This is a genomic window from Thioalkalicoccus limnaeus (assembly GCF_041197575.1).
GTDB classification, from domain to species: Bacteria; Pseudomonadota; Gammaproteobacteria; order Chromatiales; family Chromatiaceae; genus Thioalkalicoccus; species Thioalkalicoccus limnaeus.
This window is the reverse complement of sequence record NZ_JBDKXB010000008.1, coordinates 1-114711: the sequence shown is the minus strand read 5'-3', so window position 1 is coordinate 114711 and position 114711 is coordinate 1. Positions and strand designations below refer to the sequence as shown.

Genomic DNA, 114711 nt, shown 5'->3' with positions numbered 1-114711 from the left:
CTGAGACTCCTGCCAACGGACGCGCCGTCCGTCGCGAGTATCCTCGATCCCGGGTCCCGTACCCTGCGAGACCGCGAGCCAATCCGCCGGCAGCTCGACCTCGAGATCGAAGGTAACCAAGCCACCACCAGTCACGACCGGATACCAGCCGCTTTGGCCGCTTAGGAAGACCCCGTCGGCATCGATCGTGCCGCGGCTCCATTGACGGGTTCGGCCGACCCCTTCGTGCATCGTCGCCAGATCCTGGCGGATCGTCCCCTGGTAGGCCAGGGTGATCGGCTCGGGTCCGGTCAGCGCGAGGTGCCACCAGGTCATCGGACCGCGCCGCGCCACGCGGGTCAGCTGGGCGGATCCGGCGCGGATCTCGGGGGTCAGATCGGCATGGAGGCCGAATGACCAATCTGTCTGCTCGCGCGGCAATGTCAGCCGGTTCGTCGCCACCAAGCGGCCCTTCTCCGGGTCCAGCGAGGCCCGGATTTCGTGGTGAATGACCGGATCGGCCGCGACGACAAGGGACGTCAAGGCCAGCAGCAGGGTGAGGAAGGTTCGCAGCAGGTGGGTCATGATCTCGCGTTCGGTGCCGATTTCTGTCCAGGCTGGTCCATAATGACGCTATCGCTCGCCGCTCTGACCGGAGGATGCCGTGCCAAATTTCCGATTCCGTTCGATGATGGTCGTTTCGATGGCCGTGCCGATGGTGTTCGCTTGTCAGATCGGCGCCGCCCCCGATCCGGTCTTGTCGAGTGTCGGAGTGGGTCCGGACCCCATGACGCGGGTCGTCGAGGTCGCCGCCATGCCGACCCTCTCGACCTTGGTCGACCGCCTCGTCGATCGGCAGGTCATCTTCGTCGGCGAGGCCCATGATCGCTACGAAGACCATCTGAATCAACTCGCGATCCTCCGCGGTCTTCACGCTCGCGGAAAAGATTTGGCGATCGGCGCCGAATTCTTCCAACAACCCTTTCAGCCGGCCCTAGACGCCTTCATCGCCGGGGATATCTCCGAAGAGGAGATGCTACGGCGAACCGAATACTTCGTCCGCTGGCGTTTCGATTATCGGCTTTACCGGCCCATCCTGCGTTTCGCTCGGGACCAGGGTATCCCGATCATCGCGTTGAATCTCGATCAGGAACTGACGCAGAAGGTCGGCCAAAAGGGGATTGCCGGTCTGACGGACGAGGAGCGTGCCCAACTTCCGGGGGACATCGACCGTGGCGATGACGCCTACCGGGATCGCCTGCGGGCGGCGTTCGAAGCTCATTCGATGCTGCAAGACCGCGATTTCGAGCACTTTCTCGAGGTCCAGTTGCTGTGGGACGAGGGCATGGCCTCGCGCGCAGCCGGCTTCCTGCGCGAGCATCCGGAGAAGACCCTGGTGGTTCTGGCCGGTGCCGGGCACGTCGAATATGGGCACGGTATACCGGATCGACTCTTACGGCGGCTGCCGGTGCGCGCCGCGACGCTGATCAACGGGCAACGACGCGAACTGACCGAGGGACTCGCGGATTACCTGCTCTTTCCCCAGCGTATCGAGTTACCGCGGGCCGGGCTGCTCGGTGTGCTGCTCGATGATGTGCCGGACAAGGCCGGCGTCCGGGTATCGGGGTTCGCCGATGACAGCGGGGCGAAGGATGCCGGGATCGCGGAACGGGATCGCATCGTCAAGGTCGGCGACACCCTTATCGAGGATTACGCCGACATTCGTATCGCGCTGATCGATCGTGGTCCGGGGCACCTGGTGCCGGTCGAGGTCATCCGGGACCGCCGACGCGGCGACCCCGAGCGGCTCCAGTTCGACGTGACCCTGCGTTAGGCCGGGACACGAGACTTTGGTCAGCTTATCCAATCGATCAGATGCCACTCGAGGTTGTCGACCTCGGTCTCGCTGATGGCGCGGCCAGCGAGGCTGTGTCCGGCGGCCGCGACACTGGCCGGATCGCCGCTGATCAGCGGATGCCAATCGGGAAGGCGCCTTTTCTCGGTCAGCCGGCGGTAAGCGCAGGTCTCGGGCAGCCAATAGGGGTCGCGCAGCAACTCGGTGGTCAAGGCCAGGCAACTGGGTACCAGGCGGTGCCGATGGGCGTAATCGCCACAGCGTGCCGTTTCCAGATCGAGCAGCTTGCAGGCGACATTGGTGTAGACGATACGTCGCGTATCCTCGTCTTCGAACTTCTCCAGGCAACACTTGGCGCAACCATCGCACAGCGACTCCCATTGCTGCGGTGTCATCGCATCCAATGGTGTGGTCTCCCAGAAACGCTCTTGGTCGGAGGTTATGCACATCATGGACGTCACTCGTAAGGCCTCGCGTGAGGCCCCTATCATCGCACGACTGACCCGACATCGATCGCGCGACCGCGTCAGGACGGCACGGCTCGGGACACCCTTCGGACCGATCGCGATCGAGTGGGACGAGCAGTTCGTGCGGCGTGTTGTTCTGGCCCCATCGGATGGCGACGACGGCGATCCCTTGCCGGACGCGTTCCGATGCCAATTCGAAGCCTATCTCGCCGATCCAGGTCACCCTTTCAGGGTGCCGTTACGGCCGATCGGCACGGCCTTTCAACAACGGGTCTGGGCCGCGTTGCGGGCGATCCCGCCCGGCGCGACCCGCACCTACGGCGACCTGGCCGCGACCCTCGAAACAGCACCGCGCGCGATCGGGCAGGCCTGCCGCACGAACCCGCTGCCGATCCTGATCCCCTGCCATCGGGTCGTCGCACGGAGCGGTCTCGGGGGCTTCTCGGGTGAGAACGGCGGTCGGCAGCTCGCGATCAAGCGCTGGCTCTTGCAACACGAGGGCTACCTGGCCAGGCCATGAGCGACGAACAGGCACTGATCGAGGGCTTCGCCGATCTTCTGTGGATGGAACGCGGGCTCAGCGCCAACACCCTGAGTGCGTACCAATCCGATCTGCGGGCCTTCGCGGTCTGGTTGTCGCACACACACGGCCGGAGACTCGCGGCCGCGCGCCGCGACGACCTGCTGGACTACCTGAAGGACCTGTCGATCGCCGGTCGCAAACCGCGCTCCGTTGCCCGCCGGCTGTCCTGCCTGCGTCAGTTCTACCAGCACCTTCTGCGCCAGCAGGTCATTTGCGAGGATCCGAGCGCTCAGGTCGAGGCCCCGCGGCTCGGGCGCCCGTTGCCACGGACCTTGACCGAGGCCGAGGTCGAGGCCCTGCTGGCCGCCCCGAACCCCGATGAACCCGCGGGGCACCGTGACCGGACGATGCTCGAGATCCTTTATGCCAGCGGCCTGCGGGTCTCGGAATTGGTCGGCCTGACCCCGGAGCAGGTCAGCCTGACCCAGGGTCTGGTGCGGATTCAGGGCAAGGGCGGGCGGGAACGTTTGGTCCCGCTTGGCGAGGAGGCGTTGACCTGGTTGCGTGACTACTGGCACGGCCCGCGGCAGGAGATCCTAGCCGGGCGCACCAGCCTTTTCCTGTTCCCGACCGGGCGCAGCGAACGGATGACGCGCCAGGCCTTCTGGCTTTCGATCAAACGCTACGCGCTGCTCGCTGGGATCGCCAAGCCCTTATCGCCGCACACATTGCGGCATGCCTTCGCGACCCACCTGCTGAACCACGGCGCTGATCTGCGCGTCGTCCAGATGTTGTTGGGGCACAGCGATCTGTCGACGACCCAGATCTATACCCATGTCGCCCGCGAACGGCTCAAAGAACTCCACGCCGACCATCATCCCCGAGGGTAAGCGGGGTTCCCGGAGCCGCGGGGGTTGTTCCATCCCGGGCCGGCTTGTTCTATCGTGGCGCCTTCGAGCGGTCGAACGGGTCGGCCGCGGGAATCGCCGTCACGACGAGGAACGGATCCATGCCTTCATTCGATGTGGTCGCGGAGGTGGACCTGCAGGAGGTCCGAAACGCCGTCGATCAGTCCAATCGGGAGATTGCCACCCGCTTCGATTTCAAGGGCGTCAAGGCCCTGTTCGAATTGGCCGATGGCCAGATCCTGCTGCGTGCCGAACAGGAGTTTCAACTCCAGCAGATGATGGATATCCTGCGCCAGAAGCTAGCCAAACGAAAGGTCGACATCGCCTGCCTGGAGATCGCGGATCCCGTCACGACGCTGAACGCGGCGCGCCAGGAGGTCGGTGTCAAGCAGGGGATCGACACGGACACGGCCAAACGCATGATCAAAGACCTGAAGGGCACGAAACTCAAGATCCAGGCGCAGATCCAAGGCGATCAGGTGCGGGTGACGGGCAAGAACCGCGATGATCTGCAGGAGGCGATCGCTCATCTGCGCGCGACGGACTGGAACCTTCCACTCAAGTTCACCAACTATCGGGACTGAACCCTATGAAATCGATGATCCGGCTATTCCTGACCGGTGCCCTGACGCTCGGCTTGAGCCTGCCGCTTCTGGCCGACGAATCGGCGGCCATCCGCGATGCCCTGAAAAAGGTCGTCCCCGACGTCCAGATCGACAGCATCCAGCCCTCGCCGATTGCGGGGCTTTACGAGGTCATGGTCGGCACCCAGATGATGTATGTCACCGGCGATGGCCGTTATTTCATCGACGGGCGGATCGTCGATCTGCGCAACCGGGAAGACCTCACCGAGCCCAAGCTCGCCGAGGCGCGCCTGCGGGTCGTCGACCAACTCGGCGAGGACAGCATGATCATCTTCGATCCACCAGGCGCGGTTCGACATACGATCACCGTCTTCACCGATATCGAGTGTGGCTATTGCCGCCAGTTCCACCGTCAGATGGATGGCTATGGCCAGGAAGGGATCCGCGTGCGCTATCTGTTCTACCCGCGGGCCGGCGAGGGCAGCGCCGCCTATGACGAAGCCGTGTCGGTGTGGTGTGCCGACGACCGGCAAGCCGCGATGACGGCGGCCAAGGCCGGCCAGTCGGTTCCGTCGAAGCGGTGTGCGAATCCGGTCGATCGCCATATGGCCCTCGGGCGCGAGCTCGCGATCCGTGGCACGCCGGCCTTGGTCCTCGATACCGGTGACGTGATACCGGGTTATGTCGAGCCGAAACGGCTCGCGACGATCTTGAACCAAAATCGATCCCGCTGAGTGCGTCTCGTCGGGCCTCGGCAAGGGGCCTGCCGAGATGACGGTGGGAGATGGGATGACCTCGAGTTGAAAATGGACGGTATGCCAGTCACAGCCACGCACTCGGCATCGCAGCCCAGTTGCCAAGGGCATAGCACCTAGCGACGCCATGCAGAGATTCGACGTCGACTATGTATGGCGCACCGATCGAGGCCGGGTGCGCACTCGAAACGAGGACGCGGTGGCAGTCGAGCCGCAGCTCGGTTTGATCGTCGTTGCCGATGGAATCGGTGGGGCGCAAGCGGGTCACGTGGCGAGCCAATTGGCGACCGAAGCGATCGTCGACTATTTCCGTCGGCGAAGATCCACGTCATCGATCGGAAAGCGCCTCCTGGTTCAGGTCGATGAAGCAGTCCGGGAGGCCAACCGTCGGATCTGGGAACTCGGGCAGGCCAAGCGCGAATGTCGCGGAATGGGCACGACGGTCGTCATGGGTCTCGTCAGCGAGGATGGTCTGATCTATGCCTACGTCGGCGATTCCCGGCTTTATCGTTGGCGAGACAATCAGATCCGTTTGATCACGCGCGACCACTCCCTGATTCAGGACGCCGTCGAGCAGGGATTTTTCCGATCCCTGGACGAGGCGCGCCGGCACGGGGTCGGCGCGAACCTGCTGACGCGGGCACTCGGCACCTACCCGGATACCCTCGTTGCGAGCGGGTGCGAAGATCTCCAGGATGGCGATATCTACCTGTTCTGCACCGACGGTCTATCGAACATGGTGCCTGACGATTGGCTTCGTCAGTTGTTCGATGTGGTTGGCGAGAGACTGGAGCCAGCCGCCGATGCGCTGGTTCAGCTCGCCTGCGACCGCGGCGGACGGGACAACATCACGCTTGCGCTGCTGCGGATCCGGGCCTCGGATGGACGGATCCCGCCGTCCTCGACGTCGTGACTGGCCAAGTCACGGTCAGCCCGAGTCGGCCAATCCCTTGAGCTGATAAAGCGCGTCCAGCGCGGCGCGAGGGCTCAGGCCGTCGGGGTCCAACGACCGCAGCGCCTCGACGGCCGGATGCGGCGGCTCGCCGAGCGACAGCGACAATTGGGTGGCCCCCCGGTCGGTGTGCTGGCGCGCGGCCTCTTCGAGGCCGCGCAGCCGTTCGCGGGCGCGGTCGATGACCGTGCGCGGCACGCCGGCTAAGGCCGCGACCTGAAGCCCGTAGCTCTGGTTCGCCGGTCCCTCGCGCACGCGATGCAGAAAGACGATCGAGTCCTGATGTTCGATCGCTTCTAGGTGGCGGTTCGCGATCCCCGGGTACTCGTCGGGCAGGGTCGTCAGCTCGAAGTAGTGGGTCGCGAAGAGCGTGAAGGCCTGGATGCGTGTCGCCAGCTCGACGCCGCAGGCCCAGGCGAGCGACAGACCATCGAAGGTGCTGGTCCCGCGTCCCACCTCGTCCATCAGCACCAGGCTCTGGGCCGTCGCATTGTGCAGGATGTTGGCGGTCTCCTCCATCTCGACCATGAAGGTCGAACGACCCCCAGCCAGGTCGTCGGCGGCGCCGATCCGCGAGAAGATCCGGTCGATCGGCCCGAGCCGCGCGGACCGGGCCGGGACGAAACTGCCGGCATAGGCCATCAGCACGATCAGCGCCGTCTGGCGCATGAAGGTCGATTTGCCGCCCATGTTCGGCCCGGTGATCACGAGCACCCGTTCGCGGTCATCGAGGTACAGGTCGTTGGCGACGAAGGGTGCATCGAGCACCTGCTCGACGACCGGATGGCGCCCGGCCACGATCCCAAACCCCGGCTCCACCACCAAGTCCGGCCGTGTCCAATCGAGCTGAATGGCCCGTTCGGCTAGATTCGCGAGCACATCGAGCGTCGCCAGCGCCTCGGCACAGGCCTGAAGGTCGGGGAGCTGTTCGGCGAGTTCGGCGAGCAAGCCGCCATAAAGGTCCTTTTCGCGCGCGAGCGCCCGTTCGCGGCTGCTCAAGACCTCGTCCTCGAAACGCTTGAGCTCCGGCGTGATGTAGCGCTCGACGCCCTTTAGGGTCTGGCGGCGCACATAGTCGGGTGGGACCCGTTCGGCCTGACTGCGGTTGAGCTCGATGTAATAGCCGTGGATGCGGTTGTAGCCGAGCTTCAGGTTCGCAAGCCCGGTCCGCTCGCGCTCGCGGGCCTCCAGGTCCAGGAGAAACTGGTCGGCATTGGCCGATAGGTCACGGAGGGCGTCGAGTTCGGCGTCATAGCCGGGGGCGATGACGCCGCCGTCCCGAACGAGCGGGGGCGGTTGCTCGACGATCGCCCGGGTGAGTCGTTCCAGGCTCGGGGATTGATCGCCGAGACCGATCTGGAGCGCCCGGAGTAGCGGATCATCGAACGGCTCGACGAGGGCCGACAGCCTCGGCAAGCGGGCTAGCGAATCGCGCAACACGGCCAGATCGCGCGGTCGCGCCGTGCCGAGTGCGATGCGGGCGAGGATCCGTTCCAGGTCACCGATTCCGGCGAGGATCTCGTGCCAGGCCGCCTGGACACCGGCGTCGATCAGGGTCGCAATCGCCTGATGGCGGGCCCGGACCGTCTCGATGTCGCGCAGCGGGCGACCCAGCCAGCGGCGCAGCAGCCGGCCGCCCATCGCCGTCGCCGTCCGGTCCATGACGCTGGCGAGGGTCGGTCCGCCGACACCCGACAGGCTGGTCGTAATCTCCAGGTTGCGGCGCGTCGCCGCATCTAGGATCACCGCTTGGTCACGGTCCTCGGTCCGCAGACCACGCAGATGAGGGAGGGCGGCGCGCTGCGTGTGTTGAACGTACTGGAGCAGGGCCCCAGCGGCACCAATCGCGAGCGGCCGGTCGGCGCAGCCGAAGCCGACCAGATCGCGGGTGCCGAATTGCTCGCAGAGCAGCCGATGGGCGCTGTCGGTGTCGAAATGCCATACCGGACGGTGAGTGAGGCCCCGGGTGCGCTGTAGGTCGTTGGCCAACGGGCTGTCCTCGGCGATCAGGATCTCGGCCGGTTCCAGCCGCTCGATCTCGCTCAGAAGGCCTTCGCGGTCGGAGACCTCGAGCACCGAGAAACGCCCGCTCGACAGTTCCAGGCTCGCGAGCCCGAAACGCCCGCCATCCTGCTGGATCGCGACCAGCAGGTTGTCGCGACGATCCTCGAGCAAGGCCTCGTCGGTCAGGGTCCCCGGTGTGACGACGCGTACGACCGCGCGTTCGACCGGCCCCTTCGACTTGCCGGGATCGCCGATCTGCTCGCAGATGGCCACGCCGATCCCGTGCCGCACGAGCCGAGCCAAATAGGTCTCGGCGGCATGAAAGGGTACGCCGGCCATCGGGATCGGCCGCCCGGCCGATTGGCCGCGTTTCGTCAAGGCGATGTCGAGCACCCGCGCCGCCCGCTCGGCATCCTCGTAGAAGAGCTCATAGAAATCCCCCATGCGGTAGAACAACAGCAGGTCCGGGTACTCGGCCTTCAGGCGCAGGTACTGCTGCATCATCGGGGTGTGTGTAGAGATGTCCGAGTCGCTCATCGATAGGGAAGGCTTATGAAGAAGAGCGCGGAGACTGATGACTTCCGCGCGGCGGGACTCTGTGGAGTTTACCCGGGAGTCGGGGCTTGCCGCAGCTTTCAAGTGGCACGAGCGCAGGGGCCGCGTAGCGCGGCGTCGATCACCGGCGTGACCCGCTGGAACTCACCACCGCTCTGCGGCGGTTTCGTTCAGGAGTCGTTCAGCTAGCGGCGCATAGACTGTGCCTCAAGACGGGATGAACGTAGCCCGCCTTGGGGAGGCCCCAATCCGATCCGTGGGGCAATGACACCGCCGCTCGCCCGAACCGTCGAGCCGCGGTCGCTCCCCCAACCCGACGATCTTCACTGACTCAAGAGGCCGATACTATGAAGACGACCGCCAAGTTCCTGCCGCTCACCCTGGCCGCCGCCCTTGCCACGCTCGCCGGCCCCCTCGCCGCCGGGACCAACGTGAATACCACGATCCAGGAAGGGCGCATCAACACCAATGACACCTATCAGCGCGGCGCGCTCAATGACAATGCGACCTACCAGGAAGGCCGCGACAATGCCAACCGCACCCGTCAGCGCGGCGAGGAGAATTGGAATCAGACCGGCCAGTTCGGCCAGATGAACTACAACCTGACCGATCAGCGCAGCTTGTCCGACCGCGGCGGCCAGCGGGGCCGCGACCGCGATTGAGCCGAGGGCCGGTACCCGCAGGCCGGGTGCCGGCTAAACCGCCAACAGCCATCAGGATCCACGCCATGAAAGCACTAGGTTTCTCCCTCGTCGCGACGCTGCTCGCCGCGGCCCCCCTGGTCCAGGGCGAGCCCGCGCGCGACCCGGCCCACAGTCCTTGCTTCAATGTCAGTATTCAGAACGAGCGGGTGAACCGCTCGGTGGTCGAGCAAGACTGTCAGCGCAACTTCAATCGCACGGTCCAGGCCGGTCAGTCCAACTGGGCGCAGACGGCTCAGAGCGGCGAGGTCAACAACAACAAGGTCCGGCAATACCAATACGAGGCGCTGCGCTACCCCGACCGCCATCGCGGCCAATAGCCGCTCCGTCGGCCGTAAACGAGGGTCGGGACGACCTGGCCCTCGACTTTGACCCTCTGATTCGGGAGCCCTGCCCATGACGATGCGAAATCACTGCTCGCGCCATCGGCACTGGTGGATGATCGGTTCAGCCCTGGGGCTCAGCCTGATCACCGCCGCCGCGCTGGCGCAGACCCATCACTCGGGCGGTTCGACGACCGTGATCGAGCAGCATGGGGCCGGCCCCAGCCAGTCGCAGGTGAGTGTCTACCGGGACGGGCAGAAGGTCATCACCCGCGATGGTCAGAACACCGACATCAGTATCCAACGCGGGTCCACTGGCGTACCCTCGGGGAGCGCCGATAGCGGCCGCTTCGAGTTCGACGAACGGCTTGTCCCATCGCGGCCATCGGAGCGCTTGACCCCGCACCGTCGAGCGGCGGGGGAGATACTGGAGCCGTGGTCCGATGTGGAGCCTTCGCGTGAGGCCTTCCGTCAGCGCATGCTGGAGCGGTTGCGCAGCTCCGAGCGGTTCTGATGGCTGCACTTGGATCCGGGAAGTTGCCGCGAAGACGGGTGCCGACCACGCGTGGCGCTCGAAGTGGCTTGCGCGAGCGTATCGGCTCCGCCACGAACGACCGCTGAACCGCCGATCTCTGGCGGGGCCAGGATCTATGGCTCAACGCGCCACGATCCCGAGCCGCCGCTCGGATAGTTCGAGCACTGCGGGTGTCCAGCGACGCCGCTCGGGGATCCGGGCGCTGATGGCGATATGCCGGACCAGCGTCAGCGTGGCGTAGGCCCGAATCGCGGTGCGGGACGCCACGCCCGCGAGGCGCAAGAATTCGTCTTCCAGGGTTTGTTCGAGATCCGCCAGCGCCTCGGGGTCCTGGCGGGTCCGCAGGCTGAGCTCGGTCACATGGCCGATGAAGTTGCCCATGTCCAGCCCCGGATCGGCCTCGCAGCACAGGTCGAGGTCGACCAGATGCAGCCATTCACGATCCACCAGCAGGTTATCAGGGTAGAAATCCCGGTGGCTGGGGACAAACGGGCCGGGCCCGATGGCGGCGCCCAGGCGCTCGCACGCTGCCAGCACGCGCTGAATACGGACGGCCCATGCCGGATGCGCCTTGGCCACCAGCCCAAGCTGCTGGCGCAGGATGGACAGCTCATCGGTCAGGGTGTGACGGCGATTCACCGGAGCGCTGGAGCGTTGCAACTTGTGGAGCGCACCGGCGATCCGCACCGCTAGCGCGGCACCATCCGGACCGGTCAACGACTCCGTCACCGGTTGGCCGGGAACCTTGCGTTGCAGCCACATCGCCAGATCCGGCAGAAGGCCGAGCGGTTCGGGCACGCCGATCCGGTCCTCGCTCGGCGGGCCGAACCCAGTCCGCCACAACGCCTCCTGAACCGCGTAGCTGCGGTGATCCAGCCCTTTGGCCCGGACCTTGCCGAGCAGGGTCAATCGCGTCTCGCCGCCGCGGGGTCCGGCATCGATCAACTCGTATTCGATCAGGCAGCGTCGTCCCGGCTTATGTCGGCGCACATGGATCGCTCGTAGTCGGATGGGCTCGTCACCGGTGGCGAGTTGGCGGACAAGGGGCAGGCACTCCCGAAGGCGTCGCACCATGTACTCAGGTTGCAGCGCCAGCCGCAACATGGGCATGGCCAGATCGCCGAGGGCGCCGTTCGGATCGCTCACGATGGCCGTCATGCGCCGAACCTCTCTCCTGCTCCGATGGGTATGGCGATCTGCTCGTTCCGGGAATACACGCGGAAAAACCGTTCTGCTCGTTGCAATAGGTGCTCGATATGGACCGGCCAATCCACCAGGCGGTTGCGGAACCCATGCGGTGCCAGCCGCAGCAATCCGGCGGCGACGTATAGATCCGTCTTCGAGGGCTGGGCGCATCGAGCCTGACGGCAATAGCCGTCGTTCAGGGCTTCGGCGACCTCTCCGGCCCGTCCAACCGGTAGCGTCCCGCAGACCTCGTTGCGCTCCAACTGGGCGATGAAGGTTCCGAAATCGGCGGCCGGATCCCCTACTCGCGTTCGGTCGTAGTCGATGATGCCGATGCCGTGGGCAGCCACCAAGATCTGATCGGCGGAGAAGTCGCCGTGGATGGGACGCTGTTCGGCGGGTGCCGCCAACAACTCCGCGGCGATCCGCGGGGCCAACCGGCGCAATCTCGGGGCCAGATCCGGGCATAGCCAGGCGGCGGCGTTGGCGGCGGCCAGCACCGCCATGGCCTCGTGTTCACGGGCGACCCGCTCGAGATGGTCGGGCACTTGCCGATGGAATTCGGCGAGCGCCGCGCCGATCTCGCACAGACGATCCGCCGAGCAATCGGCACCGAGCAGGAGCTCGCTCAAGGGTTCGCCGGCCAGCCACTGACTGACGATGAACCGTCGACGCTTGGATCGTCCGAGCGGTCGGGCGACGATCAAAGGCTCCCGAACCGTCCAGGTCTGGATGGTCTTGGCGGCCCGCCATGCATTCTCGAAGTCTCGCTGGTCGTAAACCTTGGCCAGCGCTTCATCGCGGACGCCCGTCGTCAGCTTGCCGACGTAGCGGCGTTCGGGTTTGTAGCGCAGCGTCTCGAGGCGAGCCCGCCATAAAGCAGTCTTATCGGGCAATTGCTCGCGCAGCCATCGCGCGCGCGGCTCGGCGGATGCGAGGTCGGACAACCCGACCAGCTTTCGGTCGGTGGGGAAATGCCATGCCGCGATGCACTGGTCATCGAGCAGGGCGGGTGCGGAAGCGCTTCCGTCGGATGAGGCCCGCGCGGCGGCGTCGCGGACATTGGTGTACTCGTCGGCGGTGTAGGCCTTGGCGTGCCATAGCATCGGACCATCCCGAGTATGACCGAGGTAGCCGGCCAGGCATCGAACGCCCGGTTTGTAACGCAGGTAGGTGGTGGCGAGCCTCTGTAGCCGATGCTGTGGCCATGCGGTGCGAAACAGGCTCAACGCGTGATGTTCGTCGAGCAGCAGAGCCAATCCTGGCAGGTTGCGATCCTGGGCGACGATGCGACGGTCAGGATTCGACAGCATTGGAGGTCTCCGGAACGGGGCTCGGGCGGGGCTGTTCGGCGCGCGCCCGGAACAGGGCGGCATAGCGACCACCCCGGCCGAGCAATTCGGCGTGGGCACCCTGTTCAGAGAGCCCGCCGGCCTCCAAATAGAGGATTCGGTCGGCACGTGCCGCGAGTTCGAGATCATGGGTGATCATCAATACGGTGCGACCCCGGGAAAGGTTCTCCAGGGCTTCGATCACCGCCCGTTCGTTGTCGCGGTCGAGGCCGCTGGTGGGCTCGTCGAGGATCAGGATCGGACCGCGACGCAGGGCCGCCCGGGCAATCGCAATCCGTTGCCGCTGGCCGCTCGACAGCGTCACGCCGCGCTCGCCCAAGAGGGTATCGTAGCCGTTCGGCAGGGCGGTGATAAACGCATGGGCGTTGGCCAGACGCGCGGCGCGTTCGATCTGCTCGGTGCTGGCGTCGGGCGCCCCATAGCCGATGTTGTCCCGTACGCTGGCCGCGAACAGCAGGCTATCGGACAGCACGATGCTGATCTGGGCGCGCAACGAGTCGAGACGGTACTCGCGGATATCGACGCCGTCGACGAGCACGCGACCTTCGCGCGGATCATGAAGGCGCAGCAGCAGGCTGACCAGCGTGGATTTCCCCATCCCGGAGGGGCCGACCACCGCGACCCGCTCCCCTGGCGCGACACACAGGTCGATCTGGTTCAAGACCGGCTGGCCCGGTTCGTATGCGAAACTGACCTGATCGAACTGGACGGCCCCGACGAACGGCGGCGCGGGCCGGGCGTTCGGCAGGTCCTGAATCTCGGCGGTTTGTTCCAGTAGATCGACGACCCGCTCCCCGGCAGCGGTGGCTTTGGCTAACCGACCGGTGTACTTGGCAAACTCGCGAATCGGGCGGAAGATGTTCTTTAGGTACGCAAGAAACACAATCAGATCACCCGGGGTCAGAGCACCGGCCAGCACCAATCGGGCGCCAAACCAGAGTACAAGGGCCGAAGACAGGCCGATCAGCACATCGACCGTGCGCTCGAGTCCGGCCGCGAGTCGCTTGGCCTTGACGCCCTCCTTCAGGCTTTTCCTGCTCTCGCTGGTGAAGGCCTTCTCGAAGGTCTTCTCCAACGACAAAGCCTGGATGTCCCGAATCGCCGTCATGGATTCCGCGGCGGTTGATGCCATCGCACCCTCGCGCTGGCGTTGCTTGCGGCTGACCTCTTGAATCCGGCGGCCGACCTTGACGCTGGTCAACCAGAGCAACGGCATGGGCAACAGGGCGATCAGCGCCAACTGCCAGTTCAGCCACAACATGATGCCCACCATGCCGCCGAGCACCAGCACGTTTGCTAGCAACGGCAGAATCGCCGTCACCGTGGTCTCTTTCAACATCCCGATATCGCCGATGATCCGAATGGTCAGATCGCCGGTCTTCGCCTTGTGGTGAAACCCTAGTGAAAGCCGCTGCAGATGGCGATAGAGATCCTCGCGAACCTCAGTCAACACCTTATTGCCGACCAACGCGAAACTGATGGTGCTGAGGTAGGATCCCACACCGCGCGCGGCGACGATCAGCAACATGGCGAGCGCCGCATAGGTCAGCAGCGTCATGGGGTCCAAGCCATCGACCCAGGCCCATCCCGAAGCGCCACCGGCGGGCGCATCGACCACCACGCGGTCGATCACGAACTTCAGCGGCCAGGGTTCCAGCAATCGGGCGCCGATGCTGGCGAACAGGGCGAGCATGGCCCCGGCGATCAACAGGAGGTGCTTGCGGAGGTAGGGCCAAAAACGGCGCAGGATGCGGCCGAGGCCCGGCAGCGCTTCGGGCAGCGTGGTTGGCCGTTTTCGGCGCGTCATGCCAGCTTTGCAGCCCGGTGTTCGCTGGTGCGGGACGATCCGCGGCCCGCCAGATCCAGGATGCGCGTGACGACGGTATCCCAGCTGTATTCGGACAGTGCCCGGGCGCGTGCCGCATTGCCCAAACGTCGGCGCAACGGGGCGTCGGCGCGCAGACGCTCGAGCATCGCTGTCAGCGCGGCTGGATCGCCCGGGGGGCAAAGCAGCCCGGTGATCTCGGGTTGGACGATTTGGTCCAGATCGCCGACGCGGCTGGCCACCACCGGCAAGGCGGCCGCCATGTACTCATAGACCTTCAACGGTGAGAAATAGAAATCCGGCAGCTCCGGATAGGGCGCGAGGCCGACGTCCATCGCCGCCAGGTATTCCGGTACCTGGTCCGGGGCCACGGCCCCGGTCAGGCGTGCCGCGAAGCCGATCCTCCTGTCCTCGAGGGTTGCCTCGATCTTCCGACGTTCGGGACCCTCGCCGACGATCAGGAGCCGGCAGTCCGGATGGCGGGCGTGCAGCCGGGCGAAGGCGTCCATCAAGATCTCGAGGCCGTGCCAGGGCTTCAACGTACCCACGAAGCCGACCGTGAAGGTGCCGTCCTCGCGCGCTGGCGGTCGTCGCGCGAAGCGCGCGGCGGGGAAACGTAACGGGTCGACGCCGTTGGGGATCATATGGATGCGCCTTTCAAGACCGGGATAGGTCGCTAGATAGGCGGCCACGCCGGTGGATACCGCAACCAGGGCATCGGCGGCGGTGAAGGCGCGCGCGGCGACCCGCTCGGCGGCGTCGCGATGGACGAGGGCACGATGCCGGGCCTGCTCCTCGATCAGTGGGGCGTTGACCTCGAGAAGGCCCGGCGTACCCGCTTCGCGCGCGTGGTCCATGCCGGCGTGACTCCAGAGCGCGTAGCGCTCGTAGATCAGGTCGAAGGGTCCACGCGCGGTCAGAGCCGCGCGCAGTGCCTGGTTGGCGGCCAGTGCCGCTTGCTCGCGAACGGCCGGCTCGCCGGAGGGCAACCCCGGGAGCAGCTGGACGGCGATCCCGCGCAGGTCGGCAGGGGGGGCGCCGCCCACCCGCGTGGCGAACAGCGTGACCTCGGCCCCGGCGCGCCGCAGCGCCCGGACGACCTCTTGCACATGAATCGAGGCCCCTTTGGTGCCGAATACCGGCACGCCTGGATCGGCACAGACATAAGCGACCCGCCACATGTCAGGCATCCTCGCGTTGGCCGGCCGTTGTTTCGTGCGCCGCCGCAAACCATTCCCGCAACTGCGCGGCGTTGCGGCGGATGTCGAAATCCTGCTCGATCACACATCGGGCGCGGGCCGCGAGATCGATACCCAGGTCGGTATCATCCAGCAGACGTTCGAGGGCATCGGCCAAGGCGCGCGGATCGCGCTGCGGCACGCACAGACCGGTATCGCCGTCGCGCACCAGTTCGGGGATCCCTGTGACGTCGGTGGCGACGCAGGGGATCCCGAGGGCCATGGCCTCCAGCAGCACCGTCGGCAGGCCATCGCGGTCGCCGTCGGCGCCGATGACGCATGGTGCGGCGACGACCGCCGCCTCGCGGAAGGTTTCGATCAGTTCGGCATGGGGCTGCGGCCCCACCAGGCGGACCTTGGCACCGAGATTCAGTTGCCCGATTCGGGCACTGAGAGTGGCGCGCTCGACCCCCTCGCCGACGATCCGGCACGAAAAGGCGATGCCCCGGTCCCTGAGAATCCCGCAGGCGTCGATCAAGACATCGAAGCCTTTCTTCTCGACGAGACGGCCGACAGCGAGGATTTCGCGACCGGTTCGAGTCGGTGGCCTAAAGTTAAAGCGCTCCAGATTCAGGCCGTTATAGAGGCGGATGATCTTGGGTGCCGCGTGCTCGTAGGCCGCAGCCAGATAACGTTGGTTGTAATCCGTGACGGTCATCACACAAGCGGCGTCGCGCAGTTTCTCGCGCATGCGCGCCGGATCGACGCTGACGTGGTAGATATCCTTCGCGTGCAGCGTGAGCGTGTAGGGAATCCGGGCGAAACGCGCGGCCAGGCGGGTCACGGTTGCGGCCACGGTGCCGAAATGGGCGTGGAAATGGGTCACGCCGCGCTCCCGCGCGCGCAGGGCCAGGTCGATCGCCTGCAGGAGATCCTCGGCATCGATGTCCCCCAGTTCGTCGAGGGCCGTCCAGAAATCCGGTAATCCGCGTCGCGCCGCGTTGATCGCCTCCCAGAGGCTCGTGGCCTTGGAAACCTTGTCCGGGATGTAGCTCACGGGCGCGCGGACCGCGGCCAGCACGTCCTGAAAGTGGCTTTCCAGGACCGGCCGCAAGGCGAAGATGTCGATCGGGAGCCCGGCCTCCTCGTGTTGTAGGATCTCGTTGACGATGAAGGTTTCCGAATAACGCGGGTAGCGCTTGACGACATACCCGACGCGCAGGTTCTTAGGCAGCAACATAACGCCGTCCTCCTGCCCACCCGGTGGATGGCGCGGGGATGGTCCGATTCCGATACATGGGCTGGCCGCCGATCAGGGTGGCGGCCAGCGTGGGCAGGCGTTTGAGACCATCGCGGTCGAGCGTCTGGCGCGGTGCAGGCAGCGGAGCAGTCGCCACATGATGGAGCCAGGCCGACAGCGTCCGTGGTCTGCACTCTTGTACAGCGACGAAGTCGAGCATGCCCCGTTCGCGCAGGCGCTGGGCACGGATGGTCTGCTCGTGCCGTGGCCGGTCGCGCGGCACAAGCAGCGCAGGTTTGCCGAGGCAGAGGATCTCCTGGACGGTGTTGTATCCCCCCATGGCGATGACCCGCCGGGCCTGTCGCATCAGGTGCATCGGTTCGGGCAGGAACTCCAGTACCCGAATGCGTGGATTGCCGGCGACCAGCTCCAGCAGGCGTTGCTTTTGGAGGGCTGGCAGGAAGGGACCGGTGACGATCACCCCGTATTCATCGGCTGGCAGGTCTGCCTGAGCGAACGCCTGAGCGACGGCCAGTCCGTCCTGGCCGCCGCCGATCATGCACAGCGTAAAACCCTTTTGTCGCAGGTCCCTTGGGAGGCAAGCGAACAGGTCGGTGTCGCTGTCGCTGGGAATCAGGCGAGCCGTGGGGTCGAGGTAACCGGTGAAGGTGGTTTTCGCGGCCAGATCGGACGGGAAGGCGTATTCCTCGATCGCGTCGTAGATGTTGGGGTCGCCATAAACCCAGACGGCCTCGTAGTGATCCCGGATGGCCGCCTCATTGTCCAGGCGTTGCCACTGGTCCAGGACCCGCTCCGGCGCGTCGAGAATGTCCCGCAGACCGAGCACGCAGCGGGTCCTTCCCAGGTCCCGCATGTGCTCGAGAACCGGCGTCAGTTCACCGAGCGCGCCGCGTGGGACGTTATCGACGATGAACAAATCGGGGGCGAAGTTCTTCAGAGCGGTTCCAATCACCTGCGAGCGCAGGGCTATCAGGTCGGTGGTCGGCATCGAGAGCGAACGCGGCGCATAGTCCCCATGGCGGTCTTTCCGGTAGGCGGGCAGCGTCAGGCAATCTCCACCCCGCGGCATCGTGAAGGCGCCCGCCTCATGGATACCCGCGATGATCAGGGTGCTCGCCCGCAGCGACGAGCGTGCCAGCGCCTCGGCGATGAGGAGATTGCGCCGGATATGGCCGAGCCCCATGGTGTCATGGGAGTACAGGGCGATCCGCACCGAAGTCCCGAAGTCATGGACGGCTTTGGACAACATGGTTCGTCTCCTCGCGACCCGATGATGAGCAACGGATCTCTCTGTCGTGAAACGGTAAGCGCCTTGTAACACCGGTGACGTGAACGATACCTGAATGAGGCCGTGCGCGACTGAAAGCGAGGTTTCTTCCGCACCTTGTTGCGATGGGGCGACCGCATACGGCGAGCCGAGACCGGGATCGCGGCGCCGTCTTGCTGCGAGCCCGGCGGTGGCCCGGCGGGAAGTGCGGCGATCGCACCAGGCGGGCTGATGCGGTCGTTAGGGGAGGGCGGGTCGATCCTGGGCAAAGGCCCGGGGGCCTTGCGAGACTGTTCGCCGGTCCCAGCTCCGTGCTGACGCCGGAGGCTATCGGCGCCGGTTGACGAAGTCGCGCAGGCGCCGGCGCTTCTTGATCTGGCTGGGCGTCAGTTTGTTGCGGCGGCCGGCAAAGGGGTTGGCGCCGGTGCGGAATTCGATGCGGAGCGGGGTACCTTGCAGGTCGAGCGCGCGCCGGAAGCGGTTGGTCAGGTAACGGCGGTAGCTGTCGGGGACCGCGTCGGTCTGGCTGCCGTGGATCACGATCAGCGGTGGGTTGCGCCCCCCTTGGTGGGCGTAGCGCAGCTTGATGCGGCGGCCATGGACGAGCGGCGGCTGGTGTTCGGCGACCGCGGCCTCGAGCAACCGGGTAAGCTCGGGTGTCGGAAGATCGCGGGTCGCATTGGCATGGACACGATCGACCTCGTCGAGCAGCAGGCCGACACCGCTGCCGTGCAAGGCGGACACATAGTGGTAGGCGGCGAAATCGAGGAAGGCGAGCTTGCGCGCAAGGTCGCTCTTGACCGATCCGCGCATCTCCGGGGTCAAGCCATCCCATTTGTTGACGGCAACGACGAGTGCCCGGCCGCTATCGAGAATATGCCCGGCGAGGGTCGCGTCGTGATCGCCGATACCGGCTCGGGCATCGAGCACGAGGATCACCACATGGCATTCGGCGATCGCTTGCAGCGTCTTGATGATGCTGAATTTTTCGATCGGGTCATGGACCCGTGCACGGCGCCGCACGCCGGCGGTGTCGATCAAGGTGTAGCCCCGTCCGAAATGGTCGAACGGGATATGGATGCTGTCGCGGGTGGTGCCGGGGCTATCGTAGGTCACGACCCGCTCCTCGCCGAGCAGCCGGTTGATCAGCGTCGACTTCCCGGCGTTCGGCCGGCCGACGATCGCGACCTGGATGCGCCCGTCGTCGGCATCGGGTGCCGCGGCCTCATCGGTGGTTGGATGCGCGGCAAGCACCTGCTCGATCAAGGCGGTGACGCCGCGGCCCTGGACCGCGGCAATCGGCAGGGGCTCGCCCAGTCCCAGCTGATGGAAATCGGCGATGGCCATCAGCGGGTCACGCTGATCGGTCTTGTTCACGACCAGGGTCAAGGGCTTGCCCTCGCGACGCAGGCGTGACGCGATCTCGATATCGTCCGGCAGGAGCCCGTCGTGGGCATCGACGAGAAACAAGATGTGATCGGCCTCGTCGATCGCCTTCTGAACCTGGCCGGCCATCAGGGCAACCAGCTGGTCTCCACCGCCGTCGAGCCCGCCGGTGTCGATCACCAGGTAAGGGCCAGGCCCGATTCGCCCGATGCCGTACTGACGGTCGCGGGTCAGGCCGGGGATATCGGCCACCAGCGCGTCGCGGCTGCGCGTAAGGCGGTTGAACAGCGTCGATTTGCCGACGTTCGGGCGGCCGACGAGCGCTAGGACGGGAAGCATAGTGGTTCTACCTGGCCGTGTTGCCGTCGTCGCTCGTCGAACGGGTCGTCGAGTCCTGCGTGGCAGTGCCCGCGGGTCGTTCGGGTCGTCCTGCGGTGCCGAGCGTCAGGGCGGCGAGCGTGCCATCATCGCCGAACACGTAGAGACGGCCATCGACGGCCAGCGGCCGGGCCCTGATAGGCCCGCGGCCGACGCGCAGGCGAGCGACGAGCCGGCCATCCTCGCGTGCCAGGGCATGCAGATAGCCCTCGAAGTCGCCGACGATGATCCAATCACCGAGCAACGCGGGGGGGCTCAATTGGCGATGGGCGAGCTGATCCTGGCGCCATTGGCCCGCTCCGGAATCGGGCTCGGCCGCCCACACATGGTCTTGCGCATCGGTCACGTAGATCGCATCGCGGTCGGCGATCAGGCCCGAATAGATCGAGAGGGTGCGGCGCCAGAGGACGGCCCCGGATGCGACGTCGACCGCGGCCAGGTCGCCGTTGAAGGTGCCGACATAGAGGGTCTCGCCGACGACGATCGGATCGGCGTCGATATCGGTGATCCGCTCCAGTTCGGAGCGCCCCGTCGGCATGGTCACCCGCACGGTCCACAGCGGGGCGCCTTCTTCGAGATCCAGTTTGATCAGCCGCCCCCCGGACAAACCGACGATGGCGCCCGATGGGACGATCACCGGGCTGCTGCTGCCGCGCAGGATCAGAACCGGTGCCTGGCTGGTAAAACGCCAGCGTTCGTCGCCCGATGCGGCGTCGAAGCCCAGAACATGGTCGTCGAGGGTGTGCACGACGACCATGTCGTCGGTCAGGCGCGGGATCGAGAGGATCTCGCTGGTAACTTGCGCGCGCCAGAGTTCCGAGCCGTCGTCAGTCGTCAGCGCCAGCAGTTCACCCTTCGTCGAACCGATCACGAGCCGGTCGCCGTGGGCGTCCGGCCCGCCGCTGAAGGGTCGTTTCAGATCGCGGCGCCACAGGAGGCGACCGTCCGCGGCTTGGATGGCCGTGACCTGACCACGCGCATCGGCAGTATAGAGGCGACCATCGGACAGCGCCGGGACCAGGCGCAGCCGGCGTCCGTCGCTGCCGCGGCCGACGTCCTGGCGCCATTGGATGGCGAACTCGGCCTCGGGCGTGAACGAAGGCAGCGGCGAGGGCGGGTTCGGATCCTTCTCGCGGCCGAGCCATGGCAAGCTGCCGCATCCACCGAGTGCGACCAGCAGCAGGCCGACAAGGCCCCAGCGGGTGCCGACGGAGATCGGCGGGTGCCAGCGATAGGGTAAATCGATCAACGGGGTAAACCTCTGTGGACGGCGGCCGACCAACGCGAGCTGGTGCATGATTCGACAGCCAGCACCTTCGTATCGGTTCAAGAATAATCGGCGCAATCGTAGGTCGGGAAAGCGCAGCGCATCCCGACATCGGAGCCCGATGTGGTACCGCTTATTCTGGAATCATTACCTTAGCCCGGCTCCGGCAGATCCGCGAGCTTGATCTCGATCAGTTGGGTTTGACTGACGCCGACGGCGAGGGCAAGCCGATAGGCCGCGCGGGCCTGTTCGATGTCGCCCCGCGCAACGGCGATATCGCCACGCAGCGCGGCGAACTCACCGCTGAAAGAGCCCTGGTCATCATGCTGCTCGATGACGGCGAGGGCCCTGTCGTGATCCTGTACGGATACGAGCAGGCGCGCCAGTCGCAACGCGGCGACGCGGGCCAACGCGGGGTCGCGGGCGGCGTCGATGGCCCCTTCCAGGGCCCCCTGGGCCTCGTCGATCTCGCCTTGTTCCAGTGCCACGCGCGCCTTGACGAGCAAGCCGAACGCGGCATAGGGGGTTGGCCGATAATCGGCGGCGAGTCGCTCGGTCAGCGCCAAGGCCGCCGCGGGATCGATGCCGGCGTCGACGGTCATCAGCAGTTGCTCGAAGACGGCCGATGCGGACTGGGCGCGGTTTTCCTGATAGCCATCCCAGACGCGCCAGCCGACGATCGCGCCGACACCGACGACGACGCCGAGGATCACCGCGGTGCTGTTTTCCTTCCACCAGCGCTTCAGGGCTTCGACCTTTTCTTCGTCGGTTTCGTACCGGGCCACGGATCTCTCCAACTGTTGGTATTGGTTTCGATGAGCGGATTCAGGTTGCCGGACCCGCGCGACGGGTGCAGCGGCGCATCAGTCTAGACGCTTCAGACGCTTGGGCAGATCCCGGATCGCGATGGTTTCCTGCTCGCCGGTGCCGCGCAGCGGCTTGACGCCGATCAGCCCCTGGGCCAACTCGGCCTCGCCGAGCACCAGCGCGAGTTGGGCGCCGCTGCGGTCGGCCTTCTTGAACTGGCTCTTGAAGCTGCCGCCACCGCAATGGCACATCAGCCGCATCCCAGGAAGGGCATCCCGCAGGTCTTCGGCGATCTGGATCGCGCGCGCCTGCGCCGCATCGCCGACCGCAACCAGGTAGGCATCAAGCGATGGTGCGGCCGGATCATCGCGTTGCTCGAGCAAAGCGACCGCCCGTTCGACACCCAGCGCGAAGCCGACGGCCGGTGTTGCACGGCCACCAAGCTGTTCGACCAGGCCGTCGTAGCGCCCACCAGCGCAGACCGTCCCTTGTGCGCCGAGGTCGTCGGTGGTCCATTCGAACACGGTTCGGTTGTAGTAGTCGAGTCCGCGCACCAGCCGAGGATTCTGTTCGTAGTCGAGTCCGGCCTCGTCTAGGCCGGCGCACAGCGCGGCGAAGTGATCGCGTGATGTGCCGCCGAGGTGGTCGATCAGTCGCGGCGCATCGGCGACGACAGCCTGTGTTCGTGGATCCTTCGAATCCAAGATCCGCAGCGGATTGGTGTGCAGCCGCTTGCGGCTGTCCTCATCGAGCTGGTCGAGGTGACGACCGAGGTAGGCCGTCAGCGCATCACGATAAGCCGCGCGCTCGGGTGCGTCGCCGAGGGTGTTGATCTCCAGTCGCAGTCCGTCGATGCCGAGCGCGCGCCATAGGCGACGGGTCAACAGGATCACCTCCAGATCGATATCGGGGCCGTCCAACCCGAAGACCTCGACGCCGATTTGATGGAACTGACGATAGCGGCCGCGCTGCGGGCGCTCATGGCGGAACATGGGGCCGCGATACCAGAGGCGTTGCGGCTGCGCCAGCAGGCCGTGCTCGATGGCCGCGCGCACACAACTGGCCGTGCCTTCGGGGCGCAGGCTCAGGCTGTCGCCATTGCGGTCGGTGAAGCTGTACATCTCCTTCTCGACGATGTCGGTGACCTCGCCGATCGACCGCTTGAACAGTTCCGTGACCTCGACCAAGGGGGTGCGGATCTCCTGGTAGCCGTATCCTTCGAGCACTTCACGTGCACCGTCTTCGAGTCGCTGCCAAAGGGGACTGTGCGTCGGGAGCAAGTCATGCATGCCCCGAATCGCCTGAATGTTCTTGCTCATCGTGTCGTTGGTCGCTCGTCGATCGGTCACTGGTTGGTCGTTGGGTCGAGGGTGAAGCGGGCGACGTTGCCGCGCGCGCGGCTGGCCAGGTCGAACGGCTCGCCATCGATCCGGATGGTCACGGCCGCGGCGTTGCCGATGATCATCGACCAAGGCGGGGTCCCCTCCAGGACGCGGTGATCACCCTTGGCCATCTCACCGAAGAGCTTGAACTCGCGTGTCGCATCGCGAATATCGACCCAGCAGGGACCATCGAAGGCGAGCTCGACGCGGCTTGTCGTGGCTTCGGAGGGCTCGATCGGCGCCGCGCGGTTCATCCGGTCCTGGTCCAGCGCCGTCTCGTCTGGCGCCGGTGCCCTGGGTTCCTCGTCGACCGTGGCTGCCGCGAGCGAGTCCGACTCCAGACGAGACTCGACCAATTCGTCGGGGATCGGCGAGGCCGGTGCCGGGCTGGTCAGGAGACCATCGTCGATCGCCGGTGCCGGACCGATCAGGACGTCGTCGTCCATCGCGCGGTCCGATATCGTTAGGGTGGCCTCGTCCTGGATCTCGGCCGTCTCATGGAATCCGATCGGTATATGACTGTTCTGCCACCACAAGAGCAGCAGGGTCACGATCCCGATCGCGAGCGTGGCACTGATCAAGCGGATGATCAGGTGTCCGCTTCCGATTTGGCGGCGTGAAGCGCCGGTGACCCGTCGCCGAACGGGTGATTCGGTCGGGCGATGCACGGCACGATAGGCTTGGATCAGCGGCTCCGAGTCGAGACCGAGGAGACGGGCGTAGTTGCGCAGGTAACCGGTGACGAAGACCTGGCCGGGAAGATCCTCGAAACGGTCCTGTTCGAGGGCCGCGACGAGCGACAGCTTCAGGTGCAGATCCGCGGCGACCTGTTCGCGAGTCAGCCCATGAGCCTCGCGGGCTTGTCGCAGTCGACGCCCTGGTCCGGCCTGGTCGGGCAGCGCAGCAGCATCGGTGTCCGGAAAAAAGGCTTGGTGATCCTTCATAGCGATCGCAGTTCGTTGTTCTCGGGAGCCTCGGGAAAAGCCTGGCGCAGGTATTGAGCATAGGTTTGCGCACCTTGCCGGTTACCGAGCGCCCGTTCGACACGCACGCCGAGCAGCAGGGCCTGGGGTGTCACCGGACCCGTCTGCATGAGCCGCTCGAGATAGCCGCGGGCGGTGCGGTGGTCGCCGCGCTGGTATTCGATCTCGGCCATCCGCAGGAGGGCTGGGGCGAAATTTGGTTCGCGGGCCAAGGCCTGGCGCAGATAGCCTTCGCCCTTGGTCGGGTCTCCGCTGTTGATCGCACAGACCGCAGCATTGGTCAGGGTCACGGCGGGTGCGGCGAACAACGGATTGGCGAGGGCCTCCGTGAACTGGGCATCGGCCTCCGCGTAGCGACCTTGCCGGCACAGGAAGGCGCCCCAGGCATTCCGGAAGTCGCCGTTTTGCGGCTCGAGGCTGATCGCCTGTTCGAAGTGTCTCGCCGCAGAGGTATCCTCGCCGATGCTCTGCAGGATCAGTGCCATCAAATAGTGTGCGCGTCCGTTGCGATTGTCGATCTGTAGCGCCCGCTGCGCGCGCTCCAATGCGGCCTCCATCTGGCCCATCCGATAATACTCGGCGGCCAGGGCCACATAGAGGTCCCCGGGGCTTTCCCGCTGTTGCGTGGTGAACCGTGTCACCCCGTCATCCACGGTGTCGCCGGTGCTGGCGCAGGCCCCGAGCAGGACCGACAGAGCGGCCATCGCGATCAGGCGCACCGCGTTCCTCATCGGTGGACCCCGACCGTCGGCGCGGGGCGACTCGCCGAGCGGCGCGTGCGATCGAGAACCCGTCCCACCAATTGGCCGCAGGCGGCGGCGATCTCATCGCCGCGGGTCTTGCGCGTCGTCGTGACGATCCCGGACCGGATCAAGCGGAAGCGGAAGGCCTCGACCCGCTCGGGCGGGGAGGTTTGGAAATCGCTTCCCGGAAATGGGTTGAAAGGAATCAGGTTGACCTTCGACGGCGTTCCCTCGAGCAATCGAATCAGTTGTTTGGCGTGTTCGAGTCGGTCATTGACGCCGTCGAGCATCACATATTCCCAAGTGATCCGGCGGCGCTTGTCGGCGGCGACATAGGCGCGGCAGGCCGGGATCAACTCGGCGAGCGGGTACTTGCGATTGATCGGGACCAGTTCGTCGCGCAGCCGATCGTTCGGCGCGTGCAACGACACGGCCAGGGCGACATCGGCGACCTCCCGCAATCGGTGGATCTGGGGCACCAGACCCGAGGTGCTGAGGGTGACCCGGTGCCGGGAGACCATGTAACCCAAATCATCCTGCATCATGGCCGTCGCCGTGACGACCGCATCGAAGTTCGCGAGCGGCTCGCCCATGCCCATCAATACGATGTTCGATGGCGGCGCACCCAGGTGGCGCGTAGCCAGCCACACCTGGCCGATGATCTCGGAGACCCGCAGGTTCCGGTTGAAGCCCTGGCGGCCCGTCGCGCAGAAGGCGCACTCGAGGGCGCAACCCACTTGCGACGATATGCACAGGGTGCGGCGATCGTTCTCGGGTATCAGCACGGTCTCGATGTGCTGCCCTCCCTCCACCTCGATCAACCACTTGATGGTTCCATCGGAGGAGGGGAGTTGGCGCGTGACCCGCGGTGGCGCGACTCGACCGCTCGCGGCGAGCCGCTCACGCAACGCAATGGGCAGGTCCGTCATGGCCGTGAAATCGGTCACGCCGTGCTTGTGGATCCACTTGAACAGATTTCGTCCGTGGAAGGCCTTGAAGCCCCATCCCAGCACGAGGCGTTCGAGCCCGGGCCGGTCCAGATCGAGTAGCTCGATCCGCTCGGCCGGGACAGAACCAAAACCCGTGTCAACGGGTGCGTTCACAAACCCCCTCCGGGAAGAAGAACGCGATCTCGGCAGCAGCGGTCTCGGCCGAGTCGGAGCCATGTACGGCGTTTTCGGTCAGCGAGTCGGCAAAATCGGCGCGAATGGTCCCGGGCGCGGCCTTGGCCGGGTCGGTCGCCCCCATCACCTCACGATGGAGGGCGATGGCCCCTTCGCCCTCGAGAACCTGGACCGTGACCGGGCCCGAGGTCATGAACTCGACGAGTTCCGCGAAAAAGGGGCGTTCCCGGTGGACGGCATAGAAGGCCGTGGCCTGCTCACGGCTCAGGTGCAGCATGCGGGCCGCGACGATTCGCAGGCCGGCCTGTTCGAAACGGGACAGGATGGCGCCGATCGCGTTCTTGGCTACGGCATTGGGTTTGATGATCGACAAGGTGCGCTCGACGGCCATGATGACTCCAGTGGTCGGTGATCTTCTGGTCAGGTGATGGATGCCAGGACTTCCGGTAACCAGTCGGTCCGGGATGTGCTCAGAAACCATGAGGGGATGGGTCGCGGAGCGACCGGGCCACCGGTTTCGTATCGCGGTGGATCTCTAAGTCTACCGAGAGCCCGGGATCCCGGCAATCGATTGCACGTCTTTCGGTTCGTCTGTCGGTTGACCGTTCGGGTATCATGGCGACCCGGCGCGCGGGCGGCACGCTGGTCGGGTCGGTCGCTGCTCGAGGATCGCGCGACCGACCCTCGCCGACCGGCTTTGGTCGCCATCATCGCCGATGTGATCTCAATCTATCTATTAAGAGGAATACCCTCGGTGCTCGAATTGATGCAAGCGGGTGGCTGGCTGATGGTGCCCATCATCGCCTGCTCGATCGTCGCCACCGCCATCGTGCTGGAACGGGCCTGGGCCTTGCGGCGAACGCGCATCATGCCCGACGGTCTGGTGACACGCATCTGGCAGTGGCACAGTGCGGGTCAGCTCACGCGCGCGCGCATCCTAGAGATCCGTGAAGGGTCGCCGTTGGGTCGGATCTTGAGCGCCGGCCTGATCAATCGGTATCACTCGCGCGAGGTCATGAAGGAGGCCATTCACGATACCGGCCGCCAGGTCGTCGCGGGTCTGGAGCGGTACCTGACGACCTTGGGGACGATCGCGGCCGTGACGCCGCTGCTAGGTCTGCTCGGCACCGTGTTCGGCATGATCGAGGTGTTCGGGGTCATCGTCAGCGCCGGGGTCGGCCACCCCGGGATGCTGGCCGGCGGTATCTCGCAGGCGTTGATCACCACAGCGGCGGGCCTGTCGGTCGCGATCCCGAGTCTGATCTTTCATCGCATCTTCAACAGCCGGGTCGATGCGTTGGCGATCGGCATGGAAGAGCAGGCGTTGCGGTTGGTCGAGGTCATCAAAGGTGAGCGCGAGCATGACGACGAGGTGGGCGCATGAATCTCCGGCCGCGGCGTCCGGCGGCGCCTGACATCAATCTGGCCCCGCTGATCGATGTGGTGTTCCTGCTGTTGATCTTCTTCATGGTGTCGACGACCTTCCAAGAGGACACGGGTCTGCAGATCGACCTGCCGCGGGCCGAGGGCGAGCCGGCCTTGGTCGAGGAGCCGGATATCTTGACGATCGAGATCGACCGGGTCGGGGCCTTCCATGTCACCGATCGACGCCTGGATGGGGATTCGCCGGCCCATCTCGAGCGTGCCGTCCGCGCAGTGCTCGGCGACGCGCTCGAGCGACCGGTGCTGATCAAGGCCGATGCCCAGACCCCGCATCAGGCGGTCATGACCGCACTGGATGTCCTGGGTCGAATCGGGTTGGTGCGGATTCAGTTCGCGGCCGTGCGTCCGACAGAACCCGCGTCCGCCGATCCCGCCCCATGACCATCGCTCCGGGTTCCGCTGTCGCGCGCCAGATCTATCGGCGCCTGTTGGGCTATGCGATGCCCTATCGCGGGGTCTTCGCGATCGCCGTCGTCGGCATGTTGATCTTCGCGGCGACCGAGCCGGCCTTCGCGGCCCTGATGAAGCCGCTCCTCGACGGCAGCTTCGTCGACCGCGACATCGATGTCGTGCGGATGATGCCTTTTCTGTTGATCGGGCTCTTCGTGATTCGCGGCCTCGCTGGCTTCGTCGATACCTACTGCCTGAAGTGGGTCGGTCGCCGGGTCGTCGCCGACCTGCGCCGCGAGATGTTCGAGCAGTTGCTGCGTTCGCCGACGCGTTATTACGACAACAACAGCTCGGGCCAGATCCTCGCGAAACTGACCTATAACGTCGAGAACGTGGCCACGGCCGCTACCTATGCGTTGACGACGCTGATCCGCGACGGCTTTACCGTGATCGGCCTGCTGGCCTTCATGGTCTATGTCGACGTGGCCCTGGCGGCGATCTTCTTGCTGATCGGCCCGCCGATGGCGCTGTCGATCAAATTCGCAACCGGGCGTTTTCGCCGTTACAGCCAACGCATCCAGGAGCGGATCGGCGATCTGACTCAGACCGCCCAGCAGGTGATCGAAGGGCATCGTGTCGTCAAGGCCTTCGGCGGGGAGGGACAAGAGTCGCAACGTTTCGGCTGGGTCAACGAAAAGACCCGGTCGCTGCAAATGCGGATGGTCGCGACCGAAGCCGTCAGTGTGCCCGTGGTCCAATTGATCGCGGCGCTCGCGATTGCCATCGTGGTCTATCTATCGACCTTGCAAGGGTTGCGCGAGGACATGACCGTGGGCACCTTCATGTCCTTCATCGTCGCAATGGCGCTACTCTTGGGGCCGTTGAAGCGCCTGACGGCCGTCAACTCCCAACTGCAGCGGGGCATCGTTGCCGCAGCCAGTCTGTTCGAATTGATCGATGGTGAGCGGGAACGGGACACCGGGCAGCGAACCCTCGACCGTGCGCAGGGGCGCATCGAATACATCGGGGTTGCTCACCGGTACTCGGACGACAAGGGTCCGGTACTCCGAGACATCGATCTGACCATCGCTGCCGGTGAGACGGTGGCCCTCGTCGGCCGTTCCGGCAGCGGCAAGACGACCCTGGCCAATCTATTGCCGCGCTTCTACGATGCGACGGCCGGGCGGATCCTGCTCGATGGGATCGAGATCGGCGACTTGAGGCTGGCCAGCCTCCGCGCGCAGATCTCGCTGGTCAGCCAGGATGTCGTCTTGTTCAACGATACGGTTGCGAACAACATCGCGTATGGGCGGATCGGCGAGGTGACGACGGCCGACTTGGAACGGGTGGCCGCCGCGGCACACGCGCTGGAGTTCATCCAGGCCTTGCCGGCCGGCTTCGAGACGCGGATCGGCGATCACGGCGTACTGCTGTCCGGTGGTCAGCGGCAGCGACTCGCGATTGCGCGCGCGATGCTGAAGGATGCGCCGATCCTGATCCTCGACGAAGCGACCTCGGCGCTCGACTCCGAGTCGGAACGCCACATCCAGAGCGCGCTGGATGCGCTGATGCGCAACCGTACGACATTGATCATTGCCCACCGACTCTCGACGATCGAACAGGCCGATCGCATCATCGTGCTGCACGAAGGCCGCATCGTCGAGCAGGGGACCCATCGAGCACTGCTCGGCTGCGACGGTCATTATGTCCGTCTGCGTCAGATGCAGTTCGCCGGCGCCATCGAATGATCGCCGAGGACATCTGGTATCGGGGGCACCCGCTCGGGTATCCGTTGCGCCCGCTATCCTGGCTCTTCGAAGGGTTGGTCCGGGTTCGGCAGCGCCTACATCGGGGCCGTCGCGACCCCAGGCGGCGCTTGCCGGCGCTGGTCATCGTCGTCGGTAATCTCACGGTCGGTGGCACGGGCAAGACCCCACTGGTCATCTGGCTCGCCGATTGGCTGCTCAGAGGGGGGTATCGCCCAGGGATCCTCACCCGCGGCTATCGCGGTCAGGCACGCCGATGGCCGCAATGGGTGACGCCAGACAGTGATCCGGATCTGGTCGGCGACGAGGCCGTGGTGCTGGCGCGACGCACCGGGGTGAACGTCGTCGCGGGTCCCGATCGCCGCGCCGCAGGAGCCTGGCTCATCGCGCGTGGGGGGTGCGATATCATCCTCAGCGACGACGGCCTTCAGCATTACCGGCTGCCCCGCGACCTCGAGATCCTGGTCATCGATGGCCAGCGCGGCCTCGGTAACGGCCTCTGTCTGCCGGCTGGGCCGTTGCGCGAGCCGGCGGCACGGGTCGATACTGTGGACATGGTCGTTGGCCACGGCGCTGATTGGCCGGGCGGCTATCGGATGGACCTGATCGGAGACCGGGTCGTCAACCTGCGCGACCCCGAACGGATCGCCGACCTGGCCGCATGGCGTGGTCGGGCCGTGACGGCCGTGGCCGGCATCGGTAACCCACTTCGTTTCTTCGAGGGGTTGCGTGCCGCGGGTTTGATCGTCCGGGAGTGGCGATACCCTGATCACCACCGGTACGGTTCGGATGATGTCCGGCGGTGGCCAAGCGGCCCGGTGATCATGACCGAGAAAGACGCCGTCAAATGTGCCCGAATGGCCGCGGTGGACCACTGGTATCTTCCGGTTGCGGCCCGCTTGGACGCGAGCTTCGCGGCCGCTTTTTCACAACGACTCGAGGATTTGCTCCGAAATGGATAAGCGATTGCTGGACATCTTGGTCTGCCCCATCTGCAAGGGGCCGCTCTACTACGATCAGGCGGCCGCGGAATTGATCTGTCGTGCCGACCGGTTGGCCTTCCCGATCCGCGACGGCATCCCGATCATGCTCGAAGAAGAGGCGCGCTTGCTGGCCCCCGATGAAGAGGTGCCGAAGCCGTGAGGCCGGTGCCCCTTGCCGCGACGAGCGGAGGCGCTCGATGACCTTCAAGGTTGTGATCCCGGCGCGCTATGGTTCGACGCGCTTGCCCGGCAAACCGTTGGTCGACCTCGCAGGAAGGCCCTTGGTGCAACACGTCTACGAGCGCGCCTGTGCGTCCGGCGCAGAGGAGGTCTTGATCGCGACCGACGACGAACGGATCAGGGCCGTTTGTCATCGCTTCGGGGCCGATGTCCAGATGACGCGTTCGGACCATCCCAGCGGCACCGACCGAATCGCCGAGGTGATCGAGCTGCGAGGCTGGGCGGATGATACCCTGGTCGTCAACCTACAGGGCGACGAGCCAGGGATGCCCGCCGCATTGATCGATCAGGTCGCGGCGAACCTGGCCGCTCGCGATGGACTGGGTGCTGCGACCTTGGCCGAACCGATCACCGATCGCCGAGTGCTGTTCGATCCGCACGTGGTCAAGGTGGTCACCGACACCGAGGGCATGGCCCTGTACTTCTCCCGGGCACCGATACCCTGGCATCGCGATGAGTTTCTGAAAGGCGAGTCGAGCCTGCCGGGCGACAGGCTGTTTCTTCGTCACATTGGGCTTTATGCCTATCGAGCCGAGTTCGTGACCCGTTTCGTCGCCTGGCCGCCGGTGCCGCTCGAGCTCGCCGAATCCCTCGAGCAATTGCGCGCCCTCTGGCATGGGGTACCTATCCATGTCGATCTCGCGGCGGTATCGCCGGGACCGCCTGGAGTCGATACGCATGCGGATCTGGGCAGGGTAGTGGCATGGCTGGCGACGCAGCGTCGACCATCCTGATCGGCGGAAAAAAATGCCCCCGCTGTGAGGCGGGGGTAAATCACCACTGAGGAGGTCAGAGAACGCAGACGATGGGGCAGAGTGCCTTTTCGAGTTTGATTAAGCATGATCTGTGCCTACCTCGCTCCATCGCCGCTGTGTTTCAAGGTTAGTGTTTGTTCTATCGCATCTTGGCATCGCTTCACGGGCCATTTTTTCGGTCGGTCTGGGTGCTCTGGTCGCACGCTGTGATCCCGCGATGCCTCAAGCTGGTGCAGTGCATCATGGCGATCCCAGTCTCGGCACTCGGATCGTGCCTGTCCGAAGCACGGGTGGATGACGCCTTGCGTTATCATCGCGGCTGACCAGTTGGTGCCTGCTTCGCGGTGGCATTCGGTGCGGCATTGACCCGCCGGCTATGGGGGACATCCTATGAACAAGGCTTTGCCTGTCAGAGTGCTTTTCGTTTGCATGGGGAATATCTGCCGGTCCCCGACTGCGGAAGGCGTGTTTGGACGGCTGATCGAAGATGCCGGGGTCGCGCATCGGATCGTGACGGATTCGGCTGGTACCCATGCTTACCATGTCGGAGATCCGCCGGATCCGCGTGCGCAGAAGACCGCTCGGGCCCGCGGCATCGATCTGAGTCGAATCCGTGCCCGCCAAGTGGTGGTCGAGGATTTCGCCAGTTTCCACTATGTGTTAGCGATGGACGACGACAACCGGCGGTTGCTGGCGCAGATCTGTCCTCGCAGTGAGGCTCATAAGCTCAAGTTATTCATGGACTTCGCGCCGGAGTGGCCGAACCGCGAGGTGCCGGACCCCTATTACGGCGGGCCGAATGGTTTCGAGCGGGTCTTCGACATGGTCGAGGCGGCCGCGCAGGGTCTGCTCGCCGACATCCGTCGCCGGCATCTCGTCGACGATTGACCGCGTGAGCAAACCAGGTCTGCGCCTCGGTGGACGAGAAGCGATCGGGAGGCGCGAACGGTTCGCGGCTCACGCGAGCGACGCGGGGCCACCATGGCCATGGTGACCCCGCGCCGCCAGGGCGCGTTTCTGGTCAGGATGACCGCGAATCCGCATCTCCCGAGCCGTCTGCGACAGGTCCTGGATGCGACGAGCCGCCCTCCTGTCGGCGCGGAGCGGGTCCGGCTGCATCCGGCGCCGGGTCGCCGGTCGCGGGACCTGGGTCGGCGATGGTGGCGGCCGAACCAGCCGGCCTCGCGGGTGCCGGTTTCGGGGCGTCCAGATGGTCGGTCGGCGCGTCTGTTCGCCCCGACTCCCTATGGCTGACATCCGCGTCCGGTCGCGGCGTAAACGGGTGATCGCGGTCTCGCTCCGACGGTTCGGGGGCGAGCCGGCTGGTGGCCTCCGATGACGGGACCGTGGTCCTTGCCGGGGGTAGATCCGGCTCCACCGACTGCGGCGCGTGCGACCCGGAGTCGGCATCCGAGTCGGCACCCCGAGACGCCGCATGACCGGCCGTCGGTCCCGTCGCCACCGCTGGATCGGTCAAGCCCGGTCCGGGCGCCGCGCCCTGCGGCGATCTGTCGCTCATAGACGGTTGTGGCGCACCGCCGATGGCGGTCGAGTCGGTGGAAGGCTGTGGACCAGTGGAGGACGAGGGCGCCGAGTCGCTCGCAACGAGCGACTGGCCGCTCGGCGTCCGCGGCGCGGCTTCGTCAGGCCGGGACTCGGTTCGCGCCGGTGCTGTCCCTTCCGCGGTTGGAGCCCCCTGCGTTGGGATCGAATCCTCGCCGGGGGCCGGTCTCGCGTCGTCGCGCTGGCTGGCAGGGCGCCGGCGACCACGCCCGCCGCGCCGTCGGCGACTCGAGCGGGATTTGGTCGGTGCTTGATCGGTCGGATTCGCGGACACCACCTCGGATCCCTGCTGGTCGGTCGGTGCCTCGTCGTCGGGAACGGCAGTGGGCAGCCGAGGTGGCTGGATTGTCGATGGCGCAACGACAGCGTCGGTCGGGAGCATCAGCGCCCGGCCTTGACTCGCCGCCGTCGTGTCGGCGGTCGTCGCCGGTCGCTTCCCGTTGGCTTCAACGCCTCGCGAAGGCGACGGTCGATTCGATCCCGTGGCGCTATTGTCCGGTTTGGACTGATCGTGCGCGGAATCGCCTCGCTCCTCTTGGCCAGACGATCCGCGCCCGCGTGGGTCACCGCGGCGCGATCCATCGACGCCGGGACGCCGGCCGCGCCCGCGGGAGCGACGTTCATTGGCTCGGCCGTGGTCCGCTTCACCGTTGGCGGTCGGGCCGTCACGGCGGTGCGACAGCGTCCCTTCCGCCAGGGCGGGTCCGGCGATCGAGGCTGGTATAGGTCGCTTTTGGCTCGAGCCCTGGTCGACGCGGTGCCTCGGTTGGTCCTTGTCCCCGTCATCCTGGTCGCGGCCCTTATACGACGCCTCGGCGCCTGGGTCGGATTCGTGGTCGCGGCGATAAGCCGGACCGGGGGGGTGGGCCGATGTCTCGTCGTCGGAATGGGGACGCGGCGTGAAGATGCTGGTCCAGATCCTTTTCAACAAGGGCTCCGGATGCCGCTCGGCACCGGTCCCCGGCGTGGGTTCGGACGACAGCGACTGAACACGGCCCGGCGGGCGCGGGTAGGCCGCTGGTCGGGTGCGGAGCGCCTCGGGCTCGGACGGCCGTGGCGCCGGCGAGAGCGGCGTCATGTGCTTGACGGCTGGTTCCTGCAGCTTGAGGGCCTCGGGTGCGCGCCCCGCGGCGAGCGCCGGGCTCTCGGTCGTCGCTGTGTAGGCATAGCTGGCCTGTTCTCTTGGATACTTGGCCAGATCTTGCGAGCGGATCCGCTCGATCGTGTAGTCGGGGGTCTCCAGATGCTTGGTCGGCAACAGGATGACCTCGATATCCTGGCGCTGCTCGATGTCGAGGATGCTGCGTCGCTTCTCGTTGAGCAAGAAGGTCGCGACATCGACGGGCAAGCGCGCGAGGATGCGCTGCGTATTGTCCTTCATCGCCTCCTCTTCGATGATGCGGAGGATCGACAGCGACAGGGACTCGACGCTGCGGATGGTGCCCTGACCGCGGCAGCGCGGGCACACCTGTTGGCTGGCTTCGCCGAGCGATGGCCGCAGACGTTGGCGGGACATCTCGAGCAGGCCGAAACGGGAGATCCGCGCAACCTGAACACGGGCTCGGTCTTGTTTGAGTGCTTCGCGCAGCCGATTCTCGACCTCGCGTTGATGTTTTGCCGGCGTCATGTCGATGAAATCGATGACGAACAGGCCGCCGAGATCGCGTAACCGCAGTTGCCGGGCGATCTCATCGGCCGCCTCCAGGTTCGTGTTCAGCGCGGTTTCTTCGATGTCGGCCCCCTTGGTCGCGCGGGCCGAGTTGATGTCAATCGACGTCAAGGCTTCGGTATGATCGATGACGATCGAACCGCCAGATGGGAGCTGCACCATCCGCTGGAAGACGGATTCGATCTGACTCTCGATCTGGTACCGCGTGAAGAGCGGTACCTCATCCTCATAGAGGCGCAGTTTTTTCAGGTTCCCGGGCATGACCTGGCGCATGAACTGCTCGGCCTTCTCGTAAACCTTGCGGTCGTCGATCACGATCTCGCCGATGTCGGCGCGCAAATAGTCGCGAATCGATCGAATGATGACGTCGCTTTCCTGATAGATCAGAAACGGGGCCGCGCGCTCGGCCGCCGACTTCTCGATCGCGCGCCACAGTTGGAGCAGGTAGTCCAGGTCCCATTGCAGCTCTTCGACGTTCTTGCCGACCCCTGCCGTTCGGACAATGAGTCCCATGTCCTCGGGAATCTGCAATTGACTCATGGCTGCGCGCAGCTCGGTGCGATCCTCCCCCTCGATGCGCCGCGAGACGCCGCCGGCGCGGGGATTGTTCGGCATCAAGACCAGGTAACGACCGGCCAGCGAGATGAAGGTGGTCAGTGCCGCCCCTTTGCTGCCTCGTTCTTCCTTGTCGATCTGAACGACGACTTCGCGTCCTTCTTTGATCGCGTCGCGAATATTGATGCGCGTGCCGGGCTTGACGCCGTCCGGGTCGAAATTGGAGCGTGCGATCTCCTTGAGGGGTAGGAAGCCGTGGCGTTCGGCGCCATAATCGACGAACGCGGCCTCGAGGCTCGGTTCGATTCGTGTAATCCGACCCTTGTAGATATTGGCTTTTTTCTGTTCCCGCCCGGGGGATTCGATATCCAGGTTGTAAAGCTGTTGACCGTCAACGGTCGCGACGCGCAATTCTTCTGGTTGCGTCGCGTTGATCAGCATTCGTTTCATGTGGTTCCTGTTTCGTCCATCGGCACGTGCCCCAGCCCGAAGTCACAGCGCGAATCCCGTTCGTCGCGAAGCGACCCGCGTTCCGTGTTCTGCCGCCTTGACCCAGAGCCCCGTTCCGAGCTGGAAGGCAGCGGGATGATGGGTTCTCGTCAACGTCCGGCCAAGGTTGCATGGAGTGGACCGTGCCGCAGGTATTCAAATAGGGTACCGCCGCAAAGACGGCGGTGGTTCAGTGGGATCTGCGGCGAGGTTCGTTCGCAGTCCCGGAGGAGGCTAGTAGGGCGCCGGGGCTTACGCTTGCGCAGCCAAGCCCGGCTGAAGACGCACCAGCGGATATCTCGGTGTACAATCCGCCCACCCTCGCCGAACCTGGTTGGGACCTTTGCCTCCGGTCGTCTCGGATGCCCTGCGTGGTCGGAGGGTCGGCGACGGCGTGTACGCATCGGTCCGGGCCTGGGGCCGGTCAAGGGGGCTAGCCGCCCGAAAATTCGCTTAAGGATTGGGCAGCGCAAGTGACCGATATTAGCAACCTTCATACTTCCCATCAATTGATGCCTGTGGCCGCGTCATCGTGTTCGTCGAGTCTTGCCGATCCTGGTCCGCGATGGTTGCGTATCGATTGCGATGGCGCCGGGCAGCGGATCGACAACTTTCTGATCGGTCATCTCAAGGGTGTGCCGAGGAGTCGGATTTATCGCCTGCTTCGCCGAGGGGAGGTGCGGGTCAACAAAGGTCGCGTCAAGCCCGACTACCGTCTGTGTTCCGGCGATGAGATACGGATCCCTCCCTTGCGGATGGCGGCGGCGTCCGACGCACCGGATCCGCCGAGGCACGGACTGACGTGGATCGACGACGCGGTCCTGTACGAGGATGATGCCCTCTTGATCCTGGATAAACCATCTGGTCTGGCTGTCCATGGCGGCAGCGGGCTCAGTCATGGTTTGATCGAGCAGGTTCGCGTGGCCCGCCCGGAGCAGGGTCTCGAGCTGGTGCATCGTCTGGATCGCGAGACCTCGGGCTGCTTGTTGATCAGCAAGCGGCGCAGTCTGCTGCGCGAATTGCATCGTCTTCTGCGTGAACAGGATATCGACAAGCGCTATTTGGCGCTGCTGGTCGGCGAACTACCGCGGACCGAAGTGGTGGTGGAAGCCCCACTGCGCAAGTATCGCCTGCGCGGCGGCGAGCGGATGGTCTGTGTCGACGCACGCGACGGCAAGCCGGCGAGGACGCGGTTCCGGCGTCTGCGCGTGCTGCCCGGGGCGACCCTGGTCGAGGTGCAACCCTTGACCGGGCGCACGCATCAGATTCGGGTTCATGCCGCTTATCTCGGACAACCCGTGGCCGGGGACGAGAAATATGGCGCCGCCGAGTCGAACCGCCGGTTTCGCCAACGCGGGCTGAAGCGGCTTTTCCTGCATGCGGCGAGTCTCGGGATACCGGGACTCGCCGATGGTCGGCGGCTGCGTGTGCAGGCGCCACTTCCGGATGAATTGGAGGCGCTATTGATGACCTTGGGAGGTCCATCGTGAGTCTGAGGCTGATCGTGTTCGACTGGGATGGGACTCTGATGGATTCGGAGGCCCGGATCGTCGCGTGCATTCAAGCGGCGTTCGTCGATATCGGTGAACCGCCGCCGCCCGTCGAGGCAGCGCGCAACGTGATCGGACTCGGGCTGGAGGAGGCGATGGCGATGCTGTGGCCGGACGCCGACATCGAGGCCCGGCGGGCGGTCGAGGATCGTTATCGTACGCATTTTCTGGGCGGCAACGAGACACCATCGGAGCTTTTCCCGGATGCTCGTGCCATCCTCTCGTGGCTGGACCGACGCGGCTACCGGTTGGGCGTCGCGACCGGAAAGAGCCGTCGTGGGCTCGACGAGGCGTTGGCTACCACGTCGCTCGATGGGTTCTTTCAAGCGACGCGGTGCGCGGATGAGACGCGATCGAAGCCCCACCCGGAGATGCTGCTCCAGCTGATGGACGAGCTGCGGATCGCGCCGAGCGAGACCTTGATGGTCGGCGATACCGAGTACGACATGGAAATGGCCCGTAACGCGGGTGTCGGTGCCTTGGCCGTTGCTTACGGCGTCCACGCGCGCGAACGATTGCTCGCACATCGCCCGCTGGGCTGCCTCGAGGTGCTGGGCGAGCTGCCGGCCTGGTTGGAATGTCACGATCCGATCCCCGATGGCCAGTCAGGTCCGGGGTCCGGCAACGAACGAGATAGAAGAGAAGGAACAACATGAATTGGCGATTCTGGAGACGAGCTGGTCGGGATTTGCCCCAGCCGGGTGCCCCTAACTGGGAGCAGGCCATGATCGGGCACATGGCCAACGAGTACCTGCGCGAGCGCCGTCGTCGACGGCGTTGGTCGAGTTTTTTCAAGGGGTTGTTCCTCGTCTACCTGTTCGCGGTCCTGATTTCCTTTTATGCCGAGGATCTGGTCGATCGCGTCAGGGACGGCGAGGGACATACGGCCCTGATCGAGGTCAAAGGGATCATCGCGCCGGATACGCGAGCCAGCGCGGACCGCGTCGTCGGGGCGCTGCGGGCCGCCTTCGAGGACGAGCGCACGCGTGGCGTGGTCCTGCGTATCAACAGTCCCGGTGGGAGCCCCGTGCAGGCTGGATACATCAACGACGAGATCCGGCGGCTCAAGGCCCAGTATCTCGAGGATCACGACCGGGCGATGCCGGTCTACGCGGTGGCGGCCGACCTGTGCGCGTCGGGAGCCTATTACATCGCCGTCGCGGCTGACGAGATCTATGCGGATAAGGCAAGCCTGATCGGATCGATCGGGGTGCGGATCGATGGCTTCGGTCTGGAGGAACTGATCGACAAGCTCGGTATCGAGCGGCGCCTGATGACGGCCGGCCAGAACAAGGGGATTCTGGATCCCTTCTCGCCGATGACCGACAAGCAACGGGATTTTCTCCAAGGGGTCCTCGATGAGTTGCATCAGCAATTCATCGCAGCCGTGAAGGCCGGCCGTGGCGACCGTCTCAATGGGGATGAGGCGATCTTCAGCGGCTTGTTCTGGAGTGGCGAGCAGAGCGTCGAGATGGGCTTGGTCGATGGCTTGGGTAGTGCCAGTTACGTCGCGCGCGAGTTGATCGGCGCGGAAAAGTTCGTTGATTTCACGAAAAAAGGCGATCTGTGGGAGCGCCTCAGCGAACGCTTGGCCACCGAAATCGCCGGGGCCTGGCTGCGCATGACAACGGCCGACAGTTTACCCAGTTGGCGATGAATGCGCGATAAGCCTCTGGATGCACGAAAGACTTAGGGTCATTCCGGACTGGGCAAAGAGACTCGGCCAGACTACTCTATAAGGGGTTGAGGCGGCTCGGGGGGTACCTGGCCGCTCGTGCGCTGCTGACCGGCGTGTGCGTCTATGATACAGACGCGCACGGCCAGCGTTTTGGGAGGGGGTCGACCATGTTCGAATCGATTGCGGACCGGCGTCTGCCGTTGCTGCTTGTTTTGATCCTGTTGCTGGCCGGATGCGCCTCCGCACCGGAACGAGTTGACTACCGTGCGACCGGAGTCTTCCCGGAACCGCCGGAGATCGCCGACAATGTCGCCTTTTGGCGCAATGTCTACGCCTCCTGGAGCCGCGGAGAGGTGGCGATCCATGACAACGAGCATCTCGGGGTCGTCTACGAGGTAGCCAGGTTGCCGGGGCCGGTGCGTGAGGGATACACGCCCGAACAGCGTGATTTCGTTCAGGCGCGCCGCCTGTATCATCAGCGACGCCTCGCGGACCTCGAGATCAAGCATGCGTCCGGTCAGCGCTTGAGCCGTGATGAGCGGGAATTGCGGGATCGGCTCGTGTCGGCCGGAGGCCCGAACGCGGTCGCCGGGGCCTCCGAACGGATCCGCGTCCAGCGCGGTTTGCGCGAACGCTTCCATCGCGGGCTGGAAATCAGCGGGCGGTACGACGCCATCTTCCGCGACATCATGCGGACTCATGGGGTGCCCGAGGATCTCGCTTACCTTCCGCACGTCGAGTCGTCGTTTCAGCTGAATGCTCGATCCGGCGTCGGTGCGGCCGGGGTCTGGCAATTCATGCCTGCCACGGGTCGAGAGTACATGCGCGTGACCTCCGCTGTCGACGAACGCCTCGATCCGGTCATCGCCGCCGACGCAGCGGCGCGTTACCTGCGCAACGCGCACAATCGTCTCGGCAGTTGGCCGTTGGCCGTGACCTCGTACAATCATGGCGTCGGGGGCATGCTGAACGCACGTGCCCAGTTCGGGGATGATTTCGGGGCGATCGCGCGAAACTATCGCGGCCGAGCGTTCGGCTTCTCGTCCAGGAATTTCTATGCGAGTTTCCTGGCGGCGCGCGAGGTGGCGAGCCAACCGCATCGCCACTTCCCGGAAGGGGTCCGGTTCGCGCAACCGCTCCAGGAGGATCGTTTGATTCTGCGTCGTGACCTGTTGGCCACGGATGTCGCCCGGCATTATGGGGTGTCAGTACCGCAGCTCGCGGACCTGAATCTCGCGTGGCGCGATCCGGTTCGTAACGGTCAGGCGACGCTGCCGGCCGGCAGTACCGTGTGGCTGCCGCGTGGCGCATTGCACCGAGTGGCCGGCCATCCCGAGCCGCGGGCGATCCTGGTCGCTCAGACGACGCCCCCCCGCGCGGCTGCGCCTCCGGCACCCCCAGCGAGACCAGCGGCCAGCCGGGTCGCGCCGGCGCAGGCGCCGGTTCGTCATCATGTGGTCCAGCCCAACGAGAACCTGTATCGTGTCGCGCTGCGATATGAGTTGAGCGTCGATGAATTGCGCCGCCTCAACCAGATGGCGCCGAACGACAACACGATCCGGGTAGGCCAGCGGTTGCGCATCAGCGGCTGAACAAGTCCACAGGACGACTCGACAGGCCCTGAACAGGGTCCGAGGGTCGCGAATACGACGAGCGCCAAGGCGTCGAGGGCAGTACCTGGTCGACCGTCATGCCCCGGTGGTCGTTGGGCGGCGCAAGACCGAGCCGATCGGCATCGATCGGCTGCCGCGATGGGTCAGCAGGCATTCTTCGTCGGGGGCTTCGGCCTTTTCGCCAGCGACGAGAACCCACCCGGGCGCGCCGCCGTGGGCTTGATTGGCCCAGCGGCGCCGCGCCCCACCAGCGCTGCGGCACAGGTCAGAGTTGTGAACGGAAGCGGTCGAAGGTATCTCCGATCGACCGCGGCGGCGGGTTGGTGATCAGACTGCCAACCAGGATCGCGAGGGTCGCCAGCACCACCCCGGGAACGATCTCGTAGAGGTCGAACCAGCCACCTTCGAGTGGTTTCCAGATGACGACCGTCAACCCGCCGGTCAGGACCCCAGCCAAGGCCCCTGCCCAGTTCATCCGCCGCCAATAGAGTGACAGCACCAGAACGGGGCCGAATGCGGCGCCGAAACCGGCCCAGGCGTAGCCGACGAGCCCGAGGACCGTGCTGTCCGGGCTCAGCGCGAGCCAGGCGGCGATGACGGCGAGCAGGATGACCGAGATCCGCGCGACCGCGACGATCTCGCGTTGCCCGGCCGCGGGGCGCCAGACCCGGCGATAGAGATCCTCGGCCAGCGCGGACGATGAGACAAGCAGTTGGGAATCGGCCGTCGACATGATCGCCGCGAGGATCGCGGCCAGCAGGATCCCGGCAATGACTGGGTGAAACAGGGCATTGGCCAACACCATCAGGATGGTCTCGGCATCTGCGAGCTGGCCATCGAGGTGCTGGTCGACATAAGCGATGCCGGTGACGCCGACCAGGATCGCGCCGATCATCGTCAGCGCCGACCAACCGACCGCGATCCGGCGCGCCGCTCGAACGTCGCCCGGGCTACGGATCCCGGCGAAGCGCGCCAGAATATGAGGCTGACCGAAATAACCCAGACCCCATGCCATCAGCGAGACGATAGCGATCCAGGACAGCGGGGTGCCATCACCATCCAGGCCGATCGCCAGCAGATTGGGATGTCCTTGTTCGACCGCCGTCACGGTCGCTACGACGCCGCCGTTGGCTTGGATCGCGACGATCGGCACCAGGAGCAGTGCTGCGGCCATCAGTAGGCCCTGCACGAGATCGGTCCAGGATACGGCGAGAAAGCCCCCGAAGAGCGTGTAGGAGACGACGAATAGGGCGCCGATCGCCAGCGCGAGCTGGTAGTCGAGGCCGAAGACCGTTTCGAACAGCTTGCCACCCGCGACGAGGCCGGCACTGGTGTAGAAGAGAAAGAACACCAGGATGAACAAGGCCGACATCAGCTGAAGCAGGTGGCCATGGTCACCGAAGCGATTGGCGAAATATTCGGGTATCGTCAAGGCATCGTCGGCGAGATAGCTGTAAGTGCGCAGACGCCTCGCGACCAGTTGCCAGTTCAGCCAGGTTCCGACCAGCAGCCCCCCGGCAAGCCACAAGGCATCGATGCCGGCCACGAACGCGAAGCCCGGTAGGCCGAGCATCAGCCAGCCGCTCATATCCGAGGCGCCGGCCGACAGGGCCGCGGGCCAGGGGCCGAGGCGCCGCCCGCCGAGAAAGTAGCCCGACGAGTCTCTCGTGCTGCGATACGCCCAGATCCCGATACCGAGCATCAGGGTCAGGTAGACGATAAAAGCCGCTGTGACGGCGGTCGGCTCATCGACCATGTAGCGGTTCCCCGTAGTGAGCGATCGGTAGTCGCGCGAGCGATGATCCCACGTAGGCCGGTGGGTTCGACGGGCGTCCGCGGTGGAGCACCGGTCAACGGCGCGTAAGGTATCACCGGGGGCACGGCGCGGAAACCCGATCTCGACGTCGCCCATCCCCGGTTAGCCGCATGATCGTTCCGTTGGCGAGCGGGGACACGGATTGATCCGGCGCGACAGGCCGCCCGTGGCCTCCAATATCCGGTGCTTTGCCTGGTTTCAAGCGATCTGGTAGCATTCACTCAATTGTCATCTAGTTGACGGTTCTGCATCGATTTGCAATTCGAGTTCTTGGCGATGGATAAGAAAAGCATTGCGGCTCGGTTTCGCACCCTGGATTTCACCAATGATCGGGCGCTGAATTCGGTGGTGTTTTATGGATGCGTACGTAACCCGTTGCGTATGCATTCCTATTATGTGATGGATTTATTGCATGCGAAATGTCATGTGATCGATGTCAGTGCAGCCTATACGCTGCAGAATTTTTATAGGCGGCTGCAGGCGGTCAAGAATAACAATTACGTCGAATATCGCCATTTTGCAACGCTGCGCGCCTTGTTTCAGGATGGAACCTATGGCCTCAAGCAATTCGGTCTATTGGTCGGGAGTCTGCTTCCCCACCATGTAACCCATATCGGAAAGCAGCGATTCTGGATCGGGACGGCAGGCAGTCACAATGCACTGATATGCGATCTTGGAGAAAAGTCGGTCACCTCGATCGTGCCGACGAGCGAAGATGATCTCCTTGGGCCGCAGATTGCCTACGACAAAGAGTCCAATAGTATCGACTTGCTGACCTATGATCTGCGCGGCCACATCCGCATGGGTTCGGTCGAGCCGGGTTTGAAGAATCGCTTTTCAATCAAGCGTTACCATCAGGATGCCGGCCAGGTCCAAACCTTGTGGCAGGGTGATATCAACTGTTTCCTGGTCGACGGTTTTCGTGTAACGACCGATCGTCGGTATGCCATCTTCAGCGATCTGAGATTCGCTCTAGACGATGAGCATCAGTTCGAACCGAGCTCCATCTATATCGTCGACTTGGTCGAAGGTCGGCACTGGGAGATCCCGGGCCTCAAGTCGTCTGCGCATGTCGAGGTCGATCCTGACGACCCCCATGTCATTTATGTTTCCGAGCACCAGATCGGGATCATCATCAAGGACAAGGTCACCGAGTCCGATAAGACGAAAAACAAGGATTTGACCTGGTTTGCAACCTTGGGTTTCGTGACCAAGGAAGTGGGCGCGTTCGTCGGTGTCGCGGCGATTCACAAGTATCGAATCACGGATTCGGGGCCGGTGCGGGTGGCGACCTTCACCGATGGGAAAGACTTCGTCCGCGCAACCTGGCATTTTGTGTTCAAGAACAAGGGTAGAAAATATCTCGGTAGCATTTCGTCACCCTATATCATCATCATCGATGCGGAGACGATGACGCTACACAAGAAGATCAAGACCGGCGTCATGCCGCTTTATGGGTTGCAGGTCTCCGAGGATGGCGAGCAATTCTACTGCAATTCCTTTTTCGACTTCTATATCATCGATTTTGATAGCGGGGAGGTCAAAGCCCATTTCAACCTGCGCAAGCGGGAAAAGGGGAAGGTATTCCATGTCTCGGCCCATACGACGAGGGTCGACGGTTTTTGGGAGTCGGCCTCGTCCATGGGGTGACCCGTGCGCAATGGAAGGGCTGCGGGGCGTCGAACGGCGGTGATCGTTGGGGGCGAGATCGACGCGCGTCGTGCCAGCGTCGGTCGTGGTACCGCGTCATGGGGTGGCCCTATGGGGAGTCTCTTTTGCAATAGCCTGACCACAGGTCTTAAGATACCGGGTCGGTTGGCGACCGACGCGCTGTTGCGAGCCAGAATGTCCTTGAAGGCGGGTCATCCCGTGTATCGACTCGTGTTGGCCTCCGGACGATCGTTGAGGGGATTCCTGGTGTGTCGCCGAAGCGGTGCGACTGTGAAACCTGCTCCGTGAGCGCGGGCTCCCGGGTCACCCTTGCGGGAGGCGCGTGCGGCATACGGGACGGGGTTTCGCCTCAGGGATGGCGCCGTAGCGCTAACCGATGTTGTCCGGCAGACAATCGTGGTATGCCAAATGTTTAGTATTGGGATCGCGAATATGGAAGGACGCCGAGGCTTATCGTAAGTCAGTGGTGGGCGTTGCTTTCAGGCAGTGGCTGTGTAGCGATGCGTTGGCTCGAATGGGTACCCGATCCGGGGCTATCTCGATGCGAGGCAGCGATTCGCCCCGCCATGGGTTTGCTGGGCTCAAATGAATGGAACCTGGTTCTCGGTTCGATACCAGCGGCGGCCCGGATCCGTTCGGGCCGAAGCCGTTGGTCGACGCGGCCCGGTCTCGAATGGGTGAGATTCGGTGACCGGCGTGCGCGATACGCAGATGCGAGGACCGTTGCTGGTGCGTGGTCAGGCGGCGATCCCGCCGCTGGACACTTCGCGTAGTCAGCGAAGAGCTCATGGCCCCGGTTCGATCCGGAGGTCGCCGATAGCAAACTCGTTACCTGAGGTATGTCCAGAATGGAATGCCAAGTCAGTCGAGACTTGATACTTGAATACATTGTGGACAAGGACGCCGCGAATGGAAGCGCCGACCAGTACATACGGGAGAAGAACCTGGTCGTGTTACAGGAAAGGATTGTCACTCCGCCCGAACGATTGGGCACGGTCACACCTCTTAGCCGCGATCCGTTGGTCATATTCAACGATAGCAGTCTTCCGGTGCAGCGCTCGATGATTGCCGTCAACGGGTCATGTCGCCTCGAGCAGCTCGACTTCGGAGTGATGCTCGAGTCGGATGACACAAAGATGTTGTTCAGTCATCCGTTGTCGACCGGGGAGACTATCTCGTTCGATTCGTTCAACAAGGTCTATACAGGGCTTTCGCGGTTGCTCGATCAAGCCGATCTGAAAGCCAATCGTATCGTTCGAAAGTGGTTCTTTGCAAAGGATATCTTTCGCGATTACGAGTTGATCAATCAAGTGAGAGATGGCTGGTTCTCGACCTGGTTCAACGGGTCTGACTTCATTCCTGCGAGTACCGGAATTCAAAGCCTGATCAACCGTTCCGGGCACATTTCACTCGAGTTCCTCGCGATCGATGGCAAGGATATTCAAATCGATCAGATGCACTGCTCGATGCAGAACGAGCCAATCGAATACAATAAGATGTTTAGCCGTGGAATATTGGTCTCCGCGCCCCGTGGACGGATCGCTTTCATCAGTGGAACGGCCTCCACCGACGAAAGAGGCGAGGTCAAGTACGTGGCCGACATCGCACGGCAATTCGAGCACACGCTCGATTGCATCGCCGATCTCTTGGAAAGCGTCGGCATGGGATTCGCAGATATCGCGCAAGGGATGATGTGGTTGAAGAGAAAGGGCGATTACCAGCCGTGTCTGGAGATCGCGCGGCGCTATGGATTCCCGATCGACCGGTGCTTGTCGTTGCTCGATTGCAACGTGTGCCGGGACGACTGGCTTTGTGAGATCGAGGTGACGGCATACAAGAACAAGGAATGATCGATGTCCCGGGGTAGTTGGTGCCAAGCGGCGTTTGGCGCGGTCTTTCGCGCCCTGTGCTGTCCCTGATCGCCCGAGACCATCGGCTCCCTGTTCGTCAGGCCCGCAACAAACACAGCGGAACGTGTAATTCGGCCGTGCTGAGTCCGCCATGAACACCGATGAGCGTGTGAGCCTCCTCGGTCAGCAGTCGCTCGTGGATCGCGTAGGATCCGCGCATGAGAAGGGTGTAGTCACCGATCCGGTCGGCGAGGCGGCGATTGACCGGGCCGGATCCAAAGAGTCCGGCGGCGATCAGGTCCCGACTGGCGTGGGCTTCGGCCACGGCGTCGAGCCGGCCCCGTGCGAGTTCTAGAAAGGTGGCGATGCGGTCTGGACGCAGGTAACAGAAGGCCGCACGGGGTTCGCCACACAGTGGAAGGATCAGGCAATCGGCCAGATCGGCATGATCGGCGAGCTCGATGTGTTCCGCAGGGGTCGTGTCCAGCTGACCATGGTCGGCCGTGACGAGCAGCAGCGTATCGCTCCCGGTGATATCGTCGAGAAAATCGGCGATCGCTCGCTCGATCTCATGCAGATGCGCCCACGCCGCCGGACCCTCGATGCCTTGTTCGTGGCCGAGGCGGTCGAGTTCGGGCCAGTAGAGATACAGGTACTGGGGGCCACGGCCCCGGCGTACGATCTTTCGTGCCTCGCGGAGGATCGCGGTCAACGAGTCGGCGGCTCGGATCTGGGCCCCGCGGCTGTACGCGCGGTTGAAATCGGAGTGGGCGATCCGTGTCGGCGAGAGCACATGGCTGCTGGCATCGATCTGCTCGAAAAGTGGTTTGGCCTCGAACAGCCCGGCCGGGTCGAGGCCGGCTTCCCGGTAACCCGGTCCCCCATAACGCGGTCGCCCCGGAAGAACGGTCATCACGGTTCCCAGTTCACGCAGCCAGGTGTGCCAACCCGTCAGACCGTGTTGTTGCGGGGCCTGGCCAGTCAAGAAGGTCGGGATGGCCGCGGCCGTGGTCGGTGGAAAGACCGAGGTCATGGTCGTCCGGCGATGACGGCTCAAGAGCCCGTCCGGGGCGCGGCGTTCGAGCCATTCGGCGCCGAGCCCGTCGATGACCAGCAGGATCAGATTGGTGATCCCGGCAATCTCGCTGACCGACAGTGTCGTCAGCGCCGGGTAAGCCGAGCGTCCGCCCCGTGCCTGGATCAGGCTGCTCATCAAATTGACGAGTCCACCACCCTGATAATCGGGCTTCGGCCAGCCCGTGAACGCGCCGCTCGCTTCGTTTCGCGCCGTTGGCGACGATGTGGCATCGGTCGAGATCTCGCCGGCGTCGACGGGAATCGAGCCGCCGTCGGGGTCGGATCGGAGCGGTTTCATCGAGGCCCCTTTGGCCGTCGCCTACGAGGAGTCGTCGAGCGTAAAATACCGGGCTGGTCGTAACGAAGCATAGGGGTTGATCGATGACGCTGTTGATTTTGGGACTATTGTTGTTTTTCGCAGTCCACACGCTGCCGAGTTTTTCATCGGTGTATCAGCCATTGCGGGACAGGCTGGGCATGCTTGCGTTTCAGGGCATCTTCTCGCTGATCGCCGTGACCGGGTTGGTCTTGGCGCTGATCGGCAAGCGCGATGCGCCGATCATGCCGGTTTGGGAGCCGAATGAGTTCACTATGAGTCTGGCGCCGGGCCTGATGCTGCCGGCCGCGATGCTGTTAGTTCTGGCGTACGTACCGAGCAATGTCAAGCGCTACCTCCGTCACCCGATGCTGACCGCGGTGCTGCTCTGGTCCGTCGCGCATCTGCTGGCGAATGGACACCTGGCCGCGATGGTCTTCTTTGGCAGTTTCGCGGTGTACAGCGTGTTCGCGATGATCTCGGCTAACCGCCGCGGGGCAACGAAGAGCAAAGAGACGAAATCGATGCTGTGGGATTTGGCCGGAGCCGGCGGCGGTATCGCGCTTTACGCGCTCGGTGTGTTCCTGCATCCTTATCTGTTCGGTGTGCCGGCGATACTGCCGAAGGGGTAGCCGAGGCGAACACGGCGCCCCGCCGGCCGCACGCGGCAAACCTCGAGTCGCATCTGCGTTTCCGTCCGTGGGTCGATTGGCGACGGACCTCGCGCCAACCACGTCAGCGGCGTCAGGTGTCACGGTCGTCAGAACCACAGGCCGCCGAAACGCGATCGCGGCCGCAAAGGCGTGTTGGGGCGCAAGAGCGTCGCCAGCTCGCTGGCGATGACCTGCTGCGGTATCTCGATGCTCAGCGGCTTGCGTTGCCGCGGGGCAAGGTCGATGAGGCGCTTGATCCGATCCTCGGTGGGCGGATGTGTCCGCAGCAGCGAAGGGTCTGGGACCTTTCGCTGCGGCATCAGGATGCGCTCCCACAGCGGGCCTTGAATGCGTTCGATCTTGGTCAGCGCGAGCGCCAGGCCTTCCGGGTCTCCGGACAATTCCGCGGCACGCCGATCGGCTTCGTATTCCCGATTCCGTGACAGTGCCAGCTGCACGAGGGCACTCAGCGTCGGAGCCAAGACCAACACCAGAATCGTCAACCAAGGGATCGGGATACCGGTGAGGATGGCCAAAGGCAGGCTGATCAAGAGCAGCACCTGGCCGGCGAGGCTCAACAGATTCGTGATGCGGCTGACGAGATCGGCAAAGGCCATGACCTGGATATCGTCATTGGCGATATGACTGACTTCGTGCGCCAAGACTCCGGCAAGCTCGCGGTGCGTCAGACGACGCAGCAGACCGTCGGACAGCGCGATCACCGATTCATTGCGGTGACCCGTGGCGAAGGCGTTCATGACCGGCGACGGAATATAGTAAAGATGCGGAACGCGCGACAGGCCGGCCCGGCGGGCCAGTTCTGCGACGATCGCACGGATGCGCGGTGCTTCCCAATCTGATAGGAAGCGTCCGTGATAGAGGGGCAGCACGAGTCGTGGTGAGGCTTGCGGGCTGGCAAGCGACAGCACCAGAACGGCGCCGAGCGCCGCCATGGCGAAGAAGACCCCGCCGATGACCCAGGCGAGATAGCCTAGCAGCACAGCTAGCGACCAGATCAGAGCGACGCTTTGAAGCAGGTTGCGGACCCGGTTGGCCATGAGACGCTCGTGATTCATACTGGAGAGCTAGGGGCTGGCCGACGCCGATCCAAGCCAGGAACGACGAATAGGTCCGGCTGGGGGCAGCTCGTCAGGACGGCCTTGACCGTTCCGAGAAAACGTCACAAGGAGTGCGCGCGACGCTTGGCGAACGGGACCTCGCGGTTCCACCGCCAACGATGACTATCGCGCCGGTCACGACGAGGTCGTGTGACGATCGGCAACCCGCGACTCGCCGCCGGCTTCGTCGCGGGCACCACGAGGGCGGGCACCCGATGGCGTCCCGAGGTCATCCTTCGGGCTGCGGGGGAGGGTGGGTCGCCGTGTCGTCCTCTGTCATGTGCAGCGGGCCGCCGCGATAGCGGACCGTTTTGACCGCATTGTCTGCCGTGTGCAGGATCTCCAGGACGTGCCCGTGCAGCATCAGGCTCGTCCCTGGTTCGGGGATCGTTTCCATGTAATCGAGGATCAGCCCGTTGAGGGTCTTGGGGCCGTCGGTCGGCAGTTTCCAACGCATGAAGCGATTCAGGTCGCGAATCGTGATACCGCAATCGATCAGCAGGCCGCCGTCGGCGTGACGCATGATCTCCGGGATGTTATCCGCGGGATCCGTGGTGAACTCGCCGACGATCTCCTCGAGCAGATCCGTCAACGCGACCAAGCCGAGGAAGTCGCCGTATTCGTCGACGACCAAGGCGACTCGTTGCCGCTCCCGCTGAAAGTTCAGTAGTTGCTGATACAGTCGCGTGCCCTCCGGCACGAAATAGGGTGCGCGGCTGATCTCGCGCAGTTGTTCCTTCGACAACTCCTCGCGGTCGCGCGACAGGCGCAAGATATCGCGGATGTGCAGCGTGCCGATGACATTGTCGACACCACCATCGAACAACGGCAGGATCGTATAGCTCGCATTGTGCAGCGTGCGCAGGATGTCATCGAGCGGATCCTGCAGGTCGATCCCCTCGACCTCGTGACGCGGGATCATGATGTCCTCGACCGTGGCCCGCTCGAGATCCAGGATCCCGAGCAACATGGTGCGACTGCGCTCGGGAATCATCGCCCCGGCCTCGTTGACCACGGTACGCAGTTCCTCACGGCTCAGCGTTTGGCTTGCCGTGCCATCGGCGTGCACACCGATAGAGCGTAAGATGATCTTGGCGATCAGGCTGACCAGGATCACCAGTGGCGAGAACAGCTTGATCAGCGGCGTGTAGATGAACGCCGCCGGATAGGCGAGCCGCTCCGGATGCAACGCCGCCAGGGTCTTCGGCGTGACCTCCGAGAAGATCAGGATCACCAGCGTCAGGAGGCCGGCGGCAACCGCGATCGCGTTGTCACCGCCGATGCGCAGCGCGATGATCGTCGCCAGCGACGAGGCCAAGATGTTAACGAAGTTGTTCCCGAGCAGGATCAGGCCAATCAGACGATCCGGACGGTCGAGCAGGGCTTGAGCAAGACGCGCGCCACGGTGGCCCTGGTCGGCGCGATGACGCAGCCGGTAGCGGTTGATCGTCATCAGGGCGGTCTCCGAACCGGAGAAGAAGGCCGAGAGAACGAGCAAGAACAGCAGCGACAGAAACAGGGCGGAGAGCGGAATCTCGTTCATGGCGGCGGCGCGAACTGTCGTCCGAGTTCAAGGCTTTTCGCGGCCCTCTACCGGGAACCGCGGGGCGAACGCCCGCTTCGGCCTCGTGCGTCATTATCGGCCCGAGCGGCACTCGGTTCTGAGTGCCACATGGCGTGTGTGGCACCGCAGAGCGGCTGTCACGAGTCTTTCAGGGTTTGGGGTAACCGGTCTCCGAGGACCGCAGGCACGCGGGGTTTGGTACCGATCCAGTGGCGGTCTCAAAACCCCTCGGTCGAGATGAAGAGGCCGACGCGCAGATCCTTGGCGGTGTAGATCTGACGGCCGTCGACCTCGACGCTTCCGTCACCGATGCCGAGCGCGAGCTTGCGGCTGATGACCCGTTTTAGGTCGACCTTGTAGGTCACGGTCTTCGCGGTTGGCAGGACCTGCCCGAAGAACTTGACCTCGCCAACGCCGAGGGCGCGACCGTGTCCGGGGTTACCGATCCACGCAAGCCAAAAACCGACCAATTGCCACAGGGCGTCGAGCCCCAAACAGCCGGGCATGACCGGGTCGCCGGGAAAATGGCACTGGAAGAACCAGAGATCGGGTGTCACATCGAGCTCGGCGAGGATCTCGCCTTTGCCGAAGGCGCCGCCGCTGTCGGTGATCTTGAGGATTCGATCGAGCATCAGCATGTTCGGGACTGGCAATTGCGCATTGCCCGGCCCAAACATCTCTCCGTAGCCACACTGCAGCAACTGCGCTCGGTCGAAGGCTTCCACTCGGCTCATGGGGTCATTGGTCCTGGGTGCGGGGGCGCGCTTCAGACGCCCGGTGGGTCGAAAGGAACGCGAGGATCGATCGCGCGTTACGGGGTCGGCCCGGCGGCGAGCCGTTCGCGTAGAAAGGGTAAGACTCCGTCCAGCGGGATGAACTGAGGGTCGGCGTCCCGGCGACCCTTGTATTCGACGGTTCCGGCATCCAAGCCCTTGTCGCCGATCACGATCCGGTGTGGAATCCCGACTAGCTCGATATCCGCGAACATGACGCCGGGACGGACGTCACGGTCGTCGAGCAGGACGTCGATGCCCGCTGCCTTCAGGTCTTGGTAGATTCGGTCGGTGGCCTCGCGGACGCGAAAGGACTTATCCCGCTTCATCGGTAGCAGCGCGACCGTGAACGGGGCCAGCGGTGCCGGCCAGCACAGGCCGCGTTCATCATGATGCTGCTCGATCGCGGCGGCGACGACCCGACTGACCCCAATGCCGTAGCAGCCCATGGTCAGGGTCACGGCCTTCCCGTCTTCGCCGAGCACGGTGGCCTTCATTGCCTCGCTGTATTTGCGGCCGAGCTGAAAGATATGGCCTACCTCGATACCACGGGCGATCTTCAGATAGCCGCGGCCGTCCGGGCTCGGGTCGCCGTCGACGACGTTGCGCAGGTCGGCGACCGGCGGTAGCGGCAGGTCGCGCCCCCAGTTCAACCCGAACCAATGCTGACCGTCGCGGTTGGCCCCGGCGCTGAAGTCCGCCAGCACCGCGACCGCGCGGTCGGCGATGACTGGGATCGGCAGACCGCGTGGGCCGAGCGAACCGGGACCGGCGCCGATCCGTTCGCGGATCTCGGTCTCGGTCGCGAAACGCAAGGGTGTGGCCACCTCGGGACGCTTCGCCGCCTTGATGGCGTTCAATTCGTGGTCGCCGCGGACCAGGAGGGCCACCAGGTCGCTCTCGACGGCGTCGGATGCGGCCACGACCAAGGTCTTGACGGTGCGCTCGATTGGCTGAGCGTACTGTTCAACGAGATCGGCAATGGTCCGGGCCTGCGGTGTGTCGACGAGGCGCAGTGGCTCGCTCGGCGGGGGGGCGTTGCCATCTGGCGTGACAGCCTCGGCGAGTTCGACGTTCGCGGCGAAATCGCCGTCGCTCGAAAAGGCGATGGCATCCTCTCCCGACGCGGCCAGGACGTGGAATTCGTGTGAACTGTGTCCGCCGATGCTTCCGGTGTCGGCCAGCACGGGGCGAAAATCCAGTCCGCAGCGCTGAAAGATCCGGCAATAGGTGTCGAACATGGCCTGATAGGTCTCGGCCAACGAGGTTTCATCGAGATGGAAAGAATAGGCGTCCTTCATCAGGAATTCGCGCGCGCGCATGACGCCGAATCGGGGCCGGATCTCGTCGCGGAATTTCGTCTGGATCTGATAGAAATTGATCGGCAGCTGCTTATAGCTGCGTAGTTCGTTGCGAGCCAGATCGGTGATGATCTCTTCGTGTGTCGGGCCGAAGCAGAAGTCGCGTTGGTGGCGATCCCGCAGTCGCAGCAACTCCGGGCCATATTGGTCCCAGCGTCCGGTTTCCTGCCACAGCTCGGCCGGTTGGACGGCCGGCATCGCGACCTCGAGGGCGCCAGCGCGGTTCATCTCTTCGCGTACGATCTGCTCGACTCTGCGCAGCACCCTGAGGCCGAGGGGCAGCCAAGTGTAAAGGCCGGCCGCGAGTTTGCGGATCAAACCGGCACGGAGCATCAGTCGATGACTGATCACCTCCGCATCGGCGGGTGTCTCTCTGACGGTGTGAAGCGGGAATTGGCTGGTGCGCATGCGAGATGGTGACGGGATGCCGTGATCGTTCGAGGCTGGCGGTCGATTCAGGTGGGCCGGCGACGAGCGCCCTGTACCGCCCTGCGAGGGGTCGAGTCTAGCGGCAGCCGGGGCGCGGGACAAGCCGCGGTCTGCTCGAATCGCGCCGGACTTCGGTCTCGTCTACCCCGGGAAGGCCGGCCGAAGGGCGCGGCCGCCCCGGGGTGTCCGTTTCGGTGGCCCCGACCACAAAGACCAGGGTCTCCAGATACCCCACCCGTTGGGGTCAGAAGCGGCGTCCACCACCACTGCCACCGCCGCGCATCGGGCGGTCGGTGCGCGGACGGGCCTGGTTGACCTTCATGTTACGACCCTTCAACGGGGCCTCGTTGAGGCCTTTGATCGCGGCATCCGCCTCCCCGTTGTTGGGCATCTCGACGAAGCCAAAGCCCTTGGACTGGCCGGTGAACTTGTCTGTGATCACGCTGACGCTGCTGATCTCGCCATAGGTGCCAAACGCCTCGCGCAAATCATCCTCGGTGACGCCGTAAGCCAGGTTTCCTACGTAGATATTCATCTCGTCGATTCTCTATTGCCATCTGTGCATTGTAGAGGAAGAGAACGGTCGAATAATCAATGCACGAATTAATCGAACGTCGATCGCCTTCCCGGTCACTCGGGTCAGCGCGAGTCTAGTTATCCCAACCAGCGCTATGCGTCACGAGGCCCTTGACCAGAGCCATGGCCCCACCGGATCGCGATCAGCGTTCGCGACCTCGAGAACCTGGCGCAATCACCGGCGCCCCTCGAAGAACCCGAGGTCTCCGCCAATCGCGCCCCGCTCAAGGGCAGCTCGAAAAATTCAAGCTGCCCGCGCGGGGCAAGGATGCCCCGCCATTTTCAGTCGCCTAAGCAACTGCCAATGCAGCAAAGCGGAAATCGCATTTTCGCTTCGCGTCTTGAAAAATTGCCCGGATGGCAATTTTTCAAGGTCCCCTTAAGCCAGAAACGAGGGTCATGCGACCATTATTCGGGGCCCTGATGCAGGGGAGCCCGGCTCCAGCAGCGGCTTGGCCAGCCGGCCAAGTCTGATTGTGCCCTAGCTCATCGTCGTTCGCCAGATGTCCTTGGGTTGGTGCCCTGGGCTGGTCTGGACCGGCGCCTGGCGCGTGGTGGCTGGGTGGCAGACCTGACTGTGCCCGCGTCACGCGCGGTCACTGCCGCGCCGTTCGATGGGGTGGGCGCCGCAGGGGATCGATAGTCAAAGCCGGTGATGGCAACGGTCGGGATCTCGCGCTTCAGCAGCCGCTGGATGTCGATCAGCAGCTTGTGCTCCTCGGGGCAGACCAACGACAACGCCGAGCCATCGCTGCCGGCGCGGCCGGTGCGACCGATGCGATGGACATAGTCCTCGGGCACATTCGGCAGTTCGAAGTTGACCACGTGCGGCAGGCGGTCGATGTCCAGACCGCGCGCAGCGATGTCGGTCGCAACCAGCGCGCGCACGTCGCCGCGCTTGAAGTCCGTCAGGGCCCGCGTGCGGGCGTTCTGGCTCTTGTTGCCGTGGATCGCCGCGGCGGTAATGCCGTCGCGAACGAGCTGCTCGGCGAGCCGGTTCGCGCCGTGTTTGGTCCGCGTGAAGACAAGGACCTGCTTCCAGCCCCCGTCGAGGATCAGATGCGATAGGAGGTCGCGTTTACGCGCCTTGTCGACTAGATGGACCGATTGGGCGACGCCCTCGGCGGCCGTGTTGCGACGCGCCACGGCGAGCAACGCCGGATCCTGGAGCAGACCGCTCGCGAGTTGCTCGATCTCGTTGGAGTAGGTCGCCGAGAAGAGCAGGTTCTGGCGCCTTGGCGGTAGCAGCTTCAGCACCCGGCGGATGTCGTGAATGAAGCCCATATCGAGCATCCGGTCGGCCTCGTCGAGCACCAGGATCTCGACCCCGGACAGATCGAGCGTGCGCTGGCCGGCATGGTCGAGCAGTCGGCCCGGCGTCGCCGTCAACAGCTCGACGCCACGGCGCAGGCGTTCGACCTGCGGCGGCATCGCGACGCCGCCGAAGATCACCGTCGAGCGCAGCGGCAAGTGCTCGCCGTAGGTCGCGATGCTGTCACCGACCTGGGCGGCCAATTCGCGGGTCGGTGTCAGGATCAGCGCGCGCGGACCACGACCCGGATAAATCCGGTCGGTCGTGTGCAGCCGTTGCAACATCGGCAGCGTGAAGGCCGCCGTTTTGCCGGTGCCGGTTTGGGCGCCGGCCAGCACATCGCGTCCGGCGAGAATCACCGGGATCGCTTGCCGTTGGATCGGGGTGGGCGTCGTATAGCCCTGCGTCGCGATCGCGCGCCGCAGTTCGGCCAGCAGGCCGAGCGAATCGAAAGACATGGAAGGCTCCTGGGTCGGCCTACCCAGGTGCACTGGGCCGGTCTAGGCGAGGCGACGGATGGCGTTCGGGATGAGTTCTGATGGAGGGGAATCAGCCGCGACACGGGACGCGCCGACCGGATGGCGCTTCGTTGAACACGGAGAATAACCTAGTCGCCGGGTGATGAAAAGGATTTTCCGGCCTCGTCGGGGTCAAGCAGTTCGAGCCAGTGCACGACCGGCTTGTCATGGCCGACCGCGAGGTGCAACTGGCAACCGATGTTGGCCGTCGCGATGAGGTCGGGCTCCGCCATCATCAGCGCCGCGAGTTTGTTTTCGCGGAGTCGCTCGGCGAGCCTGGGCTCGGTCAGCGAATAGCTTCCGGCCGAGCCACAGCACAGGTGCGCGTCTTGAATGGCGGCCACCCGGTAACCGAGCCCTTGTAATAGCGGCTCGACGACCTGGCGCAGGCCTTGACCGTGCTGCAGGGTGCAGGGTGGATGAAAGGCGACGCGCTGACCCTGTCCCGGTCGGCCGAGCGGTCCGAGGTCCTCGCTGCCGAGCACCTCGATCGGATCCCGCGCCAGCGCCGCGACGCGCGCCGCGCGTTGGGCATAGTCCGGGTCATCGCGCAGCCGCTCGCCGTATTCCTTGAGCTGGACGCCGCAACCACTCGCGGTGACCAGGATCGCCTCGGCACCGGCCTCGATTTCGGGCCACCAGGCATCGATGTTGCGGCGCATGGCCTCGTGCGCGGTCCCCGGGTGGTTCAGATGCTGGGCCAGTGCACCGCAGCAGCCCGCCCGTGGGACCTCGATCAGATCGATGCCGAGCCGGGCGAGGATCCGCGCCGCGGCGACGTTGGTCCGTGGCGTGGTGACCGACTGCACGCATCCGGCGAGCGCGAGCATGCGCCGGTGCCCGACAACAGGCGCCGGCCGGGCGCCCGCCGGACGGACCGGCGGCACCTTGTCTCGCCATCGCGCGGGCAGCCAGGGCCGGGCCCAGCGGGCGAGTCGCAACAGGGCGCCGAAGCGGCGGGGGTAGGGCAGGGTGTGAATCAGACTCGTGCGCAATAGGCGTTCACCGAGCGATCTCGGCACTCGCTCGTCGACCAGTTCGCGGCCGATCTCGGCGAGCCGCGCATAGCGCACGCCCGATGGGCAGGTGGTCTCGCAGCTGCGGCAGGTCAGGCAGCGATCCAGGTGGCGCTGCGTGATCCGGGTCACCGCCTGTCCCTCGACGACCTGTTTGATCAGATAGATGCGCCCCCGCGGCCCATCGAGCTCATCGCCGAGGAGTTGATAGGTCGGACAGGTCGCGGTGCAGAAGCCGCAATGGACGCAGCTGCGCAGGATCGTGTCGGCCTCGCGGCCGACGGGGGTATCGAGCAGCTCCGGGAGGATCTCGGTCTGCATCGTCAGAGATCGGGGTACAGGCGGCCCGGGTTCAGGATCCCGGCCGTGTCGAACGCCGCCTTGAGCCGGCGATGCAACGCGTGCAGCGCCGGGGGCAGCGGATGAAACACGGTCTCGTCGCCGCGAGGGCCGCGGAACAGCGTCGCATGGCCGCCGCCGGCGCTCGCTGCGGCGCGGATCTCGGCGGCCGGGGCGTCGCTGCGCAGCCAGCGCTGGGCGCCGCCCCATTCGATCAATTGCGGGCCTGGGAACCCCAGCGGCGGGGCTGCCGGGGGCACCGACAGCCGCCACAGTGGAGCGTCACCCTGAAAGAAGGGATGGCCGTGCTCGCGCAGACCGTCGCGCCACAGGTGCTCGGCGTCCCCGTCATCGAGGGCGTCGCCGCCAATCCGCTCGGCCGCGGCGGCGACACCGCGCTCGGCGCCGGACAGCCGAACGAACAGGCGCTCGCCGTCGTGGCAGGTCGCCGAGATCGGCAGCGGTTGCCCCGCCCAATGCGCCATCCGTTCGAGCGCGTTCTCGACCCCGTGCTCCTGCACCAGGGTTCGGGTGGCGATCGGACGCGGCAGGACCTTTAGACTGATCTCGAGCAACAGACCAAGCGTCCCGAAGGCGCCGACCATCAGCCGCGACAGGTCGTAGCCGGCGACATTCTTCATGACCTCGCCACCGAAGCGCAGGTCATCGCCGCGTCCGTTCAGCAGCCGCACACCGAGCACGAAGTCCCGTGCCGAGCCCGCCGCGGCCCGCGCCGGACCCGACAGCCCGCAGGCGATGGTACCGCCGAGCGTTGCGCCCGGGCCGAAATGCGGGGGTTCGAACGCGAGCATCTGGCCCCGTTCGGCCAACGCGGACTCGATCTCGGTCAGCGGCGTGCCGGCGCGTGCGGTCAGCACCAACTCCTCGGGTTGGTATCGCAACACACCGGCGTGTTCGGCGAGCGCGATCGGCTCCCCCGCCGCGGCCTGCCCGAGAAAGGTCTTGGTCCCGCCGCCTCGGATCGCGAGCGCTCGGGCGTCGCGCGCGGCGGCGCGAACCTGCGCCTGGAGATCTTGGGTTCGGTCCTGGTTCACGGTCGATCGAGGGACTGGGGCGGCGCGGCGTCGTCGGGTCGTCGCGTCGGCAGTTGGCGGTATTCGGAACAGCGCCGTGGCGTCGGGATGCCCTTGCCCGGATTCAGCAGTCCGAGCGGATCGAAGGCCTGTTTGACGGCCTGGAACTGGTCGAGCTCGGCGGCCGTGAACTGAACGCACATCTGCTGGATCTTCTCGATCCCGACGCCGTGCTCACCGGTGATGGTGCCCCCGACCGCGACGCACAGCTCGAGGATCAGGCCACCCAATTCCTCGGTCCGCGCGAGTTCGCCAGGTTGGTTCGCGTCGAATAAGATCAGCGGATGCATGTTGCCATCGCCGGCATGAAAGACGTTGGCAACGCGCAGGCCATAGATCTCGGCCAGCTCGGCGGTACGGCGCAGGACTTCCGGCAACCGGTGCCGCGGAATGGTCCCGTCCATGCAGTAGTAATCGGGCGCGAGCCGGCCAACCGCTGGAAAGGCGGCCTTGCGGCCCTGCCAGAAGCGCAGCCGTTCGGCCTCGTCGCGCGCGGTGCGGACCTCGGTCGCGCCGCCCGCGAGGAGTAGGGGGCGGATCTGCGCGACCTGCTCGGAGACCTCCTCGTTCGTACCGTCGAGCTCGCAGAGCAGGATCGCCGCGGCGTTGGTCGGATACCCCGCGTGCACGAAGTCCTCGGCGGCCTGGATCGCTAGGCGGTCCATCATCTCGAGTCCCGCCGGGATGAAACCGGCGGCGATGATGTCGCCGACGGCCCGCGCGGCCAGCTCGACATCGTCATAGGCGGCGAGCAGCGCCTGGGCACGCTCCGGCATCGGCAACAGCTTGACCGTGACCTCGACGACGATGCCGAGGAGCCCCTCGGAGCCGATGAAGAGGGCCAGCAGGTCGTAACCCGGGGCGTCGAGCGCGGCGCCGCCGAATTCGAGCAGCTCGCCGTCGATCGTCAGGACCTGGGCCGCTAGGACGTTGTGCACGGTGAGACCGTACTTCAGACAGTGTACGCCGCCGGAGTTCTCGGCGACATTGCCGCCGATCGTGCACGCGATCTGGCTCGATGGGTCCGGTGCATAATAGAGGCCGTACGGCCGCGCGGCCTCGGAGATCGCGAGGTTGCGGACCCCGGGTTGCACGCGGGCGGTGCGATTGACGGGGTCGAGCGCGAGGATCCGATTGAACCGCGCCAGGCTCAGCAAGACGCCATCGGCCGCGGGCAGCGCCCCGCCGGACAGGCCCGTCCCGGCGCCGCGCGCCACGACCGGCACGCCCCGATCGTGGCAGTGCCGCAGGATCAGTCGCACCTCGTCGATCGTCCGCGGCAGGACGACGAGCAACGGCGTCTGACGATAAGCTGACAGGCCGTCACACTCGTAGGGCCGGACGGCCTCCTCGTCGGCCAGGATCGCATCGGCGGGCAGGATTCGCCGAAGATCGCGAACGAGTGCCGCCCGCGCGGCAACGAGCCCGGGATCATCGAATGGCTGGGATCTGGTCAGGGGCGAACTCATCGAGCCAACGCGGCCTCGCATCTGTCTGTCGGTAACATTGCGCAAGGGCCCCGAGCCCTCGCCATCCAATTCAGGGACAGCGGGTGGCCCCGGCCCACCTTGGCGATGCGTAGTAGGCTCCTTGGACAACCTGGAGGGATATGGTGGCACTTCGTGCAAAGGCAATGCGCCGCGGCGCCGAACTCGGCCTTGCCTTTCCGGCTAAGGGGTCATGATATGCTGCGGGGCGACGAGGAGCTCGCTCGTGACCACTTGTCGCGGACTCACCCACAGCAACATGGAGGTTGATCTCGCATGGATAGGGTCATGCCGAATCCGCAATTGGAATTGGCGCGGGAGTTCGTCCACGCCACCGACCACAACGTCTTCCTGACCGGCAAGGCCGGTACGGGTAAGACGACCTTCCTGCATGCGCTGAAGGCCGACTGTCCGAAGCGCATGATCGTCACCGCACCGACCGGGGTGGCGGCGATCAACGCCGGCGGCGTCACGCTGCATTCGTTCTTTCAGCTCCCGTTCGGCCCCTTCGTGCCGGGCGGCGATACCGAGCGCCAGGCCGTGGCGCACCGGCTGACCCGGCAGAAGCGCGACATCATCGGCAGCCTGGATCTGCTCGTCATCGACGAGATCAGCATGGTCCGCGCCGACCTGCTCGACGCCGTGGACGTCGTGCTGCGCCGAGAGCGCCGTTCGGGCCGGCCCTTCGGCGGCGTGCAGCTCCTGATGATCGGCGACCTGCACCAGCTCCCGCCCGTCGTGCGCGACGACGACTGGGCCATCCTGAAAGACTTCTACGACTCCGGTTACTTCTTCAGCAGCCGGGCCTTGCAGGCGACGGACCTGGTGCCGATCGACCTGAAGCACATCTACCGGCAGTCCGATGCGGATTTCATCGAGCTGCTGAATCGGGTCCGGGACAACCGCCTGGACGAGGCCGCGCTGGAGCGGCTCAATGCCCGCCACCGGCCCGACTTCAGGTCGGACGGTGCCGATGGCTGGATCACGCTGACGACGCACAACCGCAACGCTGATCAGATCAACGAGGGGCGCCTGAGCGCGCTCGGCGGCAAGCCCCGGACCTTCACCGCGCGCATCGAAGGCGACTACCCGGAGCACAGCTGGCCTACGGCGCAAACCTTGACGCTGAAGCCGGGCGCCCAGGTCATGTTCGTGCGCAACGACGGCTCCGCGGATAAGCGCTGGTTCAACGGCAAGATCGGCACCGTGACGAAACTGACGCACGAGTGCATCCTGGTGCGTTGCCCCAACGAGGAGATCGACCTCGAGGTCGAGCCGGTGACCTGGGAGAACGTCCAATACCGCGTCGACGAGCAGACCAAGGAGATCACCGCCGAGGTCATCGGCACCTTCACCCAATACCCGCTGCGCCTGGCTTGGGCCATCACGATCCACAAGAGCCAGGGGCTGACCTTCGAGCGCGCCGTCATCGACGCCGGCGCGGCCTTCTCCCACGGGCAGGTCTACGTGGCCCTGAGCCGTTGCAAGACCTTCGAGGGCCTGGTGCTCTCGAACCCGATCCCGCGCCGCGCAGTCATGACCGACCAGGCCGTCGCCCACTATGTCGACGAAGCCACGCGGCATCCGCCGGACCGCGCCCAGCTCGAGCGCGCGCGCATTGCCTACCAGCAGCGGCTGCTCGAGGCCTGCTGGGACTTCGGCGATCTCGGCGCCCGGCTGTGGCGGCTTCGCGGCCTGCTGCGCGAGAACGAGCGGGTCATCGACGCGCGCGGCCTCGCGGCGATCGACGCGGTCAGCCGCCAGACTCAGGACGAGGTCGTGACGGTCGGCGAGCGGTTCCGCCGCCAGCTGCGCTCGCTGTACCGCGAAGACCAAGCGCCTGAGGACGACGCCCGAGTGCAGGAGCGCATCGGCAAGGCAGCCGCCTATTTCGCGGGCAAGCTCGCCGAAGGGCTCATCCCCTGGCTCGCCACCTTCGCCGTCGAGACCGACAACAAGGCGCTCGGCAAGACGCTGCGCCAGACCGAGGACGCGCTGCGCCAGGTGCTGGCCGTCAAGACCGCCGCCATCGAGAGCTGCCGGGAGGGGTTCTCGACGACCGCGTATCTCGCGGCCGTGGCCAAGGCCCGGCTGGACGCCCCGCCACGCCCGACGCGGTCGGCTTCCAGGCCTGGCACCGCGCCCGACGCGGCCGGCGACGACACCGAGCACCCGACACTGCTGGCGGCCCTGCGGCGCTGGCGTGCCGAAAAGGCCGAAGCCGAAGAACAGGCCGGCGAGACTCGCTACCGCATCCTGACCCGCGCCGTCCTGCGCCAGATCGCCAACACCCTGCCGAACAGCCAGGAGGCCCTGCGCGCCGTCGACGGCCTCGGCAAGCGCACCGCCGAGCGCTATGGCGAGGAGATCCTCGCCCTCGTCGCCGAACACTGCCGGCAGAAGGGCCTCGATCCAGCCGCAGTCCCGCGCCCGTCGAAGCCCAAGGCACCTGCGCACGAGACCGACACCAAACGGATCAGCTATCAGCTGTACCGAGACGGCCTGAGCATCCCGGACATCGCCCGGCGCCGGTCGCTCCAGCCCAGCACGATCGAGGGCCATCTGGCCTATTACATCGCCACCGGCGAGATCCTCGTCGCGGATCTCATCGGCGAAAGGCGGCTAGTTCGCATCGAGGCCGTACTCAGCGAGCTTGGCGCCGAACAGCTTGGCCAGGCCAAGCAGATCTTGGGCGACGACTGCTCCTACGGCGAGCTCAAAATGGTGCAGGCGCATCTGGCGCGGAAGACGCCATGAACGACGCGGCCCGGGCGGAATAGGTTCGCCCAGGCCCAGCACCGTCGAGGCCCACCTGGCGCAGAAGACGGGATGACGTCGGCGGGCCTTGACCGCGGCAGTTCGAGCCCCCAATAGCGAGATGCCCACTGGGTTCCTAAACTTCCACGGACGGTTTCGCTCTCTGATCCTCACCCAACGATCTCGCTAGCCTGGGGTCCTCGATGTCGCCCGTCCTGCCTCTGGTCATCGCTGGCCCCATCCTCCGCCGTCTGACGCCCGATGCCCTGGTGCTGTGGCTCGCCGTCCGTGAGCCGGTGCGCGTGCGCCTCGAGCTCGAGCCTGGTGAAGGCCCCTCGCGGGTCCATGCACTGGAGCCTGGGGACCCGGGCTGCCGGCTCATGGGCGCCGGTGCCCACCTGCATTACCTCTTGATCCAGCTGCGCCTGGCCGAGCCCCTCCCGACGGACCGCTGGATCGGCTACGAGTTGCTGCTGCAACCCCTGGGCAGCCCGGAGTTGTCCTGGCAGGGCTGGCGGGATTGGGCGCCTGGGCTCTGCCATCCGGGCCGGACTTCGCCGGGGTTCGTGCTCCCGGCACGCATCGGCTCGTTGTTGCACGGCTCCTGCCGCAAGCCCCACCACGACGACGGCGACGGGCTGGTGCAGGCCGACCGGCTGCTCGCCCGCTGCCTCGCCGCCGCTCCCGTCGCAGACGCGGGCGAAGCGGGGGAGGGGGACGCGGACCCATTGCCGGCGTGGCCCTCCCTGTTGATGCTGACGGGCGATCAGGTCTATGCGGACGACGTGGCGGGCCCCCTGCTGCGGGCCATCCACCAACTCATCGAGCGCCTCGGACTGCCCCCCGAGCCCCTGGGCGAAGCGGGTGGGATCGGCCTCGCGGACTCCAGCGCGCTCTATGGTCATCCGGCAGGCTACTACCGGCGTGAGACCCTGCTGCCCCGTCATCGCCATCACTATGCTTTGATCGAGATCCTCTTCGGGGGTGTCGAAAAGCCGATCTTCACCACCGCCAGTGCCCAGAACCATCTGATCACGCTCGGGGAGATGCTGGCCATGTATCTCCTGGTGTGGTCGCCAGCCCCCTGGGCCGGGCTCGACCTCGCGCCGCCCCCGGGGCTCGATGCCGCGGCGCAGAGGCTCTACGCGCGTGAGCGTGCCCTGATCGATGCCTTCGTTGGTGAGCTACCGGCCGTGCGGCGCCTGCTCGCGCATCTGCCCGTGGCGATGATCTTCGACGATCACGACATCACGGACGACTGGAACCTGAGTCGCGAGTGGGAGGAAATCGCTTACGGCCATCCCTTCTCCCGCCGGGTGATCGGCAACGCCCTGATCGCCTATCTCGTCAACCAGGGTTGGGGCAACCGCCCCGAGTCATTCGACGACCAAACCCTGGATGGGGTCGCGGCCTGCCTCGTGGCCCCGGGTACGTCGGCCCACGAGGACTGCATCGACCGCCTGTTGCCGCTTCGGACATTGGCACTTCGAATGGCCGACCAAGCCACCGCTGGTGGTGATCGACACTCGCACCCATCGCTGGCGATCGGAGCGCGCTGCGCGCGAGCCTTCCGGTCTGCTCGACTGGGAGGCCTTGACGGATCTCCAGCAGACCTTGCGCGGGCAGGCGGCGGTCCTCCTGGTCTCGCCCGCGCCCATCTTCGGGGTCAAGCTCATCGAGAACATCCAGCGGCTTTTCACCTGGTTTGGGAAACCCCTGCTGGTGGACGCCGAGAACTGGATGGCCCATCCGGGTGCCGCGCATGCGATCCTCAACATCTTCCGCCACCCGAAGACCCCTGGGCGCTTCGTGGTGCTGTCGGGCGACGTCCACTATTCATTCGTCTACGACGTGGAGCTTCGTGGTCGTATCCGTGGCCCGGACATCTGGCAGATCTGCAGCAGCGGGGTACGCAACGCCTTCCCATCGCGCCTGCTCGAGGTGCTCGACCGGGCCAACCGCTGGCTCTATTCGCCGCGCTCGCCGCTGAACTGGCTGACCCGCCGCCGGCACATGCGGGTGATTCCCAGGAAGCCCGAGGGCACCCCGCCCGGGCGGCGCCTGCTCAACGGTAGCGGCATTGGTTTGGTAGAGCTGGACGCCGACGGTGAGCCCTGGCGTATTCGCGAACTGCTGGCCGGCGGCCAGATGGTGCCCTTCACCCGCCGAGAGTCCGAGTCGCGCTGGGATTGAGTTGCACCAGCCGAGGCCGCGAGAGTGGACTGCCGGGCGGCCGAGCCGGTGCCGGCTTGGATCTTTGCGCTCAGCCCGAGCTCGGTTTCGCGCCCGATCAGCGCCGTTCCTGGTCGGCGCCTCCTGCGCAAGTGGTAACGGTGTCCTTGTCTCACGCTCGCTCCTGCACTCCGCAAGCCTGTCCCATGGCTCCGCCGAGCGTTGGCGCCGCCCGCGAGGTCCATCACCCCCGGGCGAGGCCTTCACCGGTCTTCGTGCCCCTCTGCAGTCGCCAATCTGGAACTTCGAGGCTTACAGAAAAGGTTGGATTTCCCTTTCCTCGTGGCCAGAAGGGGCTTCTTCGTCGGCGATTTGTCGGAACGACGGGATGATCGCCGCGTTACTTCGTCTCTTCCATCGTAATCTCCGCCAGCAGGAGACACTCTTTCGGGCATTTGACGACGCACACCCCGCAGCCTTTGCACTTTTCGACGATCACCCGTACCTTCTTTTGCTCGGGTATGAACGCGATCGTGTTCGGCTCGGGGCATGTCTGGATGCAGATCTTGCAGCCGTTGCATGTCTCGAGATCTAGGCGCGCGACGGCGTACATCAGCGAACTCCTCTTGGTGCGGATTCCCGCATGCCGCGGGCGACCTCGTAAGCGGCCGTCAATACCCGGAGGTTGGCGGAGACCAGCTTCTCGACCTTGTCGTACTGCTTTCTGATCGCGTCATCCAGTACGGCCGTCGTGCCGGAGGCAACGAACTTGGCCTTTCCGCCGAAACGTTCCTTGAGGGACTCTTCCATGGCCCGCCCGCCGACCACGCCGGTCAGTCCCAGGAGGCCGCCGAGCATGGCGATGTTGGTCGACAGCTCCGTACCGCCGTGTTCCTTGGCGATGGCCGTCGCCGGCAGGAAGTGAACGAAAGCGCCGAGATCCTCCAGGGTTCGCCGGTCGTCTTCATCGAATTCCAGCGGCTGTTCCGAGTTGACCATGATCACCCCACCCGCGCGAAGGCCAGCAAAGAAAGGCATCGTGTACGACTTGCCTTTCGTGACGACATCCGAGTGATAGACCATGATGACGTGCGGATAGAGGATCTCGCCGGTATCGTAGATCTCTTCCTCGGCGATACGCACATAGCTCTCGGCGGGGGCGAGCCGCTTTTCTGCGCCGAAGAAGGGGTTGACGGTGGCGTTCTTGCCTTCCTTTACCGCGGCTCCTCCCAGAATATGGGCCGCCGTCACGACCCCTTGTCCGCCCAACCCGGACATGCGGATGTACTGTTGCATCAGACCTTTTCCTCCGCGGGCCGGCTGCTCCGGGTTTCCGCTGTTTGAAGAAACTTCTCCGCGTCAGGCGAGATGAACTCCAGGAACGCGTAGTCTGTCTTGAGCCTCTCTTCGGCCTCCTGAATGCCGTCGCACGGCTTCATCTTGAGGTTCGTTGGGCAGGGGGTATGGACCTGAACATAGGTCGGCCCGATCGCCCGGGCGACCAGCACCGCCTTGCGCAGCGAGCGTCCGACGACCTGCGGCCGGGCCACGGAAACCTTGGCGACGTAGGCACAGCCCGACACCCGCGCCAACTCGGGCAGGTCGATCTTCCGGAACTTCTTGCCCGTGGGCGCCATGTTCAGGACGGAGCCAACCTGACTCATGCCACTCTCCTGCCCGCCGGTATTGGCGTACAGCTCGTTGTCGAACATGACGGTCGTGATCTTTTCGCCGCGGAACCAGGAGTGCAACGTGATGTCCAGCCCGATATCGGCTGTCGCGCCGTCGCCGGCCATGACGATCACATCCTTGGTTCGGTCGGGAAATCGGATCTGCAGCGCGCGCTTGAGGCCGGACGCCACTGCATTCTGGTTGCCGAACAACGAGTGGATGTTGTGAAGCCCGAGCTGGGAAAAGGCGAGACTGCTGCATCCCGTGGATCCGACGAAGATCGTGTCTTCGGGCACGGGCACGGAAGCCACAACCAGGCGAAAGGCCAGGGCGAGGTTGCAACCTGCGCAGAGCGGATGTTCCTCGATGAGTTCCTTGAACGTGCCCAGGTCACGAACTCGCTTGCCGGCATCGAACGGGCCGTTCTCGGCCAGTTCCAGGTATTCCTGCGGCATCACGTCATCGAAGAACGGATTTACCTTCAATATGCTGGTCGACATGTTGACTCCGCGAATCAAACACCGATTGGTGTGCCGGCCTTGATCGTCTGCACGATGATCTCGGGAGGCATCGTCATACCACCGAACACCCGAGGCCCGGCGGCGATGCGGTCATTGTTGGGTATTACGGCCGCCACCTCGCGTGCGAGCCAACCGCTGCGATTGAACTCGGGAATCACGATCGTTTCCGCCTTCGCCAGCGCCGCACGCAGTTCGTCCGCCGGGAACGGGCGTATTACTTTGATTTTGACCAGCCCCGCGTCGAGACCTTCCTGACGGAGCATGCGGATCGCCTCGCGCCCCTGAGAAACCGCGGTGCCAGAGGCAACGATTTGAATCGGCGCCGTCGGGTTCTCATGCTCGACGAAGTTGCCGAGGTGCCTGCGCAAGTAACGCTCAGACCGGGCCGCGGCCGCCATGACCTCCTGTTGCCAGCTCGCATGCGCGGCATAGCTGATGAAGTTGCTTTTCATCACGAAGGGGTCGCGCATGTGGCGGAACGGCGGGGTCTCCATATCTATGGTCGGCACGGGCGACAAGGACGGATCATAGCCGGTCAGCCTCACATCCTCGTCCACCACGTTCACCTTCTGCCGCGTATGCGTCACGAAGAAGCCGTCGACGAAGACACCGAGAGGTACATGAACCGAGGTCTGCTCCACCACGTCGAAACTCATCAGGATCATGTCATAAAGGTCCTGGGCGTTCTCGGCGTGGAGCATCAGCATTCCCGTGTCGAGCAGGAACCCCATCTCGATCGTGTCCGGCTGGATCGTCAGCGGCGCGTTGATCCCACGCGTCATGAAAACCATGACGATCGGAAGCCGTGACCCGGCCCATGTTGGAAAATTCTCGAAGGCTCGGAGCGTTCCAGGGCCGCACGTGGCTGTGAACGTCCGCACGCCAGCCGAGGCCGCGCCCGCGATCTCGGACATCACGGCGAATTCGTTTTCCCCGCGGAAGTAATCCTTGAGATATCCCTCGGCATAGAGATCGCCCACCAAGTGCATGCTTTCGCTCTGGGGTGTGATCGGGTACGAGATCGCAATGTCGATATTCGCTCGGCGCACGGCCTCGCGGACCGCCTCGCTACCGGTGATGAACTGCGGTTGCCGCCGAGCCTGTCGGAGCATGTACTCGGCCGAGACTTCTTTGAGCTGAGAATGAATCATGACGCCCTCTGCCACTGCTGTTCTTGTGCGCGGACGGCGTCCAGGACGGCCCGGAGCTTGGTGTTGTCCGTGTTGCGCAGCGTGGCATGGGCCTCCTCATGGCCCTCCTCTGCGCACAGTGCAATCGTGTAGCAGGGCGTGCCGCCCCGGATGATCTTCAACGCCATGTTCGCTTGGTGACAGTGGACGCCGATGAATACGCCCACGTCGATCTTGTTATGCCAAATCGTCAGGTTGGGATGGTTCGGATTGATCTCCCGTTCCGGGTCGATCATCGGGTACTTGGGACGATAGTCCGGCATCGGGATGACCCGAGCCCGAACGATCTCCGCGATAGCCCGTGTCAATCGCCCCCGCTCCAGCGCGTAGTCCGTCGTGCGCCAAAGCAGCTGCGGACCCGGAAAGAACGTCGGGTTCTTGGCCGCCAGTAGCTTGCCGGCAATGTGCGCGATGACCTCGCTCTCGGGCGCTGACCTTCCTTCGATAAGGCCCGAACCGGGCTCCGGCGGAAGGACCCCGTGCAAGGCCGCTGCCGGCGGCAGATAGCTCTCCGGACCAGGTCGTACCGAATAGGCTCCCATCATTTCATTCCTCTGTCGTGCTCCCGCGAGTACGGATACAGAAAAAAGGCCAGCAGGATCCAGAACAGATCACGGCTGACCCAGGGCTTCGAGAAGCCACCCGCGAGCGCGGGTCGCCAGACACTCGAGTCACGGTGCCGGAGTATAGAGCACGCCAGGAGTTCGGCAGAATAGTATAAAAATTATACAGATCATAGAAACTGCGCTTTCCAACCACTGAGGCATCATCGGCGAGGGTGATGGTGCAAGCGTGTCCGGCGCGGAAGACGGCAAGAGGGATGCGGCTCTCGCCAAGTGTATTGATGCCGAGGAATCGAGACCAAGTCGATCTGTACAGGAGAGGTTGGTTATCGTTCGACGTCCCGCAGCGCCGTTCGCAAGTCGTCCAGACAGCGGCACCTCGCCTAAGTCATTGACGTTGAAGTCGATGCCGTCGATCTGCGGCAGGATCGTCTTCAGCGTCTTCTCGACGGCGTTGAACTGGCGCGGCTCTAGTGCGCGCAACGCATTCAGATAGGCGGGCAGCACCTCTCCCATCAGACCGATGTCACGGATCTCGTTGACCGGATTGGCAGCCCGCAGGACACCCGAGCGCAGCAGCATCTTGATCTCGATTCGATAGCGAATGTCGCGTTCCCTGACCGGGGCAGGCTGCTGCCGTTGTTTGTCGGGCTGTTCACCTTTCGGATCGGTGGATCGCTGAAGGGTCGCGGTGGGTGCCGTGCCCGGAGAGGGTTCATCGTGTTATCGCCCTACCGCAACCGGAGGACGACGCTATAGCGGAGCACGGGATTGCCTTTGTGCTTGCCATGAGCTGAAGCTGCCTCGGACATCGCGCGTTTTCAGGTTCCGAGTTTTTCCGCTCGAGTAGAAAAAGGGGTGTTCAGAAACCCGAGCGCGTCGCGAATGCGTCCAGCATTCAGTCGATCCCCTCCATCAGGCCCATAAGGCGTCGAGCGCAAAGGTCACTGACTCGAATGGCGGTTGGGACATGCGATCGTCCTCTTTGAGCGTATCGAGCAAGAGCCAACGGCGGCCGTCCTGAAGCGCGTAGGCCTCTAGGGTTTGCGCATCTGGATCGACGAGCCATAGATGTGCGACACCTTCCCGAGCGAAGAGAGGCATCTTGATCGCCCGATCCGTCCGTGCGGTGGCCGGCGAAAGGATCTCGCAGACCCAGTCCGGCGACAGCTCGAACCAAGCCGTTTCCGGCAGCCTGGACAGGCGTTCGCGGCGCCAACCGGCGAGATCCGGCACCAGGATGTCCGCGCCGAGGTGGAGTTCGGGCTCATCGATGATCCACCAGCCGCCCGGCCCGCCAATGCCGCCTCCAAACGGCCCCCTAATCAGATAGCCGAGCGCCGAGTAGGCATGAGCATGCCGCAAAGAATCTCCCCGACCAGGCCCTCTGGCAAGGCAAGCAGGTCTTCGTAGCTGGCGAGCCGTCGGGCAGGCTGTGTCATGCATCACACCTCGCGTTGGCGCAGTAGCGCATTTGATGCATCCACGACTAGGTCGTCGCGAAACGGCAATCGGCGTCGATGCGGGGCCAGGGAAGCCACATCGACGCGTCGTCCATCCATCGTGCGATAAGTGGATAGTCGGTAGCCGTTCGCAACTAACCACTAAACCGGCTTACAAGGCACGCACGGCGATCCACTTCCAGAATCCCAGATCGAGCAGGCCGTCGTCGAAGGCGGCGGCGACCCCGAACGGTTTGCCACGTCGTGTAATCAGTAGGTGGCCCCGCTGTCGATCACCTTGCTGAGGACGCCAGGGTCGGTTCGCAGCGCTTTGATACCGGCGCGCTGCATAGAGATTGCTGCGCTATTCGTGCGACCACCGGTCAGTTCGATGATCTCATGCGCCGGCACCTTTTAGCGGGGGCCGGCAACGCACGGGGAATTCGGTAGACTAGATATCCGCTCTCCAAGCCCTGAAACGCCATGCCTCCCACTCCGAAATCCGATCTGCCTTTGCATCACGCGCTGATTGCGTATTTCTGGGCCCCTTGGCATCTGCGCCGGATCCCTGGTACCGGGCCAGAGGGGCGCCGGGCTCGGGCCGTCTGGTGCCGCGACCACTGCGCCACCTTGGCGGGGCGCTGGATCCTGTTCGGCTTTGCTCTCTGGATGATTCAGATTTCCCCGCTGGGCTTCCTGTTCGCCGTCGGAGGCTGGCCGTTGTTGGGCCTGTTCTTCTTGGTCGCCTTCATGGTTGGCATAGGGCATCTGGCGGCCCAGTTGGTGGCCCAGAAGAAGGTCGGACCTCCGAAGATCGATCCGCCGGTGGATCGGGACGAGGACTGAGCGACGGCGGGGCGCAGAACAGTTCGGCGCCGCGGCCCAGTGGCGGGCCGTCAAGCGGCGGCTGCCTGGTGTCAGTATCGGGGGCTCGGGCCACCTATCCAGCCAGGGGCAACGGGTAATCTTCCGCCACAGCCTTGCGATTCCAACGCGGCCTCGAAGACCCAGAGGTCGATGTTGGCGCTTCACGCAAAGCCAAAACCGAACTTATTCGTCGAATTCGGTCGAACGCCCTTGTGGGCGGATGACGATCGCTCGCGATGCGGGTTTGAAGTCCCCAGCAGCGCGATCCGATGGCTCGGGACATTGGTGGGGTGAAGCTCAGCCCGGAACGAATCACGGTGCGGGCAGCGTGTTGCGGCGAGGCGGACCCTTGGCGGGCGATCCCGTGGAACCTTGAATCTCAGCTTGCAGGGGCAATCGGCGAACATGCATTCAAAGGTCTGGTCGCACGGCCGCTATGTCGGCCTCTGGATGGCACTCTCGCTGTTCGGCGCGTTCAACGCGACGGCCGCACCGGTGGTCACCGACCAAGTCACGGTGCAGCTCGTCGCCGAGCGGGACCAGGTCGCGCCGGGTCAGAGTGTCGACCTGGCCTTGGTCTTCGACATCCGGCCGGGTTGGCACACCTACTGGCGCAACCCCGGTGATTCCGGGGAGCCGCTGCGTGTCCAATGGTCGGTGCCCGAAGGCGTCGTCGTAGGATCGATCCAGTGGCCGTACCCGACCTGGATCCCGGTGGGACCGCTCGCGAACTACGGCTACGAAGACCGCGTCAGTCACCTGCAGACGCTATCGGTGCCCGCCGATTGGCCCGTCGGCGAGCCGGTTCGGGTCGCGGCCACCGCCGACTGGCTGGTCTGCAAGGAGACTTGCTTGCCGCAGCGCGGCGAGTTCTCGGTGACGCTCGCGACGGCCGCGGAACAGGGTGCCGTCGAGGCCGATCGGGCGGATGTCTTTCGCGACGCCCGACGGGCGTTACCCGAGGCCGAGGTAGCTGGTTGGCTCAACGCAGACGATGACGGGCTGCTCCGTCTGTCGGTGGCGGCGGACGACCTCCCTGCGAACCCGGCGGGGCTCTGGTTCTTCGCCGGCGAGTGGGGGCTGATCGACCATGCGGCCAAGCAGTCCTGGCGACTGTCCGGCGGGCGTGTCGAGATCGACCTGGCCCCCGGCGACCTCGCGTCGCAGGCCGGCGCGACGGGTCTCTTGGTTGTCGCCGCTCAGGATGGCGCGGCGCGCTCGTTCGAGGTCGTCGCCAACCGGGACCGCCCCGCGGTGGCACCTGATCCGATCGGTGCCGACACGCTGAGCCTGCCGCTGGCGCTCCTGTTCGCGCTGGTCGGCGGCCTGCTGTTGAATCTGATGCCCTGCGTGTTTCCGGTTCTGGCCATGAAGGCGATGAGTCTCCTCGGTCAGCACGGTTTGGCGAAGCGCGAACGGGTCGCTCACGGACTGGCTTACACCCTCGGCGTCCTGGTGTTCTTCGGTGCGCTGGCCGGGCTCTTGCTGGCCTTGCGCGCCGGTGGCGAGGCGGTTGGCTGGGGCTTTCAGTTGCAATACCCGCCTTTCGTCGCGCTGATGGCCTATCTGTTCTTGGTGCTGGGACTGGGGCTCGCGGGTATGGCGACCTTTGGTGCTCGGCTGATGGGGTTGGGGTCGGCGCAGCTCGGCTCCGGCACCGGCGGGGCATTCGGAACCGGTGCCTTGGCGGCCCTGGTCGCGGCCCCGTGCACCGCGCCTTTCATGGGTGCGGCCCTCGGGTTCGCCGTGACGCTGAGCTGGCCCTTGGCGTTGCTCGTCATCCTGACGCTCGGTCTCGGCTTGGCTCTGCCCTTCCTGGTCTTGGCCCTGGTGCCTGGTCTGGCTCGGCGACTGCCGCGGCCGGGCGCCTGGATGGAGACGCTGAAGCAATTGTTGGCCTTTCCGCTGTTCGGCGCTGCGATCTGGCTGGTCTGGGTCTTGAGTCACCAGACGGGGCCGGGCGGCGTCGCCGCGGTCTTGTCCGGGATGCTCTTGTTGGCCTTCGCCCTGTGGCTCTGGGAACGGACCCGCAACACACCGGGACGCTGGCGTTCAGCCGGCGCCGTCATGGGTGTCGCCGCGGTCGGTTTGGCGCTCTATCTCGGCGTCGCGACCGGCGGCAACGGCCCGTCGATGGCGACACCGGCGGCGGCCGCGCGCGATGGCGGCCCTGTCGACACGGCCGCGTTCTCGGAGGAACGGCTCGCACAGGCGCGGGCCGATGGTCGGCCGGTGTTCGTCAACATGACGGCTGCCTGGTGCATCACCTGCCTCGTCAACGAGCAGGTGGCGCTGGATCGTTCGGCCATCACCGGCTTGTTCGCGGATCAAAATGTACTGTATCTGAAGGGGGATTGGACCAATCAGGATCCCGCGATCACGGCCTATCTGGCTCGATATGGTCGCAACGGGGTGCCGCTCTACGTCTTCTATCCGCCCGGCGGCGAGCCGCGCGTTCTGCCGCAGATCCTGACCGAGAACCTTGTGCGCGACACCGTCGCGGAACTGACCCCCGTTTCATCCCAACCGAAGGAGAATCACGATGCCTCGTAACCGCTTCGACCGACCCTCGCTGAAGACGCTCGGTATTCGCAGCAGCCTGCTGGCGATCGCCCTGATCGCCGGAACCGCACTGGCCGGGCCCCAGGTGGGCCAGCCGGCCCCGGACTTCGAAGGGCTCGATTCCACCGGCCAGTCCTGGAGTCTCGCCGATCTACGGGGCAAGCCGGTCATACTGGAGTGGACCAATCACGATTGTCCGTTCGTCGTCAAGCACTATCAGACCGGCAATATGCAGGCCCTGCAACGCGAGGCGGCCGAAGCCGGCTACATCTGGTTGTCGGTGATCTCGTCGGCGCCTGGGCAGCAAGGGCATGTCAGCCCAGCGGAGGCGGACGCCCTGACCCAGTCGCGAGACGCGGCCCCGGCGGCCGTCCTATTGGATGAGGCGGGAACGATCGGGCGGGCCTACAATGCCCGCACGACGCCGCACATGTTCATCATCGATGCCGATGGGATTCTGGTCTATCAGGGGGCCATCGATGACCGGCCCACGTCGGATCATGCCGACGTTGCCGGGGCCGAGAACTTCGTGCGACTCGCGATGGCCGATCTGGCCGCAGAACGGCCTGTGACCCAGCCGGTCACGCGACCTTACGGTTGTTCCGTCAAGTACTGATCGGCCTTCTCTTGGGTCCGGGCACCTGCGAGCCTTCAGGGCCTCGCTCCGTGAGTCGGGCAGGGCGCCGGACCTCATGGACCCGCTGTCTGTCGCCACCCCGAACCTGCCCCCCGAGACCGAGCGCCAAAACACGGCCTTCCACGAAGATTTGCCGAGCGAGGTTCGTTTGGGGTAGAAAGGCGGGTCTGGGGCCGGGTCCTGTTCGCTGGTCCCCGAATGAGGGGTTCTCGACCCGACCGGGGTCGTCGCGGCGGTTCGTTCCGTGCGCGACCTCGGCGATTTCAGAACCTCACAACTCCTCGTCCCGGCCATCAGCGAGACGAAGGTACCAGGTCGGTCCATGCATTATCGCGTCTTTTATTATTTCTCCCGCTCCCAGGAGGTGCTCTCCTCGGCCAGTCCCGTCGAGATGAGCGCCCGGGCGATCCGCGAGCAACTCTTGCCGCGGTTGCAATCCGAGGACGATTATCTCGGGATCATCGATGCCCGGGAGAATATCCTTCAGATCCTATGCGAACCCGGCGCGGGTACCTTTTGGATCGAACTACCGATCGACGAGGCCAAGGCCTCGTACGGTCGCCACATGTCCTTTGCCGAGATGGATGACCTGGTCGCGCGCCTCCCGCAAGTCTTCGACCGAGATCAGATTCCGGGACTTCAGTACCGTCCTTGGTGATGCCGATACGTCCTTGCGGTGGCTAGAGCAATAGCCGGCGGATATCGGCCAGCATGTCGGCGACATAGCGCGTGAATCGCGCTCCGTCGGCGCCGTCGACGACGCGGTGATCGTAGGCGAGCGAGAGCGGCAGCATCTGGCGCGGGATGAAGGCCTCACCGTCCCACACCGGACGCGTCGCAGCCCGCGAAACGCCGAGGATCGCGACCTCTGGATGGTTCACGATCGGGGTAAAGGCGGTGCCACCGATTCCGCCCAGGCTCGAGATCGTGAAGCACCCACCCTGCATATCTCCCGGAAGCAGCTTGCCGGCGCGGGCTTTCGCGCTGAGGTCGGCGACCTCGCCAGCGAGATCGAGCAACCCCTTGCGATCGACATCGCGAATCACCGGGACCAGCAATCCCTCCGCCGTGTCGACGGCGATGCCGATGTGGGTGTAGTGCTTCAGGACCAGGCGCTCGCCGTCGGCCGTCAGCGAGGCCTTCAACGGCGGGTGGGCGACCAGCGCGGCGGCTACGGCCTTGAGCAGGAAGGGCAGTAGCGTCAGCTTGGGCCGATCGCCGGCAGGCTCCTTCGCGTGGCTGCGGCGGAAGGCCTCGAGCTCGGTGATGTCGGCCTCGTCGAACTGCGTCACCGCCGGAACCGTAAGCCAAGCCCGATGCAGGTGGCTCCCGCTGATGCGCTTGATGCGTGGCAGCGGCACCTCTTCGATCGGGCCGAAACGGCTGAAGTCGACCGCCGGTACGGCGGGAAGTTGAAACGGCAGGCCGCCGGTGGTACCGGGCGTTCCTCTTTGCAGCGCGTCTTTGACGAACGACTGGACGTCCTCCTTGAGGATGCGTCCCTTGGCTCCGGTGCCTTTGATCAGGCCAAGGTCGACCCCCAATTCGCGCGCGAAGCGACGCACGGTCGGACTCGCATGAGGCTTGCGGCCGCGGGCGATCGCCGCCATATCGGCCGGCCGCGGCAGGACGGGCGCCGGTCGCCGCGTCGTGTCGCCAGGGGCCGGTTTCGATGAGACCGCCGCGGCGGGAGCCGCGTCGCCGGTCTCCGTGGGCGGCCCGGCTGCTGCCGCCACCGCGCTGTCCGACTCGGGCTCGGGCTCGGGCTCGGGCTCGGTCTCGGACACGGTGCCGTCCGTCGCGCCCTCGGTTTCGAGCCTGAGCAGCAGATCACCGGCACTGATCTCGTCGCCGATCTTGACCATCAACTCCCGCACCAAGCCGCCGGCAGGCGATGGGATCTCCATCGTCGCCTTGTCGCTCTCGAGCGTCAAAAGGGACTGCTCAGGCTCGACGCGATCCCCTGGGGCCACCAGGATCTCGATGACGGGTACGGCCGAAAAATCCCCGATATCGGGGAGTCGAATCTCTTCTAGGGTTGCCAAGGGGTCCTCCTTCGCCACTGAATCTGTCGTCGTGGTCGATCACACCGTTGCCGGATTGGGTTTCTCCGGGTCGATGCGGTATTTGTCGAGTGCGGCGGTCACGGTGCTGATCGGCACCTGTCCGTCATCGGCCAGGGCCTTCAGCGCGGTCAACACGATGTAATGGCGGTCGACTTCGAAGAAGCGCCGCAGTTGGCGCCGCAAGTCGCTGCGGCCGAAACCGTCGGTTCCGAGCACGCAATAGCGACGCGGGACGAAGGGCCGAATCTGATCGGCGTAGGTCCGTTGGTAATCGCTCGCGGCAATGATGGGCCCCGCGGTGTCGGCAAGCTGGGTCTCGACGAAGCTCGCACGTGGCGGCTCATCCGGATGCAGCCGATTCCAGCGCTCTACATCGAGCCCCTCGCGACGCAGTTCGTTGAAGCTGGTGACGCTCCAGACGTCGGCGGCGACCTCGAAATCCCTTTCCAGTAACTCCGCGGCCGCCAAGGCCTCGCGCAGGATCGCCCCGGAACCAAGCAGTTGCACGCGGGTTGCCCCCTCGGCACCGGTACGCAGTCGATACATCCCCTGCAGGATGCCGGCCACGATGCCTTCCGGCATCGCAGGCTGGGCATAGTTCTCGTTCATCGTCGTGATGTAGTAGAAGCAACTCTCCTTGTCCTGATACATGCGCCGCAGGCCATCCTGTACGATCACGGCCAGTTCGTAGGCGAAGGCCGGGTCGTAGGCACGGCAGTTGGGGATGGTGGCGGCGACGATGTGGCTGTGGCCGTCCTGGTGTTGCAGGCCTTCGCCGGCGAGGGTCGTGCGCCCGGCCGTGCCGCCGATCAGGAAGCCACGCGCGCGCATGTCGCCGGCCGCCCAGATCAGATCGCCGACGCGCTGGAAGCCGAACATCGAATAGTAAACATAGAAGGGGATCATCGCCTGGCCGTGATTCGCGTAAGCGGTGGCCGCCGCGATCCAGGACGAGATCGCGCCGGCCTCGTTGATGCCCTCCTGAAGGATCTGGCCCTTCTTGTCCTCCCGGTAGTACATGAGCTGGTCGGAATCGACCGGCTCATAGAGCTGGCCGACCGACGAATAGATGCCGAGCTGGCGAAACAAGCCCTCCATGCCGAAGGTGCGTGCCTCATCCGGGACGATTGGCACCACCAGCGGCCCGATCGTCTTATCGCGCAGGATCAGCGTCAGCAGCCGGACCAGCGCCATCGTCGTCGACATCTCCTTGTCACCGCCCCCTTCGAGCAGAGGTGCGAAGATCTCGAGGCCGGGAATGGTCAAGGGTGGCGCCTCGTCGCAGCGGGCCGGCAGATACCCACCAAGCGCCGCCCGGCGTTCGTGCAGGTAGCGGCTCTCGGGGCTATCGACCGGTGGCTTGTAGAAAGGGGCCGCGGCGATCTGATCGTCGGAGATCGGGATGTTGAAACGGTCGCGAAAGGCCTTCAGCGCTGCCTCGCCCATCTTCTTCTGGGAGTGGGTGATGTTCATGCCCTCGCCAGCGACGCCCATGCCGTAACCCTTGACGGTCTTCGCCAGGATCACCGTCGGTTGACCGCGGTGAGCCGTCGCGGCGGCATAAGCGGCAAAGATCTTGACCGGGTCATGCCCACCGCGATTCAGGCGCCAGATGTCCTCGTCGCTCATGTTGGCGACCATGTCGGCCAGTTCGGGATACTTGCCGAAGAAATGTTCGCGCGTGTAGCGACCGCCGCGGGCCTTGTAGGTCTGATAGTCGCCGTCGACGCACTCTTCCATGCGTTTCAACAGCAAGCCCTGCTTGTCGCGGGCCAGCAGCGGGTCCCAATAGCTGCCCCAGACGACCTTGATCACGTTCCAGCCGGCACCGCGAAAGACGGCTTCCAATTCTTGGATGATCTTTCCGTTGCCACGAACCGGGCCATCGAGGCGCTGCAAGTTGCAGTTGACGACGAAGATCAGGTTATCGAGCCGTTCGCGCGCGGCCAGCGAAATCGCGCCGAGCGACTCCGGTTCGTCCATCTCGCCGTCGCCGAGGAAGGCCCAGACCTTTCGGTCCTGGGTGTTGACGAGGCCACGGTCCTGCAGATAGCGCATGAAGCGGGCCTGATAGATGGCCATCAATGGCCCCAAGCCCATGGAGACGGTCGGAAACTGCCAGAAATCAGGCATCAGCCAGGGATGCGGATAGGACGATAGACCCTGGCCCTCGACCTCCTGACGAAAATGGTACAGCTGCTCCTCGCTTAATCGACCTTCGATAAAGGCCCGGGCGTAAATCCCGGGAGCCGAATGCCCTTGGATGAAGACGAGATCCCCGCCGTGGTCTTTGGAACGAGCGCGAAAAAAATGGTTGTAACCGACATCGAACAGGGTAGCGACCGAGGCGAAGCTCGCGATGTGTCCGCCGAGCTCGGTCGAGAGTCGGTTGGCCTGCACCACCATCGCCATCGCGTTCCATCGCACGATGGAGCGGATCCGACGCTCCATCGCGCGGTCACCGGGCAGGTGCGGTTGATGTTGAACCGGGATGGTGTTCAGGTAGGCGGTATTTGCGCGGTAGGGCAGATAGGCGCCGGAACGCCGGGCCTTGTCGATCAGTTGCTCGAGCAGGTAATGCGCGCGTTCCACACCTTCGTGCTCCAGCACGGCCTCCAGCGCGTCGAGCCACTCCTGTGTCTCGCGCGGGTCGATGTCGGGCTTGTTAGTCATCGCTGTTCCTTGTCTTGTAAACCTGGCGCCGAGGATCCTCGGCGCGACCGAAAAGCGCGCATTATACCAATCGACCATGAAAACAATAGTGACAATTTGTAATAGCAATGAACGATCTCGGCCGGCGACCGCTGATCGTCGCTGTGTGCCCGACGCAACGGCGACCCCGGCCGCATGCGAGAACCGCGATCAGACGGCTTCCACCGTTCTTGCGCTGTTGCTCCACCGGATCTGCACGATGGCGCCCTATGCTGAAATCGTCGGGCGATATGGCGCCCACTAACCGCAGGAGTAGATGAAATGACGTCAACGATGCGATACGCCCTGGTGGCGCTGACCCTCGGTCTGGTCATGAGTGCCGCGACGCTGGCTCAGCCGGCTGGCTGGGGACCCGGACCGCAAATGGGTGCCGGTGACTGTTATTATGGGCCTCCCAAGCGGGGGCGATGGATGGATCGGTCAATGGATCCCCAACAAATGGCCGCGGTGAGGCTGGATCGGATCGCGTTTCGGTTGAACCTATCCGAGGATCAGAAGCACGAGGTCGGGTCCATCCTGGAGGAGGCGCAAGCCGAGCGGCTGGCGCAACGGGCGGCGACCCGTGAGCGGATCGCCGAGGTGCTGACACCGGAGCAGCGTGAGATGTTCGAGCAGTGGTCAGGTCCGCGCCGGGCTGGCCGCTGGGGGCCGGCCCAGTAACGAGGTCGCTAGGCGCTGGCCGTCTCGTTGAGGCCGCCGGCGCCGGATCCCTCTGCGCTGCTTCATGCACGTGACAAAGTCGTTTCGACTGCTATAATCGGTCGCCTCAAGGCTGAGTGGCAGAGTGGTTATGCAGCGGCCTGCAAAGCCGTGTACCTCGGTTCGATTCCGGGCTCAGCCTCCACACCTTTCTACAGGCCATCGCCTTGTCAGCGAGTGTCTAGACCAAGCACTGGTCCTTCCGATCGGCCTTCCGTCTCAAGCCTAGCATGAGTGTCCTGCTGAGCCCGGGTGGCGAAACTGGTATACGCAAGGGACTTAAAATCCCTCGGCCTCGGCCATGCGGGTTCGAGTCCCGCCCCGGGCACCACCCTGAGGTCTCTGCACGTATCGCGACCCGCCTTTGTCTGCGGAAACCCTGATGCGAAACGGCATCTCCGCTGCGCACAGGCCCATCGAACGAGGGATACCAAGTCTCTGTTCCGAGGCGCTTTCTCCGGGAGGGGACCGGTGGAGACCAGCGTGGATTCCGATCGACGATGGCCAACCCTTTGGCGTCCCCTTAGAATGGCTGGGGTATGAGATACCGAATCCATCCGCTGTACAAAAAGCTTCTGCTCCTCGTGATCGTGATCGGGCCGTTTTTCTGGCTGGTGTTCACCGAGGATGGCCAGTGGCGGACCGACACCGTGCTCTTGTCCCTGCTTGGCCGTGTCGAGTTGAATCTGGCCCTGGAGCGGTTGCACCCGGAGCTCACCGAGGAAGCCTTACGCGGGCTCTATCCAGACCTGGATCTCGACTGTGGTGCCTTGGCCAACCCGTTAGGCAATCGCGTGTGCGCGGCGCGGATCGGCACCTTCAACGGGATTCCTGCTGATCGTCTGACCCTGTTCTTCGATCGCGACCGCCTCAATGCGGTCAAGGTCAACTATCGACGCAACTACCACGAACGCCTTGTCCGCTCGTTCCATCGACGAATCGGCGCACCGCAGGGCTCCGACTCCGCGCGCGACGATGGCGAAGCGGCCACGCACACTTGGCGTGTCGATCATGGCGTCGTCGCGATGCGTGCCGGCCAGCTCGGCCGCGAGGAGGAAGCCGCGGTGTTGTGGTTGTCGCGGGCCGCGCCGGGCCTTGGCCCGGCCTTCTGAGCACACCGCGAGCGATTGGCCTCGCAACAGGTTCCTTACGACCATGTCCGCGCTTGCTGTCCGCCGCTTGACGAAGGTCTACCCTGGTGGCTTGGAGGCCCTGAAAGGGGTCGATCTGACGGTCGAGGAGGGCGATTTTTTTGCGTTGCTGGGCCCGAACGGTGCCGGCAAATCGACCTTGATCGGCATCGTGACCTCGCTGGTGAACAAGACCGCGGGGACTGTCGAGGTCTTCGGTCACGATCTGGATCGGGATCCGGAGGCCGTCAAGGCCTGTCTCGGACTGGTGCCGCAGGAGTTCAATTTCAACCTGTTTCTGCCGGTCATCGAGGTGGTGTTGAATCAGGCCGGCTACTATGGCATCTCGCGCCGCGAGGCACGGCAGCATGCCGAACGGTATCTGCGCCAACTCGATCTTTGGGATCGACGCGACACCGAGATGCGCCGCCTGTCCGGCGGCATGAAACGGCGGCTGATGATCGCCCGGGCACTGGTTCATCGGCCGCGTCTCTTGATCCTCGACGAACCGACCGCCGGGGTCGATATCGAAATCCGCCGTTCGATGTGGGGTTTTCTCAGGCAACTCAACCGAGAGGGGACCACGATCATCCTGACCACGCACTACCTCGAGGAGGCGGAGAGCCTGTGCCGCAACATTGCGATCATCAACCATGGTCAGGTCACGGATGAAGCCGAGATGGGCGCAATGCTCAATCGACTGCGGACCGAGACCTTCGTGCTGAACATCAAAGGGCGCCTCGCCGAGCTTCCGCAGCTTGGCGGTTTCGTCTTCGAACACATCGATGATGGGACGCTCGAGGTCGAGGTGTCGCGTGAACACACGATCAACGGGTTGTTCGAGGCCCTGTCGCGCCACGGGATAGAGGTGATCAGTCTGCGCAATAAGCAGAATCGCCTCGAGCGCCTGTTTCTCGACATGGTCGAGGCCCGTCACGCGGGCCCCGGGTCTTCATGAACCGCTGGACCCGCTATCGGGTGACATTGACGACCATCCTGGTCAAGGAAGTCTTGCGCTTTTCGCGCATCTGGGTCCAGACAGTACTGCCGTCGGTGATCACGACAGGGCTCTATTTCGTCATCTTCGGCCGGCTCATCGGGGAGCGGATCGGGCCGATGGGCGGCTACGACTATCTGGACTTCATCGTACCTGGGCTGGTGCTGATGGCCGTCATCACGAACAGCTATGCCAACGTGGTTTCGTCTTTTTACAGTAGCAAGTTTTCCCGTTATATCGAGGAACTCTTGGTCTCGCCGACACCGAACTGGGTCATTCTCGCCGGTTACGTCGCCGGAGGCGTCGCGCGCGGACTGCTCGTCGGTGGGGCGGTGATTCTGGTCGCCCTGCTGTTTACGGATCTGCGGGTACACAACCTCGCGCTCACCTTCCTCGTATTCGTGCTGACGGCCGTCCTGTTCTCGCTAGGTGGGTTCATCAATGCGATCTTCGCCAACAGTTTCGATGATATCTCCGTCGTGCCGACCTTCGTGCTGACGCCTTTGACCTACCTCGGCGGCGTCTTCTACTCGATCGAACTGCTACCGAGCTTCTGGCAATCGGTATCGTTGGTCAACCCGATCCTTTACATGATCAACGCCTTTCGTTATGGCTTACTCGGCGTCAGCGATATTGACTTGGCCACCGCCTTTGCCATCATCGTCGGTTTCATCCTGGTATTGACGGCCATCTGTCTCTATCTGCTGCGGCGTGGCGTCGGCATCAAGAGCTGACACTGGCTGTCTACGAAGGAGCTGATCAACCGAGGTTTTCTCTCCGTACCGCGGAGAGGCTGGCCTCCGCATCCCATCCCTGATCGACGTGTTTCGACGCGTTCAACGGACCCGCGGTTGTTGTGGTCCAGGCGGGCAGGTGGGACCATAGGCGGGACGAGAATCGATCGGGGTTTTGGAACATCTATGTCTGTTGTGTGTTGTGATTCGGCAAACGCTGGGGTCGATCCCAAGGCCGGGACGGTGAACGATGGCTAAGGCCAGAAAACCGGCAAGCCGTGCCAAGCGGCGGACACGCACCACGGCCAAGCGCAACCGGCGGCGGCCCTTTCGCGTCGGTTCCTTGCTGCTGAGCTGGTTGCTCCTGGTCGTCGTTGGACTCGGAGCCGCGCTGGCCGTCTACGGACTTCACCTGGACAGCCTGGTCCGCGACAAGTTCGAAGGGCAGCGCTGGGCCTTGCCGGCACGCGTCTGGGCGCAGCCGCTCGAGCTCTATGTCGGGCGCCCCTTGACGGCCGAGCAACTCCGGGCTGAACTGGATCGTTTGCATTACCGTCCGGTGGCGGCCCCCGAGCGCCCCGGGACCTATGCGATGCGTGACGACCGCATTCTGGTCCGAACCCGTCCTTTCCGGTTCTGGGATGGCGCGGAGGCAGACCGTTACCTGAGCGTTCGATTTGCCGACGGAAAGATCAGTCGACTGGCCGATGCCGGCGATGGCCGGGATGTCGCCTTGGCGCGTCTCGACGCGGCCCTGATCGCCAGTATCTACCCGACGCACAATGAGGATCGGAACCTGGTCCGGCGGGCGGACTTGCCGGATCTGCTGGTTCAAACGCTGCTCGTGGTCGAGGACCGCGGCTTTTACGAGCATTTTGGGCTCGACCTGCGGGCGATCATCCGCGCCGCCGTGCGAAACGTTCAGGCCGGCGGGGTCGTCGAGGGTGCCAGCACCCTGACCCAGCAACTCGTGAAGAATTTCTACCTGACCCAGGACCGAACCCTCGAGCGCAAGCTCAAAGAGGCCTACATGGCGGTATTGCTCGAACGCCGCTACAGCAAGGACGAGATCCTCGAGGCATACGTCAACGAGATTTTCTTGGGGCAGGATCGCAGCCGTGCGATCCATGGGTTCGGTCTGGCGGCTCGCTTCTATTTCAACAGTTCACTCGACGAACTAGGTATCCCCGAGACGGCCATGCTGGTCGGACTGATCCAGGGGCCGTCCCGATACGATCCGCGCCGCTTCCCCGAGCGGGCGCTGCAACGACGCAACCTCGTGATCGAGTTGATGGCCGAGTACGGGGTGATCAGCCGGGCCGAGGCCGATCAGGCCAAACAGGCCACGCTCGGGCTGCGCGAAGGGGGAGGGCGGCCAACGGGCGATTATCCCGCCTTTCTGCAATTGGTGCGCCGGCAACTGCAACGCGATTATCGCGACGAGGATCTGCGCTCCGAGGGTCTCAACATCTTCACGACGCTGGACCCGGTGATCCAATCGGAGCTCGAGTCCGCGACCCGGGAACGCATGCCGGCGCTCGATCGCGGACGCAGCTTCCCGGTCGGCACGCTCGAGACCGCGGCCGTCGTGACCTCCGTTTTTCAGGCCGAGGTCTTGGCGATGGTGGGAGGTCGCGATCCGTCCTTCGCGGGTTTCAATCGGGCCTTGGACGCGGTGCGTCCGATCGGGTCTTTGGTCAAGCCCGCGATCTATCTCGATGCCCTGTCGCGACCGGAGCGCTACACGCTGGTGTCGACGCTGTCCGATCGGCCGGTGAGCCTGATCGCCGGGGACGGCAAACGGTGGGAACCAAAGAATTTCGACCGCAAGGTCTACGGATCGGTCGAGCTTTATGACGCATTGGCGCGGTCGTTGAACCTGGCCACCGTGAATCTCGGCCTCGACCTGGGTGTGCGCGAGGTCGCGCGGACCCTCGCGAACCTCGGTGTGGCTCGAAGTTTTCCCGTGGTGCCAGCGGTGCTCCTGGGATCCGTTTCGCTGACGCCGCTCGAGGTGGCTCAGGCTTACCATACGCTGGCGAACGGCGGCTTTCGCTCCCCGCTGCGGGCGATTCGCGAGGTCGTTGATGCCGAGGGGCGCCCTTTGAATCGTTATCCGCTCGCGGTCGAGGCGGTGGCCGATCCGCAAGCGGTTTACCTGACGACTTGGGCGATGCGCAAGGTCATCGAGCAGGGGACGGCCCGTTCGCTGTCGCAGCGTCTGCCCGCCGGCTTGACGATGGCAGGCAAGACGGGCACGACCGATGGCCTGCGCGATAGTTGGTTCGCCGGCTTCAGTGGTGACAAGGTCGCCGTAGTCTGGGTTGGCCGGGACGATAACCAACCGGCCGGTTACACCGGTGGCAGCGGTGCCCTCGTGCTGTGGGGCGACGTCATGACGCGGATCGACAACGAGCCCTTGCCGGATTTTGCTCCGGAGGGCATTCAGTTGGTGCAGGTCGTGTGCGGCCGTACGATGATGGTCCCGTTCAAACAGGGTAGCACCAGGATGTCCTGCGGGCGCCACCGACCCCAGGGTGGGCCGGACGATGAAACGGCTGCGGTGGCCGAATCGCCACCGTCAGCAGCCGATGATGGTTCGGCGGCGACGCGATCCTCGCGTCGGGCCGACCGCGGCGATAACTTCTTCCTCCCTGGTTTTTGAGGTTGAATCATGCTCCGTAGCCTGATCGTTTGTGTGATCGTCATTGGGTTGGCGGCCTGTGCGGCCCCGACACGGACCGGCCCGCCAGCGCCGATCGTCAGCGCGCCAACGGGGCCAGCGCCGGGTGCTGCAGTGCCTCCGGCTCCGGCCGCGCCGCCAGCCCAACCCGTTGAGACCTTCGCCTACCATCCGCCGAGCCCGACCGCCGAAGGGCCGGCCCCGGAGGCTCCGACCGTGCCGGACCGGACATCATCGGATCGCGCCGCCACCGAAGGGCCGTCCCTTGCGATGGCCGCGCCCCAAGGGTCCGATTTGGCCGCAGGGACCGGTCTTCCGGCGGCGGCCGATTCGCTCCGGCGCCAAGCAGAGAGTCAGCGCCAGGCCGGTGATTATGCTGGTGCCGCGGCTTCGCTGGAGCGAGCGCTGCGGATCGCCCCGCAGTCGGCCTACTTGTGGAATCGCCTCGCGAGGGTCCGTCTCGAGCAGGGTTTGGTCAGCCAGGCCGGTAATCTGGCGGCGCGTTCGAATACGCTGGCTGGCGACCAACCGCAGTTGCAGCAGGACAATTGGGCGATGATAGGCGTGGCACGGCGGACGGCCGGCGATGCCGAAGGTGCGGCCGAGGCCGAGCGCCGGGCGCGGGGTGGCTGATGCGTGACATCAGGCCAGGATGACCTGCTCCCCGTGCTCGCACGGCCCAGACCATCACCATCGAGTGATCGATCATGGAGGATGAACTCAATGGTTTTTTCGGCTCCGACGGCCTGCTTGGGAGTCGAATCGACGGCTTCGGCCACCGGCCCCAACAGTTGGCGATGGCGACGGCCGTCGCCGAGACCATCGCCGACGGTGGGATCCTGATCTGCGAGGCGGGCACCGGTACCGGAAAGACCTTCGCCTATCTGGTCCCGGCACTGTTGTCCGGTCGCAAGGTATTGATCTCGACTCACACGCGCAACCTGCAAGACCAGCTCTTTCATCAAGACCTGCCGCGTATCCGGTCCTTGCTTCGGCGACCCCTCGCTGTCGCCCTGCTCAAGGGCCGCGCGAACTACCTGTGCCGCTATCGTTTCACCGCGCTGGCACAGGATGCCCTGTTGCTCGATCCTGCGCTCCGGACCCACTGGGACCAGGTCCGTGACTGGGCGGCCGTGACTCGACGTGGCGACATTGCCGAGTTGCCGATTCCAGAGGAGGCCGCGGTATGGCCATTGGTCACCTCGACCCGCGATACCTGTCTCGGCCAGGGCTGTCCACAATGGTCGGACTGTTATCTGGTCGAGGCGCGGCGGCGTGCCCAGCAAGCCGACCTCGTCGTCATCAACCACCACCTGCTGTGCGCAGATCTGTCCCTGCGCGACGAGGGGTTCGGCGAGATCCTCCCTGGTGCCGACTGTTTCATCATCGATGAGGCCCATCAACTGCCCGAGATCGCCAGCGCCTTCTTCGGTTCATCCGTCAGCGCCCGGCAGATCTCGGATCTGGCCCGTGATATCGAGCGGGATTACCGCCGCGGCGCCGGCGATCTGCCCGCGTTGCTCGACGAGATCGCGGCCTTGCGCGAAGCTGTGCAGGCCATGCGCCTGGCCCTCGGCGATTCGGAGCGGCGTGGTCCCTGGTCGGAAATCCACGCGGATGCGTCGGCTGTTGCGACGCTGACAGGGCTTAAGGAGCAACTGGCGTCGCTGTCCGTCCTGCTCGAGGCCCTCGCTGGCCGGGATAAGGCCCTCGACCATGATCGAGCCCGGGTCGCCGAGATCCTGGAGCGGCTGTCAGAGATCACCCTTGGCGGGGACGAAAACATCCGCTGGTTCGAAACCACGACTCGTGGTTGGCGTTTGCACCAAACCCCGATGGAGGTCGCCTCCCTCTTTCAGGCGCAATTCGCACGCCGTCGGATCGCTTGGATATTCACGTCGGCGACCCTCGCGGTCGGTGACGACTTCGGCCATTTTCAGCGCCGCCTGGGTATCCCCGAGGCCCGCACGGCGCGTTGGAACAGCCCTTTCGATTACCCGCGCCAGGCCCTCTGGTACGTACCGGATGGTCTGCCGGATCCGGCTGCACCGTCTTACACGGGGGCGGTCGTCGACCTCGCGGTCCGACTCCTGTCGTTCAGTCGCGGCCGGGCCTTTATCCTATTCACCAGTCACCGGGCCTTGCGCGAAGCCGCCAATGAGCTCGAATCCCGCCTGCCGTTTCCCGTTCTGATGCAAGGTAGTGCGCCGCGCGCCGAATTGGTGGCGCGTTTTCGCGCCTTGGGCAATGCTGTCCTGCTCGGCAGTGCCAGCTTCTGGGAAGGGGTTGATGTCCGCGGCGAGGCCCTGTCCTGCGTGATCATCGACAGGCTCCCGTTCGCCGCCCCCGGAGATCCGGTGCTCGCGGCGCGCATCGAGTCATTGCGCCGCAGGGGTGGCAACCCCTTCCGAGAATTGCAGTTGCCGCAGGCGGTGATCACGCTGAAACAGGGGGCAGGACGGCTGATTCGCGATATCACGGATCGTGGGCTCCTGGTCATCTGTGACCCGCGTCTGGTGACTCGCTCCTACGGCCGCATCTTCGTCGCGAGCCTGCCGCCGATGACCCGTACGCGGGATCTCGACCGGATTCGCGCCTTTTTCGGCGACGCAGCCGACAGGTTGTGAGATCCCGTGAGAGGAAGCCTCATGATCGATCCAAGACCATAGCAGAGAGGGCCTGCTCACGATGAAGCTGTTGGCGTTCGAAACCTCGGGGGAAGCTTGTTCCGTCGCACTCCGCATTGGCAGCGAGACGCGCCAGCGCATCGAGTTGGCCCCGCGACGCCATGGTGAGCTCGTACTCGCGATGGCCGACGGCTTGCTCGCCGAGGCCGGCCTGCGACTGCGAGAACTCGATGCCCTGGCCTTCGGTCGTGGTCCTGGTTCCTTCACCGGTGTACGGATCGCCGCGGCCGTGGTGCAAGGGGCCGCCTTTGGCGCCGAACTTCCGGTCGTTCCCGTCTCCACGTTGGCGGCCTTGGCCCAAGGTGCCTATCGAACCGATCGGGTCCGGTTCAGCCTCGTGGCTCTCGATGCGCGCATGGGGCAAGTCTATTGGGGGCGATACCGCATCGACCCCCAAGGGTTCGCGCGTTTGGAAGGAGACGAGGCCGTAGCGAACCCCGGGGAGGTTTCGCTCCCCGCAACCGGGCGATGGTTCGGGGTCGGTTCCGGATGGTCGGTTCACGGCGCGACCCTCAGCGAACACGCCGCCGCGTGGCTGGAGGCGATCATGCCCAATCGGCCCTGCGAAGCACAGGACGTCGCCGATCTGGCCAGCGCGCTGTTCGCCGAGGGGGCGCAGGTGCGACCCGAGGCCGCCGTGCCCGTCTATCTGCGTGACCAGGTCACCTTCGTTCGGCCGAACTCGGGTGCCTCCGCGGCCATCTAGGATCGGGTTTGGCTCGCTAGCCGGTGCCGCCGCATGCAACCGAGCACGTAGTGCAGCAGGGTCCCGCCAACGGCCACGAAAACAAAGGCACTGACGCCGATCTGTTCGGCCAAACCAAACGCGGATAGCGATAGCGTCAACCAGGTGACGAAGGTCACCACGCTGGTGATGAAGGCTACGACGAAAAGCGGCCACACGGAAAAGGCATAGTCGGAACAGCGTTTCATGACTTCTTCCTCGTCGACGACAACATCTTTGACCGAAAGGACGAACATAAAATCCTTCACGAAGAGGGGCGAGTCATCGGCCGAGCAACACAGAGACCGACACGCGGACCGGGTCGTTGCGTGCCGGGTCGGTATTTGTCACCACGCCTCTTCGATCCAGACGTAACCGGCTAGGTGACCGTGCGGCTGTCTAAGTAAGCGCGCGCAGCCTCGAACAATCGCGCGCGCCCGAACAGGATGCGCCAGCGGTTGCCACCGGCCTGGCGCCACAGCATCGCGCTGCGCACCGCGGCTAGCAGGAAGGCTCGGATGCGGTTTTGATTGTCGGGATTGTTCAAATGCGAAGGCTCTCCCCTGACCAGGATCCGCGGCTCTAGGATGCTGATATTTTTAGAATAGATATCAGCAAGATGGGATAGGATGACGGGGTCGAGCAAGGCATGATGATCGAGTTTGACGGTCGCCTCATCGATCCCGGTACGGATGGCACGCAACAAATCCGGTCGCGCCGCCAAGCGTTGCTCCAGTTTCATCACCAGAATGGCGTAACGGGTCAGCTCGAGGTCGCGCTGCGGTTTGCCTCCCATCTGGTCGATGATCTGACGAACACCGATACCGACAGCGCCGGGCGGTCCGTAGACGCTGGCAACGGTATCGGCATCGACCTGAAAGAGACTGAAAATACAGGGTTCGGCCGCGGACGTATCCAAGGTACCGTGACGAGCTACCCGCATCACGCAATGAATCGCCTGGAAAAGACCAGCCAGCGCAATCAGCCGATCCGAATCAGAGTAAGCCATCCAAACAGTCTCCGCTAGCTGGAGGGGACCGCGCAAGCCCCTTCCGAGGTGTGTTCGCAAAACGCACGTCACGCCCTTCAGCTCGGACGCGCCTGATCGAGGGCGCCTGCACGCCCCACAGGAAGCCGGATGCTGTGGGCCGGCCTCGGCGATGCGAGCCGTTTCCAATCGGCACTCAGCTTCCGGCCCGGTCGACGACGGCCCCGCCGAGACATTCATCGGCACGGTAGAAGACGATGGCCTGTCCCGGCGTGACGGCACGCTGGGGCCGGTCGAAGCGGACCTGACACCGATGCTGATCGTAACCCAGGATCAAGCAATCCTGCAGGGGTTGCCGATGACGCAGGCGGGCCCGGCAAGGGTAGGGGGGGTCACCGGGTGGCGATCCGGCGATCCAGTGCAGATCGGTCGCCGTGACCACGCGGCTGAACAACAAGGGGTGGTCGGTCCCCTGCACGACGATCAGCGCTTGGCGGGCGGGATCCTTGCGCGCGACGAACCAGGGCGCCTCGCGGGATCCGCGGACTCCCCCGATCCCGAGCCCCTGCCGCTGGCCAATCGTGAAAAAGGCGATCCCTCGATGCTCCCCAATGACTGCTCCGTCGGGGGTCTCGATCGGCCCGGGAGTGCGAGGCAGGAAACGCTCGAGAAATTCGCGGAAGCGTCGCTCGCCAACAAAACAGATCCCGGTGCTGTCCTTCTTCGCGGCATTCCGCAACCCGATTCGCTGAGCCATTCGGCGCACTTCTCCCTTGCGCAGACCGGCGAGAGGGAAACGGCTGCGACCCAGTTGACGTCGAGTCAGACGGTGGAGGAAGTAGGTCTGATCCTTGTCCGAATCAACGGCGAGACACAGATGATGCCCATCTCGGCCCGTTCTGCGTCGCGCATAGTGCCCCGTTGCGATACCGGTGGCACCGAGGGTCAGGGCATGGTCGAGAAAGGACTCGAACTTGATCTCGCTGTTGCACAGGACATCCGGGTTCGGGGTCCGCCCGGCACGGTGCTCGGCAAGAAAGCGCTCGAAAACCCGGTCCCAGTATTCCGTCGCGAAGTTGACGGTCCTCAAGGGTATCCCTAGATGCTCGGCGACGGCGCGCGCGTCGGCCAGGTCCTCGGCAGCGGCGCAGTGACCGTCGGTGTCGTCCTCTTCCCAGTTCTTCATGAACAGCCCCTCGACCTGATGGCCCTCGTCGACCAACAGTCGAGCCGCGACGGCCGAATCGACGCCGCCGGAGAGCCCGACGATCAGTCGCTCTGGGCCAACTCGGGGTTCGGTGACAGTTATCTGTGGGTCGGACATGGCGGTTCACGAGCAGGAGAGGCAGCGGCCGGAGCCCTGGGCGGACTGCGCAAGGACGCAGCACGATGTTAGGATAGCGTCTTTACGCAGCATCGGGTACACACGAGATATGGACTACGACAAGATCGAGATCCCCGCGAATGGCGAAAGAATTCGGGTCGCCGCCGACGGTTCGTTGCAGGTTCCAGCCGCGCCGATCGTCCCTTATATCGAGGGTGACGGGATCGGCGTGGACATCACCCCGGTGATGCGTCAGGTCACTGACGCCGCTGTCGCCAAGGCCTACGGCGGCGACCGGCAGATTCGCTGGATGGAGATCTACGCGGGCGAAAAAGCGACGCGTCTGTATGGGGAGGATGTCTGGTTGCCCGAGGAGACGCTGACGGCGGTCAAGGACTTCGTCGTCTCGATCAAGGGTCCCCTGACCACCCCGGTCGGTGGTGGAATCCGGTCCCTGAATGTGACACTTCGCCAGCAGTTGGACCTCTACGTCTGTTTGCGCCCGGTCCGCTATTTTCGTGGGACACCGAGCCCGCTTCGCGAACCCGAACACACCGACATGGTGATCTTCCGCGAGAACTCCGAAGACATCTATGCTGGTATCGAGTGGCCGGCCGGTTCGCCCGAGGTCAAGCGCCTCATCGATTTCCTGCAAGGCGAGATGGGCGTTACCAAGATCCGTTTCCCGCAGACATCGGGCGTCGGCATCAAACCGGTGTCGGAGGAGGGCACCAAGCGGCTCGTGCGCAAGGCGATCCAGTACGCGATCGACAATGATCGGTCATCGGTGACCTTGGTGCATAAGGGCAATATCATGAAGTTCACCGAGGGCGCCTTCAAGCAGTGGGGCTATGATCTCGCGATCGAGGAATTCGGGGCGACGGAGATCGACGGGGGGCCTTGGTGCCGATTCGCGAATCCTCGCACCGGTCGCGAGATCCAGATAAAGGATGTGATCGCCGATGCCTTCCTACAGCAGATCCTGCTGCGGCCGAAGGACTATGACGTGATCGCCACCTTGAACCTCAATGGCGATTACATCTCGGACGCGCTGGCCGCCCAGGTCGGTGGGATCGGTATGGCGCCCGGTGCCAACCTTTCCGACACGGTGGCCATGTTCGAGGCGACGCACGGCACGGCACCGCGTTATGCCGGCCGCGACCAGGTCAATCCCAGTTCGCTGATCCTGTCCGCCGAGATGATGCTGCGCCACCTCGGATGGACCGAGGCGGCGGACCTCGTGATCCGCGGCGTCGAAGGCGCCATCGCCGCAAGGACCGTTACCTACGACTTGGAGCGGCTGATGGAGGGCGCGACGAAACTGAGCTGTTCGGGCTTTGGCAACGCCGTCATCGCCAAGATGTAGCCCAGCCAGGACGGACCCATCCCCGAGCCCTGCTCACGCGAGCAGGGTTTGGGGTCGATGGATCTCGTAGGCCCATCGAGCTCAGTAGAGACGCTGGACCCTGGCCGCGTGCAGGCCCTTAGGTCCTTGCGTCACTTCGAATTCCACCTTCTGTCCTTCGCGCAGCGTTTTATATCCTTCCATGTCGATTGCCGAGAAATGGACGAAGACGTCCTCCTCGCGCCCATCTGGTTTGACGAAGCCGTAACCCTTGGCGTTGTTGAACCACTTGACGATACCCGTGATCATTGGCAGGACTCCTCCACTAGCGACCGCTTGATAGCCGGTATTCTTTATCGGTGTCGGTGGGGTAGGGCGCGGATCGAGCGTACCCTACCGCGCAAGTATAGTAATCTGATTTGGTTGGTCAAACAGCGACTCCTAATGGGGCCGGCGAAAAGGTCGGCGAGACGGGAACCTGCGTGCCGGGGCCGATTGGCGTCGCCGACGGGTCTCGGCGCCCCTTGGGAGGAGCGATGCGTGGCACTACCTGATGAACAGAGTCGACTGCCCGATCGCCGCTCCGATCCTGCGCTCAGGCCTTGCCGGCGGTGCGGGATGACGAAGTCGCAGCCCCTGACGGCACGCCGAAGCGGGATCCTTGTCTCTCGCTGTAACGGCGGGCCATTACGCTCGACCCAGTACCATTGAGGGATTGCAGGGTCCCTCGGCAGACGCTGAATTTTAATCAATCATCGCGACAAACCGGTCACCATGAGCGATCATCTTCCGTATCAAGATCAAGACTCCGGGGTCTCGGTCGAGGAAAGCAAGCCGAAGCTACGTCGGCCTCCGATGTTCAAGGTCTTGTTGTTGAACGATGACTATACGCCGATGGAGTTCGTCGTTCAGGTTCTGGAGACCTTTTTCGCGATGAGTCGGGAGAAAGCGACACAGGTCATGCTGCATGTACACACAAGGGGTGTAGGCGTCTGTGGGGTCTTCACGCGGGAAATCGCCGAGACCAAGGTGATGCAGGTCAATGACTATTCGCGGAGTCATCACCATCCATTGATGTGCACCATGGAAGAGGCCTGAGGAAACACGTCGCCCGAGATCGGACAGTTATCCTCAGGGTGTTCAAGCTTTACCAGCACGGTCACAGCAAAATGCTTAGCAAAGAACTCGAATTCACGCTCAACCAGGCCTACAAACAGGCCCGCGAGAAGCATCACGAGTACATGACGGTCGAACACATGCTGCTGTCGCTGCTGGATAACCCCACGGCAGCACGGGTGTTGCGGGCTTGTGGTGCGGATCCGGAGCGACTCCGGCGCGAGATCGTCCAGTTCATCGACGAGACGACGCCGTTGATTCCCACCGGAGATAAACGCGAGACTCAGCCGACACTGGGCTTCCAGCGCGTCTTGCAGCGCGCCGTGTTCCACGTGCAGTCGGCCGGCAAGAAGGAAGTCACTGGGGCCAATGTCCTGGTGGCCCTGTTCAGCGAGCAGGATTCGCAGGCCGTGTATCTTCTCAATCAGCAAGACATCACACGGCTCGATGTCGTGAACTTCATCTCGCACGGGATCTCGAAGGTGCCGGGCGAGAACCGTGACGAGGAGATGCACGGGGAAGGGGAGGAGCCCCGTGGCGGTGATGAACGGGAAGCAGCCAGTCCTCTCGACAGTTTCGCGACGAATCTCAACGAGATGGCTAAGCAAGGGCGCATCGACCCGCTGATCGGACGCGAACTCGAAGTCGAACGGACGATGCAGATCTTGTGTCGGCGCCGCAAGAACAACCCGTTGCTGGTCGGCGAGGCCGGGGTCGGCAAGACGGCGATTGCCGAAGGCTTGGCCAAGAGGATCGTCGACAAGGCGGTGCCCGAGGTCCTGATGAACGCGGTGATCTACGCGCTCGATCTCGGTGGATTGGTGGCCGGTACCAAATACCGTGGTGATTTCGAGAAGCGTCTGAAGGCCGTCATCGCACAGCTGAAGCGGCAACCGAATTCGGTGCTGTTCATCGACGAGATACACACGATCATCGGTGCCGGTGCGGCCTCCGGCGGTGTCATGGATGCGTCGAATCTGATCAAGCCGGTTCTCGCCTCTGGCGAATTGCGCTGCATCGGGTCGACGACCTATCAGGAATACCGTGGGATCTTCGAGAAGGACCGTGCCTTGGCTCGGCGCTTTCAGAAGATCGATATCCAAGAGCCTTCGGTCGAGGATACGGTCGCGATCCTCAGGGGCCTGAGGTCGCGGTTCGAGGACCATCACCAGGTCACCTACACCCAGTCGGCACTGCGCGCCGCCGCCGAACTCTCGGCCAAATACATCAACGACCGTCATCTGCCAGACAAGGCCATCGACGTCATCGATGAGGCGGGGGCCAATGTGCAGTTGCGGCCACCGGCGAAGCGCAAGAAACGCATCGATGTCGCCGATATCGAGGCGATCGTCGCCAAGATCGCGCGGATCCCCCCACGCAAGGTCACGATGTCCGACACCGAGGCCCTACGCAACCTCGATCGCGACTTGAAGATGGTGGTCTTCGGACAGGATGGCGCCATCGATGCGTTGACCGCGGCGATCCGCATGAGCCGGTCCGGCCTCGGCCACGAAGAAAAGCCGATCGGCTCGTTCCTCTTCACCGGTCCCACCGGCGTCGGGAAGACCGAGGTCACCCGGCAACTGGCCCGGATCCTGAGCATGGAGCTGATCCGTTTCGACATGTCCGAGTACATGGAGCGCCACACGGTGTCGCGCCTGATCGGGGCTCCGCCAGGCTACGTCGGATTCGACCAGGGTGGTCTGCTGACCGAGGAGGTGACCAAGCATCCGCATGCGGTGCTCTTGCTCGACGAGATCGAGAAGGCCCATCCGGATGTGTTCAACCTGCTGTTGCAGGTCATGGACCACGGCACCTTGACCGACAATAACGGTCGCAAGGCGGATTTCCGTAACGTCGTGCTCGTTATGACCACCAATGCCGGCGCCGAGGAAACGAGTCGGCGTTCGATCGGTTTCACGGAGCAGGATCACTCGACGGATGGACTCGAGGCTCTGAAACGCTACTTCTCGCCGGAGTTCCGTAACCGTCTCGATGCCGTCGTCCAGTTCCATTCCCTGACTCCGGAAATCATCGCCAGTGTCGTTGACAAGTTCGTATTCGAACTGGAGCAGCAGTTGGCGGAAAAACGCGTCGCACTGACGCTCGATGCCGAGGCGCGCGTCTGGCTCGCCGAGAAGGGTTACGACCGGCAGATGGGGGCTCGACCGATGGCTCGGGTCATCCAACAGCATATCAAGAAGCCGCTGGCCAATGAACTGCTGTTCGGCGGCTTGGCGCACGGCGGGTCGGTCCACGTCTACGTCAAAGACGACGACCTAGCCATGGAGATTGGCGAGAAGGCGCTGAACTAGCCCTGGTGGCGGTGTCTGGCGCTATCCTGTCGGCCGGATAGACGACACTAGTGCGGCACGAGCGCCATGACCATCTCGTCCGGTTCCCTGATTCGTCACGGGGCCACGGAGGGATCTGAGCCCCGAACGGATGACCTCAGCGAGCACGATAGACGATGCGGCCCTTCGTCAGGTCATAAGGCGTCAGCTCGACGGTCACCTTATCGCCGGTCAGGATTCGAATATAGTGTTTTCGCATCTTGCCGGAGATGTGGGCCGTCACGACATGGCCGTTTTCCAACTCCACGCGAAACACCGTGTTGGGCAGCGTCTCGAGGACCGTGCCTTCCATCTGAATCACATCTTCTTTCGACATCTTAGAATCGCGTTGTTTTTTGATGGGGATCGTCCCTAAAGCCGCCGAATGTTATCACAGGGTTGTCGTTCGTCGCAGCCGAATATCCAGGCATGGCCAGACAAGGCGCCTCCGGACCACGGCCCTCGACTTTACATAATATACATTATGCGCAATTAGCGGCGCCGGCTCAGGGACCAGCAACCGCTGCGCTATATCGAGCATTGAGGATTTGCCGTGTGGCGCAACAGAATCTGTGTAAGCATATCAACAAATAATCATTCACTTTTTTAGGTAGTCGACACCATGACCGACGACACTCGAAAGCCCAAGGGTTCCGATAGCGCGCAGAAGATCCTCGAACACGCTCACCGCGGACTCGAGTTGATGGCGGAATATCAGCCCGCGACCATGGGTGCCACCCAGGCCTTCATGCGCCAAGCGATGAAGCCCGGTGTCCTGACCAAGAAGCAAAAGGAACTGATGGCCCTCGGCATGGCCATCGTGTTGCGTTGCCATTACTGCATCATCCTGCATGTTCGGGCATGCAAGGCCGTCGGCGTGACGCTCGAGGAAGTCATGGAAACCTGTGCCGTCGCGATCATGATGGGCGGCGGCCCGGCCCTGACCTACACCGCCGAGGTGGAACGTGCGGCAAACCTCGTCTATCTCGATGAGGAAGGTGAACCGATCCGCTGACGGCGACCCTGGGCGTCGCTTTGATCGCCGAGCGGCGCGACCTCGCTCAACCCCACCTCGGCGAGGTAGCGCGCGATCAAGGGGGTCTTGATCGCTGGCGGCCAGGGACGGGCCGGATCGGCGCCGGAGAGCCGCGCGGTGATCGCACGGCCGACGGTAACCGCGTCGCGCAACCGCGCCTCGAAGACAAAGGTACTCGCCGCATTCGGTACCGCGCCTGTGCGCCCGCACGGCCGACCGTCTTGCCAGACCGCGTCGAACGCGACATCCGGCGGGACGACCAGGCGCAACTCCTCGCGCGCACGGGTCAAGGCCACATAGGCCAACCGCCGTTCCTCCTCGTCATCGGCATAGGCGCTCGGAAAGAGCCCGTCCTCGAGCCCGGCGACGATCACCAACGGCCATTCGAGACCCTTGGCCTGGTGGATCGTGGACAGCAGCACGGCATCGGCCTGCGGGTCCTGCTCGGCCCGCGTCGTGCGCAATCGGTCGAGCCACTCGACGAACCCGCTGACCGTCCTCTTCGTGCGGACCGCCCAGTCGAGCAAGATCGTGAACGCGATCACCTTTTCGGCGGCGGCCTCGGCCGCCGATGATCGCGCGAAGGTCGCGAGCAGATCGGTCGTTCGCGCATATCGGCGCAGGAAATCGGCGGCTGACCGATGTCTGGAACCAGGTTCGATGGCGAAGCGCCAGGCGGCGGCCCGGCCGCGCAGCCGAAGCGCCTGATGGGGTCTGTCGACCGATGCGGCGAAGTCCTCGAGCCGGCGCGGAGCCGCCGCCGGCTCGGCGACGATCGCTTGAACCAGTCGCTCGAGATCGATGGCGGACAGCCACAAGGTCGGCGTCGAAAGCATCGCGCGCACCAGATCATCCGGCCGTGCCTCGTCGCTGAAGCGGCCCGCGGCCAGGCGCAGATAACCGAGCAGCCCGGCGACCTCCGGCACCGCGAACAGATCGACCTTTGGCTTCGAATAAGGGATCCCGCGCTGCAGCAAGGCCATCTCGAGACTGATGGTCTGCGCCCACAGCCGGGCCAGCACGACGCACTCGCCGAGCCGGCGACCGCGGCGCCGCCAGTCTTCGATCGTCGCGACGATCGCCGATTGATCGCCGGACGAGGTCGCGCGGATCACGTCGAGACGGGTGTTCGGTGTCGTCGGGGCCGACACACAGAGCGTATCGAGCCGCTTCTGGTTGTGCGCGATCAACTGACCCGCGGCGAGCGACACACTGTGACCGAAGCGAAAGGTTCGTGACAGCCGGTAGCGTTTCGTGCCCGGAAAGTGGCGATCGAACTCATCGCCCATCAACTCCGGACGCGAGCCACGCCAAGCATAGATGCACTGGGAGTCGTCCCCGACCGCGTTCAGCGTTGCGCGTTGACCGATCAGCTGTTTCAGAAGCTCGACCTGGATTCGACTGACATCCTGGAATTCGTCGACCAGGACGCAATCGAGCTTGTTGGTGACCAGGCTCAGCGCGCCCGGCTCAGCTCGCATCACGGAGACGGGTTCGGTCAGGAGGTCGGCGAAGAAGCGCCGCCCGGCCCGTTCTCGGGCCTGCTCGAAGCGCTGAAAGGCCGGCACGAAGAAATCCAGGTGATCGGGCAGCCCGTGGCGAGTGAAGACATCGTCGGTCGACAAGACATCCGACTTGACCAGACCGATGAAATCCACGAATGCGTCGAGCTCATCCTGGCTCGGGTAATCGGAGCGATCTTGCTCGCGCAAGGCTGCGACGACAGCGTCGCGGGCGAGGCGTTTTTCGACACCTTCGCGTTCGTCCAAGCGCCGGCGCGGCAACAAACCCTGCTCCTCGAACAGTCTGGTCAATCGCAGGCCCAGACTGTGAAAGGTCGAGACCCTCGGGGCACGAGCCGAGGCGGGCAAGGCCTTGCCTAGGCGTGTCTCGAACTCGCGGGCCGCCGCGCGATTGAACGCGAGTATCCGGATGCGCTGTGGGGGAACCCCCTTTCGCAACAGGAACAGGACCCGCCCGATCAACATCTGCGTTTTACCGGAGCCGGCCACCGCAAGGGTCAGGCTATGCCCACCCGCGTGCTCGATCGAACGGCGTTGCTCGTCGGTGTAATCGAACCCGTCTCTTTCTCTCCGCGCCTCGAAGGACGCCCCGGAAGGCCATCCTTCGAGGTCGTCTGAAGACCCTTGGGTCTCGGCGGATAACGGTCCCTCTCCCAAGGTTCCCTCCCCTATCGGCTCGGCCGGCATCCAGCGGCGGCTTGCCGGCCGCCGCTCGGGCGCACGTCGGCGGCTGCGTCAGTCGGCACCGCGCGTGTTGAACTCGACCTTCCACCGCTCTGAGCCTTGCCGCGACAGGGCCACAAGCTCGAGCGTACCGACCTCGGTCACGGCCGCCTGCAGGTTGACGGCCACGATGTCCCCGCGACGACGCGAACCGGTCGGCAAGGTGGTTTGGATTTCCTCGAGTTCCTCGATCTCGTGCGCTGGCCAGTCCTCGATCAACAGGCCAACCTGATCGTCGCGGCGGACCGATGACCCGAAGAACCGAAAGCGCACCGGTTCGCCGACGATCAGCCCGAACTCCTGCGGCGCGACCACCGGCTCCGAGCCCTCCTCCAGCCCGAACGGGACCAGACACAGCAGTTGCAACGGCGGTTCCAGACCCGGCACGGCCGGTCCCGCACTCTCGATGCCGACATAGTAGGACCGTGCGGTGCCGCCGCGGATGCGTACACCACCGCGGCGCCGCACATGGGCATAAAAGGCCGCGCCTTGCGCGACCGAAAGGTCGAGATCTTGGGTCTCGAGCTGGCGGGCCGGCGGGGCGCCGTCGGCCATCAGCCAACCATTGATGACCGCGATGACCCGCTCGCGAAGGACCGGTGATTTGAACACGCCACCGTTGAACAGCACAGCGGTTGGATGCAGGAAGTCCGCGTCGGCGGCGGGTTCGACGAAATCGGCCAGATCGGCCGTGGCGCCGGACTGGCGACTCAAGAAGGCCGCCAGATGGCGGGTGATCCCGGGGTCGTGCGCAAAGGGCAGGCCGAGTTTCGTCAAGGCCGTTCGAACACGATCCGCGGGGCGTGCCGTGATGGGGACCTCGGGGAAGAAGCCGGTCATCAGCACCGTCATGACCTCGTCGCGGGTCAACTCGGTGCGGATACTGCCGCCAACGAGCTGGGTGCCGCGGCTTGGCACGACAACCGGCACCCGACTGAGCTCGACCTCGCCGAGCAGGCGTTCTTTCGCCTGCCGGCAGCCGTGCGTCAGGGCCAGCAGCTGCCAGCGATCGAGCTCGACACCGACCGCATCGAGCTTGCCCTTGACCAGATGGGCCAGGGCCAGGTCCATGTTGTCGCCGCCGAGCAGGATGTGGTCTCCGACGGCGATGCGCGTCAGCTCCAGTACCCCGTCGCGCTCCGTCACCGCGATCAGAGACATGTCGGTGGTGCCGCCGCCGACGTCGACGACCAGGATGACGTCGCCGAGTCGCACCTGATTGCGCCAGTCACCGCGACTCGCGTTGACCCAGGCATAGAGCGCGGCCTGCGGCTCCTCGAGCAGGACCAGATCCGTGATGCCGACGCGCCGGGCGGCCTCGGCCGTCAGTTCGCGGGCGGCCGGATCGAACGAGGCCGGGACCGTGACCGTCACCTCCTGCTCGGTCAACGGGTCGCTTGGATACAATCGATTCCAGGCGTCGCGCAGATGGCCGAGAAAGAAGGCGCTGGCCTCCAGCGGCGAGACCTGCGGGATGCCGTTCGGTGCCCCGGCCGGCAGGATCGGCGCACGTCGATCGACATCCGGATGACACAGCCAGCTCTTGGCGCTGAACACGAGCCGCAGTGGCGTACTGGCACCGAGGTTGCGCGCGAGTTCGCCGGCGAAACGATCGGTCTGTTTGGCCCACGGCAAGTCCAGGTCGGTCGGATCGAATTCGTCCGGGTGCGGCAGGTACAGAAACGACGGCAACAGCGGGCGATGTTCGACGGTTCCTGGGGCGGTCAGTTGCGGTATCGGAAGCAGCCCCTGGAGGATCTCCTCGCCCTCGCTGTGTTCGTTGTCGACGAAGGACAGGGCGCAATGCGTGGTTCCAAGATCGATGCCGATGGCAAAACGTTTGCTGCTCATAGCTCCACTTCCGCGGCGGCGATGATCGATTGGTCGTGGCCAGTGCCCACCTGTGGAAGACGGACCTCGGTGGCCCGCCAGCCACGATGAACCAACCGGCCGCTGAAAGGGGGCTCGCCGACCAGGTGACCGGTCGGGCGCGTCGCCGCCGGATCGAAACCGGGTGGCAGCGTGATCTGCGCGCCCTCGGGTTCGTCGCGTACCGGGGCGATGCGGAAGTAGTCAGCCAACACGCGGCCGCAGCCCTGGTGAACCACGCGCGCGGCGGCGCCAACCTCCTCGTCCGAGAAGCGGGTCAAATCCTGTTTGGCGAAATCGACAAGTCGTCCTTCTTTCTGCAGCAAGCTCAATAACAGCAGCGCGGCGTCCGGGGGGGTATCGGCCAAGGCGGTCGATCGACCGAGCAAGGCCTGGCGTTCGATCTTGATCCAGGCCGCTGCCTGCTCGCGATCCTGGACGATCCGCAAAAAGGCCCTGGCGGCCAAAAGGAGTCTCTTCAACAGCGGGAGTGATTGGTCGGACATCGAGGTTCCCCCGGTAAGCGGTGCAACGGGTCGCGGCGAACGGGTCGCGGCGGATGGATGTCGGCGCAAACACGGAAAGCGACAACCATCGGGTGGACTTTTGCGGTAACATCCCCGGCGATCCACGCCACCCCGAACCATCAAAGCCGCTGGGCGAGCTTGCGCGCTGGCATTCTAACGTGTGCATGCCGGTTTGGCCCATCCGGTGCCCCCTACCCTTGATCATTCGGGGGAAAGCTCATATTTTGCCTCGCTGCGCCGTGGCATAATACCGTGCGCACACAAACTGCTGGAAGCATCGAACGACAAACGATAACAGAGGGGACCATCCCCTGGACCCGACTGCGCAAGATTCGAGCATGCCGACTATCCGCCACAGCCTAGACCCGGCCCGACAGCGAGCACCCACCTGGTCGACCGTCGCTGAACCCCATCGCGGCTGCACTCAGCCTACCCCCAGCGGGGACCCCGCCAGCGGGGCGCCTGCTCAACCCTCAGCTTAGCGGTCACGCCATGCCCATCGGTTCGATCATTCTGCTGCCGTTGCTCGGCGCCCTGTTACCCCCACTGATGGTCCGCCACGGGCGGGCCGTCGTGGCCTGGTCCGCTGCCCTGGTCACGGCCCTGGCGCTGCTGGTTGGCCTTTGGCATGCGCCGGCGGTCTTCTCGGGAAGCGATGTGTCCTCGCATCGCGAGTGGATCCCGATGATCGGCTTGGCGCTGTCGCTGCGACTCGACGGCCTCGCCTTCCTGTTCGTGATGCTGATCACCGGCATCGGATTGTTGATCATCCTGTACGCTTACTACTATCTGCCGAAGGATGATCGGCTGGGACGCTTCTTCGGCCTCCTGATGCTCTTTCAGAGCGCGATGCTCGGCATCGTGCTGGCCGACAACCTGCTGCTGTTACTGCTGTTCTGGGAGCTGACGAGTCTCAGCTCCTTTTTGCTGATCGCGTACAAATCCAACACCCGTGTCGCCCGTCAGGGGGCGCGCATGGCGCTGGCCATCACTGCGGGCGGCGGTCTCGCGATGCTGGCCGGCTTCCTGCTGCTCGGGCATGTCGTCGGCAGCTTCGAACTCTCGGAGGTCCTGGCCGCCGGGGATCTGGTGCGGGCCGACCCGCTGTATCTGCCGATCCTGATCCTGATCCTGCTCGGGGCCTTCACCAAATCGGCCCAGTTCCCGTTCCATTTCTGGTTGCCGAATGCGATGGCCGCGCCGACACCGGTCTCGGCCTACCTGCACTCGGCGACCATGGTCAAGGCCGGGGTCTTCCTGCTTGCACGCTTCTTCCCGGTCCTGTCGGGCACCGAGACTTGGTCCTACATCGTCAGCGGGATCGGTCTGACGACCCTGGTCCTCGGCGCCTACATCGCGATCTTCAAACACGATATCAAAGGCCTGCTGGCCTACTCGACGATCAGTCATTTGGGGCTGATCACCTTCCTGTTCGGCCTGGGGACGCCGCTGGGCGCGGTCGCGGGCCTGTTTCACCTGGTCAATCACGCGGTCTTCAAGGCTTCGTTGTTCATGGCGGCCGGCATCATCGACCACGAGACCGGCACCCGTGACATGCGCCAGATCAATGGCCTGTGGTCATTCATGCCCTACACGGCGACGCTCGCGATGGTCGCGGCGGCGGCGATGGCCGGCGTGCCCCTGCTGAACGGTTTTCTCAGCAAGGAGATGTTCTTCGCCGAAACCATCTACCACAGCTGGGTCGGACCGCTCGAATGGCTGGTCCCGGCCGTGGCCACGTTGGCCGGTGTCTTCGCCGTCGCTTACTCGGTGCGCTTCATACACGATGTCTTCTTCAACGGGAAACCGGTCGACCTGCCGCGCACGCCCCACGAGCCGCCCCGTTGGATGAAGATCCCTGTCGAGGTCTTCGTCGCACTCTGTCTGCTGGTCGGTATCTTCCCCGAGCAAACAGTACGGCCGCTCCTCGACATCAGTGTCGCCAGCCTGCTCGGCACGACGCCGGAATACCATATCGCGATCTGGCACGGGTTCTCGATGCCGCTCTACATGAGCATGATCGCCACCGTCGGCGGCATCCTGCTCTACACCCAGCGCCAACGCCTGTTCGCGGCCCATGATCGCTGGTTTCCGCGCACCAGTGGCGAAGCGGCGTTCCAATACTCGGTCAAGCGCATCCGTGATCTCGCCAATCGGCTGATCGCGAAGATCGACAACGAGTCGCTTCAGCGTTATGTCGCGTGGCTCCTCGGCGCCGCGATCCTCGTGACCGCCGCGCCGTTAGTCTCCGGCTGGCAGATCTTCGGCGGTGTCGCACTCTCGCCGCTCGACGGTGTCAGTCTGGCCGCGGCCTTCATCCTGGTCGTCGCGGCGCTGGGCACCGTGATCGCGCGTCGTCAACGCCTGTTCGCGCTGATCATGACCAGCCTCGTCGGCCTGATCGTAACCCTGACCTTCGTGCACTTCTCGGCCCCGGATCTTGCGCTGACACAATTGTCGGTGGAATTGATCACGACGGTCCTGATGCTGTTGGCCCTATTCTTCCTCCCTGGGGGTCCACGTCAGGAGGTCTCACGCTGGCGCCATTGGCGCGATCTCGGCTTGGCCGGTATCGCTGGCATCGGCACGGCCATGCTCGCGTTCGCGGTCATGACCCGCCCCTCGATCTCGATCTCCGATTACTTCCTCGCCACGTCCAAGCCCCTCGGCGGCGGGCAGAATGTCGTCAACGTGATCCTGGTCGATTTTCGCAGCATCGACACGCTCGGCGAGATCACGGTGCTGGCGATCGCCGCGGCGGGTATCTTCGCGCTCTTGTGGGGATTGCGGCTCGCGGTCCCGACCCACGATCTCGAAGGTCGGCGCTGGGCGCAGGACGTCCACCCTCTGATCATGTCGATGATCGCCCGGCCGCTGTTGCCGCTCGCCTTGCTGGTGGCGGTCTTCATCCTGCTGCGTGGGCACAATCTGCCCGGCGGCGGGTTCATCGCCGGACTGGTCGCCGCGATCGGTTTGATCCTGCAACAGATCGCGAGCGGCATCGAATGGACCCAAAAACGACTCAGGATCAGCTACCTGGCAATGATCGGCGTCGGCCTGTTGATCGCGGTCGCGACGGGTATCGGGGCCTTCGTGCTCGGCTATCCGTTCCTGACCTCGGCCACCTTGCACCCCGAGGTCGCGGTCATCGGCGAGATCGAATTGGCCAGCGCCGTGGCCTTCGATGTCGGCGTCTTCTTGGTCGTCCTGGGCACCATGATGCTGATCCTCGAAAACCTCGGTCGACTGAGCGGGGCCAGCCCCCCCTCGTCATCCGTTGAATCCGTTTCGGAGAAGACCTGATGGAACTGCTTCTCGCGTCGATAATCGGCCTGCTGGTCGCGTGCGGGCTCTATTTGATCCTGCGCTCGCGGACCTTCTCGGTCGTGCTCGGCCTGGTGCTGCTCGGTTACGCAACCAATCTGTTCTTGTTCGCGTCCGGTCGCTTGGCCACCAACCAGCCGGCGTTGATCGGTGAGGGCCCTCCCTTTGCCGATCCCCTGCCCCAGGCCCTGGTGCTGACCGCGATCGTGATCGGTTTTGCGATGATTGCCTTCGTCGTCGTGCTGGCCCTGCGCGCGCGTGGCGAACTCGGCAGCGAACACGTCGACGGGCTTGACCGCGAGGCCGACCAGTGAATCATTGGATCATCCTGCCCCTCCTCCTCCCGTTGATCACGGGCGCGCTGCTGCTGGTCAGCGCGCGCGGTCCGCTGCGGTTCCAACGGGCACTGAGCCTGTTGGGCACCGGGGCCTTGCTGCTGGTCGCGGTCTATCTGTTCGCACTTGCCAACGACGACGCCATCGGCGTCTATCTGGTCAGCGACTGGCCGGGGCCGTTCGGCATCGTCATGGTGCTCGACCGCTTGTCGGCGCTGCTGCTGCTCCTGACCGCGGTGCTAGCCCTCGGTGCCCTGCTCTACGCGTTCCAAGGGACGGACCGTCAGGGGCCGGTCTTCCATGCCCTGTTCCAGTTTCAACTGCTGGGCATCAACGGCGCCTTCCTGACCGGGGACCTGTTCAATCTCTTCGTCTTCTTCGAGATCCTGCTGATCGCCTCGTATGGGCTCCTGCTCCACGGCGGCGGCAAACTGAAGACCCGGGCCGGACTCCATTACGTGGTCTTGAACCTCACCGGCTCATCGCTGTTCCTGATCGCGATCGGCATCCTCTATGGTGTCACCGGCACGCTGAACATGGCCGATCTCGGGCGGGTCGCGGCGACGCTGTCTCCCGAGGATGTCCCGCTGGCCGCCGCTGGCGCGATGCTGTTGCTCGTGGTCTTCGCGCTCAAAGCGGCGATTCTGCCGCTGCATTTCTGGCTGCCGCACGCCTACGGCGAGACCACGGCGCCGGTTGCCGCGTTGTTCGCGATCATGACCAAGGTCGGCGTCTACGCGATCATTCGCATGTTCACGCTCTTCTCGCACGACGGCGGTCCTTTGACCGGCCTAGTCGAACCCTGGCTGCTCGCCGCGGCCCTGCTGACACTTGCGGCCGGCACCTTCGGCGCGATGGCGAGCCTGGATTTGCGGCGCAAGATCGCCTATCTGGTCATGGTCTCGATCGGGACCCTGCTGCTCGCGGTGAGCCTTGGTACACAAGCCGGCCTGACGGGCTCCTTCTTCTACCTGGTCCATTCGACGCTGGTCACTGGTGCCTTCTTCCTGATCGCCGACCTGATCGCTAAGGGACGGCAGCAGGGCGCCATGATCACCGAAGGGGTTCGCCCCGCCGGCAGCGCACCGCTCGGGGTCCTCTACCTGCTGGCGGCGATCGCCGCGGTCGGCCTGCCGCCGCTTAGCGGCCTGGTCGGCAAGGTCTTGATCCTGATGGCGGCCCAGCAGACGCCATGGTTGGGCCTGATCTGGACCGCACTGTTGGTTTCGGGGCTCTTGATCCTGGTCAGCCTGGCCCGGGCCGGCAGCTATCTGTTCTGGCGGGGCCCGGTATCGACGAGCGACCATGCACCGAGTTGGCCCCTGCTGACGCCAGCGATCTTGTTGCTATCGACCAGTCCGCTCCTGGTCCTGTTCGGTGGCCCGATGACCGAGTTCGCTGCGGCAACGGCAGCGCAGATGCTCGACACCAGTGCCTATATCGAGGCCGTGCTCGGCCAAACGCCCATCTCCCCGAGAATCCCGCTGGAGGCGCCATGATCCGCCGCTGGTTGCCCCATCCGCTGCTGACCTTGACGCTGATCCTGACCTGGCTCTTCCTGGTCAACGACATCAGCGTCGCGCACCTGCTGCTCGGCACCCTGTTCGGGGTCTTGATTCCGCTGTTCACGGCGCCCTTCTGGCCGGAACGTCCGCGACTCCTGCGGCCGCTGGTGCTGGTGCGATTTCTCGTCGTCGTCCTCGGCGATATCGTGATCGCGAACCTACAGGTCGCACGGTTGGTCCTGGGGCCGACCGAACGCCTCCGGCCGGCCTTCATCGAGCTTCCATTGGACCTGACAGACCCCTTCGCGATCACGATCCTGGCCAGCACCGTGTCGCTGACGCCGGGTACCGTGTCGGCCGATGTCAGCCCAGACCGTCGGTTCCTGCTGATCCACTCGCTCGACACCGAGGATCCGGAGGCATTGATCGCCCGGATCAAGGCCCGCTACGAGGCCCCCTTGAAGGAGATGATCGGATGATCCTGCAAGCCGCGATCTATATCGCCTTCGTGATGATGAGTCTGGCGCTCCTGTTGAGCCTATGGCGGCTGATCCAGGGGCCCGCCGCCCCTGATCGAATACTGGCCCTGGATACCCTCTATATCAACACGATCGCCTTGCTGGTCCTGCTCGGGATCCATTTCGACAGCACCGTCTATTTCGAATCGGCACTGGTGCTCGCGATGATCGGCTTCATCGGCACGGCGGCCTTTTGCAAGTACATCCTGCGCGGCGACGTCATCGAATAGGGAGACCAAGATGTTCATTGAAATCCTGATTTCCTTCTTCTTGCTCGTCGGTGCCGGCTTTGCGCTGATCGGCTCGATCGGGCTCGCCCGGCTGCCCGATTTCTTCACCCGCTTGCATGGCCCGACCAAGGCCACGACGCTCGGCATCGGCGGCATGCTCACCGCGTCCCTGATCTACTTCAGTTATTACGCCGAAGGCCTGAGCCTGCATGAGCTCCTGGTCGCGCTGTTCCTGTTCATGACCGCCCCGGTCAGCGCCCATCTGATCGCGAAGGCCGCGATCCACCGCAAGGAACCCTCCCGGACCAAGGTCCCCGCCCGTTTCGAGCCGCAGTGACACCGCCGATGTTGACCGGGCCGTGCTGGTAAGTGGCGCGGATGTCTTGCGCTCTTGCGGGGCATGCTAGCATTCGCTAGCATGCTGTCATTGCATCCAGCAGGAAGACAGCGTGGCCAATCTCAGTATTCGCAATCTGGACGATGAGATCGTTGCGACGCTACGGCGGCGCGCGGTGAGACATGGGGTGTCCATGGAAGAGGAGGTTCGACGCATCCTGAAACGCGAGGCGGCGGCGCCAGAGCGTCTCGGGGACCTCGCTGTGCGCCTGTTCGCTCCGGCCTACGGTGAGCCGCCGTTGGAGTTGCCCGATCGGGAAATCCACGCGCCAATGGACTTCGAGGGATGATCGTCCTCGACACCAACCTGGTGTCCGAGTTCATGACCTCTCCGCCTGCCCCAGCGGTTCGCGCGTGGCTCAACAGTCAAGCAACCGGCGCTCTACACCTGACCACCATTTCCATCGCCGAGATCGAGTTCGGCCTCATGGCCTTACCGGAGGGGAATCGACGCCGCCTCCTCGCCTCACGCTTCGAGCAGTTTGTCGAACTGGCCTTCGGTGAACGCATTCTTGTCTTCGATGAACCCGCGGCGCACCTCTACGGCCGGATTCGGGCGGAACGGCGCGCACGCGGGCGGCCGATCAGCAATTTCGACGCCCAGATCGCTGCGATCACCCGGGCGAACTCGTTTCGGTTGGCGACGCGCAACGTCAAGGACTTCGACGACTGCGGAGTGGAACTGATCAACCCGTTCGACGATTGAGGGGAGAGCGGCCAAGGGCTGAGGGTCGCGATTGCGGACCTCCATCTCCGGAATTGTACCGACGTGCCGAGCCTTGCCAAGTCCTTCCTGGTCTATGGCGATTTCGTCGTCTATCCCCTCCGTTCTGACGCGTTCCGCCTTACGCTGGCGAGGTAAGCCCCAGTTGCCTTGCGACACGCCCGAGCCTATCGCTGACGCGGTCGAACCGATTGCTCGGCTATGGCTCGCCCCGGGAGACACCACCCATGATTGCAACCGCCAAGATCCGCTCCACAGAGCACCGACAGACAGTGCAGCTTCCCCCGGGGTTCGAGCTCGCCGCGGACGAGGTATGGGTCCGCAAGGATGAGGCAACCGGCGAGATCATCCTGACCCCCAAGGCCCCTGGCCCCGATTCCGACGGGCTACAATCGCTGTTCACGCTGCTGGACGAGGCGCCCCTGCCCGCAGATTTTCTGTCGGAACGGTCGAATCCGGTTGAGGTGCTCCGCAACCCGCTGGAAGACTGGTCGGCATGATCCGTTACCTCATCGATACTGACATCTCGAGCTATTTCCTGAAAAGCGCTATCCGTCGCTTGATCGGCGGATGCGAGCGGCCTTGATGGCAAACGCGGTCGCGATCTCCGCCATCACCCGCGCCGAGCTGCGCTTCGGACAAGCCTTGCTGCCGAGCGATGCCGCCAAGCGACACGCACTGATCGATGCCTTCATCGCGGAGGCTCCAGTCCTCGACTGGGGCAGTCGGGCCGCCGACCGTTACGGTGCGGTCGCTGCCGATCTGCGCCGCAGGGGTGTGCCGATCGGCTGCATGGACACCAAGATCGCGGCCCATGCTTTGGCGGAAGGGCTGATTCTCGTCACCAATAACGCCGACGATTTCGGGCGGGTTCCCGGACTTGCCTTGGAGAATTGGATCGAGGCGGCGGCAGGGGTATGACTGGCTACGAGCAGAAATTGAGCCGGGCCCCTTTTCCCCGCTAGGTGACTATGCGTGATTGCAAGACCTGACCCCCTTCTTCCTTCTTCTTTCAGGATATACGCGAGTCAAGGTCGGCGTCTCCCTTGGGTGTTCTTTTCAGCCGCTCCACGTCTCTCCTTGTGAAAGGTAAGAATTGTGAGACTAGATGGGTACGTTCTCAGTTCTTCGCCATAATCCTGGAGCTCCGCTAACAAACGGTTCAGATCGTCGCTCGCTTCGCTCGGACGATCTAACCTTATTCGTTAGGCAGCATCAAGCGGTTGTATTCGGGCGACATCCTCCTTTATCGCCTGCGAAGCATCCCAAAGATCTACAGCCCTCTGGGCATTCATCCAGAACTCCGGGGAATTGCCAAACAGGCGTGCTAACCGGAGCGCCATTTCCGGGCTCACCGCGCGTCGCTCTCGAAGCAGTTCATTAACCGATTGACGGGAAACGCCGAGGGCGTCCGCCAATCCTGTGACTGTCAGATCGTAATCTACGAGAAAATCCTCACGGAGCATCTCGCCAGGATGGGTCGGGCGGCGCTTCATCCCGCTCGTATTAGCCATGCTCATAGCCTCGTACCACTCTAGTGATAATCGCAAACCTCGACGTCGTAGGCGTTCCCGTCCTCGAACCGAAAACAGATTCGCCATTGAGCGTTAATCGAAATCGAGTGCTGTCCCTTCCGATCGCCCTCGAGTGCATGTAGCCGATTGCCCGGTGGGACCCTCAGGTCATCCACCCGCGCTGCCAGATCAACATACTCCAATTTCCGCGACGCACGCTTCGCGATATCCGCGGGAAACCGTGCCGACTTCCCAGTGGCATATAGCTGTTGGGTATGCCGGTCTGCGAACGTCTTGATCATAAGCGAAAGTGTAATGCGTCACGTGACGCGCGTCAATTGAGGTTGCTGCATAACGCTTCGGTTCAGCGGCGGCGCGCAGCGCCGTCCGCTGTAACCGATTGTTCGAGCTACCCGAAAGACTGGGTGGTCAACTGTAAGGCCGTCGGCACGGGCGAGAAGGCTTTGGTCTACCTCGGGCGTTATCTCTACCGCGGGGTCATCCGGGAGAAGGACATCGTCTCGTGCGAGAACGGCCAGGTGACCTTCCGCTACCGTCACGCCAAGGACAAACGCTGGGCCTACCGCACCCTGCCGGGCGCCGAATTCCTCGCCCTGGTCCTGCAGCATGTCTTGCCGAAAGGCTTCCGCCGCACGCGCAACTTCGGCTTCCTGCATCCCAACAGCCAGCGCGCCATCCGCCTGCTGCAATGGCTCTTCGGCCTCGATCCCAAGCGCCTGCCCATCAGCCGGCCTCGTCCCGGGCTGCTCTGCCCCACCTGCGGCACGCCGATGATCATCGTGCAAACCCGCCTCCCACCACGGGCCGGGCCGCCACCAACGGCTACGGAGGCCCTCGCGATGTAACGCGCACCGACCAAGCCGCCTCCCTGCACTTCGGCTGCCGTATGCCGAGGCCCACGCTCGCGCACAATTCGGGTATCAGGACCACTGGCGAGCGCCTCATGACCCAAAAAGCGACCGCCGCAGCTGTCTGACTCCAGGACCCTCGGGGCTCGATACACGCCAGTGAGTACGGCCAGCTTGCTTGATGGGTTTGTCTTCTTAAACGGTCATTGTTCATGAGGGAGAGGGGTGGGTCTCCCTCGGGGTGCTTGAACAACGGCACCCGTTGGGAGAGTCTCTTGTTTGCGAAGACAGGAGACTGCCTCGGTGTGCCACGCTCTGCTGGAAATCCCCACCTTTTTCGCCTTGTTGCGGCACATCGACGCGGAGCTCGCCGAGGCCGCCCGTGCGGGCGGTTGCCCCGCCTGCGGTGGGGTGCTGCATCAGGCCGACTACCCGCGTAAGCCGCGCGGCGGTCCGCGCTCCTGCCGCGCGGCGTTCGCGCGGCGTCACAGTTTTTGCTGTGCGCAGTGTCGGCGACGCCTGACGCCGCGCTCGGTGCGGTTCCTGGGGGCGAATCATCCGATCTTCGAGAGTAAGTCAAAAGGGAAGACCCGACTCCTCCCCTCGATAGATGGCCTCACGCCGATCGCCGCGCGAGGTAACGTGGTAGAGCCCGCCGGCTAGCTCGATACGAAGGGGTCTGGCCATGGCCAAAGTAAGTGTCGTCGGGCGGTGCTGGATTGCAAGACCTGACCCCCCATTTTGAACGGCCTCATCGCCATCAAGACGGTCGCCCACAAGCTGGCCCGGGCGTGCTTCTACATCTTGAGGGATCAGGTGAGATTCGATGTCACTAAGGCCTTTGCCTGAATCGGGCGGCGGCGCCGAGCTCGCGATGGGGTTGGCGGACAACCACCAGAACTGATTCGGCCGGCGTCGTCTCCCATCATCCAACCGGACGTCAGAGCAGGTTGAGACGGATGCGCCTCGGTCATGAGCCAGAATGGGGTTGGACCTCCGAGCCGGAGGAGCCAATGATCTGTGAACACGGGCGGCTCAATAGCCGCCCGCGTGTGACGGACCAACGGCGTCCATCACACGCGGGCGGCGCCATTGAAGAGCCACGCCCGCGGCACGTGGACATGGCCGGGAACCGACGCATTTCTGGGGCTCCAGCGAGCCAGGGGCCGGCCCTCGACCTCTCAGGAGGCGAGACCAGGGCCTTGATCCAGAAGGGTGACTGGTGCGGATCTGTGAGGCTCCGTCACCGCCGGAATGAAAGCTGAAGGCGCGCGCAGGGTCGAAGACCGTCGCTCGACGCCAATTTCAACAACGTGGCCTCGGCCATGAACAGAGAAGTGCGTTTTGTTGATCGGGGGCAGCTAAATGGTGACCCCGTGACCTACCGCTATGCTGTCAAGCGCTCGGTGGGCCTGCCGGGCGGGCTAGCCGGCGAGGGGGGGCGAGTAGTTACCAATGATCTTAATAGGGCCTTCGCTCGTGAAGACGTATCCGCCGTCTCCTGCGATCTCCAATAAGCGGAAACCGCTCCCACATGAACTACAGAAAAGATCGCTCGGATTGTGAGGATGCTCCCAATCGCGCGTTCGTCCACATCGACAGGTTAATGGAATCGACTCTTCTGATCCGATCAGACCATACTTGATAAAAAAATAGTATTCAGAATTCCTTGATGCCAACGCTGCCTTCTGTGCGTTGCCGATAGCTTCGAGCGACTGCCGTAAAGGGTCTGCTGCATCTGGCACCAAAATATCATCGAATGCTCTCACGAGGCAGGGCAAATACAGATCGGCGAGCAACTGGATAACAACAGCAAGCATCTCATACTTAAGCTCGCTGAAGTTCTCAGTACTAGGGAAATACGGGCCTTGAACGTCTCCTAAAATAACCTCGCTCTCCAGACCGGAAGTGAAGAATGTTGATACGTAACCAATATGTGTGAATTCCGAAGAGAACTTAAAAAGGTCCTTAAGCGTGCCGGCTAGATCGAGATTGCCGACTGGCCGCACTATCCCCAGGATAAAATCGACCTTGTTGGCGAAGGTCGGTTGTTCGCATCTTGTGATTGTCGAGTTCTTCCATTGTGCGAATGGGAGCTGGCGGAACTCGTTCAGCGTGTCTTCCACCTCTTGGTTGAAAAGTGTTTGGCGAAGTGATCGCGTTGCGAATCTGTCAAAGCTGTTGAGTGAAACGAGAACATGGTAGTTCAGTTCCCGAGCATCAAGCTTCAGCATTTGGTAACCGTCAGATACAAGACTATCGACAACTTGACGCACCGTGGTCGCCAACTCGTTGTAGTCATCGAAATCTCTTCGCAGTTTGCCCACCGTCTCAATCGTCACGCCATTTCGGTCGTCAGGGGCAGTTCGATAAACGAACTTTCGGAGAATAGAAAGGCTGTTCCGTATGATCGTGGGAATGATCGCCGTAAATGGTGCTTTCACTGCCCCTTTTTGGAATTGCACGGCGAGGCGGGTGTCACTTGATAGTTCGGTAGTGACGGTCTCCAAGACTTCAGCGAGATCTGAAAGCGACTTATCGAGACTCTTGTTAAGGTGGTCTATGTTGTTGCATAGAACCTCGTAATTGCTGAGAGCAGCGGAGCTCTTGCGTTCCGACAAGTTCTTACTGATAGCCTCGATTATATCGTTTGCGTCCATTCTGTTTCTTGAGCTAACGCCAAGCTCAGCCGAGGAAGGCCGCGTCGCGGCCTGACTTCGGCTGGAGCGACGTGTTATGCATCCCAGACAAGAGCATCAATGTCCGAATGTCTACCAACAGACTGTTCAATCCGCCCTCTAAGCTTCTGGGGAAGCAGCTCCTTCCTTTCATCACTGTACGCTCCAAGATGCTTGGCCGCAGAGGCAAGCAACCAGTCCGTGAACTCCTTTGCCTCCATTCTCAGAAGGTCGCGAATCACGGACCCGAGATGGTTTTTCGTTGGATCGATGACCTCACCGGACTTTGCGAAAAAACCAAGGACCTTAAACTTCGCCGCATCACTTACGGTCACGTACCCCTGATTGTGTGAAAGTGTGTGTCGGATCTGAAACACACACTGTAGCGCCCGTACTCGCTTCCGGAGAGGTGACTTAAGGCCATTTGGCTTATATCTTTTGTGTCCGACTAGCATATTCGCAATATTGTCGACTTGTTCTAGGTCATGGTAGAGCTGGTGCTCGAATATTAGCGCAACAAGAGACCTCTGCCGCTCGGACGCCCAAATGGTTTTCGCATCAACACTACCCTTAATCTTTTCGGGTGGAATATAACGTCTCATCGGCCCGGCAAGCGCTATAAAGCTACGCTTATAAAACACCTCGAACGCATTAATCGCCTCTAGCAGGAGTTGTTGCTCTGAATACCACCGGTACTTTTTGTATACGGCGTCTTTTGGCCCCTTCTCTCCGGCCTTTCGCTTTGCCTCCAACAGTTGCTTGTGGCGTGACTCTATCCACGACAGGAAATTTTTCTGATGCTTCAAAAGGTCATTAAACTCCTGCAATGGAGGCAATCCGGAAGAATTCGCTAGGTGCTTAATCTCATTGCTAGATGTAGTACCAATAGAATCACGATCTTGGAATTGCTCTATGTTTCTTGCGCCAACCGGCCTAGCCACTATCCCTTCCCCTCATTTGCATAACGATTAAGCGTTTATCTGGTGTGCGCGCGACGTCGAGGCTGCCTTCTGTCGGGATCTCCCGCGCGCAGACCAGATAAACGGTTGTTGGACTAATCCGCTCCCGGCACGGCGG

Annotated in this window: 101 protein-coding genes, 2 tRNA genes and 3 pseudogenes (1 of these 106 only partly in view); 54 read left to right on the top strand and 52 right to left on the bottom strand. The window is 64.1% G+C overall.

What is annotated here, in order from left to right:
- Positions 1–564, bottom strand: partial view of a M1 family aminopeptidase gene (locus tag ABC977_RS08710; RefSeq protein WP_369666860.1) — the beginning only. It extends 1551 nt beyond the left edge of the window; the window shows 564 of its 2115 coding nt (coding positions 1–564); it begins with the start codon at positions 562–564; its stop codon lies beyond the left edge, outside the window.
- Positions 565–667: 103 nt separating this feature from the next.
- Between ABC977_RS08710 and ABC977_RS08705 the strand changes: the two genes are divergently transcribed.
- Positions 668–1813: a ChaN family lipoprotein gene (locus ABC977_RS08705; RefSeq protein WP_369666859.1), complete on the top strand. Its 1146-nt coding sequence runs from the start codon at positions 668–670 to the stop codon at positions 1811–1813.
- 20 nt (positions 1814–1833) lie between these two features.
- Here ABC977_RS08705 and ABC977_RS08700 read toward each other — a convergent pair whose 3' ends face one another.
- Positions 1834–2286, bottom strand: a complete 453-nt coding sequence (locus ABC977_RS08700) for a YcgN family cysteine cluster protein (RefSeq protein WP_369666858.1) — start codon at positions 2284–2286, stop codon at positions 1834–1836.
- Here ABC977_RS08700 and ABC977_RS08695 point away from each other — a divergent pair.
- From ABC977_RS08695 to ABC977_RS08675, 5 genes are all read left to right on the top strand, one after another.
- Positions 2285–2821, top strand: a complete 537-nt coding sequence (locus ABC977_RS08695; RefSeq protein ID WP_369666857.1) for a methylated-DNA--[protein]-cysteine S-methyltransferase — start codon at positions 2285–2287, stop codon at positions 2819–2821. The two genes, ABC977_RS08700 and ABC977_RS08695, sit on opposite strands and share 2 nt — an antisense overlap.
- Positions 2818–3714, top strand: coding sequence for a site-specific tyrosine recombinase XerD (gene xerD / locus ABC977_RS08690; RefSeq protein WP_369666856.1), 897 nt, complete (start codon positions 2818–2820; stop codon positions 3712–3714). The genes ABC977_RS08695 and xerD overlap by 4 nt, the downstream gene beginning before the upstream one ends.
- Before the next feature lie 119 nt (positions 3715–3833).
- Positions 3834–4316 (top strand): YajQ family cyclic di-GMP-binding protein, encoded by a 483-nt coding sequence (locus tag ABC977_RS08685; RefSeq protein WP_369666855.1) that lies wholly within the window; start codon positions 3834–3836, stop codon positions 4314–4316.
- Positions 4317–4321: 5 nt separating this feature from the next.
- The gene (locus ABC977_RS08680) at positions 4322–5050 is read left to right on the top strand and encodes a DsbC family protein (protein ID WP_369666854.1); all 729 of its coding nucleotides are present in this window, start codon (positions 4322–4324) and stop codon (positions 5048–5050) included.
- Between the two features lie 148 nt (positions 5051–5198).
- On the top strand, positions 5199–5984 hold the full coding sequence (locus ABC977_RS08675) for a protein phosphatase 2C domain-containing protein (protein WP_369666853.1): 786 nt from the start codon (positions 5199–5201) through the stop codon (positions 5982–5984).
- Between the two features lie 15 nt (positions 5985–5999).
- On the opposite strand, the gene mutS is transcribed toward ABC977_RS08675, so the two are convergent.
- Positions 6000–8564: a DNA mismatch repair protein MutS gene (mutS, locus tag ABC977_RS08670; protein ID WP_369666852.1), complete on the bottom strand. Its 2565-nt coding sequence runs from the start codon at positions 8562–8564 to the stop codon at positions 6000–6002.
- 365 nt (positions 8565–8929) lie between these two features.
- Here mutS and ABC977_RS08665 point away from each other — a divergent pair, with 365 nt between their 5' ends.
- From ABC977_RS08665 to ABC977_RS08655, 3 genes are all read left to right on the top strand, one after another.
- Complete coding sequence (locus ABC977_RS08665; RefSeq protein WP_369666851.1) at positions 8930–9244, top strand: hypothetical protein; 315 nt, start codon at positions 8930–8932, stop codon at positions 9242–9244.
- A gap of 65 nt (positions 9245–9309) precedes the next feature.
- Entirely contained in the window at positions 9310–9603 is a 294-nt protein-coding gene (locus tag ABC977_RS08660) for a hypothetical protein (RefSeq protein ID WP_369666850.1), read from the top strand.
- Positions 9604–9679: 76 nt separating this feature from the next.
- A complete protein-coding gene (locus ABC977_RS08655) occupies positions 9680–10120 on the top strand; it encodes a hypothetical protein (protein ID WP_369666849.1) in 441 nt (146 codons plus the stop codon).
- A gap of 141 nt (positions 10121–10261) precedes the next feature.
- Here the strand turns inward: ABC977_RS08655 and ABC977_RS08650 are convergent, their stop codons facing one another.
- From ABC977_RS08650 to ndk, 14 genes are all read right to left on the bottom strand, one after another.
- Positions 10262–11299 (bottom strand): phosphotransferase, encoded by a 1038-nt coding sequence (locus ABC977_RS08650; protein ID WP_369666848.1) that lies wholly within the window; start codon positions 11297–11299, stop codon positions 10262–10264.
- Positions 11296–12639, bottom strand: coding sequence for an aminoglycoside phosphotransferase family protein (locus ABC977_RS08645; protein ID WP_369666847.1), 1344 nt, complete (start codon positions 12637–12639; stop codon positions 11296–11298). Before ABC977_RS08645 ends, ABC977_RS08650 begins: the two co-directional genes overlap by 4 nt.
- Positions 12623–14485: an ABC transporter ATP-binding protein gene (locus ABC977_RS08640; RefSeq protein ID WP_369666846.1), complete on the bottom strand. Its 1863-nt coding sequence runs from the start codon at positions 14483–14485 to the stop codon at positions 12623–12625. Before ABC977_RS08640 ends, ABC977_RS08645 begins: the two co-directional genes overlap by 17 nt.
- Positions 14482–15684, bottom strand: coding sequence for a glycosyltransferase family 4 protein (locus ABC977_RS08635; RefSeq protein ID WP_369666845.1), 1203 nt, complete (start codon positions 15682–15684; stop codon positions 14482–14484). The genes ABC977_RS08640 and ABC977_RS08635 overlap by 4 nt, the downstream gene beginning before the upstream one ends.
- A gap of 1 nt (position 15685) precedes the next feature.
- Positions 15686–16921 (bottom strand): glycosyltransferase family 4 protein, encoded by a 1236-nt coding sequence (locus tag ABC977_RS08630; protein ID WP_369666844.1) that lies wholly within the window; start codon positions 16919–16921, stop codon positions 15686–15688.
- Positions 16908–18191 carry a glycosyltransferase family protein gene (locus ABC977_RS08625; RefSeq protein ID WP_369666843.1) on the bottom strand — a complete coding sequence of 428 codons (1284 nt, stop codon included), beginning with the start codon at positions 18189–18191 and terminating at the stop codon, positions 16908–16910. The genes ABC977_RS08630 and ABC977_RS08625 overlap by 14 nt, the downstream gene beginning before the upstream one ends.
- Positions 18192–18536: 345 nt before the next feature.
- Positions 18537–19934, bottom strand: coding sequence for a ribosome biogenesis GTPase Der (gene der, locus ABC977_RS08620; protein ID WP_369666842.1), 1398 nt, complete (start codon positions 19932–19934; stop codon positions 18537–18539).
- Positions 19935–19941: 7 nt separating this feature from the next.
- Entirely contained in the window at positions 19942–21222 is a 1281-nt protein-coding gene (gene bamB / locus ABC977_RS08615; protein ID WP_369666841.1) for an outer membrane protein assembly factor BamB, read from the bottom strand.
- Between the two features lie 170 nt (positions 21223–21392).
- A complete protein-coding gene (locus tag ABC977_RS08610) occupies positions 21393–22025 on the bottom strand; it encodes a YfgM family protein (protein WP_369666840.1) in 633 nt (210 codons plus the stop codon).
- Positions 22026–22103: 78 nt separating this feature from the next.
- Positions 22104–23366, bottom strand: a complete 1263-nt coding sequence (gene hisS, locus ABC977_RS08605) for a histidine--tRNA ligase (protein WP_369666839.1) — start codon at positions 23364–23366, stop codon at positions 22104–22106.
- Positions 23367–23392: 26 nt separating this feature from the next.
- Positions 23393–24373, bottom strand: coding sequence for a RodZ domain-containing protein (locus ABC977_RS08600; protein ID WP_369666838.1), 981 nt, complete (start codon positions 24371–24373; stop codon positions 23393–23395).
- Positions 24370–25143: a type IV pilus biogenesis/stability protein PilW gene (gene pilW, locus ABC977_RS08595; RefSeq protein ID WP_369666837.1), complete on the bottom strand. Its 774-nt coding sequence runs from the start codon at positions 25141–25143 to the stop codon at positions 24370–24372. The genes ABC977_RS08600 and pilW overlap by 4 nt, the downstream gene beginning before the upstream one ends.
- Positions 25140–26258: a dual-specificity RNA methyltransferase RlmN gene (rlmN, locus tag ABC977_RS08590; RefSeq protein ID WP_369666836.1), complete on the bottom strand. Its 1119-nt coding sequence runs from the start codon at positions 26256–26258 to the stop codon at positions 25140–25142. The genes pilW and rlmN overlap by 4 nt, the downstream gene beginning before the upstream one ends.
- A complete protein-coding gene (gene ndk, locus ABC977_RS08585) occupies positions 26242–26670 on the bottom strand; it encodes a nucleoside-diphosphate kinase (protein ID WP_369666873.1) in 429 nt (142 codons plus the stop codon). The genes rlmN and ndk overlap by 17 nt, the downstream gene beginning before the upstream one ends.
- A gap of 363 nt (positions 26671–27033) precedes the next feature.
- Between ndk and ABC977_RS08580 the strand changes: the two genes are divergently transcribed.
- The 7 genes from ABC977_RS08580 (at position 27034) to ABC977_RS08550 (ending at position 32744) form a co-directional block, all read left to right on the top strand.
- Positions 27034–27663, top strand: a complete 630-nt coding sequence (locus ABC977_RS08580; RefSeq protein ID WP_369666835.1) for a MotA/TolQ/ExbB proton channel family protein — start codon at positions 27034–27036, stop codon at positions 27661–27663.
- A complete protein-coding gene (locus tag ABC977_RS08575) occupies positions 27660–28103 on the top strand; it encodes an ExbD/TolR family protein (protein ID WP_369666834.1) in 444 nt (147 codons plus the stop codon). Before ABC977_RS08580 ends, ABC977_RS08575 begins: the two co-directional genes overlap by 4 nt.
- Positions 28100–29860, top strand: coding sequence for a lipid A export permease/ATP-binding protein MsbA (msbA, locus tag ABC977_RS08570; RefSeq protein WP_369666833.1), 1761 nt, complete (start codon positions 28100–28102; stop codon positions 29858–29860). The genes ABC977_RS08575 and msbA overlap by 4 nt, the downstream gene beginning before the upstream one ends.
- A complete protein-coding gene (gene lpxK / locus ABC977_RS08565; protein ID WP_369666832.1) occupies positions 29857–30840 on the top strand; it encodes a tetraacyldisaccharide 4'-kinase in 984 nt (327 codons plus the stop codon). The genes msbA and lpxK overlap by 4 nt, the downstream gene beginning before the upstream one ends.
- Positions 30833–31021 (top strand): Trm112 family protein, encoded by a 189-nt coding sequence (locus tag ABC977_RS08560; RefSeq protein ID WP_369666831.1) that lies wholly within the window; start codon positions 30833–30835, stop codon positions 31019–31021. Before lpxK ends, ABC977_RS08560 begins: the two co-directional genes overlap by 8 nt.
- A 37-nt stretch (positions 31022–31058) precedes the next feature.
- Positions 31059–31835, top strand: a complete 777-nt coding sequence (gene kdsB / locus ABC977_RS08555; protein ID WP_369666830.1) for a 3-deoxy-manno-octulosonate cytidylyltransferase — start codon at positions 31059–31061, stop codon at positions 31833–31835.
- A 411-nt stretch (positions 31836–32246) separates the two neighbouring features.
- On the top strand, positions 32247–32744 hold the full coding sequence (locus ABC977_RS08550) for a low molecular weight protein-tyrosine-phosphatase (RefSeq protein ID WP_369666829.1): 498 nt from the start codon (positions 32247–32249) through the stop codon (positions 32742–32744).
- Between the two features lie 133 nt (positions 32745–32877).
- Here ABC977_RS08550 and rne read toward each other — a convergent pair whose 3' ends face one another.
- Positions 32878–36093 carry a ribonuclease E gene (gene rne, locus ABC977_RS08545; RefSeq protein ID WP_369666828.1) on the bottom strand — a complete coding sequence of 1072 codons (3216 nt, stop codon included), beginning with the start codon at positions 36091–36093 and terminating at the stop codon, positions 32878–32880.
- A 608-nt stretch (positions 36094–36701) separates the two neighbouring features.
- Here rne and ABC977_RS08540 point away from each other — a divergent pair.
- From ABC977_RS08540 to ABC977_RS08525, 4 genes are all read left to right on the top strand, one after another.
- The gene (locus ABC977_RS08540) at positions 36702–37622 is read left to right on the top strand and encodes an RluA family pseudouridine synthase (protein ID WP_369666827.1); all 921 of its coding nucleotides are present in this window, start codon (positions 36702–36704) and stop codon (positions 37620–37622) included.
- The gene (locus ABC977_RS08535; protein ID WP_369666826.1) at positions 37619–38338 is read left to right on the top strand and encodes an HAD-IA family hydrolase; all 720 of its coding nucleotides are present in this window, start codon (positions 37619–37621) and stop codon (positions 38336–38338) included. The genes ABC977_RS08540 and ABC977_RS08535 overlap by 4 nt, the downstream gene beginning before the upstream one ends.
- A complete protein-coding gene (locus ABC977_RS08530; protein WP_369666825.1) occupies positions 38335–39339 on the top strand; it encodes a S49 family peptidase in 1005 nt (334 codons plus the stop codon). The genes ABC977_RS08535 and ABC977_RS08530 overlap by 4 nt, the downstream gene beginning before the upstream one ends.
- Positions 39340–39527: 188 nt before the next feature.
- Positions 39528–40952, top strand: coding sequence for a lytic transglycosylase domain-containing protein (locus ABC977_RS08525; protein WP_369666824.1), 1425 nt, complete (start codon positions 39528–39530; stop codon positions 40950–40952).
- A gap of 286 nt (positions 40953–41238) precedes the next feature.
- Here ABC977_RS08525 and putP read toward each other — a convergent pair whose 3' ends face one another.
- Positions 41239–42729, bottom strand: coding sequence for a sodium/proline symporter PutP (putP, locus tag ABC977_RS08520; protein ID WP_369666823.1), 1491 nt, complete (start codon positions 42727–42729; stop codon positions 41239–41241).
- 336 nt (positions 42730–43065) lie between these two features.
- Between putP and ABC977_RS08515 the strand changes: the two genes are divergently transcribed.
- Positions 43066–44439: a hypothetical protein gene (locus ABC977_RS08515; protein ID WP_369666822.1), complete on the top strand. Its 1374-nt coding sequence runs from the start codon at positions 43066–43068 to the stop codon at positions 44437–44439.
- 911 nt (positions 44440–45350) lie between these two features.
- A complete protein-coding gene (locus tag ABC977_RS08510; protein WP_369666821.1) occupies positions 45351–46310 on the top strand; it encodes a Rid family hydrolase in 960 nt (319 codons plus the stop codon).
- A 97-nt stretch (positions 46311–46407) separates the two neighbouring features.
- On the opposite strand, the gene ABC977_RS08505 is transcribed toward ABC977_RS08510, so the two are convergent.
- Positions 46408–47685 carry an alkaline phosphatase family protein gene (locus tag ABC977_RS08505; protein ID WP_369666820.1) on the bottom strand — a complete coding sequence of 426 codons (1278 nt, stop codon included), beginning with the start codon at positions 47683–47685 and terminating at the stop codon, positions 46408–46410.
- Positions 47686–47768: 83 nt separating this feature from the next.
- Here ABC977_RS08505 and ABC977_RS08500 point away from each other — a divergent pair, with 83 nt between their 5' ends.
- The gene (locus ABC977_RS08500) at positions 47769–48335 is read left to right on the top strand and encodes an NnrU family protein (protein WP_369666819.1); all 567 of its coding nucleotides are present in this window, start codon (positions 47769–47771) and stop codon (positions 48333–48335) included.
- A 128-nt stretch (positions 48336–48463) separates the two neighbouring features.
- On the opposite strand, the gene ABC977_RS08495 is transcribed toward ABC977_RS08500, so the two are convergent.
- From ABC977_RS08495 to ABC977_RS08455, 9 genes are all read right to left on the bottom strand, one after another.
- Positions 48464–49414 (bottom strand): zinc metalloprotease HtpX, encoded by a 951-nt coding sequence (locus ABC977_RS08495; protein ID WP_369666818.1) that lies wholly within the window; start codon positions 49412–49414, stop codon positions 48464–48466.
- A gap of 289 nt (positions 49415–49703) precedes the next feature.
- Positions 49704–51017, bottom strand: a complete 1314-nt coding sequence (locus ABC977_RS08490) for an HlyC/CorC family transporter (RefSeq protein ID WP_369666817.1) — start codon at positions 51015–51017, stop codon at positions 49704–49706.
- A gap of 239 nt (positions 51018–51256) precedes the next feature.
- Positions 51257–51772, bottom strand: coding sequence for a 3-hydroxyacyl-[acyl-carrier-protein] dehydratase FabA (gene fabA, locus ABC977_RS08485; protein WP_369666816.1), 516 nt, complete (start codon positions 51770–51772; stop codon positions 51257–51259).
- 77 nt (positions 51773–51849) lie between these two features.
- Entirely contained in the window at positions 51850–53580 is a 1731-nt protein-coding gene (locus ABC977_RS08480) for a proline--tRNA ligase (RefSeq protein ID WP_369666815.1), read from the bottom strand.
- A 265-nt stretch (positions 53581–53845) separates the two neighbouring features.
- Positions 53846–54136 carry an RNA-binding regulator gene (rbp, locus tag ABC977_RS08475; protein WP_369666814.1) on the bottom strand — a complete coding sequence of 97 codons (291 nt, stop codon included), beginning with the start codon at positions 54134–54136 and terminating at the stop codon, positions 53846–53848.
- 527 nt (positions 54137–54663) lie between these two features.
- A complete protein-coding gene (locus ABC977_RS08470) occupies positions 54664–55947 on the bottom strand; it encodes a DEAD/DEAH box helicase (protein WP_369666813.1) in 1284 nt (427 codons plus the stop codon).
- Positions 55948–56096: 149 nt separating this feature from the next.
- Complete coding sequence (glcF, locus tag ABC977_RS08465) at positions 56097–57344, bottom strand: glycolate oxidase subunit GlcF (protein WP_369666812.1); 1248 nt, start codon at positions 57342–57344, stop codon at positions 56097–56099.
- Between the two features lie 2 nt (positions 57345–57346).
- Complete coding sequence (gene glcE / locus ABC977_RS08460; RefSeq protein ID WP_369666811.1) at positions 57347–58417, bottom strand: glycolate oxidase subunit GlcE; 1071 nt, start codon at positions 58415–58417, stop codon at positions 57347–57349.
- On the bottom strand, positions 58414–59925 hold the full coding sequence (locus tag ABC977_RS08455) for an FAD-linked oxidase C-terminal domain-containing protein (protein ID WP_369666810.1): 1512 nt from the start codon (positions 59923–59925) through the stop codon (positions 58414–58416). The genes glcE and ABC977_RS08455 overlap by 4 nt, the downstream gene beginning before the upstream one ends.
- A 294-nt stretch (positions 59926–60219) precedes the next feature.
- Here ABC977_RS08455 and ABC977_RS08450 point away from each other — a divergent pair, with 294 nt between their 5' ends.
- The gene (locus ABC977_RS08450; protein WP_369666809.1) at positions 60220–62700 is read left to right on the top strand and encodes a helix-turn-helix domain-containing protein; all 2481 of its coding nucleotides are present in this window, start codon (positions 60220–60222) and stop codon (positions 62698–62700) included.
- A gap of 170 nt (positions 62701–62870) precedes the next feature.
- On the opposite strand, the gene ABC977_RS08445 is transcribed toward ABC977_RS08450, so the two are convergent.
- Positions 62871–63728 carry a hypothetical protein gene (locus ABC977_RS08445; protein WP_369666808.1) on the bottom strand — a complete coding sequence of 286 codons (858 nt, stop codon included), beginning with the start codon at positions 63726–63728 and terminating at the stop codon, positions 62871–62873.
- Positions 63729–64212: 484 nt separating this feature from the next.
- On the opposite strand from ABC977_RS08445, the gene ABC977_RS08440 reads away from it, so the two are divergent.
- On the top strand, positions 64213–64893 hold the full coding sequence (locus ABC977_RS08440; RefSeq protein WP_369666807.1) for a metallophosphoesterase family protein: 681 nt from the start codon (positions 64213–64215) through the stop codon (positions 64891–64893).
- Between the two features lie 379 nt (positions 64894–65272).
- Here the strand turns inward: ABC977_RS08440 and ABC977_RS08435 are convergent, their stop codons facing one another.
- The 7 genes and pseudogenes from ABC977_RS08435 to ABC977_RS08405 all read right to left on the bottom strand — a co-directional run bounded on the left by ABC977_RS08435 (position 65273) and on the right by ABC977_RS08405 (position 70259).
- Entirely contained in the window at positions 65273–65485 is a 213-nt protein-coding gene (locus ABC977_RS08435) for a 4Fe-4S dicluster domain-containing protein (RefSeq protein WP_369666806.1), read from the bottom strand.
- On the bottom strand, positions 65485–66168 hold the full coding sequence (locus ABC977_RS08430; protein WP_369666805.1) for a 2-oxoacid:ferredoxin oxidoreductase family protein: 684 nt from the start codon (positions 66166–66168) through the stop codon (positions 65485–65487). Before ABC977_RS08430 ends, ABC977_RS08435 begins: the two co-directional genes overlap by 1 nt.
- Positions 66168–67043 carry a thiamine pyrophosphate-dependent enzyme gene (locus ABC977_RS08425; RefSeq protein ID WP_369666804.1) on the bottom strand — a complete coding sequence of 292 codons (876 nt, stop codon included), beginning with the start codon at positions 67041–67043 and terminating at the stop codon, positions 66168–66170. Before ABC977_RS08425 ends, ABC977_RS08430 begins: the two co-directional genes overlap by 1 nt.
- A 14-nt stretch (positions 67044–67057) precedes the next feature.
- Positions 67058–68230 carry a transketolase C-terminal domain-containing protein gene (locus ABC977_RS08420; protein ID WP_369666803.1) on the bottom strand — a complete coding sequence of 391 codons (1173 nt, stop codon included), beginning with the start codon at positions 68228–68230 and terminating at the stop codon, positions 67058–67060.
- Complete coding sequence (locus ABC977_RS08415) at positions 68212–68799, bottom strand: carbon monoxide dehydrogenase beta subunit family protein (RefSeq protein ID WP_369666802.1); 588 nt, start codon at positions 68797–68799, stop codon at positions 68212–68214. The genes ABC977_RS08420 and ABC977_RS08415 overlap by 19 nt, the downstream gene beginning before the upstream one ends.
- Before the next feature lie 126 nt (positions 68800–68925).
- Positions 68926–69399, bottom strand: a complete 474-nt coding sequence (locus ABC977_RS08410) for a hypothetical protein (RefSeq protein WP_369666801.1) — start codon at positions 69397–69399, stop codon at positions 68926–68928.
- 333 nt (positions 69400–69732) lie between these two features.
- A pseudogene (locus ABC977_RS08405) lies at positions 69733–70259 on the bottom strand (Uma2 family endonuclease).
- Between the two features lie 483 nt (positions 70260–70742).
- On the opposite strand from ABC977_RS08405, the gene ABC977_RS08400 reads away from it, so the two are divergent.
- From ABC977_RS08400 to ABC977_RS08385, 4 genes are all read left to right on the top strand, one after another.
- The gene (locus tag ABC977_RS08400) at positions 70743–71105 is read left to right on the top strand and encodes a hypothetical protein (protein WP_369666800.1); all 363 of its coding nucleotides are present in this window, start codon (positions 70743–70745) and stop codon (positions 71103–71105) included.
- Positions 71106–71531: 426 nt separating this feature from the next.
- On the top strand, positions 71532–73679 hold the full coding sequence (locus tag ABC977_RS08395; RefSeq protein WP_369666799.1) for a protein-disulfide reductase DsbD family protein: 2148 nt from the start codon (positions 71532–71534) through the stop codon (positions 73677–73679).
- On the top strand, positions 73669–74304 hold the full coding sequence (locus tag ABC977_RS08390; protein ID WP_369666798.1) for a thioredoxin family protein: 636 nt from the start codon (positions 73669–73671) through the stop codon (positions 74302–74304). The genes ABC977_RS08395 and ABC977_RS08390 overlap by 11 nt, the downstream gene beginning before the upstream one ends.
- Before the next feature lie 343 nt (positions 74305–74647).
- Complete coding sequence (locus ABC977_RS08385; protein WP_369666797.1) at positions 74648–74983, top strand: hypothetical protein; 336 nt, start codon at positions 74648–74650, stop codon at positions 74981–74983.
- 22 nt (positions 74984–75005) lie between these two features.
- On the opposite strand, the gene aceF is transcribed toward ABC977_RS08385, so the two are convergent.
- On the bottom strand, positions 75006–76370 hold the full coding sequence (aceF, locus tag ABC977_RS08380) for a dihydrolipoyllysine-residue acetyltransferase (protein ID WP_369666796.1): 1365 nt from the start codon (positions 76368–76370) through the stop codon (positions 75006–75008).
- Positions 76371–76409: 39 nt separating this feature from the next.
- Positions 76410–79064: a pyruvate dehydrogenase (acetyl-transferring), homodimeric type gene (aceE, locus tag ABC977_RS08375; protein WP_369666795.1), complete on the bottom strand. Its 2655-nt coding sequence runs from the start codon at positions 79062–79064 to the stop codon at positions 76410–76412.
- A 462-nt stretch (positions 79065–79526) separates the two neighbouring features.
- On the opposite strand from aceE, the gene ABC977_RS08370 reads away from it, so the two are divergent.
- From ABC977_RS08370 to tsaB, 10 genes are all read left to right on the top strand, one after another.
- Positions 79527–79763, top strand: coding sequence for a hypothetical protein (locus ABC977_RS08370; protein ID WP_369666794.1), 237 nt, complete (start codon positions 79527–79529; stop codon positions 79761–79763).
- 110 nt (positions 79764–79873) lie between these two features.
- Positions 79874–79947: transfer RNA gene (locus ABC977_RS08365), tRNA-Cys, on the top strand.
- 101 nt (positions 79948–80048) lie between these two features.
- A tRNA-Leu gene (locus ABC977_RS08360) sits at positions 80049–80133 on the top strand.
- Between the two features lie 208 nt (positions 80134–80341).
- On the top strand, positions 80342–80914 hold the full coding sequence (locus tag ABC977_RS08355; protein ID WP_369666793.1) for a hypothetical protein: 573 nt from the start codon (positions 80342–80344) through the stop codon (positions 80912–80914).
- 43 nt (positions 80915–80957) lie between these two features.
- The gene (locus ABC977_RS08350; protein ID WP_369666792.1) at positions 80958–81890 is read left to right on the top strand and encodes an ABC transporter ATP-binding protein; all 933 of its coding nucleotides are present in this window, start codon (positions 80958–80960) and stop codon (positions 81888–81890) included.
- The gene (locus ABC977_RS08345; RefSeq protein WP_369666791.1) at positions 81887–82663 is read left to right on the top strand and encodes an ABC transporter permease; all 777 of its coding nucleotides are present in this window, start codon (positions 81887–81889) and stop codon (positions 82661–82663) included. Before ABC977_RS08350 ends, ABC977_RS08345 begins: the two co-directional genes overlap by 4 nt.
- 250 nt (positions 82664–82913) lie before the next feature.
- Positions 82914–85328: a penicillin-binding protein 1B gene (gene mrcB / locus ABC977_RS08340; protein ID WP_369666790.1), complete on the top strand. Its 2415-nt coding sequence runs from the start codon at positions 82914–82916 to the stop codon at positions 85326–85328.
- A 9-nt stretch (positions 85329–85337) separates the two neighbouring features.
- Entirely contained in the window at positions 85338–85979 is a 642-nt protein-coding gene (locus ABC977_RS08335) for a tetratricopeptide repeat protein (RefSeq protein WP_369666789.1), read from the top strand.
- Positions 85980–86053: 74 nt separating this feature from the next.
- Positions 86054–87973, top strand: a complete 1920-nt coding sequence (yoaA, locus tag ABC977_RS08330; RefSeq protein WP_369666788.1) for a DNA repair helicase YoaA — start codon at positions 86054–86056, stop codon at positions 87971–87973.
- Between the two features lie 61 nt (positions 87974–88034).
- On the top strand, positions 88035–88739 hold the full coding sequence (gene tsaB / locus ABC977_RS08325) for a tRNA (adenosine(37)-N6)-threonylcarbamoyltransferase complex dimerization subunit type 1 TsaB (protein ID WP_369666787.1): 705 nt from the start codon (positions 88035–88037) through the stop codon (positions 88737–88739).
- Here tsaB and ABC977_RS08320 read toward each other — a convergent pair.
- The 3 genes from ABC977_RS08320 to mnmA form a co-directional block, all read right to left on the bottom strand.
- Positions 88736–89014, bottom strand: a complete 279-nt coding sequence (locus tag ABC977_RS08320; protein WP_369666786.1) for a hypothetical protein — start codon at positions 89012–89014, stop codon at positions 88736–88738. The genes tsaB and ABC977_RS08320 overlap by 4 nt on opposite strands.
- 122 nt (positions 89015–89136) lie before the next feature.
- The gene (gene hflD, locus ABC977_RS08315; RefSeq protein ID WP_369666785.1) at positions 89137–89766 is read right to left on the bottom strand and encodes a high frequency lysogenization protein HflD; all 630 of its coding nucleotides are present in this window, start codon (positions 89764–89766) and stop codon (positions 89137–89139) included.
- A gap of 175 nt (positions 89767–89941) precedes the next feature.
- The gene (gene mnmA, locus ABC977_RS08310; protein WP_369666784.1) at positions 89942–91069 is read right to left on the bottom strand and encodes a tRNA 2-thiouridine(34) synthase MnmA; all 1128 of its coding nucleotides are present in this window, start codon (positions 91067–91069) and stop codon (positions 89942–89944) included.
- 109 nt (positions 91070–91178) lie between these two features.
- Here mnmA and icd point away from each other — a divergent pair, with 109 nt between their 5' ends.
- Positions 91179–92435 carry an NADP-dependent isocitrate dehydrogenase gene (gene icd, locus ABC977_RS08305; RefSeq protein ID WP_369666783.1) on the top strand — a complete coding sequence of 419 codons (1257 nt, stop codon included), beginning with the start codon at positions 91179–91181 and terminating at the stop codon, positions 92433–92435.
- A gap of 81 nt (positions 92436–92516) precedes the next feature.
- Here the strand turns inward: icd and ABC977_RS08300 are convergent, their stop codons facing one another.
- Positions 92517–92723: a cold-shock protein gene (locus ABC977_RS08300; protein ID WP_369666782.1), complete on the bottom strand. Its 207-nt coding sequence runs from the start codon at positions 92721–92723 to the stop codon at positions 92517–92519.
- A gap of 465 nt (positions 92724–93188) precedes the next feature.
- Between ABC977_RS08300 and clpS the strand changes: the two genes are divergently transcribed.
- Both clpS and clpA read left to right on the top strand, forming a co-directional pair.
- Positions 93189–93512, top strand: a complete 324-nt coding sequence (gene clpS, locus ABC977_RS08295) for an ATP-dependent Clp protease adapter ClpS (RefSeq protein ID WP_369666781.1) — start codon at positions 93189–93191, stop codon at positions 93510–93512.
- Between the two features lie 71 nt (positions 93513–93583).
- Positions 93584–95845: an ATP-dependent Clp protease ATP-binding subunit ClpA gene (gene clpA / locus ABC977_RS08290; RefSeq protein ID WP_369666780.1), complete on the top strand. Its 2262-nt coding sequence runs from the start codon at positions 93584–93586 to the stop codon at positions 95843–95845.
- Positions 95846–95981: 136 nt separating this feature from the next.
- Here the strand turns inward: clpA and infA are convergent, their stop codons facing one another.
- On the bottom strand, positions 95982–96200 hold the full coding sequence (infA, locus tag ABC977_RS08285) for a translation initiation factor IF-1 (RefSeq protein WP_200252987.1): 219 nt from the start codon (positions 96198–96200) through the stop codon (positions 95982–95984).
- A gap of 285 nt (positions 96201–96485) precedes the next feature.
- On the opposite strand from infA, the gene ABC977_RS08280 reads away from it, so the two are divergent.
- Positions 96486–96878 (top strand): carboxymuconolactone decarboxylase family protein, encoded by a 393-nt coding sequence (locus ABC977_RS08280; protein ID WP_369666779.1) that lies wholly within the window; start codon positions 96486–96488, stop codon positions 96876–96878.
- On the opposite strand, the gene ABC977_RS08275 is transcribed toward ABC977_RS08280, so the two are convergent.
- From ABC977_RS08275 to ABC977_RS08265, 3 genes are all read right to left on the bottom strand, one after another.
- A complete protein-coding gene (locus ABC977_RS08275; protein WP_369666778.1) occupies positions 96845–99079 on the bottom strand; it encodes an ATP-dependent helicase in 2235 nt (744 codons plus the stop codon). The genes ABC977_RS08280 and ABC977_RS08275 overlap by 34 nt on opposite strands.
- A gap of 78 nt (positions 99080–99157) precedes the next feature.
- Positions 99158–100996: an Hsp70 family protein gene (locus ABC977_RS08270; protein WP_369666777.1), complete on the bottom strand. Its 1839-nt coding sequence runs from the start codon at positions 100994–100996 to the stop codon at positions 99158–99160.
- Positions 100993–101520, bottom strand: coding sequence for a DUF2760 domain-containing protein (locus tag ABC977_RS08265; RefSeq protein WP_369666776.1), 528 nt, complete (start codon positions 101518–101520; stop codon positions 100993–100995). The genes ABC977_RS08270 and ABC977_RS08265 overlap by 4 nt, the downstream gene beginning before the upstream one ends.
- A 513-nt stretch (positions 101521–102033) precedes the next feature.
- Between ABC977_RS08265 and ABC977_RS08260 the strand changes: the two genes are divergently transcribed.
- The 10 genes from ABC977_RS08260 (at position 102034) to ABC977_RS08215 (ending at position 109494) form a co-directional block, all read left to right on the top strand.
- Entirely contained in the window at positions 102034–104844 is a 2811-nt protein-coding gene (locus tag ABC977_RS08260; protein WP_369666775.1) for a monovalent cation/H+ antiporter subunit A, read from the top strand.
- Positions 104844–105179, top strand: coding sequence for a Na+/H+ antiporter subunit C (locus ABC977_RS08255; protein ID WP_369666774.1), 336 nt, complete (start codon positions 104844–104846; stop codon positions 105177–105179). Before ABC977_RS08260 ends, ABC977_RS08255 begins: the two co-directional genes overlap by 1 nt.
- Entirely contained in the window at positions 105176–106699 is a 1524-nt protein-coding gene (locus ABC977_RS08250) for a monovalent cation/H+ antiporter subunit D (protein WP_369666773.1), read from the top strand. The genes ABC977_RS08255 and ABC977_RS08250 overlap by 4 nt, the downstream gene beginning before the upstream one ends.
- Positions 106696–107184, top strand: coding sequence for a Na+/H+ antiporter subunit E (locus tag ABC977_RS08245; RefSeq protein ID WP_369666772.1), 489 nt, complete (start codon positions 106696–106698; stop codon positions 107182–107184). Before ABC977_RS08250 ends, ABC977_RS08245 begins: the two co-directional genes overlap by 4 nt.
- Positions 107181–107453: a K+/H+ antiporter subunit F gene (locus ABC977_RS08240; RefSeq protein WP_439849178.1), complete on the top strand. Its 273-nt coding sequence runs from the start codon at positions 107181–107183 to the stop codon at positions 107451–107453. Before ABC977_RS08245 ends, ABC977_RS08240 begins: the two co-directional genes overlap by 4 nt.
- Before the next feature lie 10 nt (positions 107454–107463).
- Complete coding sequence (locus ABC977_RS08235) at positions 107464–107790, top strand: Na+/H+ antiporter subunit G (RefSeq protein WP_369666771.1); 327 nt, start codon at positions 107464–107466, stop codon at positions 107788–107790.
- A 112-nt stretch (positions 107791–107902) separates the two neighbouring features.
- Positions 107903–108139, top strand: coding sequence for a FitA-like ribbon-helix-helix domain-containing protein (locus tag ABC977_RS08230; RefSeq protein WP_369666770.1), 237 nt, complete (start codon positions 107903–107905; stop codon positions 108137–108139).
- Positions 108136–108555 carry a type II toxin-antitoxin system VapC family toxin gene (locus ABC977_RS08225; RefSeq protein ID WP_369666769.1) on the top strand — a complete coding sequence of 140 codons (420 nt, stop codon included), beginning with the start codon at positions 108136–108138 and terminating at the stop codon, positions 108553–108555. The genes ABC977_RS08230 and ABC977_RS08225 overlap by 4 nt, the downstream gene beginning before the upstream one ends.
- 245 nt (positions 108556–108800) lie before the next feature.
- The gene (locus tag ABC977_RS08220; RefSeq protein ID WP_369666768.1) at positions 108801–109073 is read left to right on the top strand and encodes an antitoxin; all 273 of its coding nucleotides are present in this window, start codon (positions 108801–108803) and stop codon (positions 109071–109073) included.
- A 70-nt stretch (positions 109074–109143) separates the two neighbouring features.
- Positions 109144–109494: a type II toxin-antitoxin system VapC family toxin gene (locus tag ABC977_RS08215; RefSeq protein ID WP_369666767.1), complete on the top strand. Its 351-nt coding sequence runs from the start codon at positions 109144–109146 to the stop codon at positions 109492–109494.
- 284 nt (positions 109495–109778) lie between these two features.
- Here the strand turns inward: ABC977_RS08215 and ABC977_RS08210 are convergent, their stop codons facing one another.
- The gene (locus tag ABC977_RS08210; protein WP_369666766.1) at positions 109779–110093 is read right to left on the bottom strand and encodes a HigA family addiction module antitoxin; all 315 of its coding nucleotides are present in this window, start codon (positions 110091–110093) and stop codon (positions 109779–109781) included.
- A gap of 14 nt (positions 110094–110107) precedes the next feature.
- Positions 110108–110389, bottom strand: a complete 282-nt coding sequence (locus tag ABC977_RS08205; RefSeq protein ID WP_369666765.1) for a type II toxin-antitoxin system RelE/ParE family toxin — start codon at positions 110387–110389, stop codon at positions 110108–110110.
- A 111-nt stretch (positions 110390–110500) separates the two neighbouring features.
- Here ABC977_RS08205 and ABC977_RS08200 point away from each other — a divergent pair.
- A pseudogene (locus ABC977_RS08200) lies at positions 110501–110953 on the top strand (transposase); the annotation flags it as partial.
- Between the two features lie 597 nt (positions 110954–111550).
- On the opposite strand, the pseudogene ABC977_RS08195 reads toward ABC977_RS08200, so the two are convergent.
- The 3 genes and pseudogenes from ABC977_RS08195 to ABC977_RS08185 form a co-directional block, all read right to left on the bottom strand.
- Positions 111551–111643 (bottom strand): annotated as a pseudogene (locus tag ABC977_RS08195) (addiction module toxin RelE); the annotation flags it as partial.
- A gap of 737 nt (positions 111644–112380) precedes the next feature.
- Positions 112381–113616, bottom strand: a complete 1236-nt coding sequence (locus ABC977_RS08190; RefSeq protein ID WP_369666763.1) for a hypothetical protein — start codon at positions 113614–113616, stop codon at positions 112381–112383.
- Positions 113617–113690: 74 nt separating this feature from the next.
- A complete protein-coding gene (locus tag ABC977_RS08185; RefSeq protein WP_369666762.1) occupies positions 113691–114461 on the bottom strand; it encodes a hypothetical protein in 771 nt (256 codons plus the stop codon).
- Between the last annotated feature and the right edge of the window lie 250 nt (positions 114462–114711).

What these genes read in the sequence shown, in the direction of transcription:
- ABC977_RS08210 (WP_369666766.1), bottom strand. Translation starts at nt 110,093, where the DNA reads ATGAGCATGGCTAATACGAGCGGGATGAAGCGCCGCCCGACCCATCCT.
- ABC977_RS08645 (WP_369666847.1), bottom strand. Translation starts at nt 12,639, where the DNA reads ATGCTGTCGAATCCTGACCGTCGCATCGTCGCCCAGGATCGCAACCTG.
- ABC977_RS08370 (WP_369666794.1), top strand. Translation starts at nt 79,527, where the DNA reads ATGGATCCCCAACAAATGGCCGCGGTGAGGCTGGATCGGATCGCGTTT.
- ABC977_RS08205 (WP_369666765.1), bottom strand. Translation starts at nt 110,389, where the DNA reads ATGATCAAGACGTTCGCAGACCGGCATACCCAACAGCTATATGCCACT.
- fabA (WP_369666816.1), bottom strand. Translation starts at nt 51,772, where the DNA reads ATGAGCCGAGTGGAAGCCTTCGACCGAGCGCAGTTGCTGCAGTGTGGC.
- ABC977_RS08630 (WP_369666844.1), bottom strand. Translation starts at nt 16,921, where the DNA reads ATGTTGCTGCCTAAGAACCTGCGCGTCGGGTATGTCGTCAAGCGCTAC.
- ABC977_RS08270 (WP_369666777.1), bottom strand. Translation starts at nt 100,996, where the DNA reads ATGAGCAGCAAACGTTTTGCCATCGGCATCGATCTTGGAACCACGCAT.
- ABC977_RS08665 (WP_369666851.1), top strand. Translation starts at nt 8,930, where the DNA reads ATGAAGACGACCGCCAAGTTCCTGCCGCTCACCCTGGCCGCCGCCCTT.
- ABC977_RS08225 (WP_369666769.1), top strand. Translation starts at nt 108,136, where the DNA reads ATGATCGTCCTCGACACCAACCTGGTGTCCGAGTTCATGACCTCTCCG.
- aceE (WP_369666795.1), bottom strand. Translation starts at nt 79,064, where the DNA reads ATGACTAACAAGCCCGACATCGACCCGCGCGAGACACAGGAGTGGCTC.
- ABC977_RS08280 (WP_369666779.1), top strand. Translation starts at nt 96,486, where the DNA reads ATGACCGACGACACTCGAAAGCCCAAGGGTTCCGATAGCGCGCAGAAG.
- ABC977_RS08575 (WP_369666834.1), top strand. Translation starts at nt 27,660, where the DNA reads ATGAATCTCCGGCCGCGGCGTCCGGCGGCGCCTGACATCAATCTGGCC.
- ABC977_RS08395 (WP_369666799.1), top strand. Translation starts at nt 71,532, where the DNA reads ATGCATTCAAAGGTCTGGTCGCACGGCCGCTATGTCGGCCTCTGGATG.
- msbA (WP_369666833.1), top strand. Translation starts at nt 28,100, where the DNA reads ATGACCATCGCTCCGGGTTCCGCTGTCGCGCGCCAGATCTATCGGCGC.
- ABC977_RS08640 (WP_369666846.1), bottom strand. Translation starts at nt 14,485, where the DNA reads ATGACGCGCCGAAAACGGCCAACCACGCTGCCCGAAGCGCTGCCGGGC.
- mnmA (WP_369666784.1), bottom strand. Translation starts at nt 91,069, where the DNA reads ATGTCCGACCCACAGATAACTGTCACCGAACCCCGAGTTGGCCCAGAG.
- ABC977_RS08385 (WP_369666797.1), top strand. Translation starts at nt 74,648, where the DNA reads ATGCATTATCGCGTCTTTTATTATTTCTCCCGCTCCCAGGAGGTGCTC.
- ABC977_RS08260 (WP_369666775.1), top strand. Translation starts at nt 102,034, where the DNA reads ATGCCCATCGGTTCGATCATTCTGCTGCCGTTGCTCGGCGCCCTGTTA.
- ABC977_RS08705 (WP_369666859.1), top strand. Translation starts at nt 668, where the DNA reads ATGATGGTCGTTTCGATGGCCGTGCCGATGGTGTTCGCTTGTCAGATC.
- ABC977_RS08350 (WP_369666792.1), top strand. Translation starts at nt 80,958, where the DNA reads ATGTCCGCGCTTGCTGTCCGCCGCTTGACGAAGGTCTACCCTGGTGGC.
- hflD (WP_369666785.1), bottom strand. Translation starts at nt 89,766, where the DNA reads ATGGCTTACTCTGATTCGGATCGGCTGATTGCGCTGGCTGGTCTTTTC.
- ABC977_RS08435 (WP_369666806.1), bottom strand. Translation starts at nt 65,485, where the DNA reads ATGTACGCCGTCGCGCGCCTAGATCTCGAGACATGCAACGGCTGCAAG.
- ABC977_RS08445 (WP_369666808.1), bottom strand. Translation starts at nt 63,728, where the DNA reads ATGGTTCTGGGCACTGGCGGTGGTGAAGATCGGCTTTTCGACACCCCC.
- ABC977_RS08660 (WP_369666850.1), top strand. Translation starts at nt 9,310, where the DNA reads ATGAAAGCACTAGGTTTCTCCCTCGTCGCGACGCTGCTCGCCGCGGCC.
- infA (WP_200252987.1), bottom strand. Translation starts at nt 96,200, where the DNA reads ATGTCGAAAGAAGATGTGATTCAGATGGAAGGCACGGTCCTCGAGACG.
- pilW (WP_369666837.1), bottom strand. Translation starts at nt 25,143, where the DNA reads ATGAGGAACGCGGTGCGCCTGATCGCGATGGCCGCTCTGTCGGTCCTG.
- ABC977_RS08515 (WP_369666822.1), top strand. Translation starts at nt 43,066, where the DNA reads ATGGATAAGAAAAGCATTGCGGCTCGGTTTCGCACCCTGGATTTCACC.
- ABC977_RS08700 (WP_369666858.1), bottom strand. Translation starts at nt 2,286, where the DNA reads ATGATGTGCATAACCTCCGACCAAGAGCGTTTCTGGGAGACCACACCA.
- glcF (WP_369666812.1), bottom strand. Translation starts at nt 57,344, where the DNA reads ATGCAGACCGAGATCCTCCCGGAGCTGCTCGATACCCCCGTCGGCCGC.
- ABC977_RS08300 (WP_369666782.1), bottom strand. Translation starts at nt 92,723, where the DNA reads ATGATCACGGGTATCGTCAAGTGGTTCAACAACGCCAAGGGTTACGGC.
- mrcB (WP_369666790.1), top strand. Translation starts at nt 82,914, where the DNA reads ATGGCTAAGGCCAGAAAACCGGCAAGCCGTGCCAAGCGGCGGACACGC.
- ABC977_RS08400 (WP_369666800.1), top strand. Translation starts at nt 70,743, where the DNA reads ATGCCTCCCACTCCGAAATCCGATCTGCCTTTGCATCACGCGCTGATT.
- ABC977_RS08320 (WP_369666786.1), bottom strand. Translation starts at nt 89,014, where the DNA reads ATGTTCGTCCTTTCGGTCAAAGATGTTGTCGTCGACGAGGAAGAAGTC.
- ABC977_RS08680 (WP_369666854.1), top strand. Translation starts at nt 4,322, where the DNA reads ATGAAATCGATGATCCGGCTATTCCTGACCGGTGCCCTGACGCTCGGC.
- icd (WP_369666783.1), top strand. Translation starts at nt 91,179, where the DNA reads ATGGACTACGACAAGATCGAGATCCCCGCGAATGGCGAAAGAATTCGG.
- kdsB (WP_369666830.1), top strand. Translation starts at nt 31,059, where the DNA reads ATGACCTTCAAGGTTGTGATCCCGGCGCGCTATGGTTCGACGCGCTTG.
- rne (WP_369666828.1), bottom strand. Translation starts at nt 36,093, where the DNA reads ATGAAACGAATGCTGATCAACGCGACGCAACCAGAAGAATTGCGCGTC.
- ABC977_RS08480 (WP_369666815.1), bottom strand. Translation starts at nt 53,580, where the DNA reads ATGCGCACCAGCCAATTCCCGCTTCACACCGTCAGAGAGACACCCGCC.
- ABC977_RS08625 (WP_369666843.1), bottom strand. Translation starts at nt 18,191, where the DNA reads ATGTTGTCCAAAGCCGTCCATGACTTCGGGACTTCGGTGCGGATCGCC.
- ABC977_RS08265 (WP_369666776.1), bottom strand. Translation starts at nt 101,520, where the DNA reads ATGTCCGACCAATCACTCCCGCTGTTGAAGAGACTCCTTTTGGCCGCC.
- ABC977_RS08600 (WP_369666838.1), bottom strand. Translation starts at nt 24,373, where the DNA reads ATGAAGGATCACCAAGCCTTTTTTCCGGACACCGATGCTGCTGCGCTG.
- mutS (WP_369666852.1), bottom strand. Translation starts at nt 8,564, where the DNA reads ATGAGCGACTCGGACATCTCTACACACACCCCGATGATGCAGCAGTAC.
- ABC977_RS08345 (WP_369666791.1), top strand. Translation starts at nt 81,887, where the DNA reads ATGAACCGCTGGACCCGCTATCGGGTGACATTGACGACCATCCTGGTC.
- ABC977_RS08685 (WP_369666855.1), top strand. Translation starts at nt 3,834, where the DNA reads ATGCCTTCATTCGATGTGGTCGCGGAGGTGGACCTGCAGGAGGTCCGA.
- ABC977_RS08240 (WP_439849178.1), top strand. Translation starts at nt 107,181, where the DNA reads ATGATCCTGCAAGCCGCGATCTATATCGCCTTCGTGATGATGAGTCTG.
- ABC977_RS08650 (WP_369666848.1), bottom strand. Translation starts at nt 11,299, where the DNA reads ATGACGGCCATCGTGAGCGATCCGAACGGCGCCCTCGGCGATCTGGCC.
- ABC977_RS08415 (WP_369666802.1), bottom strand. Translation starts at nt 68,799, where the DNA reads ATGATGGGAGCCTATTCGGTACGACCTGGTCCGGAGAGCTATCTGCCG.
- ABC977_RS08560 (WP_369666831.1), top strand. Translation starts at nt 30,833, where the DNA reads ATGGATAAGCGATTGCTGGACATCTTGGTCTGCCCCATCTGCAAGGGG.
- ABC977_RS08410 (WP_369666801.1), bottom strand. Translation starts at nt 69,399, where the DNA reads ATGCTGCTGCGCTCGGGTGTCCTGCGGGCTGCCAATCCGGTCAACGAG.
- yoaA (WP_369666788.1), top strand. Translation starts at nt 86,054, where the DNA reads ATGGAGGATGAACTCAATGGTTTTTTCGGCTCCGACGGCCTGCTTGGG.
- ABC977_RS08655 (WP_369666849.1), top strand. Translation starts at nt 9,680, where the DNA reads ATGACGATGCGAAATCACTGCTCGCGCCATCGGCACTGGTGGATGATC.
- hisS (WP_369666839.1), bottom strand. Translation starts at nt 23,366, where the DNA reads ATGAGCAAGAACATTCAGGCGATTCGGGGCATGCATGACTTGCTCCCG.
- ABC977_RS08430 (WP_369666805.1), bottom strand. Translation starts at nt 66,168, where the DNA reads ATGCAACAGTACATCCGCATGTCCGGGTTGGGCGGACAAGGGGTCGTG.
- ABC977_RS08220 (WP_369666768.1), top strand. Translation starts at nt 108,801, where the DNA reads ATGATTGCAACCGCCAAGATCCGCTCCACAGAGCACCGACAGACAGTG.
- ABC977_RS08530 (WP_369666825.1), top strand. Translation starts at nt 38,335, where the DNA reads ATGAATTGGCGATTCTGGAGACGAGCTGGTCGGGATTTGCCCCAGCCG.
- ABC977_RS08495 (WP_369666818.1), bottom strand. Translation starts at nt 49,414, where the DNA reads ATGGCCAACCGGGTCCGCAACCTGCTTCAAAGCGTCGCTCTGATCTGG.
- ABC977_RS08425 (WP_369666804.1), bottom strand. Translation starts at nt 67,043, where the DNA reads ATGTCGACCAGCATATTGAAGGTAAATCCGTTCTTCGATGACGTGATG.
- ndk (WP_369666873.1), bottom strand. Translation starts at nt 26,670, where the DNA reads ATGGCCGTCGAGCGCACCTTGTCGATCATCAAACCCAATGCCGTAGCC.
- ABC977_RS08335 (WP_369666789.1), top strand. Translation starts at nt 85,338, where the DNA reads ATGCTCCGTAGCCTGATCGTTTGTGTGATCGTCATTGGGTTGGCGGCC.
- ABC977_RS08355 (WP_369666793.1), top strand. Translation starts at nt 80,342, where the DNA reads ATGAGATACCGAATCCATCCGCTGTACAAAAAGCTTCTGCTCCTCGTG.
- ABC977_RS08470 (WP_369666813.1), bottom strand. Translation starts at nt 55,947, where the DNA reads ATGTCTTTCGATTCGCTCGGCCTGCTGGCCGAACTGCGGCGCGCGATC.
- putP (WP_369666823.1), bottom strand. Translation starts at nt 42,729, where the DNA reads ATGGTCGATGAGCCGACCGCCGTCACAGCGGCTTTTATCGTCTACCTG.
- ABC977_RS08215 (WP_369666767.1), top strand. Translation starts at nt 109,144, where the DNA reads ATGCGAGCGGCCTTGATGGCAAACGCGGTCGCGATCTCCGCCATCACC.
- ABC977_RS08450 (WP_369666809.1), top strand. Translation starts at nt 60,220, where the DNA reads ATGGATAGGGTCATGCCGAATCCGCAATTGGAATTGGCGCGGGAGTTC.
- xerD (WP_369666856.1), top strand. Translation starts at nt 2,818, where the DNA reads ATGAGCGACGAACAGGCACTGATCGAGGGCTTCGCCGATCTTCTGTGG.
- ABC977_RS08505 (WP_369666820.1), bottom strand. Translation starts at nt 47,685, where the DNA reads ATGAAACCGCTCCGATCCGACCCCGACGGCGGCTCGATTCCCGTCGAC.
- tsaB (WP_369666787.1), top strand. Translation starts at nt 88,035, where the DNA reads ATGAAGCTGTTGGCGTTCGAAACCTCGGGGGAAGCTTGTTCCGTCGCA.
- clpS (WP_369666781.1), top strand. Translation starts at nt 93,189, where the DNA reads ATGAGCGATCATCTTCCGTATCAAGATCAAGACTCCGGGGTCTCGGTC.
- ABC977_RS08695 (WP_369666857.1), top strand. Translation starts at nt 2,285, where the DNA reads ATGGACGTCACTCGTAAGGCCTCGCGTGAGGCCCCTATCATCGCACGA.
- lpxK (WP_369666832.1), top strand. Translation starts at nt 29,857, where the DNA reads ATGATCGCCGAGGACATCTGGTATCGGGGGCACCCGCTCGGGTATCCG.
- ABC977_RS08255 (WP_369666774.1), top strand. Translation starts at nt 104,844, where the DNA reads ATGGAACTGCTTCTCGCGTCGATAATCGGCCTGCTGGTCGCGTGCGGG.
- ABC977_RS08550 (WP_369666829.1), top strand. Translation starts at nt 32,247, where the DNA reads ATGAACAAGGCTTTGCCTGTCAGAGTGCTTTTCGTTTGCATGGGGAAT.
- ABC977_RS08455 (WP_369666810.1), bottom strand. Translation starts at nt 59,925, where the DNA reads ATGAGTTCGCCCCTGACCAGATCCCAGCCATTCGATGATCCCGGGCTC.
- rbp (WP_369666814.1), bottom strand. Translation starts at nt 54,136, where the DNA reads ATGAATATCTACGTAGGAAACCTGGCTTACGGCGTCACCGAGGATGAT.
- ABC977_RS08245 (WP_369666772.1), top strand. Translation starts at nt 106,696, where the DNA reads ATGATCCGCCGCTGGTTGCCCCATCCGCTGCTGACCTTGACGCTGATC.
- ABC977_RS08235 (WP_369666771.1), top strand. Translation starts at nt 107,464, where the DNA reads ATGTTCATTGAAATCCTGATTTCCTTCTTCTTGCTCGTCGGTGCCGGC.
- ABC977_RS08635 (WP_369666845.1), bottom strand. Translation starts at nt 15,684, where the DNA reads ATGTGGCGGGTCGCTTATGTCTGTGCCGATCCAGGCGTGCCGGTATTC.
- ABC977_RS08500 (WP_369666819.1), top strand. Translation starts at nt 47,769, where the DNA reads ATGACGCTGTTGATTTTGGGACTATTGTTGTTTTTCGCAGTCCACACG.
- ABC977_RS08190 (WP_369666763.1), bottom strand. Translation starts at nt 113,616, where the DNA reads ATGGACGCAAACGATATAATCGAGGCTATCAGTAAGAACTTGTCGGAA.
- clpA (WP_369666780.1), top strand. Translation starts at nt 93,584, where the DNA reads ATGCTTAGCAAAGAACTCGAATTCACGCTCAACCAGGCCTACAAACAG.
- ABC977_RS08525 (WP_369666824.1), top strand. Translation starts at nt 39,528, where the DNA reads ATGTTCGAATCGATTGCGGACCGGCGTCTGCCGTTGCTGCTTGTTTTG.
- ABC977_RS08490 (WP_369666817.1), bottom strand. Translation starts at nt 51,017, where the DNA reads ATGAACGAGATTCCGCTCTCCGCCCTGTTTCTGTCGCTGCTGTTCTTG.
- der (WP_369666842.1), bottom strand. Translation starts at nt 19,934, where the DNA reads ATGCTTCCCGTCCTAGCGCTCGTCGGCCGCCCGAACGTCGGCAAATCG.
- ABC977_RS08675 (WP_369666853.1), top strand. Translation starts at nt 5,199, where the DNA reads ATGCAGAGATTCGACGTCGACTATGTATGGCGCACCGATCGAGGCCGG.
- ABC977_RS08390 (WP_369666798.1), top strand. Translation starts at nt 73,669, where the DNA reads ATGCCTCGTAACCGCTTCGACCGACCCTCGCTGAAGACGCTCGGTATT.